At 64.7% G+C, this 115343-nt stretch carries 95 protein-coding genes (2 of these 95 cut by a window edge); 40 read left to right on the forward strand and 55 right to left on the reverse strand.

Annotated features, from left to right (window positions below; genetic code table 11):
- Positions 1-11, forward strand: partial view of an ABC transporter permease gene (locus tag NLM15_RS42625; RefSeq protein WP_254123964.1) — the final stretch only. It extends 2452 nt beyond the left edge of the window; 11 of the gene's 2463 nt are visible here — the last part of the coding sequence; the start codon falls outside the window, past its left edge; its stop codon occupies positions 9-11.
- Positions 1-1083 (forward strand): lipocalin-like domain-containing protein, encoded by a 1083-nt coding sequence (locus NLM15_RS42630; protein ID WP_254123965.1) that lies wholly within the window; start codon positions 1-3, stop codon positions 1081-1083. Before NLM15_RS42625 ends, NLM15_RS42630 begins: the two co-directional genes overlap by 11 nt.
- Positions 1084-1173: 90 nt before the next feature.
- Positions 1174-1560 carry an MAPEG family protein gene (locus NLM15_RS42635; protein ID WP_254123966.1) on the forward strand — a complete coding sequence of 129 codons (387 nt, stop codon included), beginning with the start codon at positions 1174-1176 and terminating at the stop codon, positions 1558-1560.
- Between the two features lie 128 nt (positions 1561-1688).
- Here NLM15_RS42635 and NLM15_RS42640 read toward each other — a convergent pair whose 3' ends face one another.
- From NLM15_RS42640 to NLM15_RS42650, 3 genes are all read right to left on the reverse strand, one after another.
- Positions 1689-2882 (reverse strand): ABC transporter substrate-binding protein, encoded by a 1194-nt coding sequence (locus NLM15_RS42640; protein WP_254123967.1) that lies wholly within the window; start codon positions 2880-2882, stop codon positions 1689-1691.
- A 311-nt stretch (positions 2883-3193) separates the two neighbouring features.
- A complete protein-coding gene (locus NLM15_RS42645; protein ID WP_254123968.1) occupies positions 3194-6358 on the reverse strand; it encodes an efflux RND transporter permease subunit in 3165 nt (1054 codons plus the stop codon).
- Positions 6355-7572: an efflux RND transporter periplasmic adaptor subunit gene (locus tag NLM15_RS42650; RefSeq protein ID WP_254123969.1), complete on the reverse strand. Its 1218-nt coding sequence runs from the start codon at positions 7570-7572 to the stop codon at positions 6355-6357. Before NLM15_RS42650 ends, NLM15_RS42645 begins: the two co-directional genes overlap by 4 nt.
- A gap of 476 nt (positions 7573-8048) precedes the next feature.
- Here NLM15_RS42650 and NLM15_RS42655 point away from each other — a divergent pair, with 476 nt between their 5' ends.
- From NLM15_RS42655 to NLM15_RS42685, 7 genes are all read left to right on the forward strand, one after another.
- Positions 8049-9203, forward strand: a complete 1155-nt coding sequence (locus tag NLM15_RS42655) for an iron-containing alcohol dehydrogenase (RefSeq protein WP_254123970.1) — start codon at positions 8049-8051, stop codon at positions 9201-9203.
- Positions 9204-9221: 18 nt separating this feature from the next.
- A complete protein-coding gene (locus tag NLM15_RS42660; RefSeq protein WP_254123971.1) occupies positions 9222-10772 on the forward strand; it encodes an AMP-binding protein in 1551 nt (516 codons plus the stop codon).
- A gap of 180 nt (positions 10773-10952) precedes the next feature.
- Complete coding sequence (locus NLM15_RS42665) at positions 10953-12551, forward strand: ABC transporter substrate-binding protein (protein WP_254123972.1); 1599 nt, start codon at positions 10953-10955, stop codon at positions 12549-12551.
- A 35-nt stretch (positions 12552-12586) separates the two neighbouring features.
- Positions 12587-13534: an ABC transporter permease gene (locus NLM15_RS42670; protein ID WP_254123973.1), complete on the forward strand. Its 948-nt coding sequence runs from the start codon at positions 12587-12589 to the stop codon at positions 13532-13534.
- Between the two features lie 9 nt (positions 13535-13543).
- Complete coding sequence (locus NLM15_RS42675; protein WP_254123974.1) at positions 13544-14437, forward strand: ABC transporter permease; 894 nt, start codon at positions 13544-13546, stop codon at positions 14435-14437.
- A complete protein-coding gene (locus tag NLM15_RS42680) occupies positions 14437-15444 on the forward strand; it encodes an ABC transporter ATP-binding protein (protein ID WP_254123975.1) in 1008 nt (335 codons plus the stop codon). The genes NLM15_RS42675 and NLM15_RS42680 overlap by 1 nt, the downstream gene beginning before the upstream one ends.
- A complete protein-coding gene (locus NLM15_RS42685; protein WP_254123976.1) occupies positions 15441-16436 on the forward strand; it encodes an ABC transporter ATP-binding protein in 996 nt (331 codons plus the stop codon). The genes NLM15_RS42680 and NLM15_RS42685 overlap by 4 nt, the downstream gene beginning before the upstream one ends.
- Positions 16437-16488: 52 nt before the next feature.
- On the opposite strand, the gene NLM15_RS42690 is transcribed toward NLM15_RS42685, so the two are convergent.
- The 8 genes from NLM15_RS42690 to NLM15_RS42725 form a co-directional block, all read right to left on the reverse strand.
- Complete coding sequence (locus tag NLM15_RS42690) at positions 16489-17280, reverse strand: hypothetical protein (RefSeq protein ID WP_254123977.1); 792 nt, start codon at positions 17278-17280, stop codon at positions 16489-16491.
- Between the two features lie 256 nt (positions 17281-17536).
- Entirely contained in the window at positions 17537-19510 is a 1974-nt protein-coding gene (locus NLM15_RS42695; protein ID WP_254123978.1) for an acetyl-CoA carboxylase biotin carboxylase subunit, read from the reverse strand.
- Positions 19507-21123 carry an acyl-CoA carboxylase subunit beta gene (locus NLM15_RS42700; RefSeq protein WP_254123979.1) on the reverse strand — a complete coding sequence of 539 codons (1617 nt, stop codon included), beginning with the start codon at positions 21121-21123 and terminating at the stop codon, positions 19507-19509. The genes NLM15_RS42695 and NLM15_RS42700 overlap by 4 nt, the downstream gene beginning before the upstream one ends.
- A 111-nt stretch (positions 21124-21234) precedes the next feature.
- The gene (locus NLM15_RS42705; RefSeq protein WP_254123980.1) at positions 21235-22101 is read right to left on the reverse strand and encodes a 3-keto-5-aminohexanoate cleavage protein; all 867 of its coding nucleotides are present in this window, start codon (positions 22099-22101) and stop codon (positions 21235-21237) included.
- Positions 22102-22298: 197 nt separating this feature from the next.
- A complete protein-coding gene (locus NLM15_RS42710; RefSeq protein WP_254123981.1) occupies positions 22299-23099 on the reverse strand; it encodes a helix-turn-helix domain-containing protein in 801 nt (266 codons plus the stop codon).
- A gap of 174 nt (positions 23100-23273) precedes the next feature.
- Positions 23274-23930: a glutathione S-transferase family protein gene (locus tag NLM15_RS42715; RefSeq protein WP_254123982.1), complete on the reverse strand. Its 657-nt coding sequence runs from the start codon at positions 23928-23930 to the stop codon at positions 23274-23276.
- Positions 23930-25093 carry an acyl-CoA dehydrogenase family protein gene (locus tag NLM15_RS42720; protein WP_254123983.1) on the reverse strand — a complete coding sequence of 388 codons (1164 nt, stop codon included), beginning with the start codon at positions 25091-25093 and terminating at the stop codon, positions 23930-23932. Before NLM15_RS42720 ends, NLM15_RS42715 begins: the two co-directional genes overlap by 1 nt.
- A 118-nt stretch (positions 25094-25211) precedes the next feature.
- Positions 25212-26348, reverse strand: a complete 1137-nt coding sequence (locus tag NLM15_RS42725) for an acyl-CoA dehydrogenase family protein (RefSeq protein WP_254123984.1) — start codon at positions 26346-26348, stop codon at positions 25212-25214.
- Positions 26349-26614: 266 nt separating this feature from the next.
- Between NLM15_RS42725 and NLM15_RS42730 the strand changes: the two genes are divergently transcribed.
- The gene (locus tag NLM15_RS42730; protein ID WP_254123985.1) at positions 26615-28165 is read left to right on the forward strand and encodes a long-chain fatty acid--CoA ligase; all 1551 of its coding nucleotides are present in this window, start codon (positions 26615-26617) and stop codon (positions 28163-28165) included.
- 76 nt (positions 28166-28241) lie between these two features.
- Positions 28242-29462, forward strand: a complete 1221-nt coding sequence (locus NLM15_RS42735; protein WP_254123986.1) for an ABC transporter substrate-binding protein — start codon at positions 28242-28244, stop codon at positions 29460-29462.
- Here NLM15_RS42735 and NLM15_RS42740 read toward each other — a convergent pair.
- Entirely contained in the window at positions 29459-30949 is a 1491-nt protein-coding gene (locus NLM15_RS42740) for a glycosyltransferase family 2 protein (RefSeq protein WP_254123987.1), read from the reverse strand. The genes NLM15_RS42735 and NLM15_RS42740 overlap by 4 nt on opposite strands.
- Positions 30950-30997: 48 nt before the next feature.
- Positions 30998-31768 (reverse strand): helix-turn-helix transcriptional regulator, encoded by a 771-nt coding sequence (locus NLM15_RS42745; protein ID WP_254123988.1) that lies wholly within the window; start codon positions 31766-31768, stop codon positions 30998-31000.
- Between the two features lie 185 nt (positions 31769-31953).
- On the opposite strand from NLM15_RS42745, the gene NLM15_RS42750 reads away from it, so the two are divergent.
- The 5 genes from NLM15_RS42750 (at position 31954) to NLM15_RS42770 (ending at position 39528) form a co-directional block, all read left to right on the forward strand.
- A complete protein-coding gene (locus NLM15_RS42750) occupies positions 31954-34215 on the forward strand; it encodes a marine proteobacterial sortase target protein (RefSeq protein ID WP_254123989.1) in 2262 nt (753 codons plus the stop codon).
- Between the two features lie 175 nt (positions 34216-34390).
- Positions 34391-34960, forward strand: a complete 570-nt coding sequence (locus NLM15_RS42755; RefSeq protein ID WP_254123990.1) for a class GN sortase — start codon at positions 34391-34393, stop codon at positions 34958-34960.
- A 161-nt stretch (positions 34961-35121) separates the two neighbouring features.
- On the forward strand, positions 35122-36102 hold the full coding sequence (locus NLM15_RS42760; protein ID WP_254123991.1) for a glycosyltransferase family 2 protein: 981 nt from the start codon (positions 35122-35124) through the stop codon (positions 36100-36102).
- Between the two features lie 235 nt (positions 36103-36337).
- On the forward strand, positions 36338-38557 hold the full coding sequence (locus tag NLM15_RS42765; RefSeq protein WP_254123992.1) for an acetate--CoA ligase family protein: 2220 nt from the start codon (positions 36338-36340) through the stop codon (positions 38555-38557).
- A 140-nt stretch (positions 38558-38697) separates the two neighbouring features.
- Complete coding sequence (locus tag NLM15_RS42770; protein ID WP_254123993.1) at positions 38698-39528, forward strand: MlaD family protein; 831 nt, start codon at positions 38698-38700, stop codon at positions 39526-39528.
- Between the two features lie 193 nt (positions 39529-39721).
- On the opposite strand, the gene NLM15_RS42775 is transcribed toward NLM15_RS42770, so the two are convergent.
- The 9 genes from NLM15_RS42775 to urtA form a co-directional block, all read right to left on the reverse strand.
- Entirely contained in the window at positions 39722-42856 is a 3135-nt protein-coding gene (locus tag NLM15_RS42775) for an autotransporter domain-containing protein (protein WP_256565988.1), read from the reverse strand.
- Between the two features lie 201 nt (positions 42857-43057).
- The gene (locus tag NLM15_RS42780) at positions 43058-44098 is read right to left on the reverse strand and encodes an aliphatic amidase (RefSeq protein WP_254123995.1); all 1041 of its coding nucleotides are present in this window, start codon (positions 44096-44098) and stop codon (positions 43058-43060) included.
- A gap of 98 nt (positions 44099-44196) precedes the next feature.
- Positions 44197-44574, reverse strand: a complete 378-nt coding sequence (locus tag NLM15_RS42785) for a zinc ribbon domain-containing protein (protein WP_254123996.1) — start codon at positions 44572-44574, stop codon at positions 44197-44199.
- Positions 44575-44746: 172 nt separating this feature from the next.
- Complete coding sequence (gene fmdA / locus NLM15_RS42790) at positions 44747-45976, reverse strand: formamidase (RefSeq protein ID WP_254123997.1); 1230 nt, start codon at positions 45974-45976, stop codon at positions 44747-44749.
- A gap of 27 nt (positions 45977-46003) precedes the next feature.
- Positions 46004-46693, reverse strand: coding sequence for an urea ABC transporter ATP-binding subunit UrtE (gene urtE, locus NLM15_RS42795; RefSeq protein WP_254123998.1), 690 nt, complete (start codon positions 46691-46693; stop codon positions 46004-46006).
- 11 nt (positions 46694-46704) lie between these two features.
- A complete protein-coding gene (gene urtD / locus NLM15_RS42800; protein ID WP_007615920.1) occupies positions 46705-47460 on the reverse strand; it encodes an urea ABC transporter ATP-binding protein UrtD in 756 nt (251 codons plus the stop codon).
- 64 nt (positions 47461-47524) lie between these two features.
- A complete protein-coding gene (gene urtC / locus NLM15_RS42805) occupies positions 47525-48667 on the reverse strand; it encodes an urea ABC transporter permease subunit UrtC (RefSeq protein WP_254123999.1) in 1143 nt (380 codons plus the stop codon).
- A gap of 18 nt (positions 48668-48685) precedes the next feature.
- On the reverse strand, positions 48686-49612 hold the full coding sequence (gene urtB, locus NLM15_RS42810; RefSeq protein ID WP_254124000.1) for an urea ABC transporter permease subunit UrtB: 927 nt from the start codon (positions 49610-49612) through the stop codon (positions 48686-48688).
- Between the two features lie 133 nt (positions 49613-49745).
- Positions 49746-51005, reverse strand: coding sequence for an urea ABC transporter substrate-binding protein (gene urtA / locus NLM15_RS42815; protein ID WP_212487786.1), 1260 nt, complete (start codon positions 51003-51005; stop codon positions 49746-49748).
- A 169-nt stretch (positions 51006-51174) separates the two neighbouring features.
- Here urtA and NLM15_RS42820 point away from each other — a divergent pair, with 169 nt between their 5' ends.
- Positions 51175-54546, forward strand: a complete 3372-nt coding sequence (locus tag NLM15_RS42820; RefSeq protein WP_254124001.1) for an ATP-binding protein — start codon at positions 51175-51177, stop codon at positions 54544-54546.
- Complete coding sequence (locus NLM15_RS42825; RefSeq protein WP_254124002.1) at positions 54530-55456, forward strand: response regulator; 927 nt, start codon at positions 54530-54532, stop codon at positions 55454-55456. Before NLM15_RS42820 ends, NLM15_RS42825 begins: the two co-directional genes overlap by 17 nt.
- A 229-nt stretch (positions 55457-55685) precedes the next feature.
- Here NLM15_RS42825 and NLM15_RS42830 read toward each other — a convergent pair whose 3' ends face one another.
- Together NLM15_RS42830 and NLM15_RS42835 are read right to left on the reverse strand one after the other, a co-directional pair.
- Positions 55686-57188, reverse strand: a complete 1503-nt coding sequence (locus NLM15_RS42830) for an NAD(P)/FAD-dependent oxidoreductase (protein ID WP_254124003.1) — start codon at positions 57186-57188, stop codon at positions 55686-55688.
- Positions 57189-57307: 119 nt separating this feature from the next.
- Positions 57308-58066 carry a trypsin-like serine protease gene (locus tag NLM15_RS42835; protein WP_254124004.1) on the reverse strand — a complete coding sequence of 253 codons (759 nt, stop codon included), beginning with the start codon at positions 58064-58066 and terminating at the stop codon, positions 57308-57310.
- Positions 58067-58175: 109 nt separating this feature from the next.
- On the opposite strand from NLM15_RS42835, the gene NLM15_RS42840 reads away from it, so the two are divergent.
- Positions 58176-58811 (forward strand): HAD-IA family hydrolase, encoded by a 636-nt coding sequence (locus tag NLM15_RS42840; protein ID WP_254124005.1) that lies wholly within the window; start codon positions 58176-58178, stop codon positions 58809-58811.
- Between the two features lie 95 nt (positions 58812-58906).
- On the opposite strand, the gene mtnA is transcribed toward NLM15_RS42840, so the two are convergent.
- The 3 genes from mtnA to NLM15_RS42855 form a co-directional block, all read right to left on the reverse strand.
- Positions 58907-60013, reverse strand: a complete 1107-nt coding sequence (mtnA, locus tag NLM15_RS42845) for an S-methyl-5-thioribose-1-phosphate isomerase (protein WP_254124006.1) — start codon at positions 60011-60013, stop codon at positions 58907-58909.
- A 33-nt stretch (positions 60014-60046) separates the two neighbouring features.
- Positions 60047-60922, reverse strand: coding sequence for an S-methyl-5'-thioadenosine phosphorylase (locus tag NLM15_RS42850; RefSeq protein WP_254124007.1), 876 nt, complete (start codon positions 60920-60922; stop codon positions 60047-60049).
- 278 nt (positions 60923-61200) lie between these two features.
- Positions 61201-61473, reverse strand: coding sequence for a phosphopantetheine-binding protein (locus tag NLM15_RS42855; RefSeq protein WP_254124008.1), 273 nt, complete (start codon positions 61471-61473; stop codon positions 61201-61203).
- Between the two features lie 358 nt (positions 61474-61831).
- Between NLM15_RS42855 and NLM15_RS42860 the strand changes: the two genes are divergently transcribed.
- The 8 genes from NLM15_RS42860 to NLM15_RS42895 all read left to right on the forward strand — a co-directional run bounded on the left by NLM15_RS42860 (position 61832) and on the right by NLM15_RS42895 (position 71745).
- Positions 61832-63049 (forward strand): acyl-CoA dehydrogenase family protein, encoded by a 1218-nt coding sequence (locus tag NLM15_RS42860; RefSeq protein ID WP_254124009.1) that lies wholly within the window; start codon positions 61832-61834, stop codon positions 63047-63049.
- A 73-nt stretch (positions 63050-63122) separates the two neighbouring features.
- A complete protein-coding gene (locus NLM15_RS42865; RefSeq protein ID WP_254124010.1) occupies positions 63123-64103 on the forward strand; it encodes an amino acid--[acyl-carrier-protein] ligase in 981 nt (326 codons plus the stop codon).
- A 37-nt stretch (positions 64104-64140) separates the two neighbouring features.
- The gene (locus NLM15_RS42870; protein WP_254124011.1) at positions 64141-65016 is read left to right on the forward strand and encodes an acyl-CoA acyltransferase; all 876 of its coding nucleotides are present in this window, start codon (positions 64141-64143) and stop codon (positions 65014-65016) included.
- Between the two features lie 353 nt (positions 65017-65369).
- On the forward strand, positions 65370-68237 hold the full coding sequence (locus tag NLM15_RS42875; RefSeq protein ID WP_254124012.1) for a PAS-domain containing protein: 2868 nt from the start codon (positions 65370-65372) through the stop codon (positions 68235-68237).
- Positions 68238-68441: 204 nt separating this feature from the next.
- The gene (locus tag NLM15_RS42880) at positions 68442-69419 is read left to right on the forward strand and encodes a tripartite tricarboxylate transporter substrate binding protein (protein ID WP_254124013.1); all 978 of its coding nucleotides are present in this window, start codon (positions 68442-68444) and stop codon (positions 69417-69419) included.
- Positions 69420-69482: 63 nt separating this feature from the next.
- On the forward strand, positions 69483-69968 hold the full coding sequence (locus NLM15_RS42885) for a tripartite tricarboxylate transporter TctB family protein (protein ID WP_254124014.1): 486 nt from the start codon (positions 69483-69485) through the stop codon (positions 69966-69968).
- Between the two features lie 4 nt (positions 69969-69972).
- Positions 69973-71481: a tripartite tricarboxylate transporter permease gene (locus tag NLM15_RS42890; RefSeq protein WP_254124015.1), complete on the forward strand. Its 1509-nt coding sequence runs from the start codon at positions 69973-69975 to the stop codon at positions 71479-71481.
- A gap of 12 nt (positions 71482-71493) precedes the next feature.
- Complete coding sequence (locus NLM15_RS42895; RefSeq protein WP_309144960.1) at positions 71494-71745, forward strand: EAL domain-containing protein; 252 nt, start codon at positions 71494-71496, stop codon at positions 71743-71745.
- Between the two features lie 32 nt (positions 71746-71777).
- Here NLM15_RS42895 and NLM15_RS42900 read toward each other — a convergent pair whose 3' ends face one another.
- Positions 71778-72077, reverse strand: a complete 300-nt coding sequence (locus tag NLM15_RS42900; protein WP_254124016.1) for a hypothetical protein — start codon at positions 72075-72077, stop codon at positions 71778-71780.
- Between the two features lie 126 nt (positions 72078-72203).
- Entirely contained in the window at positions 72204-72674 is a 471-nt protein-coding gene (locus tag NLM15_RS42905; protein WP_254124017.1) for a MarR family winged helix-turn-helix transcriptional regulator, read from the reverse strand.
- Between the two features lie 97 nt (positions 72675-72771).
- On the opposite strand from NLM15_RS42905, the gene NLM15_RS42910 reads away from it, so the two are divergent.
- On the forward strand, positions 72772-73140 hold the full coding sequence (locus tag NLM15_RS42910) for an antibiotic biosynthesis monooxygenase (RefSeq protein WP_254124018.1): 369 nt from the start codon (positions 72772-72774) through the stop codon (positions 73138-73140).
- Between the two features lie 268 nt (positions 73141-73408).
- Here NLM15_RS42910 and NLM15_RS42915 read toward each other — a convergent pair whose 3' ends face one another.
- Positions 73409-75103: a bifunctional diguanylate cyclase/phosphodiesterase gene (locus NLM15_RS42915; protein WP_254124019.1), complete on the reverse strand. Its 1695-nt coding sequence runs from the start codon at positions 75101-75103 to the stop codon at positions 73409-73411.
- A gap of 220 nt (positions 75104-75323) precedes the next feature.
- On the opposite strand from NLM15_RS42915, the gene NLM15_RS42920 reads away from it, so the two are divergent.
- Positions 75324-75581, forward strand: a complete 258-nt coding sequence (locus tag NLM15_RS42920) for a hypothetical protein (RefSeq protein WP_254124730.1) — start codon at positions 75324-75326, stop codon at positions 75579-75581.
- Between the two features lie 6 nt (positions 75582-75587).
- On the opposite strand, the gene NLM15_RS42925 is transcribed toward NLM15_RS42920, so the two are convergent.
- The 3 genes from NLM15_RS42925 to mtgA form a co-directional block, all read right to left on the reverse strand.
- Entirely contained in the window at positions 75588-76238 is a 651-nt protein-coding gene (locus NLM15_RS42925; RefSeq protein WP_254124731.1) for a hypothetical protein, read from the reverse strand.
- Positions 76239-76384: 146 nt separating this feature from the next.
- Positions 76385-76567, reverse strand: a complete 183-nt coding sequence (gene rpmF, locus NLM15_RS42930; protein ID WP_007598106.1) for a 50S ribosomal protein L32 — start codon at positions 76565-76567, stop codon at positions 76385-76387.
- Between the two features lie 169 nt (positions 76568-76736).
- The gene (mtgA, locus tag NLM15_RS42935; protein ID WP_254124020.1) at positions 76737-77411 is read right to left on the reverse strand and encodes a monofunctional biosynthetic peptidoglycan transglycosylase; all 675 of its coding nucleotides are present in this window, start codon (positions 77409-77411) and stop codon (positions 76737-76739) included.
- A 161-nt stretch (positions 77412-77572) separates the two neighbouring features.
- Here mtgA and NLM15_RS42940 point away from each other — a divergent pair, with 161 nt between their 5' ends.
- Both NLM15_RS42940 and NLM15_RS42945 read left to right on the forward strand, forming a co-directional pair.
- The gene (locus NLM15_RS42940) at positions 77573-78496 is read left to right on the forward strand and encodes a polyprenyl synthetase family protein (RefSeq protein ID WP_254124021.1); all 924 of its coding nucleotides are present in this window, start codon (positions 77573-77575) and stop codon (positions 78494-78496) included.
- Between the two features lie 9 nt (positions 78497-78505).
- Positions 78506-79195, forward strand: coding sequence for a DUF1345 domain-containing protein (locus NLM15_RS42945; protein ID WP_254124022.1), 690 nt, complete (start codon positions 78506-78508; stop codon positions 79193-79195).
- Positions 79196-79207: 12 nt separating this feature from the next.
- On the opposite strand, the gene NLM15_RS42950 is transcribed toward NLM15_RS42945, so the two are convergent.
- Positions 79208-81019, reverse strand: coding sequence for a caspase family protein (locus NLM15_RS42950; RefSeq protein ID WP_254124023.1), 1812 nt, complete (start codon positions 81017-81019; stop codon positions 79208-79210).
- Positions 81020-81206: 187 nt separating this feature from the next.
- Complete coding sequence (locus NLM15_RS42955) at positions 81207-81635, reverse strand: GFA family protein (RefSeq protein WP_254124024.1); 429 nt, start codon at positions 81633-81635, stop codon at positions 81207-81209.
- A 95-nt stretch (positions 81636-81730) separates the two neighbouring features.
- Here NLM15_RS42955 and NLM15_RS42960 point away from each other — a divergent pair, with 95 nt between their 5' ends.
- From NLM15_RS42960 to NLM15_RS42970, 3 genes are all read left to right on the forward strand, one after another.
- On the forward strand, positions 81731-82105 hold the full coding sequence (locus NLM15_RS42960) for a nuclear transport factor 2 family protein (protein WP_007598116.1): 375 nt from the start codon (positions 81731-81733) through the stop codon (positions 82103-82105).
- 216 nt (positions 82106-82321) lie between these two features.
- Positions 82322-83179: a class A beta-lactamase gene (gene bla / locus NLM15_RS42965; protein WP_254124025.1), complete on the forward strand. Its 858-nt coding sequence runs from the start codon at positions 82322-82324 to the stop codon at positions 83177-83179.
- Positions 83180-83225: 46 nt separating this feature from the next.
- Positions 83226-84836: a Na+/H+ antiporter gene (locus NLM15_RS42970; protein ID WP_254124026.1), complete on the forward strand. Its 1611-nt coding sequence runs from the start codon at positions 83226-83228 to the stop codon at positions 84834-84836.
- A 219-nt stretch (positions 84837-85055) separates the two neighbouring features.
- Here NLM15_RS42970 and NLM15_RS42975 read toward each other — a convergent pair whose 3' ends face one another.
- The 8 genes from NLM15_RS42975 to NLM15_RS43015 form a co-directional block, all read right to left on the reverse strand.
- A complete protein-coding gene (locus NLM15_RS42975) occupies positions 85056-85829 on the reverse strand; it encodes an N-acetylmuramoyl-L-alanine amidase (RefSeq protein WP_375166958.1) in 774 nt (257 codons plus the stop codon).
- A gap of 45 nt (positions 85830-85874) precedes the next feature.
- A complete protein-coding gene (locus NLM15_RS42980; protein WP_254124028.1) occupies positions 85875-87212 on the reverse strand; it encodes a Rieske 2Fe-2S domain-containing protein in 1338 nt (445 codons plus the stop codon).
- Positions 87213-87375: 163 nt separating this feature from the next.
- Positions 87376-87807 carry a hypothetical protein gene (locus NLM15_RS42985; protein WP_254124029.1) on the reverse strand — a complete coding sequence of 144 codons (432 nt, stop codon included), beginning with the start codon at positions 87805-87807 and terminating at the stop codon, positions 87376-87378.
- Positions 87808-87888: 81 nt separating this feature from the next.
- On the reverse strand, positions 87889-90603 hold the full coding sequence (locus NLM15_RS43860; protein WP_375166922.1) for an SUMF1/EgtB/PvdO family nonheme iron enzyme: 2715 nt from the start codon (positions 90601-90603) through the stop codon (positions 87889-87891).
- Positions 90604-90659: 56 nt separating this feature from the next.
- The gene (locus NLM15_RS43000; protein ID WP_254124030.1) at positions 90660-91556 is read right to left on the reverse strand and encodes a TauD/TfdA family dioxygenase; all 897 of its coding nucleotides are present in this window, start codon (positions 91554-91556) and stop codon (positions 90660-90662) included.
- Between the two features lie 151 nt (positions 91557-91707).
- A complete protein-coding gene (gene ispG / locus NLM15_RS43005) occupies positions 91708-92991 on the reverse strand; it encodes a flavodoxin-dependent (E)-4-hydroxy-3-methylbut-2-enyl-diphosphate synthase (protein ID WP_254124031.1) in 1284 nt (427 codons plus the stop codon).
- A 12-nt stretch (positions 92992-93003) separates the two neighbouring features.
- Positions 93004-93957, reverse strand: coding sequence for a DMT family transporter (locus tag NLM15_RS43010; RefSeq protein ID WP_254124032.1), 954 nt, complete (start codon positions 93955-93957; stop codon positions 93004-93006).
- Positions 93958-93992: 35 nt separating this feature from the next.
- A complete protein-coding gene (locus NLM15_RS43015) occupies positions 93993-94487 on the reverse strand; it encodes a Fur family transcriptional regulator (RefSeq protein ID WP_254124033.1) in 495 nt (164 codons plus the stop codon).
- A 157-nt stretch (positions 94488-94644) separates the two neighbouring features.
- On the opposite strand from NLM15_RS43015, the gene NLM15_RS43020 reads away from it, so the two are divergent.
- The 3 genes from NLM15_RS43020 to NLM15_RS43030 are packed head-to-tail and all read left to right on the forward strand — an operon-like array spanning position 94645 to position 97850.
- On the forward strand, positions 94645-95127 hold the full coding sequence (locus tag NLM15_RS43020; RefSeq protein ID WP_254124034.1) for a MarR family winged helix-turn-helix transcriptional regulator: 483 nt from the start codon (positions 94645-94647) through the stop codon (positions 95125-95127).
- Complete coding sequence (locus NLM15_RS43025; protein ID WP_254124035.1) at positions 95120-96289, forward strand: HlyD family secretion protein; 1170 nt, start codon at positions 95120-95122, stop codon at positions 96287-96289. The genes NLM15_RS43020 and NLM15_RS43025 overlap by 8 nt, the downstream gene beginning before the upstream one ends.
- Before the next feature lie 4 nt (positions 96290-96293).
- Positions 96294-97850 carry an MDR family MFS transporter gene (locus NLM15_RS43030; protein WP_254124036.1) on the forward strand — a complete coding sequence of 519 codons (1557 nt, stop codon included), beginning with the start codon at positions 96294-96296 and terminating at the stop codon, positions 97848-97850.
- 129 nt (positions 97851-97979) lie between these two features.
- On the opposite strand, the gene NLM15_RS43035 is transcribed toward NLM15_RS43030, so the two are convergent.
- From NLM15_RS43035 to pcaF, 6 genes are all read right to left on the reverse strand, one after another.
- The gene (locus tag NLM15_RS43035) at positions 97980-99041 is read right to left on the reverse strand and encodes an ecdysteroid 22-kinase family protein (RefSeq protein WP_254124037.1); all 1062 of its coding nucleotides are present in this window, start codon (positions 99039-99041) and stop codon (positions 97980-97982) included.
- Positions 99042-99116: 75 nt separating this feature from the next.
- On the reverse strand, positions 99117-100808 hold the full coding sequence (locus tag NLM15_RS43040) for a methyl-accepting chemotaxis protein (RefSeq protein WP_254124038.1): 1692 nt from the start codon (positions 100806-100808) through the stop codon (positions 99117-99119).
- Positions 100809-101060: 252 nt separating this feature from the next.
- Entirely contained in the window at positions 101061-101648 is a 588-nt protein-coding gene (gene pcaG, locus NLM15_RS43045) for a protocatechuate 3,4-dioxygenase subunit alpha (protein ID WP_254124039.1), read from the reverse strand.
- A 15-nt stretch (positions 101649-101663) separates the two neighbouring features.
- Positions 101664-102365: a protocatechuate 3,4-dioxygenase subunit beta gene (gene pcaH / locus NLM15_RS43050; protein ID WP_254124040.1), complete on the reverse strand. Its 702-nt coding sequence runs from the start codon at positions 102363-102365 to the stop codon at positions 101664-101666.
- Positions 102366-102486: 121 nt separating this feature from the next.
- Positions 102487-103380, reverse strand: coding sequence for a dioxygenase (locus tag NLM15_RS43055; protein ID WP_254124041.1), 894 nt, complete (start codon positions 103378-103380; stop codon positions 102487-102489).
- 137 nt (positions 103381-103517) lie between these two features.
- Complete coding sequence (pcaF, locus tag NLM15_RS43060) at positions 103518-104726, reverse strand: 3-oxoadipyl-CoA thiolase (protein ID WP_254124042.1); 1209 nt, start codon at positions 104724-104726, stop codon at positions 103518-103520.
- 306 nt (positions 104727-105032) lie between these two features.
- On the opposite strand from pcaF, the gene mutS reads away from it, so the two are divergent.
- Positions 105033-107771 carry a DNA mismatch repair protein MutS gene (gene mutS, locus NLM15_RS43065; RefSeq protein ID WP_254124043.1) on the forward strand — a complete coding sequence of 913 codons (2739 nt, stop codon included), beginning with the start codon at positions 105033-105035 and terminating at the stop codon, positions 107769-107771.
- A gap of 101 nt (positions 107772-107872) precedes the next feature.
- Here the strand turns inward: mutS and NLM15_RS43070 are convergent, their stop codons facing one another.
- The 5 genes from NLM15_RS43070 to NLM15_RS43090 form a co-directional block, all read right to left on the reverse strand.
- Entirely contained in the window at positions 107873-108673 is an 801-nt protein-coding gene (locus tag NLM15_RS43070) for a hypothetical protein (protein ID WP_254124044.1), read from the reverse strand.
- A gap of 171 nt (positions 108674-108844) precedes the next feature.
- Positions 108845-109354, reverse strand: a complete 510-nt coding sequence (locus tag NLM15_RS43075; RefSeq protein WP_027514578.1) for an OsmC family protein — start codon at positions 109352-109354, stop codon at positions 108845-108847.
- Positions 109355-109408: 54 nt separating this feature from the next.
- The gene (locus NLM15_RS43080) at positions 109409-110194 is read right to left on the reverse strand and encodes an ABC transporter ATP-binding protein (protein WP_254124045.1); all 786 of its coding nucleotides are present in this window, start codon (positions 110192-110194) and stop codon (positions 109409-109411) included.
- Between the two features lie 4 nt (positions 110195-110198).
- A complete protein-coding gene (locus NLM15_RS43085; protein WP_254124046.1) occupies positions 110199-111044 on the reverse strand; it encodes an ABC transporter permease in 846 nt (281 codons plus the stop codon).
- 209 nt (positions 111045-111253) lie between these two features.
- Positions 111254-112225 (reverse strand): aliphatic sulfonate ABC transporter substrate-binding protein, encoded by a 972-nt coding sequence (locus tag NLM15_RS43090; RefSeq protein ID WP_254124047.1) that lies wholly within the window; start codon positions 112223-112225, stop codon positions 111254-111256.
- 188 nt (positions 112226-112413) lie between these two features.
- Between NLM15_RS43090 and NLM15_RS43095 the strand changes: the two genes are divergently transcribed.
- Positions 112414-115203: a [protein-PII] uridylyltransferase gene (locus tag NLM15_RS43095; protein ID WP_254124048.1), complete on the forward strand. Its 2790-nt coding sequence runs from the start codon at positions 112414-112416 to the stop codon at positions 115201-115203.
- 87 nt (positions 115204-115290) lie between these two features.
- Here NLM15_RS43095 and NLM15_RS43100 read toward each other — a convergent pair whose 3' ends face one another.
- Positions 115291-115343: the end of a LysR family transcriptional regulator gene (locus NLM15_RS43100; protein ID WP_254124049.1), read on the reverse strand. Its footprint extends 847 nt past the window's final position; the window shows 53 of its 900 coding nt (coding positions 848-900); the start codon falls outside the window, past its right edge — the gene reads right to left on this strand; the stop codon is at positions 115291-115293.

Consider the following 115343-nt stretch of genomic DNA (forward strand, 5'->3'; position numbering starts at 1 on the left):
ATGAGCGCTGAGACGATATCGCGGCGCGTGTTCGCCGGCGGCATCGCCGCACTAGCGCTTGCACGCCGCGCCGGCGCACAAGGCTATGCCGGGCTCGGCGAGACCGCCGACGGTTTTGCGAAGGTCACACCGGGGAAGACGTTCAGCTTCCCCGCCGATCACGGGCAGCATCCGGAGTTTCGCATCGAATGGTGGTATCTCACGGCGAATCTCACCGACAGCAGCGGCGCGGCTTGCGGGCTGCAATGGACACTGTTCCGCCAGGCGGCGCGGCCGGGCCCGCAAGGCGAAGGCTGGGCCAATCAGCAGATCTGGATGGCGCATGCGGCGGTGACGCGCACCGATACACACCGCTTCAACGAGGTGTTTTCGCGCGGCGGGATCGGGCAGGCCGGCGTCACGGCAAAGCCGTTCGCGGCCTGGATCGACGATTGGGAGATGAAGGGTTTTGAACACACCGACGATCGCTCCCTGGCGCCACTGACGCTGAAGGCCTCCGGGACAGACTTCAGCTACGCGCTGACGCTGGAGGCCGACCGTCCGGTGGTGTTACAGGGCGATGGCGGCTACAGCCGCAAGTCCGAGCGCGGACAAGCGTCCTACTATTACAGCCAGCCATTCTATCGCGCGCGCGGCAACCTCACGATCGACGGCAAATCCGTCGATGTCTCCGGCCAGGCCTGGATGGACCGCGAGTGGAGCAGCCAGCCGCTCGATGCCGACCAGACCGGCTGGGATTGGCTGTCGCTGCATCTTTCATCCGGCGACAAGCTGATGCTGTACCGGCTGCGGCAGAAGGACGGCAAGGAGTATCCGTTCGGCAACTGGATCAGCGCCGCGGGCGACACGCAGATGATCGCGGGTGGCGATATCCAGATGGTTCCGAAGGCGACCGCCGAGATCGCGGGACGCAAGCTGCCGTTGGAATGGCAGATCGCGATCCCCTCACGATCGTTCTCGATTGCCTGCAAGCCGCTCAATCCAAAGGCCTGGATGGGGACCGGCTTCTCCTATTGGGAAGGGCCGATCAGCTTTGCCGGCACGCATGACGGCGTTGGCTATCTCGAGCTGACCGGCTATTGAAGCCCGACCTGCGTAGATTCTGGTTTTGACGCGTTTTGCTTGCGCGAACCGGCGTCCACTTCGCTCGAAAACGCTTGAGGGAAATCAGCAATGTATCATCTCACCGCCCTCGTCACGCTGCTGGCGATCGCATTTTATTTCTTCACCAGCATCAACGTCTCGCGGGCGCGGACGAGCACCGGCATCAAGGTTCCGGCAACGTCGGGCCATCCGGATTTCGAGCGTGCCTTTCGCATCCAGATGAACACGCTGGAATGGATGCCGATCTTCCTGCCGTCGCTCTGGCTGTTCGCAGTCTATATCGGCGACGCCATCGCGGCCGGGATCGGCGCGGTCTGGATCATCGGCCGCATCGTCTATTTCATCGGCTATTCGAAAGCGGCGGCCAAGCGCGGCCCCGGCTTCGCGATCCAGGTCCTCGCCGCGTTCGCGCTGTGGGTCGGCGCGCTGGGGGCTGTGGTGCTGCGGATGGTGTAAAGGGAAGAATTGTAAGCCGTCATTCCGGGGCGGCGCGCCAGCGCCGAACCCGGAATCTCGAGATTCTCAGGTGCGCAATTGCGCACCATAGTTCGATGCTTCGCATCGCCCCGGAATGACGCTACGCGTCACTTCGTCAGCGGGCAGCCGCTGTCCTTGGCGGCGAAGAACGCCTTCTCGCCGGGGACGGTGGCGAGCAGCTTGTAATAGTCCCACGGCTTCTTCGATTCCGACGGCTTCTTGACCTCGAACAGATACATGTCGTGGACCATGCGGCCGTTCTCCAGCACCTTGCCGCCCTGCGCAAAATCGTCGTCGACCGGAAGCTCCTTCAGCTTCTTGGCGACTGCGTCCGGATCCTTGGTGCCGGCGGCCTTGACCGCCTTGAGATAGCTGATCGTCGCCGAATAGGTGCCGGCCTGGATCATGTTCGGCATCCGGTTGGTGCGCTTGAAGAAGCGTTCGCCGAAATGGCGGGTGCGGTCGTTGAGATCCCAGTAATAGCCCTCGGTCAGCACCAGGCCTTGCGCGGCCTGAAGGCCGAGGCCGTTCACCTCCGCGAGCGTCATCAGGAGGCCGGCGAGCTTCTGGCCGCCCGAGACGATGCCGAACTCGGCCGCCTGCTTGATCGAATTGGTGGTGTCGAGGCCGGCATTGGCGAGGCCGACGATCTTCGCCTTCGAGCTCTGCGCCTGGAGCAGGAAGGAGGAGAAGTCAGAGGAGTTGAGCGGCACGCGCACCGAGCCGACCACCTTGCCGCCATTGGCGGTGACGATCTCGCTGGTGTCCTTTTCCAGCGCGTAGCCGAAGGCGTAATCGGCAGTGAGGAAGAACCAGGTATCGCCGCCGGCCTTGGTCAACGCACCGCCGGTGCCGACGCCGAGCGCGCGGGTGTCGTAAGCCCAGTGGAAGCCGTAGGGCTGGCAGGCATCGCCGGTGAGGCGCGAGGTCGCGGCGCCGACGACGATGTCGATCTTCTTCTTTTCCTTGGAGAGCTCGTGGATCGCGAGCGCGACCGAGGAGGTCGTCAGCTCGGTGATCATGTCGACATTCTCGACGTCGTACCAGCGCCGCGCGATCGAGGCGGCGAGATCCGGCTTGTTCTGGTGATCGGCCGTGACCATCTCGATCTTCTGGCCCAGCACTTCGCCGCCGAAATCCTCGATCGCCATCTTGGCGGCTTCGACCGAGTATTTTCCGCCGTAATCGGCATAGACGCCGGACTGGTCGTTGAGGATGCCGATCTTGACGCCCTGCGCGAAGGCCGGCGCAGCCAGCAACAGGGCAGACGTTGCGACAGCGGCCAAAAGTGCTGATTTCATGTGTTAGCTCCCAGCAGTATTCTGTTTTGAAATCGCGCGGATACTAGTGAAGAACACCGGCGATGCCCATCCATTTCGGCGTAGGCCGTTAGTATGGGCGGGAGGCATGGGAAGCTTTGCACCCAACAACCGGTGTCGTCCCGGACAAACGAAGCGAAGCGGAGTGCAGATCCGGGACCCATAACCACAGGGAGAGGTTTGGCGAAGACTCGTGGTTGCCCCTTTGCCCCACACACCCCCCTGGGGTTATGGGTCCCCGCTTTCGCGGGGACAACACTGTGATTGAGGACGCACCGGTGGCCGCCTGACCGTCAGGCCACCGCCTCCGGCTTCTTGTCGCGCCGCCCTTCCGCCAGGTTCCGCACCACCACATAGAAGATCGGGGTGAACAGCAGCCCGAACAGGGTGACGCCGATCATGCCGAAGAACACGGCAACACCGACCGCCTGCCGCATCTCCGAGCCGGAGCCGCTCGAGATCACCAGCGGCAGCACGCCGAGGATGAAGGCGAAGGAGGTCATCAGGATCGGCCGCAGTCGCAGGCGGCAGGCGTCGATCACCGCCTCCAGCCGCGGCTTGCCCTCGTTCTCGATGTCGCGCGCGAATTCGACGATCAGGATCGCGTTCTTTGCCGCCAGCCCCACCAGCACGACGAAGCCGATTTGGGTGAGGATGTTGACGTCCTGGCCCATGATGCGCACGCCGATGGTGGCAGCGAGCAGGCACATCGGCACGATCAGGATCACCGCGAACGGCAGGGTCCAGCTGCCATACTGCGCAGCGAGCACGAGATAGACGAACAGCACGCAGATCGGGAACACGTAGAGACCGGCATTGCCGCCGGTGACCTGCTGATAGGACAGGTCGGTCCATTCGAAGGTGAAGCCGCTCGGCAGAGTGTCGTCCGCGAGCTTCTTGATCGTGTTGAGCGCGGTGGTCGAGCTGGTGCCCGGCGCCGGCTCGCCCTGCAATTCGGACGCCGCATAGAGATTGTAGCGCGCGACGCGGTCGGGGCCAGAGACATCCTTGAACTCGACCACGCTGCCCAGCATCACCATGTCGCCGGAGGCGTTGCGCGTGCGCAGGCGTGAGAGGTCGCTTGGCTCCTTGCGGAACGGGAAGTCCGCTTGCGCGGTGACGTGATAGGTGCGGCCGAACAGGTTGAAGTCGTTGACATAGGTCGATCCGAAATAGGTCTGGATCGTGTCGTTGATGCTGGCGATGGGTACGCCGAGTTTTTGCGCCTTGGTGCGATCGATGTCGACGAAGAGCTGCGGCGTGTTGGCCGAGAACGGCGAGAACACCGTGGGACCGAGCAGCGAAGGCGATTTGCGCGCCGCTGCGACAAGCTCGTCGGTGGCTGCGGCGAGCAGCTCCGGCCCGCGGCCCTGGCGGTCCTGGATGCGGATGGTGAAGCCGCCGCCGGTGCCGATGCCGGGCACGGCTGGCGGCGGAATGACGATGATGAACGCGCCCTGGAGCACGGAGAGCCGCTTGCGCAGCTCGGCCGTGATGGCGTTCGCCGTCAGCCCCTTCTTCAGGCGCACCTCGGGTTCATCGAACACCGGAAACAGTGCGGCCGCGTTGCCGGCCTGCGTCCGCGTCGCGCCGGAGAAGCCCGCGAAAGCGGCAACACGGACGATGCCCGGCGTATCCAGCGAGATCCGCTCGATCTCGCGGACGATCTCCGTGGTCCGCGCCAGCGACGCCGCGCCCGGCAATTGCACGGAGATGATGACGTAGCCGCGGTCCTGCGCCGGAATAAAGCCTTGCGACGTGGTCCCGATCAGCCAGCCGGCACTGCCGATCAGCACAATATAGATCAGGATCATCACCACCGAATGCCGGATCACGAAATTGGCGAGGCCGGCATAGCCATGCGCGAGCCGGTCGAACACGCGATTGAACACGCCAGTGAAAGCGTTCCAACCGCGCGCAATGACGTTCCAGGCAGCCGGCGGTCGTTTCTCCTCGTGCGGTGTGAGGATCAGCGAGGCCAGCGCCGGCGACAGCGTCAGCGAGCAGAAGCAGGAGATCGCGGTCGCCACCGCAATGGTGACGGCAAATTGCTGGAAGAACTGCCCGGAGATGCCGCCGAGGAATGCGGTGGGGACGAACACCGCGCACAGCACCAGCGCGATCGAGACCAGGGCGCCGCCGACCTCCTCCATGGTTTTCAGCGCCGCGTCGCGCCGACTCATGCCGTGCTCGAGATGCCGCTCGACATTCTCGACCACCACGATGGCGTCGTCGACCACGATGCCGACCGCGAGCACGAGGCCGAACAGCGTGAGATTGTTGATGGAGAAGCCGAGCGCCGCCATCACCGCGAAGGTGCCGACCAGCGAAACCGGGATCGCGATGATCGGAATGATCGCGGGTCGCCAGCCCTGGAGGAACACCAACACCACGATGACCACGAGCAGCATGGCCTCATAGATGGTCTTGATCAGCTCGTGGACGGACTGCGCGATGAACTCGGTCGGGTTGTAGCCGATGTTGTAGTCGAGGCCCTTGGGAAAGACCTCCTTGAGCTTCACCATCGTGTCGGAGATGTTCTTTGCCGTCGCGAGCGCGTTCGATCCCGGCCGCTGGGTCACCAGCATGGCCACCGCCGATTTGCGCAACAGGAAGCTGTTGGTGCTGTAGGCGAGCGCCCCGAGCTCGATGCGGGCGACGTCGCGCAGGCGCACGGTGCGGCCGTCGGAGCCGGCCTTGATCAGGATGTCCTCGAACTGCTTCTGGTCCTTCAACCGGCCGGTAAAGGTGAGGTTCGGCTGGAAGGCGCGGTCGGCGATCGGCGGTTCGGCGATCTGGCCGCCCGCGATCTGCACGTTCTGCGCACGGATCGCGGCCAGGACTTCGGTCGAGGTCAGGCCGAGATTGGCGATTCGATCCGGGTCGAGCCAGAGCCGCATCGAATAGTCGCGCGCGCCGAAGATCTGGATGTCGCCGACGCCGTCGATCCGGAGCAGCTGGTCGCGGACCTGGAGCAACGCGTAGTTGGAGATGTAGAGCTGGTCGAAGGTGTCGTCGGGCGACAGCATGAACACGACCATCAGGATGTCGGGCGAGTTCTTGCGTGTGGTGACGCCGTTGCGCTGAACCTCTTCAGGCAGACGCGGCTGCGCGATCGCGACGCGGTTCTGCACCAGCACCTGGGCCTTGTCGAGATCGGTGCCGAGCTTGAAGGTGACGGTGATGGTGAGCTGGCCGTTCGAGGTCGCCTGGCTGTAGAGATACAGCATGTCCTCGACGCCGTTGATCTCCTGCTCGATGGGAGCTGCGACCGTGTCGGACACGGTTTGCGCGGAGGCGCCGGGATATTGCGTGGTGACCACGACGGTCGGCGGCACCACTTGCGGATATTCGGAGACGGGCAGCGTCGTATAGGCGAGCGCGCCGACGATCAGCAGCACGATCGACAGCACCATCGCCAGGATGGGCTGGTTGATGGAGAGACGGCCAAGGTTCATGACTTGTCACCGGGCTTGCCACCGGCCGGCGCGGGTGCGGGAGACGGGGCGACCTTGGCGCCGACGCGGGCGCGCTGGATGCCGTTGACGATGACGCGGTCCTCCGCCTTCAGCCCCTCGCGAATCACGCGCAGGCCGTCGTCGAGCGGACCCAGCACCACGGGGCGCGCCTCGACGGTGTCGTCCGGCTTCACGACGAACACGATCTTACGGGACTGGTCGGTCGCGACCGCGACGTCGGGAATCAGCAGCGCCTCGTAGGGCGCGCTGCCGATCAGGCGGACGCGGCCGAACTGGCCCGGCAGGATCGAGAGATCGGTGTTCTTGATCACGGCGCGGCTGCGCAGCGTGCCGGTGGAGACATCGAGGCGGTTGTCGAGGAAGTTGATGGTGCCCTCATGCGACGGCTTGGTCTCGCCGGCGAGCGTCACCTGCACCGGATTCGCGGTGTCGCGCGAGCTCGGGCGGCGGCCTTCGAACCACAGCTTGCTGTATTTGATGAAGGTCGCCTCATCCATGTCGAAATAGACGTAGATCGGGTCGAGCGTCACGATCGAGGTCAGTAGCGTCGAAGCGCCGTTGTCGCTGCCCTGCACGAGATTGCCGGGGCTGACGAGATGGCGGCTGACCCGGCCGGTGATCGGTGCGGTCACATGCGTGAACTCGATGTTGAGCCGGGCGGCCTTCAGCGCACCTGAGGCCTGCGTCTCCGCGGCGTGCGCAGCCTGCAAGGCCTGGCGGCGCTGGTCGACGGCCTGCTCGGAGACCGCGCTGGTCTGGACCAGGTTCAGGCCACGGTCGAGCTCGCGCTTGGCAAGCTCCACCTTGGCACGCGCGTCGGACAACTGGCCGTCGGCCTGCTCGGCGACTGCCTCGAACGGGCGCGGGTCGATGACGTAGAGCAGGTCGCCCTGACGCACGATCGCGCCGTCCTGGAATTCGACGGAGTTGACGAAGCCGCCGACACGGGGGCGCACCTGCACCTCCTCGACCGCCTCGAAGCGGCCGGTGAACTCGTCCCAATCGGTGACGGTGCGCTTGACCGGCTGGGCGACGGTAACCGGCGCAGGCGGCGGAGCGCCCGCCTGCGAGGCGGGCCTGTCGCAACCGGTAAGAGCTATTGCCGCGGCGAGGAGACCGGCAATTGCGAAAGGTCGCGATCGAACGAAATCGTGCTTTTTGACAAGTGGCTCGCTTCCGTCCAGTCCAGTCATCCCAGGTCCTCGCATCAAAGCCGCGGAAAAAGCAGGGTACGCGTCGCCCCGCGGGCGCCACAGGATGGGCGGCGATAATGAAATCTTCAAGACCAATACACGCGCATTGCCCGAACGGATGCCCTGGCCGGATGGCGGGTTGACAACGGAGAGAGATAGGCACGCACGCGGCGGTTGGTGCGCGGGACGCGAATAGACTTATTCGCCGTGCTCATGAATGGAGGGGGCTGCCTTCTTCGCCTCTCCCCGCCTGCGGGGAGAGGCCGGAGCGCATCGCAAGATGCGATCCGGGTGAGGGGGAGTCTCCGCGAGTCCCACTCTCACCTTCCTCGCAGAAAGCCCCCTCACCCCAACCCTCTCCCCGCAAGCGGGGAGAGGGAGAAGAAACGGCCAGCGTCTTCGCACATGACGGGCACGGCGGGCTCGGCTAGATTGGCGCCACAAGAACAAAGACGGATTGTCCGGGGAGGACAGGCGTGCACCAGGGACGTGTCGTTTACGGCGCGACCGAGGAGGTCGTGTTCGGCCATCCCGCGGCCGAGGCCGTCGTTGCGCAGATGGACCGGCTGGGGACGCGCCGTGCCTTCCTGATGGTCTCCGGCACGCTCAACCGGCAGACCGACGAAATCACCAAGATCAAGGAAGCACTCGGCGCCCGCTGCGCCGGCCTGTTCGATGCCATGCCGGCGCATACGCCGCGCGAGGCGGTGATCGCAGCGACTAACGCGGCGCGCGAGGCCGGCGCGGACCTGATCGTCACCGTGGGCGGCGGCTCGATCACCGACGGCGCCAAGGCGGTGCAGCTCTGCCTCGCCAACGGCATCGACGATATCGACGGCATCGAGCGCATCCGCGTCCACAAGGGCGTCGCACCCGAGATGACCGCGCCAAGCGTGCGACAGGTCAGCGTTCCGACCACGATCGCCGGCGGCGAGTTCAGCGCGATCGCGGGCGTCACCGACCGCGGCACGCATGTGAAGCAGATGCTGCGACATCCGCTCACGGTGCCGCGCGCGACCATCCTCGATCCCGCCATCACCGTGCACACGCCGGAATGGTTGTTCCTCTCCACCGGCATCCGCGCCGTCGACCATTGCGTCGAGGCGATCTGCTCGCGCGAGACGCATCCTTATGCCGACGCGCAATCGGTCAAGGGCCTCGCCATGCTCGCCGACGCGCTGCCGCGGGTGAAGGCCGACCCTGCCGACCTCGACGCCCGCATGGATGCGCAGATCGGCACCTGGCTGTCGATGGGCGCGCTCGCCGCCGGCGTGCCGATGGGTGCAAGCCACGGCATTGGCTATGTGCTGGGCGCGGCCTTCGACGTGCCGCACGGCCACACCTCCTGCATCATGCTGCCGGCGGTGATGCGCTGGAATGCGAGCGCCAATGCCGAGCGCCAGATGATCGTCGCCGCCGCGATGGGCTTTCCCGGGCACAACGCCGCCGACGTGCTCGATGCCTTCATCCGCTCGCTCGGCATGCCGCGCAGCCTCGCTGAGGTGGGCGTCTCGCCGGATAGTTTCGACGCCATCGCGGATGCTGCGATGCGCACGAACTGGATCCCACGCAATCCGCGCAAGATCGACGGCCCCGCGCAGTTGCGCGAAATCCTGTTTCTTGCCGCATAGTTCAAAGCCGGAGGACTGATGTATCCAGGTCAGCATGCCCGTCTACGCCCGCTCCAGCCGGCCTTCATCATGGCTGCGACCGGCGAGGCCGTCACCTATCGCGAGCTCGATGCGCGCAGCAACCGCCTCGCGCATCTGTTCCGCAAGCACGGCTTGAAGCGGCTCGACCACTACTCGATCTTCATGGAGAACAATTCGCACTATCTCGAAGCCTGCGGTGCGGGCGAGCGCTCGGGGATGTACTACACCTGCATCAACTCGTTCCTGACGCCGGGCGAGCTCGCCTATCTCCTGGTCAACAGCCAGTCGAAAATCCTGATCACGTCCGTTGCAAAGCTCGATATCGCGCGCGAGGCGATCAAGGCCTGTCCTGATATCAAGCTCTGCATCGTCGCCGACGGCCCTGGAGAGAGCGACCGCATCGTCGGCCTTGCCGAGGTGACCGCGGACCTGCCGACAACACCGATCGCGGATGAGTGGCTGGGCACCGCCATGCTCTACTCATCCGGCACGACCGGACGGCCGAAAGGCATCCTGCGGCCGCTGCCGGAGGAACCGCCAAAGCATAATCTGCCGCTGTTCGATTTCCTGACAAAGCTTTGGCACTACCGCGAGGGCATGGTCTATCTGTCGCCGGCGCCGCTCTATCACTCCGCGCCGCAGGCGGCCGTGAACCTCACGATCCGCATGGGCGGCACCGTGATCATCATGGAGACTTTCGATCCCGAGCGCTATCTCCAGCTCGTCGAGCAATGGGGTATCACCCACACCCAGCTGGTGCCGACGATGTTCTCGCGCCTGCTCAAGTTGCCGGAGGAGGTGCGCAGCCGCTACGACCTGTCGTCGCTCGAGATCGCGATCCACGCCGCCGCGCCCTGCCCGGCGCTGGTCAAGGACGACATGATCAAATGGTGGGGGCCGATCATCCACGAATATTACGGCGCGACCGAGGGGCTCGGCTTCACGGCGTGCAACAGCGCGGAATGGCTCGCCCATCGCGGCACCGTCGGCAAGGTGCTGCTTGGCGACCTCCACATTCTCGACGAGAACATGAAGGCGTGCCCGACCGGCACGCCGGGCCAGGTGTGGTTCAAGACGGGATCGCCGTTCGAATATTTCAACGACCCCGAGAAAACCAAAGAGGCGCGCTCGGCCGACGGCAGCATGAGCACGGTGGGCGACGTCGGCTATGTCGACGAGGATCGCTTCCTCTATCTCACCGACCGCGCCACCTTCATGATCATCTCCGGCGGGGTGAACATCTACCCGCAGGAATGCGAAAACCTGCTGATCACCCATCCGAAGGTCGCCGATGCCGCCGTGTTCGGCGTGCCCAATCCCGATCTCGGCGAAGAGGTGAAGGCGGTGGTGCAGCCGATGCCCGGCGTGGTGCCGGGGCCTGCGCTGGCCGACGAACTGATCACCTTCTGCGGCCAGTCGCTGTCGCGGCAGAAGGTGCCGCGCTCGGTCGATTTCGAGAAGGAGCTGCCGCGGCTGCCGACGGGCAAGCTGTACAAGCGGCTGCTGCGGGATCGGTATTGGGGGAACAAGTCGTCGCGGATCGTGTGAGGGGGCGCCGCTCAGCACGTTCGCACCTGCACTCTCACATGATGAGAATGTGAAACCCCTGCGGCTTTCCGTCATCCGAATTGTCGAGACGGCTATTGGCCTTGCGGGTTGCCTCGCTGCACGCGCGTCGCTATCGTCTGACAAACAGGCCGAAAAGGCCGTTGTCCAGGGAGGATGAGCATGCGGAGCGTGTGGGCGCTTGCCGTGATGGCGGCGCTATCTGTGCTGACGGCCTCAACCACCACGCTCGCCGGCGAGCCCAAGCAGGGGGGGATCCTGCGGATGTACCACCGCGACAGCCCCGGCAATGCCTCGATCCATGAAGGCGCGACCTACTCGCTCAATGTTCCCTTCATGCCTGTTTTCAACAACCTCGTCATCTACAAGCAGGACGAAGCCCAGAACAGGATGGACAACATCGTGCCCGAGCTCGCCGAGAGCTGGGCCTGGGTGAACGACAACAAGACGCTGACCTTCAAGCTGCGCCAGGGCGTGAAATGGCATGACGGCAAGCCGTTTACCTCGGCGGACGTCAAATGCACCTTCGACATGCTGATGGGCAAGTCGCAGCAGAAGTTCCGTCAGAACCCGCGCAAGACCTGGTACGAACAGGTCAACGACGTCTCCACCAACGGCGACCTCGAGGTTTCCTTCAACCTGAAGCGGCCGCAGCCGTCGCTGCTGGCGCTGCTCGCCTCCGGCTACACGCCGGTCTATCCCTGCCACGTCTCGCCCGGCGACATGCGCACGCATCCGATCGGCACCGGTCCGTTCAAGTTCGTCGAATTCAAGGCCAATGAATCGATCAAGCTGACCCGCAATCCCGACTATTGGCGCAAGGGCCGGCCCTATCTCGACGGCATCGAGTTCACCATCATTCCGAACCGCTCGACAGCGATCCTCGCCTTCGTCGCCGGCAAGTTCGACATGGCCTTCCCGACCGAAGTGAGCATTCCGCTGCTCAAAGACGTCAAATCGCAGGCGCCGAATGCGGTCTGCGTGGTCGAGCCCAACAACGTCGCGACCAACATCATCGTCAATTCGTCGGCACCGCCGTTCGACAATATCGACATCCGCCGCGCCATGGCGCTGTCGCTGGACCGCAAGGCGTTCATCTCGATCATGTTCGAGGGCCAGGGCGACATCGGCGGCACCTTGCTGCCGCAGCCGAACGGGTTGTGGGGCATGCCGAAGGAGATGCTCGAGACCATTCCGGGCTATGGCCCCGATGTGAACGCCAACCGCGAGGCAGCCAAAAAACTGATGCAAAAGGCCGGTTACGGGCCGGACAAGCACCTCGCCGTCAAGGTCTCGACCCGCAACATCCCTGTCTACCGCGATCCCGCGGTGATCCTGATCGACCAGCTCAAGAGCATCTATATCGACGGCGAGCTCGATGTCGTCGAAACCGCGAACTGGTTCCCGAAGGTCGCACGCAAGGACTACATGCTCGGGCTCAATCTGACCGGCAATGCGGTCGACGACCCCGACCAGTCGTTCTACGAGAACTATTCCTGCGGTTCCGAGCGCAATTACACCAATTACTGCAACAAGGAGATCGAGAAGCTGTTCGACGTGCAGTCGCAGGAAACCGACGTCAACAAGCGCAAGAAGCTGGTGTGGGACATCGACAAGAAGTTGCAGGAGGACGTCGCCCGCCCGATCATCTTCCACGCGCGCACCGGCTCCTGCTGGCAGCCTTACGTCAAGGGCGTGACCGTGATGTCGAACAGCTCCTATAATGGGTACCGGTACGAGGACGTCTGGATGGACAAGTAGCGCTAGCGGCTGACAGTTTCGACAGGAGGCGATGCATGTTTGCCTATCTGGTGCGGCGCCTGTTCCTGATGCTCGTGACCCTGTTCGGGATCTCGGTCGTCATCTTCTTCCTGCTGCGCATCGTGCCCGGCAACATCGTCGATATCCTGTTCGCCGCTGCCGGCTATGTCGATCCTGCCGACAAGGCCAATCTGGAGAAGGAGCTCGGCATCGACCAGCCGCTGATCGTGCAATATTGGCACTGGATCAGCGGCTTCCTGCGCGGCGATTTCGGCTACTCCTACGTCTCCGAGAAGCCCGCGCTTCAAGAGATCCTGCCGCGGATTCCGATCACCGCGCGGCTCGCCGGCCTGGCGCTGTTGTTCTCGGCCTCGATCGGCATTCCCTTGGGCGTCATCAGTGCGGTGAAGCAGGGCACGCGGCTCGACTACGCGCTCCGTGTCGTCAGCCTGAGCGGCCTGTCGCTGCCCTCGTTCTGGCTCGGCCTGCTGATCCTCACCGCCTCGGTGGCGATGTTCGGCCAGATGCCGATCTTCAATCCCAATCCACAGACCTGGCTGGAGGCGTTCGCGACCTACGCCGTTCCCGCCGCCGCGGTCGGCTTCCGCAGCGCGGCGCTGACCATGCGCATCACCCGCTCTTCGATGCTGGAGGTGCTCCGGCAGGACTATATCCGCACCGCCCGCGCCAAGGGCGCATCGGATGCGGCGGTGAACTATCATCACGCGCTGAAGAACGCGATCCTGCCCGTCATCACCGTGATCGGCATCGAGGCGGCGTTCCTGATCGGCGGCCTGATCGTCACCGAGACCGTGTTCAACATCCCCGGCGTCGCCCGCTTCCTGGTCGAGGCGATCCGCTGGCGCGACTATCCGATCGTGCAGAACCTCGTGATGCTGATTGCGGTCGTGGTGGTGAGCGCGAATTTCATCGTCGACATGCTCTACGCCGTGTTCGATCCACGTATCAGGTACACGGATTAGGAGATCAGCTTGGCTGCGATCGACTTCGACGTTGAACTGAGGCGCGCCGGGGCCCATGCGACCGGCGGCTGGCGGCGCGTGCTGTTCCTGGCGCAACGGCACGTGCTGGGTGCGGCCGGGCTCGTCATCATGACGGTGTTCGTGCTCACGGCCATCTTCGCCGACTTCATCGCGCGCTATGATCCCCTCACGGTCGATGCCGCACGTGCCCTGGCCCGCCCGAGCTGGGCGCACTGGATGGGCACCGATTCCTTCGGTCGCGACGTGTTCAGCCGGATCATCCACGGCGCGCGGATCTCGCTCGCGGTCGGCATCGGCTCGACCGCGCTCGGCGGCGCGATCGGCGTGATCGTCGGCCTGACCTCCGGCTATCTCTCCGGCTGGGTCGACCTCGTGTTCCAGCGCGTCTCCGACGTTCTCCAGGCCTTGCCGCTGCTGGTTCTGGCCCTGATCATGACGGCCGCGCTCGGCCCGTCGCTGCCGAACGTCATCATCGCCATCGCGATCCCGCTGATCCCGACCGTGTCGCGCGTCATCCGCGCCAACACGCTGGCGCTGCGCGAGCAACCCTTCGTCGAGGCCGCCAAGTCGATCGGCATGAGCGAGGTGCGCATCGCGCTCCGCCACGTGCTGCCGAACACGCTGGCGCCGCTGATCGTGCTCGCGACAGCCCAGCTCGGCTCGACCATCCTCACCGAGGCCTCGCTCTCCTTCCTCGGCCTCGGCATTCCCGAGCCTTATCCGTCCTGGGGTCGCATGCTGTCGGAGTCCGCCGCCGAATATGTCCGCACGGCGCCGTGGCTGGTGATCTTTCCGGGCATCGCCATCAGTCTCGCCGTGTTCGGCGCCAATCTGTTCGGCGACGCCCTGCGCGACATCCTCGATCCCCGGCAGCGCGGCTGATGGCAAAACAATCCGATCTCGTGCTCGATGTGAAGAACCTGAAGACGGTGTTCTTCACGAACTCCGGCCTGTTCAAGGCCGTCGACGATATCTCCTTCACCGTAAAGCGCGGCGAGACGCTGGCGATCGTCGGCGAATCCGGCTGCGGCAAGAGCGTCACCGCCCTGTCGCTGATGCGGCTGGTGCCCGATCCGCCCGGCCGCATCGTCGGCGGCTCGGTCTCGCTTGAAGGCACCGATTTGCTGGCGCTGAATGAAGCGCAGATGCGCGCAGTCAGGGGCAACCGCATCTCGATGATCTTCCAGGAGCCGATGACCTCGCTCAATCCGGTGATGCGGATCGGCGACCAGATCGTCGAAGCCGTCCGGCTGCACCGGCACATCTCGGCCAGGGAGGCACATGACATCGCGGTCGAGATGCTGCGGCTGGTGCGCATCCCCGAGCCGGCCCGGCGTGCAAGGGAATATCCGCATCAGCTCTCCGGCGGCATGCGCCAGCGCGCGATGATCGCGATGGCGCTGGCGTGCCGGCCGGCGCTCTTGATCGCTGACGAGCCGACCACCGCGCTCGACGTCACCATCCAGGCGCAGATCCTGGCGCTGATCCTCGACCTCCAGAAGGAGCTCGGCACCGGCCTCGTGCTGATCACGCATGATCTCGGCGTCGTGGCGCAGACCGCGCAGCGCGTGATCGTGATGTACGCGGGACGGAAGGTCGAGGAGGCCAGCGTCGAGGCGCTGTTCGCTTCGCCAAAGCATCCCTATACGCGCGGGCTGATGGCCTCGATCCCGGCCGTGCCGGCGTCCGGCGTCGCCGCGCAGGAGCGGCTGAACGAGATCCCCGGCACCGTGCCCTCGCTGGTGCGGCTACCGAAAGGCTGCGCCTTCGCGCCGCGCTGCAAGCTCGCGATCAAGCGCTGCGAAGCCGAATATCCGCCGCTCACGGATTGGGGCGGCGGCCATCTCGCCGCATGCTGGCGCGCGGCCGAAGTGGCGGAGGTGGCATGACCGAAGCCCTGCTCGAAGTCACCGACCTCAAGAAGCATTATCCGGTGCGCGCTGGCGTGTTGCGGCGGCAAGTCGGCACCGTGCACGCGGTCGACGGCGTCTCGTTTGCGCTCGGCATCGGCGAGACGCTCGGCCTCGTCGGCGAGTCCGGCTGCGGCAAGTCGACGGTGGCGCGCAGCGTGCTGCGGCTGGTCGAACCCACCTCGGGCCAGATCCGCCTCGAGGGCGAGGATATCACCCATCTCTCCAAGACGGCGCTGCGCCCGCACCGCCGTTCGATGCAGATCGTGTTCCAGGACCCGTTTGCTTCGCTCAATCCGCGCATGACCGCAGGCGACATCGTCGGCGAGCCGCTGGCCGTGCATGGCCTCGCGACCGGCAAGGCGCTGGAGACGCGCGTCGCAAAACTGTTCGAACAGGTAGGCTTGCGGCCCGACCAGATGCGCAATTTCCCGCATCAATTTTCGGGCGGCCAGCGCCAGCGCATCTGCATCGCAAGGGCGCTGGCGCTGGAGCCCCGCCTGATCGTCTGCGACGAGCCGGTGTCGGCGCTCGACGTCTCGATCCAGGCGCAGGTGATCAACCTGCTGATCGACCTGCAACGCCAGCACGGCTTCTCCTATCTCTTCATCGCGCATGACCTCGCCGTGGTCGCCCATATCAGCCACCGCGTCGCCGTGATGTATCTCGGCCGGATCGTCGAGATCGCCGACAAGGACGATCTGTTCCGAAACCCCAGGCATCCCTACACGCAGGCCCTGCTCGCTTCAGTGCCGGTTGCGAACCCGTTTGCAAAGAAGCTCGCGCCGCTGGTCGACGGCGACGTGCCGAGCCCGGTCAATCCGCCCCCGGGCTGCGCGTTTCACACCCGCTGCCGGTTCGCGATGGAGCGGTGCAAGACGGAGCGGCCGGCGCTGGTGGATGCCGGTGACGGGCATCAGGTGGCGTGCCTGCTCAATGACGGCACGGGACGGAGCAACGCGATCCCGTAGGTTGGGTTACGCCAGCGAACTGCGCTTCGTGCAGTCGCAGGGCTAACCCACCCTACGATTTGCGTAACGTCCGGATCACCGGCCAAGCCGCCAGCGCGGCGGCCAGATGCTTGAGCGTATGTCCCGAGACGATGTGCCCTGTCGCCTCAAAGATGGTCTCGTCGCCGAGCTCGAAAAGCTTGGCCAGCACGTAAAAGAACATCACGCCGCCGAGCGGCACGCCGAGTGCACCGGGCCGGGGCCGTGTCAGCGCCAGTCCGACAGCGAGCGCCATGCCGCCGAACTGCACGACCACCCATGGCGTGAGGTTCTCGTACGCCACCCAGGCCGCAAGCAGGCCGGCCACCGTGACCAGCACCACCACCGCCCGACCGGCGCGGGCGCTGATGCGCTCGTCGGCCGCGATGCCCAAAAAGCCCGCGAACGCGACCGCCATGCCGAGACGATCGGCCACGAGCCGCTGCGGCGCGTCGGGGGCGAGATGATAGAAGCACGATCCGATGCAAGTGAGGATCAGGCCCACGAAGAGGCAACCTGCACCCGCGGGCGCATCACGGCTGGCGCGCAGCTTCACCAAGCCCCAGATGCCCATCGCGAGGAAGGCGAGATTGCTCAGCACGTCACCGGCGTTGGGCACGCCCAGCCAAGTGCGAGTGTCGACAAATTGCGGGATATGCCAGGCGGAGGCGGGCATCGCGGGCGCGAACAGCGCGACCAGCATCAGGACGAAGAGCGCGGCGAGCAGGTAGCTTTCGCGGGCTTGCAGGCCGGAGAACGAAAGCCGGCGAGAAACTGAGGGGAGTGTAGCACCGGTCTCCCGGGCAGGATTATTTGCGCGCAACATACAAGCCTCCGCATGTATCGAGCGACGTTTAAGATTAGTAGCATAAAAATGAACAATGTTCAATGGATTCTACGCGCAAGCACGATCAGACCAGTATCCCTTTGAAATTATTTTTGAATTCCGTACGCGACGCGCGCAGTGCCGTAGGGTGGGCAAAGCGAAGCGTGCCCACCAAACCAAACGCAATCGCCGCACGATGGTGGGCACGGCGCTTCGCGCCTTTGCCGACCCTACGATACCACGTTCGCGGCGCCGACTAGGCCCCGATCTCGGCCACGATCCGGCCCGTCGTGACCTGCTCGCCCTCGGCGACGTCGATCGCGGCGACCACGCCATCGATGCCGGCCTTGTGGATGTGCTCCATCTTCATCGCTTCCAGCGTCATCACCGGCTGACCGGCGGTGACGCGATCGCCCGGCTTGACGAGAACAGCAACAACGCGGCCGTTCATCGCGGCGCGGACTTTTCCGTCGCCGCCATTGGCCGCGGCAGCCTTCGGCGCGGCGAGGGTGAGATCGATGACTGCGAGCGGGATGCCGCGATGCTGGAGGTAGAGCCGGTCGCCGTCGCGCAGGAATTTTGCGCTGTCCATCACGCCGTCGTGGTGGAACCGGATGGCGCCGGGATCGAGCTGATCGATCTCGAACTTGTCCTGACGGCCGTCGGAGGCCACGGTGTAGCTGCCATCGCGCTCGCGCGTGACTTCGAGCTCGTGCGCGTGGCCGGCGATATCAATTTTCGCAGGCAGGGGAAACGTGGCCGACAGGCTACGGCCACGCTGCCATGACGGCGCGCTGGGATTTGTGACGTAGAGCAGCACACCCGCCAGCGCTGTGTCGAATGCGGCGTCCGCCCGGGGCGCCAGCAGCGCGTCGCGATGCGCTCCGATGAACGCCGTCGTCGCCTCGCCTCCGGCAAATCCGGGGTGACGCAGGCAGGACATCAGGAACGCCTGGTTGGTCGTCACGCCAAACGCCGTGAGCTGCTCCAGGCCGACGATCAGGCGTCCCCTCGCCTCCTCGCGACTCGCGCCATGGCTGATGACCTTGGCGATCATGGAATCGTAGTAGGGCGGGATCTCCGAGCCCGATTGCAGCGCGTGCTCGACGCGGATGCCATCCGGCACCTGCCAGCGCGCCATGCGGCCCGACTGCGGCATGAAGTCTTGCGCGGCATCTTCCGAGCAGAGCCGCACCTCGATGGCATGACCGGAGAATTTGATGTCCTGCTGCTTCACCGGCAATGGCTCGCCGCGCGCGACGCGTAGCTGCAGCTCGACGAGATCGAGCCCGGTGATCGCCTCGGTCACGGGATGCTCGACCTGGAGGCGGGTGTTCATCTCCATGAAGTAGAACTCGCCGCTCGCATCGAGCAGGAATTCCAGCGTGCCGGCGCCCTCGTAGCGCAGCGCCTTCACTGCAGCGACGGCGACCTCGCCCATTCTTGCACGCAGCTCCGGCGTCACGGCCGGCGACGGCGCCTCCTCGATCAGCTTCTGGTGCCGTCGCTGCACCGAGCAATCGCGCTCGCCGAGATGGATGGCGTTGCCGTGGCTGTCGCCGAACACCTGGATCTCGATATGCCGGGGATTCTGGATGGCGCGTTCGAGGATGACCGTGGGATCGCCGAACGCGGCCTTTGCTTCCGACCGCGCGCTACGCAGCGCATCGCCGAAGGACGCTACATCGGTGACGAGCCGCATGCCGCGCCCGCCGCCGCCGGCAACCGCCTTGATCATCACGGGGAAGCCGATCTTTTTGGCTTCCGCGAGCATGACTTCGTCACCCTGGTCCGCACCCTGATAGCCGGGCACGCAGGGAACGCCGGCCTTCTTCATGATCTCTTTGGCGCCGGCCTTGTTGCCCATCGCCTCGATCGCCTGCGGGGACGGGCCGATGAAGACGAGCCCGGCATCCTTGCAGGCCTGGGCGAAGTCCTCGTTCTCGGCGAGGAAGCCATAGCCGGGGTGCACGGCATCCGCGCCACTCGTCCTGGCGGCTGCGATGATCGCTGGGATGTTGAGATAGGACTGCGCCGGCAAGGCTTCGCCGATGCGCACGGCCTGGTCGGCCTGCTTGACGTGGAGCGCATCGCGATCCGCATCCGAATAGACCGCGACGACGCCGAGGCCAAGCTGCCGCGCGCTACGCATCACGCGCAGAGCGATCTCGCCGCGATTGGCAACCAGAATCTTGAAGAACGGCCGGTGCTGCACTGATCCGTTCCTCATGGGCGGGCCACCGAAAACTGCATGCGCTGCGGCGTGCGCGTATCGCCCTCGCGGCAGATCGCGAGCACCTCCGACAGCACCGCGCGGGTGTCGCGCGGATCGATCACGCCGTCGTCGAGCACGCGCGCGCTGGTCGAGAACACGTCCATCTGGCCGTCGAACACGCCGATGATCTGCGCCTTCATCGCATCGAGCTTCTCTTTCTCGACCGGCTTGCCGCGGCGCGCGGCGGCTGCCTCGGTCACGATCGCCATGGTCTCGGCGGCCTGCTCGCCGCCCATCACCGCGGTCTTGGCGTTGGGCCAGGAGAAGCAGAAGCGCGGATGGAAGCCACGGCCGCACATGCCGTAATTGCCGGCGCCGAACGAGGCGCCGCAATAGATGGTGATCTGCGGCACCGTCGCCGAGGTCACAGCCTGGATCATCTTCGAGCCGTGCTTGATCATGCCGGCTTCTTCATAGGCCTTGCCGACCATGTAGCCGGTGGTGTTGTTGAGATAGAGGATCGGCGTGCGGGTCTGGCAGCAGGCCTGGATGAAATGCGTCGCCTTGTTGGCGCCGGCGGGATCGAGCGGGCCGTTGTTGGTGATGATGCCGATCGCCTGGCCCTCGATGCGGGCATGGCCGCAGACGGTGGCCGGGCCGTAATTCGGCGCCATCTCGGTGAAGTCGGAGTCGTCGACGATGCGCGCGATCACCTGCTTCATGTCCACCGGGCGCTTGTGGTCCATCGGCATGATGCCGAGCAGCTCGTCCTGGGCGTAGCGCGGCGGCTTGAACTCCGGAGCCGCCCGGCCCGGCCGCTCCCATTCCAGCGCCGCCATGATCTCGCGCGCAATGCGCAGGGCGTCGCGATCGTCCTCGGCGAGATAGTCGCCGAGACCGGAGACCTGTGTGTGCATCTCGGCGCCCCCGAGCTCCTCCTCGGTCGCAACCTCGCCGGTCGCGGCCTTCAGCAGCGGCGGTCCCGCGAGGAAGGCGCGAGTGCGGCCGCGCACCATGACGATGTAGTCGGAGAGACCGGTCTGGTAGGCGCCGCCCGCGGTGGACGAGCCGTGCGTCACCGTGACGACGGGCAGCCCCGCCGCCGAAAGCCGCGCGAGATTGCGGAAGATGTTGCCGCCGCGGACAAAGTCCTCGACGCGGTAGCGCAGCAGATTGGCGCCGGCGCTTTCGACCAGCTGCACGTAAGGCAGCTTGTTCTCCAGCGCGAGCTCCTGCACCCGCAGCGTCTTGTCGAGGCCGTAGGGCTGCAGCGCACCGGCATCGATGCCGGCGTCGTTGGCGCTGACCATGCAGCGGATGCCGGAGACAAAGCCAATGCCGGCGATGACGCCGCCGCCGGGCACGCTCTTGCCCGCATCCGGCACGTCGAACATGTAGCCGGCGAGCGTCGACAGCTCGATGAAGGGCGCTCCGGGATCGAGCACCAGCGCGACGCGCTCGCGCGGCAGCAGCTGACCTCGCTTGTGGAAGCGATCCTTTGCCGCGGCCGATGCGGCCCGCGTGCGCTCTTCCAACGCGCGCATGCGGTCGATCAGACCGAGCATGCCGTCGCGGTTGGCGTGGTAGGCAGCGCTGCCGGGGGAAATGGTGTTTTCGAGAATGGACACAGTTTACTCCGTCATTCCGGGGCGATGCGCAGCATCGAACCCGGAATCTCGAGGTTCCCAGGTGCGCAATTGCGCACCATAGTTCGCGCTTCGCGCGCCCCGGAACGACGTTCAGCGATTCGTCCCAAAGATCTTCCGCGCCTCGGCCGGGCTTGCGATCTCGCGGCCGGCGCGGCGGGCGCAGGCGGCGATGGCCTCGATCAGCTGGCCGTTCGACGTCACCTTCTTGCCGTCGGCGAGATAGAAGGCGTCCTCGAGACCGGTGCGGAGATGACCGCCGAGCTCGGCGCAACGCTGATGCAGCGGCCAGATTTCCTCGCGGCCGATCGCCGTGACCTGAAACTGCGCCTCGGGGCGTTTCAGCTTGATCAGGATCGGCAGCAGCTCGGGATCGGACGGCATGCCGGAGGCCACGCCCATCACGAAGTTATATTCGAGCGGGCCCTTGTACATGCCCACCTGATGATACATGCCGACGCAGCGGACGATGCCGACGTCGAAACATTCGAACTCGGGGATGGTGCCGACCGCGTTCATGACGTCGAGATAGTCCTTCACCTTCTCGACCGCGTTGTCGAACATCATCGGCGGCCAGGCCCAGGTATTGTCGGCCTTCACTTTCAGGTAATTCAGCGAGCCGGCATTGCAGGCGGCGATCTCGGGCCTGGTCTCGCGGATGCAGTCGAGCGCACCGCTGTAGTTCGGCCCTGACACGCCCGACGTGTGATTGATGATGACGCCGGGGCAGGCTTCGCGAATCGCCTGCTGGATTTCCTTGCTGACGCTGACGTCCCAGGACGGCAGGTGCCCCTTGTCCGGCGCCTGCTGGCGCAGATGGATGTGCATGATGGACGCGCCGGCATCGAACGCAGCCTTGGCCTCGCGCGCCATCTGCTCGGGCGTGACGGGCACGTTGTGCTGCTTCGGGTCGGTGAGCACGCCGTTCAGCGCGCAGGTGATGACGGCCTTGTCGCTCATGCCACTCATGTCTCGCAGGTTGATCATTCAACGTTTGCGATCATGTGACGCGCGACATGCGGCTTCTTGCGCGGAGAAGCTGGGAAAAACGAGGAATCGTAGGGTGGGCAAAGGCGCCTTGCGCCGTGCCCACCACGTCTCGCCGCTTAAGGAAGATGGTGGGCACGCTTCGCTTTGCCCACCCTACGAGAGCGACGCTAGCTCGCCTCCGCGAGCCGCACAGTCTCGCTACTGCGATAGATCGCAAGGTCGCGCGAGCCGACGAAGATCGCCCGCGGCTTCAATCCGTAGAAGCGGCGGATCGAGTGGCTGAAATGCGTGGAGTCGGGATAGCCGATGTCCTGCGCGAGATGGGCGAGGTTGAGGTCCTGGTTGGCGAAGTGCAGCAAATGCCGCGCACGCTTCCAGGCGCGGAAGGAGCGGAAGGAAATGCCGGTCTCTTCCTTGAACAGATGCAGGAAGCGCGAGGCCGAGAGACCCGCCTCCGCCGCGCATGTATCCGCCGTCACCGGCTCGCCGGAGAAGCGCTCGATGCGGGCGACCGCGCGCGTCACGCGCGGGTCGAGGACGCGGCGCGGCAGCGCCTCGCCAAAACACATCTCGTCGAATTCGGCGGTGGTGATGTCGCCATAGCGGCGCTGGCGCAGCAGAGCGTAGGCAGCGAGGATTTTGCGGGCATAGACTGCGCGGTCCGGTCCCATCAGCCGCTCGGCCAACGCCTCGATCACGCCGTCCGACATGCTCTCAGGTTCAAGCGTGACGCTGATTGCAGTGCGGTAGTCGCTGGCGATGGAATGCCGCTGGTTCGGCAGTGTCACGAACAGCTCGCCGGTGGCGAATACGTCGTCGATCGTCAGATGCAGGCTGCCCTTCACCGCCACATAGACGTGGCAGCAGCCCGGGGTTCGCTTGCGGGGCCGTCCGAGCAAACCGGCATAGAATACCCGTTCCGGCGTGATCAGCATCAGATGGTCGGATTCGCGACCCTTATCTTCCATTGGCGGTCCTCCTCGCGCGGCTCTTTGGCCGCTGCGGACGGAGGTCACCTTAGCGGAAATTTGGGCGCTGTCACGGCGCGATAGCGCTGTCACGAGGCGCAAAACGTTGGCATCCCAGGACGAAGGTGGCTCGCCCGGAACCGTCGTGAGACTGTAGTCCCAATCAGTGAAAGCTTACGCCCTCACACGCGGTGCAACATTCTGCTCGACGCCAGCCTTCTGCTCCGCAGCGACCGCGCGCCTGAAACCGTCGCGCTGCTGCAAGCGCGCCCAATAGGCTGCGACATTTGGCCCAAAGTCCTTCGCGAGCCCGATGCTGTCGGCAAGGCGGAGCGCGTAACCAATGACAATGTCAGCGGCGGTGAAGCGGCCCGCGCACAATGTTTCGGCATTGGCCGTCGCTGCCTCGACGGCGCGCAGTCGCCCCAAGAACCATTTTGCATAATCGGTGGCGACCTGCGGATTGCGGCGCTCCTCCGGCTCGAGCTGGGTGTAGCGGAGCACCAGCGTTTGCGGAAAGGTTAACGTGGCGTCGCTGAAATACATCCAGTTCAGGAACGCGCCATAGGCGGGATCTTCCGGCCCGACCATCAGCGGCGTCGGCCCGTGCTTGATGCCGAGATAGTGGCAGATGCCCGAGGACTCGGTCATCTTCGTCTCGCCGTCGACCATGAAGGGAATCGTGCCCAGCGGATTGATGCCGAGATAGTCCTTGGCGAAGACCCGCGGCGGGAACGGCAGCATCTTCAACTCGTAGGGGAGCCCCATCTCCTCCAGCATCCAGAGCGGTCGAAACGAACGTGCGCCGTCGCAGTGATAAAGCGTAATCATCAGGCATTTCCCTTGCTGCCGGGCAGCGTGCCCATCATCTTGCACAGGACCGTCAGCATGACCTCGTCGGCGCCGCCACCGATCGAGGTCAGGCGGCTGTCGCGATAGGCACGGCTGACCGGCGTCTCGTTGGTAAAGCCCATTCCGCCCCAATATTGCAAGCAGGCGTCGGTCAGCTCACGACCGAGCCGGCCGGCCTTCAGCTTGGCCATGGTTGCAAGCCGCGTCACGTCCTCGCCGGCGACCAGCTGCTCGGCGGCGCGATAGATCAGCGCGCGCAACAGCTCGACCTCGGTCTGCATCTCCGCAAGCTTGAAGTGCACCACCTGATTGTCGAGGATCGACTTTCCGAAGGCCTTACGGTTGCGGGTGTATTCGATGGTTTGATCGATGATGTATTCGTGCGCCTTGAGGCAGGCGGCCGCACCCCAGAGCCGCTCCTCCTGGAACTGGATCATCTGGTAGGTAAAGCCCTTGCCCTCCTCGCCGATCCGGTTGCGCTTGGGCACGCGGACATTGTCGAAGAATATCTGTGCGGTGTCCGACGAGCGCATCCCCATCTTGTCGAGTTTTCGCGCCACCGTGACGCCGTTGCTCTTCATGGGCACGCAGATCAGCGACTTGTTGCGGTGAACCGGCCCATCGCCGGTGTTGGCGAGCAGGCAGATCCAGTCGGCCTGGGTGCCGTTGGTGATCCACATCTTGCCGCCATTGATGACGTAGTCGTCGCCGTCCGAGCGCGCGTTGGTCTTGATCGAGGCGACATCGGAGCCCGCACCGGGCTCGGAGACGCCGATGCAGGCGACGTAATCGCCCGAAATCGAGGGCGCCAGAAACTCACGCCGCACCTCGTCAGAGCCGAACCGGGCCAGCGCCGGCGTCGCCATGTCGGTCTGGACCCCGATCGCCATCGGCACGCCGCCGCAGGTGATCGCGCCCAGCTCCTCCGCCATCATCAGCGCGTAGGAGTAGTCGAGGCCCGAGCCGCCGAACTCGACCGGCTTGTTGAGCCCGAGAAAGCCGAGGCTGCCCATCTTCTTGAACAGCTCATGCGCCGGGAAGATGTCGGCCTTTTCCCATTCGTCGACATGGGGATTGATCTCGCCCGCGATGAATTTTTGCAGGGATCGGCGGATGTCGTCGTGGTCGGCGGTGAAGAGCATTATTTCCCCTTCGTCATTCCGGGGCGCGCAAAGCGCGAACCCGGAATCCAGAGATGAGTCCTACAAGATCGAGATTCCGGGTTCGACGCTTCGCGTCGCCCCGGAATGACGGTGAAAGTCACAATCCCATCTGCCGGCTGGCCAGATCCTTCATGATCTCCTCGGTGCCGCCGCCGATGGCGTTGACCTTGACCTCGCGATAAATGCGCTCGGCCTTGATGCCGCGCATGAAGCCGGCGCCGCCGAAGATCTGCACGGCCTCCGAGGCGCAGAAGGCCATAGTCTGCGTCGCCTGGTTCTTCATCATGCAGATTTCGGCGACCGGGCTCTCACCCTGCTCCAGCCGCCAGGCCAGCATCTCCAGCATCGCCTGCGAGGCCGCGACCTTCTGGGCCATGTCGACGATCTTGTGGCGGATCACCTGGTGCTGGGCGAGCGGCTTGCCGAAGGTCTTGCGCTCCCTGGCGTAGGCGATCGCCTCGTCGAGGCAGACCCGCGCGAACGCGGTGCAGCCCGCCGCCATGCCCATGCGCTCGCTGTTGAAGTTCCGCATGATGATCTTGAAGCCCTGGCCTTCCTCGCCGATCAGGTTTTCGGCCGGCACCCGACACTCGTCGAAATGCAGCGTCGCGGTGTCGGACGCCCACCAACCCATCTTCTTCAGCTTCGTCCGCGACAGGCCGGGCGTATCGCCCTCGATCAGGAGCAGGCTGACGCCGCCAGCGCCCTCGCCGCCCGTGCGCACCGCAACGGTCAGATAATCGGCGCGCACGCCGGAGGTGATGAAGGTCTTCTCGCCGCTCACGACGTAGTGATCGCCATCGCGCCGCGCCTTGGTGCGGAGGTTCGCGACATCCGAGCCGCCACCCGGCTCGGTGATCGCCAGCGCGGAGATCTTCTCGCCCGCCAGCACCTGCGGCAGCACCCGCGCCCTGACCTCCGGGCGCGCCGCCCGCGCGATCGGCGGCGAGCCGATGGTGTGGCTCATCAGGCTGGCGCTGACACCGCCGGCGCCGGCCCGCGCCAACTCCTGGCTCGCGACGATCTTCATGAACTGGTCGGCGGCGATCCCGCCATATTCCTCGGGGAAACCGAGCCCCAACAAGCCAATCTCGGCCGCCTTGCGATAGAGCAGACGGGGAAATTCGCCAGCCTCGTCCCATTCATGGGCAAAAGGCGCGATCTCCTTGTCGACGAAGCGGCGCATCACCTCGCGGAAGGCGTCATGCTCGGCGGTATAGAATGGGCTCTTCATCGCACTCTCGCCTTGTTGGCGGATTCGTCCTCTCCACCATGGCCGGAACATCTGCGGTTCACTTGCGCAGAGTGGCTGACGGGGGATCCGGTCCACGGCAGGCCATGACCTAGCAACTCAACGCAAGACGATTTTCACCCCTCGCAGGCCAACTCCGGAGCAAAAAAAGACGTGGCGCACAAACTCCGGCTGGCCCCAGGGCCACGCCGGGCATGGTGCACCCGATAGGGACGAGAGGCGACACAAGACCGCCGAGGGAGGAATTTTTGGCCGTTCGTTATTACGACTGGATCGTCCATCACGGCCGCCGCACGCCTGATAAGGTCGCGGTGATCGACCTCGCGAGCGAGCGCCGCTTCACCTATGGGCACCTCGATGCCCGCGTCGCGCGCCTCGCCGGATTCCTCCGCGACACGCTGAAAGTCTCGCGCGGCGACCGCGTCGCGGTGCTGGCGCTGAACACCACCGATACGCTGGAGGTGCAATTCGCTTGCGGGCGGCTGGGCGCCATCTTCGTGCCGCTGAACACCCGCCTCACCGTTCCCGAGCTCCAGTTCATCACCAGCGACTGCGCGCCGAAGGTGATGATCCACGACACCGATCTCGCCGAGACCGCGCTGAGCGTCGCAAAGCTCTGCAACATCGCGACCAGCCTGCTGCTCGGGCCCGGCGGCGCCTATGAGGCCGGCATTGCGGCAGCCAAGCCGCTCGACCGCGCCGAAGAGGTCACGCTCGATGACGTCTCGACCATCATGTACACGTCGGGCACCACGGGTCATCCGAAGGGCGCCACCATCACCCATGGCATGACCTTCTGGAATTGCGTCAATCTCGGCGGCCCCGCCTGCATCGGACCGTCCTCGGTGCTGCTCACCGTGCTGCCGCTGTTCCACACCGGCGGTCTCAATTGCTACACCAATCCGGTGCTGCATGCCGGCGGCACCGTGATGATCATGCGCGCCTTCGATCCCGGCACGGCGCTCGGCCTGATCAACGATCCCGCGCAGGGCATCAACGTGTTCTTCGGCGTGCCCGCGATCTACCAGTTCATGGCCCAGCACCCGGCCTTCGCGACGACCGATCTCGGGCGGCTGATCGTCGGCGGTGTCGGCGGCGCACCGATGCCGGTGCCGCTGCTGAAAGTGTGGGAGGCGCGCGGCGTCGCGCTGCAGCAGGGCTACGGCATGACCGAGACCTCGCCGGCCGTGCTGGTGCTCGACCGCGAGGATGCGGCGCGCAAGGCGGGCTCGGCCGGCAAGCCGGTGCTGCACACGGAAGTCCGCATCGTGCGCCCCGATGGCAGCGACGCCGATATCGGCGAACTCGGCGAGCTCTGGGTCAAGGGGCCGAACATCACGCCGGGCTACTGGAACAGGCCGGAGGCAAACAAGAATTCCTTCACCGACGGCTGGCTACACACCGGCGATGCGACCCGCGTCGACGAGGAGGGCTTCTACTACATCGTCGACCGCTGGAAGGACATGTACATCTCGGGCGGCGAGAACGTCTATCCGGCCGAGGTCGAGAACGTCCTGCACCAGCTCAACGCCATCGCGGAAGCCGCCGTGATCGGCATTCCCGATCCGCAATGGGGCGAAGTGGGGCTCGCCATCGTCGCGGCCAAGCCCGGACAGCGACTGACCGAGGCGGATGTCTTTGCGCACTGCGCGGCGAACCTGGCGCGCTTCAAATGCCCTCGCCAGATCCGCTTTGTCGATGCCTTGCCGCGCAACGCCACCGGCAAGATCCACAAGCCGACCTTGCGCAAGGAATTCTCGGTGGCCTCTGAAGTCGACAAGAAAGTCGCCAACGCCTGATCAAAGCGCCCCTCTCGCGGGCGCTTTTGTTTTTCGACGTGCCTGCCCAAAACCAAGAGAACCCCAAGGAATTTTCATGAACAAGAAGCTCTCCCTGCTTGCCGCAGCAACGGCGCTGACACTGCTTGCGACCCCATCCGCGTATGCGCAGAAGGCGTACGACACCGGCGTCACCGACACCGAGATCAAGATCGGCAATGTCGAGGCCTATTCGGGTCCCGCTTCCGCCTACGGCATCATCGGCAAGACCGAGGAAGCCTATTTCAAGATGATCAACGACCAGGGCGGCATCAACGGCCGCAAGATCAACTGGATTTCGTATGACGACGGCTACTCGCCGCCGAAGACGGTGGAGCAGGTCCGCAAGCTGATCGAGAGCGACGAGGTCTTCCTGGTGTTCAACGCGCTGGGCACACCGACCCAGACCGCCGTGCAGAAATATCACAACGCCAAGAAGGTGCCGCAGCTCTTCCTCGCCACCGGCGCCAGCAAGTGGAACGACCCGAAGAACTTTCCCTGGACCATGGGCTTCCAGCCCAGCTACCGGGTCGAGGCACAGATCTTCGCGAAGTATATTCTGAAGGAGAAGCCGGACGCGAAGGTTGCGATCTTCTATGCCAACGACGACTTCGGCAAGGACTACCTCGCCGGCATCAAGGACGTGTTCGGTGACAAGGCAGCGAAGCTGATCGTGGCCGAAGAGAGCTACGAGACGTCGGAGCCGTCGATCGATGCCCATATCGTCAAGCTCAAGGGCACCGGCGCCGATGTCTTCGTGAACATCGCGACCCCGAAGTTCGCCGCGCAGGCCATCAAGAAGATCGCGGAGCTGGAGTGGAAGCCGATGCACCTGATGACCGACGTGTCGGTGTCCATCGGCGCGGTGATGAAGCCGGCCGGCCTCGAGGCCTCCGAAGGCGTGCTGTCGGCGGGCTATCTGAAGGATGCGTCGGACCCGCAGTGGAAGGACGACGAAGGCATGAAGAAGTTCATGACCTTCATCGACAAATACATGCCCGGCGCCAACATTTCGGACGCCAATCTGGTGTACGCCTATGCCGCGGCGCAGACGATGGTGCAGGTGCTGAAGCAGTCGGGTGACAACCTGACCCGCGAGAACGTGATGAAGCAGGCCGCCAGCCTGAAGGACTTCGTCCCCGACACGCTGATCCCGGGGATCAAGATCAACACCTCTTCCACCGACTTCGCACCGATCGAGCAGCTCAAGATGTGGCGGTTCAAGAAGGGCCAGTGGGAGCTGTTCGGCGACATCATCAGCGCCGAAACGGGCGGCTAGCCCTGCATCATGGCGGCGGGCGATGGCGCGTCGTTCGCGCCCTCGTCCGCCCCGATGCTGATCCCTGCCACCGGCAGACCAAGCCGACGCTCGTCACCTTGCGCCGCAAAGCGCGAGCATGTCCATGCCAGTATCGCCGTGCCGGATGACGGCTGATCGAATTGCAGGACGAAGGCGTCGGCGTCGATGGCGATCGCTGCATCGGAGAGGCGTACGCCGTCGAGATAGAACCGCACCCCGATTCGATCCAGGGGCCCGCGAATCTCCGGCGATGCAATGCGGATCACGTTGCGCCCGTTCGGCACCCTGATCCGCAACGCGGCTTCCGGCTCACTCCAGCGAAAGCTGCGGTGCTGCCAGACTTCGGGCGCGTGGAAGCCCGCCTGCGCCACCACCCGATCTCCGAGGCGCGGCAGTTTCGCGCCGGCGGCCTCGCCGCTGCCGTGAATGCAATCGAGGCGCTGAAAGCGGATCAGCGAGGCGATGTAGCGCTTCAGCCAACGCGCAATGCCGTCGCGGGAGCCGACCATCGTGAGCATGGTCAACACACAACGCGCATAGGCTCCAGAGATGCGAGCTGAAGTGCATGCAGAGCGGCCGCCCGTCAGCGCGATCGGCCCCCAGCGCCAGAGACCCTCCAGGCTCTCGCGATTCACGTGCGCGGATCGCATCCGTGCGACCAGGGCGCTGCGCGCGAGCGCCACGTTGAAATCGCCGCGGCTGCTCCATTCGATCGGAATGTCGAGCAGCTCGCTGCCGGGATCGTCGCGCGCTTCGCGGAGATAGCGGATCTCACCTTGCACGAAATCGAGCGTGAATTTCTTCAGCTCGCCGATTTCGCCGATATAGTAGTGATGGAAGCGCGCCTCCTCGAGATAGCCGATCGTATGGCCCCTCGCGTGATACGCGGCGGCGAGCACCCATTCGGCGAAATGACCGAACTCCTCGCGCAGGCCGCCGCATTCCCGATAGACGTCGCGCCGCGTCACGAAGCACTGGTCCAGCACCTTGCGCCAGGGATGCTGCTTCATGCCGAACTCGATATCGGCCTGGTACATTGCGGCCTCCGCCACCGACAGCCGGTTATGGCAGATCGGCACCGACCGGCAGGAGAACCCAGCCCAGTCGGGATGAGCGTCGATCGCGCGGATGCAGGCATCGATCACGTCGGGCTCGGGCCAGCAATGCGACTCCGTGAAGAAGAGGTATTTGCCGCGGGCCTTGGCCGCGCCGAAGGCGCAGAGCCCGATGTCGTGATCCGAGTTAGTGAATTCGAGACGCGCACTGTCGCCGGCGAGGGCGCTCAGCTTGTCGTGCGCCGTGAAGTCGGGCGGCACAACCAGGATGAGTTCGTAAAGAGATGCGTCCGCTGTCTGCGATGTCCAGCCGAGCCACGACAGCTCCCACTGCCCGCGATGAAACTCGAGCGGGATGATGACGGAGAAAAGCGGGGATTCACCACCGTATGACGCGGGCACGTCCTGCATGCCTCCTTATAGACGCATGCGACGCCATTTTCGGACTTTTCTCACAGACTATACCGACAGAAACAATGCGAACGATTCTTCCACCGTGCGGCGCAGATGCTTTGCATACAACGCGTGGTTGGGATCGTCGGGACCGACCCGTCCCAGCGACGGCTTCGGGACATTGCGGAGCGGCACATAGGCGATCGGCGCCGCGATCGGCGTCAGTTGCGAGCCGGGGCCGGCGCGGAGCGTCGAGATGATGCCGTACATCTCGCCGGCAACCGTCGGCCGCGACACCGTGATCACGCGATGCTGGCCGTGCTTGATGATGACGAGGTAGATGAAGCCGGACTGATGCGGCACCGCCACCTCGCCGGTGTGCTCATAGGCGGCATCGGTCCGCTCGCCTTCACGGAACACCAGTGAAGACACCTTCGGCTCCCAGACGATCTCGGTGCGATAGGCGAAGATCGCATCCTTGTCGCCGAAGGATGGCCGCAGCGTGATGTAGACGTCCTCGAGCCAGGTCACCGCGCGATGCGCATAGGAGCCGAGGCTGTCGGGCGCGACATCGTTTGCGGCCGGGGGCGCCACCACGATGGCGCTTTTGCGCAAGGATACGCCGAGGGCCTGCTCCAGCCGCACGGTCGTTGCCAGCGTGAACGGCCGCCGGCCGCCGAGCACCTTCTCCAGCGTGGACAGGCTGAGCTTGGCCTGCTCGGCCAGCGCCTGCCGGGAAATCCGTCGCCTGGCGAGCTCCTCGCGGATGGTCTCCGCGATCTCGCGGCTCTGCTCGTCCGAAAGCTGTCTATCGGTGATTTTATCCTGCATCTGCATCTCAACCCTGCCTTGCGAGGGCCAGTCTAGCAGGGCGGACAAACCAGCACAAAACCGCACTTGGCCGTTCCGGCCGCGGCTGCCGGGGCCGGCTGCGGCGGAACATTGCCGATCATTCTGCTCGCGAATTCAGGCCCTCCCGACGGATGCTCCGAGCCAGCAACCATCCTTCGGGAGCAGGCGAAATGGATACCTACGACACGGCCGACAGTGACGAACACCCCATGCTGGGGCGGCTGATCACGATCGGATTGTTTCTTCTGGTGCAGGGCATCGCGGTGATGCTGGTCGCCTTCGTGGCCCTGCTGGTGAGTTTTGAGCCGGGATGGTCGGCGACGGCGGAGCAGGCCAGCCTGCTCCAGCCCGGCGATGCCAGATCCGGCACCCTTCTGCTGAAGGAGGACGGCGCTTATGCCGAAGCGATCCGCCTCGGCATCGATGTCGACATCACGGTATCCGGCCCGACGCTGCGCGCCCGCGTCACCCAGATCTTCCGCAACCCGACCAAGGACTGGGTCGAGGCGACCTACGTCTATCCGCTTCCCACCGGCGGCGCCGTCGATACGCTGAAGATGGTGGTCGGCGACCGCGTCATCGTCGGCGACATCAAGGAGCGGCAGCAAGCCCGCGTGATCTACGAGCAGGCGCGCCGTGCCGGACAGAAGGCCGCGCTCACCGAACAGGAGCGGCCGAACATCTTCACCAACTCGGTCGCCAATATCGGCCCAGGCGAAACCGTGCTGGTGCAGATCGAATACCAGGAGCCGGTGCATCAATCCGGCAATGAATATTCGCTGCGCCTGCCGCTCGTGGTCGGACCGCGCTACAATCCGGCGCCGATCGTGCAGAGCGTCGACTTCCGCAACGACGGCTCGGGCTGGGGCGCGACGAATTCGGAGCCGGTGCCTGACCGGGACCGCATCTCGCCACCGGTGCTGGACCCCGCGAAGAACGCGCCGGTCAATCCGACCAGCATCACGGTACGTTTGAAAGCCGGCTTCGCGCTCGGCGAGGTCAAGAGCCATCACCACAACGTCAAGGTCGAGAGCCCTGACAATGCGACGCGGATCGTCACGCTCGCTGAAGGCACTGTACCTGCCGACCGCGATTTTGAACTGACCTGGAAGCCCGCCGCGGAGAAGGCGCCGTCGGTCGGCCTGTTCCGTGAGCGTGTCGGCGATGCCGATTATCTGCTTGCCTTCGTCACCCCGCCCAGCGCCGAGCAGGCGACGCAAAAGCCGCTGCCGCGCGAGGTCGTGTTCGTGATCGACAATTCCGGCTCGATGGGCGGCACGTCGATCGTGCAGGCCAAAGCCAGCCTGCTTTACGCCCTCGGCCGCCTTCAGCCGAACGACCGCTTCAACGTGATCCGGTTCGACGACACCATGGATGTGTTGTTCCCGACCGCCGTACAGGCTGATGCAGCGCATGTCAGGGACGCAACCTCGTTCGTCGACGCGTTGCAGGCGCGCGGTGGCACCGAGATGGTGCCGGCGATGCGGGCGGCGCTGACCGACAAGCTCGGCGACACCGGCATGGTCCGCCAGGTGGTATTCCTGACCGACGGTGCGATCGGCAACGAGCAGCAATTGTTCGAAACGATCACGGCGATGCGGGGGCGCTCGCGCATCTTCATGGTCGGCATCGGATCCGCGCCCAACACCTATCTGATGACACGCGCCGCCGAGCTTGGCCGCGGTGCCTTCACCCATATCGGCTCCGTCGAGCAGGTCGAGGAGCGCATGCGCGGCCTGTTCGCCAAGCTGGAGAACCCGGCAGTGACGGGTCTCAGTGCGAAATTCTCTGACGCGAAGGCCGACGTCACGCCCGCGGTCATTCCCGACGTCTATCGCGACGAGCCGCTGGTACTGGCGGCAAAGCTCTACAAGCCCGCGGGTTCGCTCGAGATCAAGGGACGCGTCGGCGACCGCCCGTGGTCGGTGACGCTGCCGCTGCAAAACGCCGCCGAAGGCAAGGGCCTGTCAAAACTCTGGGCCCAGCGCAAGATCGGCGATGCCGAAGTCGCCCGCACCCTGCGCGAGATGACGCCCGAGGCATCCGACAAAGCGATCCTGGCACTGGCGCTCGACCATCAGATCGTCACGCGGCTGACCAGCCTCGTCGCGGTCGACAAGACGCCGAGCCGCCCCGAGGGCGAGCCGCTCAAGCTCAGCGAGCTGCCGCTCAACCTGCCGGCCGGCTGGGATTTCGCGAAAGTCTTTGGCGAACGGCCGCAGGTGCCGGCGCAACTCCGCGAACGTCATGCCGACGCGCGCAACCAGCCGGCAGTGCGACGGCCGACACCTGCCGCCCCCGATGCCGTTCGCCTGCCCAAGACTGCAACCTCGGCCGAGCTGAAGATGATCGCTGGCTTCGTCCTGATCGTGCTCGCCCTGATCCTGTTCGTGTTCAACCGGCGTCAGCCCTTGCTCACTGACGCTGCTTGAGAGAGGAGCCCCCCGAACTCCTCTGTTAGCGCGCGCGGTCGCCCGTCCCACACCAACGGCCGCGCGCGCCTTTTTCTTCTTCCGTCATTGCGAGCGCAGCGAAGCAATCCAGACTGCCTCCGGGGAAAGACTCTGGATTGCCTCGCTTCGCTCGCCAATGACGATTGTGGATACAATGCCCCGCTTCATCTCTCCCCTGGCGCTCGCGCTGATCGGCACCATCCTGTTCGGCGACGGCGCGTACATCCACGCCAAGGCATGGCTCGCACAGGTGCTGCTGGAGCGCGCGTTCGACAGGAGCGTTGCGACCGGCGCGGTCATCAAGCCATGGTCATGGGCGGACACCTGGCCGGTCGCACGAATCGAGGTGAAGCGGATCGGCGCCAGCGCCATCGTGCTGGAAGGCACCAGCGGTCAGGCACTTGCCTTCGGACCCGGCCATATCCACCAAACGGTTGATGCCGGCGAGCGCGGCATTGCGGTATATGCTGCACATCGCGACACACATTTCCGCTTCTTGCGGAATGTTGCCATTGGTGACGTAATCGATGTCACACGCAGTGACGGCAAACACTTCCGCTATCGCGCGGATTCTTCCGCGGTCGTTCGGTTCGATGCATCGGGCATCGATCCCGCAACGCAGGACTTCGAGCTCGTGCTCGCGACCTGCTGGCCGTTCGACGCCGTTACCTCGGGCCCCGAACGCTACACCCTGCATGCCACCTTGATCAAAACCGATGAATAGCGGTTCGCAATCGGCCCGTTCGGGACCGGTTGAAGCCTCGCAGATGGCACCTGCCACGCCCGGCAATCGCGTTTGATGGGGCCACTGAACTGGCGTCCTCGCCCGTCGCCCTGTAAGAAAGGCCGATTGATTTGACGCTGCAATTTTCAGGACAAACGGTAATGGCCGACGAGTTCAGGCAGCGTCTCGAACAGCTCGAGAACCGCATCGCACTCCTGGAAAGGAACCAGGATCTCATTGCCGCCGGGCAAAGACGGTCCTCGCTTCGGAGCCTCTGGCGACGCCCGCCGATGTGGACCTTCGAGCAATATCCGCCGCGCCTGCTCAACCTGACCGCTTTCCCGCCTGCGCCTGCGATCCCGGCGCGTGCGCCGCGGATCGCGATGGTCACGCCAAGCTACAACCATGCGCAATATCTCGGCGCCGCGATCGAGAGCATCGTGAGCCAGAACTATCCGAGCCTGTATTATCATGTGCAGGACGGCGCCTCGATCGACGGCACGATCGATCTCCTGAAGACCCTTGGCGACGGCATCAGCTGGAAGAGCGAGCCGGACAAGGGGCAGTCGAACGCGATCAATCTCGGCTTCGCCGGTGCCGATTGCGAGATCATGGCTTATCTCAACAGCGATGACATGCTGCTGCCCGGAACGCTCGCCTATGTCGCCAACTACTTCATGTCGCACCCCGATGTCGACGTCGTTTACGGCCATCGCGTCTTTGTCGATCGCGAGGGGCTCGAGGTCGGCCGCGCCGTGCTGCCACCCCATGACGGCAAGGCGCTGCAATATGCCGATTACATTCCGCAGGAGACGATGTTCTGGCGCAAGCGCGTGTGGGACCGGATCGGGCCGATCGACGAGAACTTCCACTACGCGATGGACTGGGACTTCATCCTGCGGGCGCAGGCTGCGGAATTCAAGCTCGTGCGGCTGCCGCGATTTCTCGCCTGCTTCCGAATCCACGATGCACAGAAGACGGCTTCGACCTACGCAGTCGGCGTCAGGGAGATGGGCATCCTGCGGCGCCGCTGTCTCGGCTTCGACCCGACGCAGATGCAGATCAGGCGCGCCATCGCTCCCTATCTCGCAAAGCAATTGGCCTATCACTACGCCTACAAGCTGAGCCTGCTGCGCTACTGAACAAGCGGAGATCAGCGAAGTACTTAGAGCGCGCGTCGTCCATTGCGAGAATGAACGTCACGACGTCGTAGCACTTCACATCGCCGTTCGCACTTTCGCCAAAAGTCTGGTGATGCTAGCCTTGTCGCAAGGCCACTTCATTCCGCCACGCGGCATGGAGCCAGTCACGATCAGTCCCGCCAGAAGCCGGCGCATGACAGCGCGCTGCAACAAAAACAATAAGTGAGGAAGCGCCATGGAAGCCCAGGTGTCTGCTGCGTCCGTTTCTCCGCGCCCATGGTCTCCAGCCCCCGACGCCAGCGACATCGTCAAAGGCATTCACGCCATGCTGCACCCGCACAACATCGTGCTGGTGGGCGCGACTGACAAGCCCGGCAACTATGCCGAACGCATCTGGAACAATCTGGTCAAGTACGGCTACGAGGGCGGGCTCTATCCGGTCAACGCCAAGCGCGAGACCATCTGGGGCGTCCCCTGCTTCAAGGATTTTGCCAGCCTTCCGGAAAAGCCTGATCATGTGCTGGTGCTGGTGCCCGCGCGCTTCGCCGTCCAGGTGATCCGCGACGCCGCTGCCGCCGGCGCGCGCTCGGCCACCATCGTCACCTCCGGCTTCAGCGAGTTGCAGGATGATGAGAGCCAGAAGCTCGCCGCCGAATTACAAGCCGCGATACGCGAGACGGGCCTTGCCGTCACCGGCCCCAACTGCCTCGGCAACTTAAGCGCCGGCGAAAAGCTCTTCACCAATATCGACGACCGCATCGTCACCATGGAACAGGGTGCGGTGGCGATCGCCGGGCAATCCGGCGCCATCGTCATGGCGATCCGCCAGGCGCTGGAGGATCGCGGTGTCGGGGTCGGTTACATGGTGACGACCGGCAACGAAGCCGGGCTCGAGACGCCGGACCTGATGCGCTATTTCGCCGAGGATCCGAGCATCAAAGTGATCGTGGTCTATCTCGAAGGCGTGCGCAACACCAAGGCCTTTCGCGATGCGTGCAAGGCGGCACGCGCCGCGAGCAAGCCGGTGATCGCACTCAAGCTCGGCGCATCCGAAGGCGGCCGCGCGGCGGCGATGGCGCATACCGGTGCACTCGCAGGCTCGATCGAGACGTTCGACGCCATTGCGACGCGCGAAGGCGTGATCCGGGTCGGCGGGCTCGACGAGCTGATCGAGACCACCGAATGCTTCGTTCACTCTGCCGTGCCCAAGGGCGACCGGCTCGCCGCGGTCACGCTGTCCGGCGGCAAGCGCGGCATGCTGCTCGATGCTCTCTATGCCGAAGGCCTGAACTTTGCACCGCTGAGCCCGCATGTCGGCTCGGAGCTCGCAAAGATGCTCGGGCCGGGCTCGATCGTCGGCAATCCGCTCGACGCCGGCTTTGCCGCCGTGGTCGACCCCTCCGTCTACATGAAGTCGATCAAGCTGATGATCGACGACCCCGATATCGACATCGTCATCGTCGATGCCGAGCTGCCCAAGACACCGCACGAATTGCGCGAGCGCAATCTGCGCATCGTCAACGAGATGGCGAGCCAGGCCTCGAAGCCCGTGATCTACATCAGCGCAATGTCGATCGGCTTCACCGAATTCACCAAGGGCTTGCGCAAATCGCTGCCGCATCTCGCGGTCATGCAGGGCATGGACCGCGCGGTGACCGCGATCAAGTCGCTGCTCGACTATGCGAAGCTGCGCAAGGAAGTGCCCGACATCGTCTCGAGCTCAAAGCCTGCCGCGCGCGCGGTGCTGGAGAAGGCGCTGAAATCGGCAAGCGGCGCCGCGCTCGACGAGGTCGCCTCGAAGAAGCTGCTGAAGGCCTACGGCATCCCGATCTCCAAGGAGGCAATCGCGCAGACGGCCGCCGAGGCCGTGAAGATCGCCAAGCAGATCGGCTTTCCGGTCGTGGCCAAGGTCGTCAGCGCCGAGATCCTGCACAAATCCGACATCGGCGGCGTGGTGCTGAACCTCGCCAGCGCGGCGGAGGTGAAGAAGGCATTCACCGACATCACCGCGCGGGTGAGCAAGCTGAAGGGGAAGCCGAAGCTCGACGGCATCCTGATCGCGCAGCAGGTCAAGGCCGATCTCGAGCTCGTGGTCGGCGCCTCGCTCGATGCCGAGATGGGACCGGTCGTGCTGTTCGGCACCGGCGGCATCGACATCGAGCTGATGAAGGACGTCGCGCTCGCCGGCGCGCCGCTGGACGAGGCCGAGGCGCGGCTCCTGATCGGCCGCACCAAGGCCGGCATCAAGATGCGCGGCTATCGCGGCAAACCGTCCCTGCACGAGGCCTCCGCGGTGAAAGCGCTGGTCGGCCTGTCCAATTTGATCGCGGATGCCGGCGACCGGATCGCCTCGATCGACGTCAACCCGTTCCTGATCAACACCAGAACAGGCGTCGCCGTCGACGCCCTGATCGTGCTGAACAATGCCGCGGCAAAACGCGCGGCCGGACATTGATGTCGCGTAGGGCGGATTAGCGCAGCGTAATCCGCCCTCTTGCATCCAGAAAGCAGTGGCGGGTTACGCTTCGCTAACCCGCCCTACTTAACACTGCGGCCTGCTTCCAACTTTTCCGCTTTGGCCGTAGACTCAGCCACATGGCACGCGCGAGCAACCTTGTCATCGGAACGGCGACGCTGGCGGTCATCGCCGTGGCGTTCGGCGGCGTGCTCGGCGTGCAGAAATGGCGCACCGCCCAGAGCCGGAGCCAGTTGCGCGTGGTGTTCGAGGGCGGCTCCGCCAGCGGACTGCGCCGCGGCGGGCCGGTCAATTTCGACGGTGTTCCCGCCGGCCAGATCCTGTCGATCAAGCTGGACAATCCGCGCAAGATCGTCGCGCTGGTGATGCTCGACAACAGCGCGCCGATCCGCAAGGACACGGTCGCGGGCATCGAGTTCCAGGGCCTCACCGGCGTCGCCGCGATCTCGCTGATCGGCGGCGCGCCCTCCGCGCCGCCGGTGCCGCTGGACACGGACGGCGTCCCCGTGCTGACCGCCGATCTCAGCGACGCCGAGTCCATCGTCGACACCCTGCACAGTGTCGACCGCACGATCGTGAGCAACGCCCCCGCGATCAAGGACGGCCTGCGCACGTTCGAGAACTACACCGCCGATCTCAGAAGCAAGGGCGGCGAAATCGACTCCGTCATGGCCAAGGTCGACACCGCCTTCGCAGGCTTCGACAAGGCGGTCACGAAGATCGAAGGCGTGGTGCCCGGCTTCGCCGACGGCAAAGCTGACGAGCTGTTCGAGAAGATCAAGGGACTGCACGAGCTCGCCGATACCATGAAGAAGAAATCGGCTGCTTACGTCGAGGACATCCGCCGCTCGCTGCTCGACGTCAGCGAGGCCGCCAACAAGATGAGCGGAACGCCCTCGCCCGCCGCCGCCCCGCGCCCGCCGCGCAAACCGCCGCAGAAGAAGCAGTAACTGTTTTTTCTTATCCTCCCCTGGAGGGGGAGGATCGGATCGCATGAAGCAAAGCGAAATGCGATCCGAGGTGGGGTGAAGGCGCTTCGCAGCATACAGTGCCCGAGTGGAGAGATCACCCCACCCCGCTCGCGCTACGCGCGATCGACCCTCCCCCTCCAGGGGAGGGTGACAGTTCCGTCTGATCTGGCGCCTACCACGCGTAGCGCACGACGCCCTTGCCAGCGTAGGAGCGGGTGACGTTCGAGAACTCGCCCTCGAAGGTCGCCGACGCGGACCAGCCGTTCATCCAGTTCATCTGCACCGACGCCGTGGTCAATGCGGAATCGCGCGCCAGCGCCGCACCGTTCACGACGAAGGCCGATCCCGGCAGCGTCTGGAACACCGCACCGACAGTGCGGTCCGGATTGTAATCATGCGCCCAGGCGACGCGGCCACGCAGGGTCATCAGGCCGCCGGCCGCGGCGAATGACTTGTCCGCGCGCAGGCCGAGCTCGGTCCGGGTGCTGGTCACGTCCTTGGCGGCGTAGTTGAGTGCAAAGGTGTTGTTGCCGACCACCGCGAACTCCGAATAATTCGGCAGGCTGAACATGGTGGCCTGGGCCGCAGCATACGGTGTCAGGCCAATCCACTGCGTGGCGTAACGATAACCGCCCTCGATGCGGCCCGAGAACGCGTTGGCGTTGAACTGCGCACGCAGCTGATCGACGCCGGCGGCCGTGACGATGCGGTTGGTCGTGACGTCCTGCCAGCCATAGGCCAGCGCCGCCGTGATATAGGCCGGGCCCATCGTGTGACGCACGAAGGCGCCGGCCTGGAACAGGTCGGAGCGGCCCCAGCCGAGCCCGTTGACATTGAAGCCCGTGCCGCCGCCGGCCAGCGCAAAGCCCGCGATCGTCGACGGCGAGAAGCGATAGTCGAGACCGACGGCCGTGCCATAGACGCTGCTGCTGGTGTTGTTCGAACCAAGGGCGGCATTGCCGTCAGTGGTCTGCGAGCCGCCATAGCCAGCCGCCCAGACGTTCCAGCGCTGCTCGAACGACGCAGCCGGCGCCTTGCGGTAGATCGAAGCGAAGGCATCGCGCGTGGTCTTGTCACGCGCGCCTTTACCGGTCGCGGCATAGGCATTCGCGCTCGCCTCATCCGCATAGGGCGTCGCACCGGGCGCACCGCTGCGCCCAGAGCCAAACACGTCGGTCAACAGGCCAAGGAACAGGTTCATCGCGTCGAACGTCGTCTGCTGCGATCCCGTTGCCGATTCGCCCGAGGCCTGCGTCAGGCCGGCCGGCGAGAGATTGGCGAGCGCCACGGGAAGGCTGCCGGTGCTGTTGAACACGTTCGTCAGCACGTTGGCGACGTTCTGCTGATTGACGTTGAGGCCGCCGCCATAGCCCAGCGCAAGGTCGAGGTAAACGTCATTGAGACCGTAGCTCAGCGTCGCCTTCAGATTGGACGACAGGCCTGCGACGACGGGATTGAACGTATCGGGCAACGTCCCCGCATTCAAGATCGTGTAGTGCTTCGCGATGGAGCCGGTCGGAACGACGACGACGGTCGCGCCGCCGAGCGTCGCCGTGCCTGTCACCACCGTGAGGCCGTTGCTGGCGCCCGAGATCTGCACCATGTAGCTCGACGCGCTGGTGAACGAGAGGTCGCCGGACACGGTGAGCGTCCCGGTCGGATTTCCCGGCGCCAGCGTGCCGCCATTGACGGTGGTCGTGCCGACCGTGCCGACGCCGCCAAAGGTGCCGCCCGTGGCAACGGTCACGGTGCCGTTGATGGTGCCGGCGAGCATGAGCGTGCCGCCGAGCACGTTCCAATCCTGATTGCCGTTGCCGGTCACGGTCCAGGTCGAGCTGTCGACCTTGTTGAAGGTCGAGAAGCCGTCGTACTGAAGGCCGGTCCCGATCTGGTCGAGATTGAACGTATCCTTGCCGGTGCCGCCAAGCTGGAACGTGTCGGTTCCCGATGCAAACACCTGGCCCTTGATGACGCTGCCGGGGCCAAGCGTGAGCGTGTTGGAGCCGCAGCCGCAGAGGTCGATCGCAATGGCACCGGACGCACTGGCGTCGATGGTGCCCGAGTTGAAGACGCTGCCTCCACTCACCAGGATGCCTGTGCCGCCTGCGCCGACGGTGATGGTGCCGGTATTGACGATCTGGTTCGTTGTCGAGAACGCGCTTACGTCCATACCGACGCCTGATGCGCCGACGGTGATCGTGCCGCTGTTGGTGACAATGTTGGAATCACCGAACACGATGATGCCTTCGACAGCATCCGCGCCCGTGATCCGTCCGCTATTGGTGATCGTGGAGGACGAGCCGTTATAGGCAACGCCCGCACCGGCCAAGCCGACATTAATCGTGCCACTTTGGCTGAGCGTGGCCCTGTCGCCCTGCATCGAAATGCCGGCCGATCCACTACCGCCCACGTTGATCGTGCCGGCGTTGGTGACTTTCGAATCATCGCCCTGCACGGCAATGCCGACGGCAAGATCGCCAGCCGTGATCGTGCCAAAATTGCTGGCGGTCTGGAAGTCGCCCTGCATGAAGATGCCGGCGGCGTTCTGCCCGACCGTGATCGTGCCGGTGGCGGTGTTGGCGACCGTGTTGTTGGCGGTGATCGCCATAATGCCGCCGGAGAAGCCGGTGGAATCGCCAACCGTGATCGCGCCGGCATTGGTGACGGTCGCGCCGCCGAACACGAAGATCCCGGACGAATTGTCGACCCCGGTGATCGTACCCGTCGCGGCGTTGGTGATCGTGTTGTTCTGGGCTGCGAAGATGCCTACGCCCGACGCGCCGATCGACAATGCGCCGCTGTTGGTGACGGTGTTGCTGTTGCCGACCGAGATCGCGGCACCGCTGTCGCCCGTCGTGATGGTTCCGGCATTGGTGATGACGTTGTGGTCGATCGCCTGGATGCCGAGGCCGTTGTCGAGCACCGTGATGGTGCTGTTGTTGGTCACGGAGTTGGAATTTCCAACGGCAATGCCGGTGAGGCCCGAGCCCGCCGACACGGTCCCGTTGTTGGTAACGGTATTGGAATCGTTGACGCCGATCGCGACCGCGCCGTTGTCGTTCACGGTCGCGCCGGACAGCACGTTGACATTGAGGCTGTCCACGCCAACCCCGGCCTGAAAACCGTCGGCGTCGGTGCCGCTACAGGTGACAGTCTGGCCGCTCGTGGCCGGATCTGGCGCGCAGGCCGCGCTGGCCGGCGTCGCGCTGAGGCTCAATCCCAGACAGAGCGCAGATGCGCCGACGAGCAACGCGACAGCGCACCGGCGCAGTCGACCCTGCCGCCTCGATGGCCCCTCGCCCCTCAACGTCACGCTCCCCGTTCCCGCCAGTTCCGCGGGGAACTTAGGCCATGAGGGGGCTCCGTAGAACTACGACGGCACCGGAATGCGTCCGTTTGCCCCACAACCGGGGCAGAATCCGGCCGTGATGTTGCAACCGCGCCACGGTTTAAGGGGCCGAATTCCCATTTCGCGCATGAAGCGGCTCGCTCCGGCGACCGCAATTGCTCAGTAATTGCTGGGCGCCGCCTCGTTCGGGATGCCGTCGATCGGACATTCCGCGGTTCCCGGCGTCGAGCGGGTCATCGCCTCGACCATGTCGCGCGTCCCTTCCGGATCGGCGATCCAGTTCTTGTAGAAGTCATAGGGGCACGCCGCGACGCCGCGCGGGCTCTCGCCGGAATTGATCATGCCGGTGTAGCCGCGGTGGACCAGCTTGTAGAGATGGTTCTGCGACTGGCCGTTGCGGCGCGCATCGCGGATCAGATTCTTCGACAGCTGCGCATATTGGATGCCGTACTCCTCCTCGCCGCACTCGCCGAGCGTACGGCCATCGAAGCCGATGATCGCGGAGTGACCGAAATAGGAATAGACGCCGTCGAAGCCGGCGGCGTTGGCAACCGCGACATAGACGTTGTTGGCCCATGCCATCGCCTTGGAGATCATGACCTGCTGCTCCTTGGCCGGATACATGTAGCCCTGGCAGCGTACGATCAGCTCGGCCCCCTTCATGGCGCAGTCGCGCCAGATCTCCGGAAAGTTGCCGTCGTCGCAGATGATCAGGCTGACCTTCATCCCCTTCGGGCCGTCGGAGACATAGGTGCAATTGCCGGGATACCAGCCCTCGATCGGCACCCATGGCATGATCTTGCGGTACTTCTGCACGATCTCGCCCTTGTCGTTCATCAGGATCAGGGTGTTGTAGGGCGCCTTGTGCGGATGCTCCTCGTGGCGCTCGCCGGTCAGCGAGAACACGCCCCACACTTTGGCCTTGCGGCAGGCCTCGGCGAAGATCGCGGTCTCCTCACCGGGCACCGCCGAGGCGGTCTCGTACATCTCCTTGGAGTCGTACATGATGCCTTGCGTGGAGTATTCCGGGAAGATCACGAGGTCCATGCCGGGCAGGCCGGCCTTCATGCCCACCAGCATGTCGGCGATCTTGCGGGCGTTATCGAGCACCTCGGCCTTGGTGTGCAGGCGGGGCATCTTGTAATTGACCACTGCGACGCCGACGGTGTCGTTGCTGCTGGAAATGTCACCGTGAAGCATGTTGAGCGCTCCTGTCTTTTATTCGTTTGAGGTCATCGCGTGCGTTATTCGCGCATGATCTTGCCGGAAAACCGCTGCACACTTTTCCGGATCATGCGTTAGTGGCTGATCATCCAGGGGCGTGCGGTCGGAAAGCCCTTGGCGCCGCTCCTGGTCTTGGTCACCAGCCGCGCCGGCTTCTTGCGGTCTGACGTGCTCTTGTCCTTCACGGTCTTGCCCGACGAGCAGCAGCCGCAGCCGGGGCCGTGCGAGGCCTTGTATTGCGCGAGTGTCTGCGGCGCGTGCGTGCTGCGCTCGTTGACGGCATGGGCCTTGCGTTTTTCGGCCGGCATGCAGAAGAAGTTCGGCGCGGTCAGGATGACGCGCGGCGCCATCGTCTCGCAATGCGGGCAGCTTTGCGGATCGTCGCATTCGGCCATCGGCCTGAGGTCCTTGAACGGACCGCAATCGTCACAGAGATATTCATAGACCGGCATCTTGTATCCCTTCGCGCTGATGTCCGCTTCACCTCTCCCCGCTTGCGGGGAGAGGTCGGATCGCTCTTGCGATCCGGGTGAGGGGGTACAGGAGCCGCGACCACCTCGCGTGTGGAGAGAGGCCCCTCACCCCGACCCTCTCCCCGTAAGAACGGGGAGAGGGAGAGCAGCGTCATTTGTCCGGCGAGATCGGCATCTGGATATCGCCGGTGATGTGCTTGATCGGCCCCGCCGCCGACGGCATCACGTCGAAGTCGAAGATCTCCGTCGGCAGCCACAGCGTGGCGCAGGCATTGGGCACGTCGACCACGCCGGAGATGTGGCCCTGGCACGGCGCGGTGCCGAGGATCGAATAGGCCTGGGCACCGGAGTAGCCGAACTTCTTCAGATACTCGATCGCGTTGAGGCAGGCCTGACGATAGGCGATGTGGACGTCGAGATAGTGCTGTTTGCCGGCCTCGTCGACCGAGATGCCTTCGAAGATCAGATAGTCCTTGTAGTTCGGCGTGATCGGCGACGGCTTGAAGATCGGGTTCTTGATGCCGTACTTCGCCATGCCGTCCTTGATCACCTCGACCTTCAGATGCAGCCAGCCGGCCATCTCGATGGCGCCGCAGAAGGTGATCTCACCGTCGCCCTGACTGAAGTGCAGGTCGCCCATCGACAGACCCGCGCCCGGCACATAGACCGGGAAGTAGATCTTCGAGCCGCGCGACAGGTCCTTGATGTCGCAATTGCCACCATGTTCGCGCGGCGGCACCGTGCGCGCACCTTCCGCGCCGATCTTGGCCTTGACGTCGCCCTTGGCGCGGCCGCCATGAGCGGTCGGCGCGAACGGCGGGTTGGCCAAACCAGGCACGCGGGTCGGGTTGGTCGAGATCAGCTCGGCCTCGCGCTTGTTCCAGGTCTCCAGCATCTTCGGATCGGGCAGACAGCCGATCAGGCCGGGATGGATCAGGCCGGCAAAATTCACGCCGGGGACGTGACGCGACGAGGTGTAGAGACCCTTGATGTCCCAGATCGACTTCTGCGCCAGCGGGAAATGGTCGGTGAGAAAGCCGCCGCCGTTCTGCTTGGAGAAGAAGCCGTTGAAGCCCCACAGGCTTTCCTTGAGCGGGCCGACGTCGAGCAGGTCGACGACCAGCAGATCGCCCGGCTCGGCGCCCTTGACGCCGATCGGACCGGACAAGAAGTGCACGATCGACAGGTCGATGTCGCGCACGTCGTCGGCGGAGTCGTTGTTCTTGATGAAGCCGCCGGTCCAGTCATAGGTCTCGATGATGAAGTCGTCGCCGGGATTGACCCAGGCAACGATCGGGATGTCGGGGTGCCAGCGGTTGTGCACCATGTCATTTTCGTAAGCCGACTTGGTGAGATCGACCTTGATCAGTGTCTCTGGCATCGAGATGCTCCCCTTTTACACGGTTGGTTAGACGGACAGATATTTCGAGACCTGCGCGGCATCGACGGCATCGCGCGGATCGTCGCGGACGATCTCGCCGTTCTCGATCACCAGCACGCGGTCGGCGATATCGAGTGCGAAACTGAGAACCTGTTCGGACACGACGATTGACAGCCCCTTTTCGTCGCGGATGCGCTTCAGGGTGCGCGCCATGTCCTTGATGATCGACGGCTGGATGCCTTCGGTCGGCTCGTCCAGCAGCAGAACCTTCGGCTTGGTCGCGAGCGCGCGAGCGATCGCGAGCTGCTGCTGCTGGCCGCCGGAGAGATTGCCGCCGCGGCGGCCCTTCATCTCCAGCAGCACCGGAAAGAGCTCATAGATATCGCCGGGCACCTCGGAGCCGCCGGAGACGACGAGCCCCGTTTCGATGTTCTCCTTCACCGTCATGGTGGAGAAGATCATGCGGCCCTGCGGCACATAGGCGAGGCCCTTGGCGACGCGCTCATAACTTGGCAGCCCGCCGAGTTCGGCTCCGTCCATCGTCACCGAGCCGCTTTTTGCCGGCAGGATGCCCATCAGCGACTTCATCAGCGTGGTCTTGCCCATGCCGTTGCGGCCCATGATCGCCACGATCTCGTTGGGCGCGACCTTGACGTTGAGCCCGTGCAGCACCTCGCTCTGGCCGTAGGCGACGTGAAGATCTGAGATTGCGAGCATCGAGAATCTCCTCAGTGGCCCAAATAAACTTCGACGACCTTGGGGTCGTTCTTCACCTTCTCCATGGTGCCCTCCGAGAGGATCTGGCCCTGGTGAAGCACGGTGACCTTGTGCGCGATATCCTCGACGAACTTCATGTCGTGCTCGATCACCAGCACCGAACGATTCTTGATGATCCGGTTGAGGAGCTCGGCGGTCTTGGCGCGCTCCGACACGCTCATGCCGGCGACGGGCTCGTCCAGCATCAGCAAATCGGGATCCTGGATCAGCAGCATGCCGATCTCGAGCCACTGCTTCTGGCCGTGACTGAGCAGGTCGGCGTTCACGTTGAGCCGGTCTTTCAGGAAGATCATCTCGGCGACTTCGTGCACCCGGTCGCGCACGGCGGCGTCGCGGGTGAAGGTCAGCGCACCGAACACCGAGCGTCCGCGCGGATAGGAGATCTCCAGATTCTCGAACACCGTGAGATCGTCGTAGATCGACGGGTTTTGGAACTTGCGGCCGACCCCGGTCTTGACGATCTCGTTCTCCCGCATCCGCGTCAGCTCCTTGCCGCGGAACTGGATCGAGCCCGACGTCGCTTTGGTCTTGCCGCAGATCAGGTCGAGAACGGTGGTCTTGCCGGCGCCGTTGGGGCCGATGATGACGCGGATCTCGTTCTCGTCGACATAGAAGGAGAGATCGTTGACCGCCTTGAACCCGTCGAACGACACGGTCAGCGCCTCGACGGCGAGCAGAAATTCCTTGGGCTGATGACCGACGAGCATGATCTATCTCCTCACTGCCAGCGTGGCATCGGCATCGTGGTGACCTACGAGCATGATGATCTCCTCACTCCGCCGGGGCGCCGTCGGCGACCGAGCTGTCGGTCCAGCCGTCAGGTTTCGATTTGCGCGATGAGATCAGGCGATCGATGCGCGGCTGCACGTAATCGCCCCAGATCCCGGCAAGACCGTTCGGGAAGGCAAGGACCACGGCGATGAACAAGCCGCCGAGGCCAAATAGCCACAATTCTGGGAAGGTTTCCGACAGGCTGGTCTTGGCGAAATTGACCAGCAGCGTGCCGTAGACTGCGCCGAGGATCGACAACCGGCCGCCGACCGCGGTGTAGATCACCATTTCGATCGACGGCACGATGCCGACGAAGGACGGTGACATGAAGCCGACGTTGAGCGCGAACATGGCGCCGCCGATCGCAGCGAACACGGCGGCGATGCAGAAGGCGAAGATCTTGAAATTCGCAACGCTGTAGCCGGAGAAGCGAACGCGGTCCTCCTTCTCCCGCATCGCGACCAGGATGCGCCCGAGCTTGGAGTGCCGGACGAACTGCGCGATCATGATGCAGGCGAACAGGCATCCGACCTCGAAGAAGTACAGCACGATCTTGGCGTGGTCGGGCCGGATGTCCCAGCCCTTCAACGTCCGCAGGTCGGTCATGCCGTTGATACCGCCGGTGTAGCCCTGCTGTCCCACGATCAGGATGGTCAGGATGGCTGCGACCGCCTGGGTGATGATGGCGAAGTAGGTGCCGCCGACCCGGCGCTTGAACATCGCGGTGCCGATGATGAGAGCGAAGATGCCGGGCACGAGGATGATGGCGGCGATCGTGAAGGTGAGGCTGCTGAACGGCTTCCAGAACAGCGGCAGCGCGGTGATCTGATTCCAGTCCATGAAATCGGGAATGCCGGGTGTCGACTGGATCTTGGTATTCTCCACGCTCGAGGCCTCGAGCTTGAGGAACATCGCCATGCAGTAGCCGCCGAGCCCGAAGAACACGCCTTGGCCGAGACTGAGAATGCCGCCGTAGCCCCAGCAGATCACCAGGCCGAGTGCGACGAAGGCATAGGTCAGATACTTGGCGACCAGATTGAGCCTGAAGACATCCAGCGTGAGTGGAAGGATCACCACCAGGAAGACCGCGAGCAGCAGAATTCCGATGAGCTCCGATCGATTGAAGAACCGATTGTCGGTCATTGCATCAGCCCCAGTTTCTCACTTGCGGACCTTGAGGGCGAACAGCCCTTGCGGCCGCAGCATCAGGATTCCGACAACGGCGAGCAGCGTCAGCACTTTCGCCATCGAGCCCGACATGAAGAACTCGAGGGTGGATTGCGTCTGCGAAATCGAGAAGGCCGAGGCGATGGTGCCGATCAGGCTCGCGGCGCCGCCGAACACGACCACCAGGAACGTATCGACGATGTAGAGCTGTCCGGAGGTTGGCCCGGTGGAGCCGATCATCGTGAACGCGCTGCCGGCGACGCCGGCGATGCCGCAACCGAGACCGAAGGTGTAGCGATCGACCTTTTCGGTGTTGATGCCGACCGCGCCGGCCATGATGCGGTTCTGCACGACGGCGCGAACCTGGCGGCCCCAGCGAGACTTGTACATGACATAGGCGACGCCGATGGTGATCAGCACGGTGAGGCACATCACGAAGACGCCGTTGATCGGCACCTCGATGCTGTCGGTGACGTGCAGCGAGCCGAGCATCCATTGCGGCAGCTCGACGCCGACCTCGCGCGCGCCGAACACGGAACGATAGGCCTGCTGCAGCATCAGGCTGAGGCCCCAGGTCGCCAGCAGCGTGTCGAGCGGGCGTTTGTAGAGATGCCGTATCAGCACCCACTCCACCAGCATTCCCAGCGCGCCGGATGCGACGAAGGCCAGGATCATCGCGAGGAAGAAGTAGCCGCTGAACAAGCTCGGCAAATAGGACTGGAAGAAGTTCGAGGTCATCGAGGTGACGTAAGCCCCGAGGATCATGAACTCGCCATGGGCCATGTTGATGACGCCCATCTGGCCGAAGATGATCGCAAGCCCGAGCGCCATCAGGACGTAGACCGAGAACAGGATCAGTCCCGCAAAACCCTGCATGACGAAGATGGAGCCAAGATCACCAAGCGAGTAGTCGCCGAACATCGATGTCCTCCGTCGGGGAAAGGGTCCCCGCGTCGCGAGCAGGTTCGCGACGCGGGGGTCTTGGGCGTGGATTTGCGGTCCACGCCAGGGAGCGGTTTTGCCTTTTGGGAAACGGCGCCGAACGCCGCGTCTCTTACTGGTAACCCTTCGGGAACGGATCCGGCTCGACGAGATCGGCGGTCTCGTAGATCAGCTCGAACTGACCATCGAGCTTGGCGCGTCCCACCCGGGTCTTGGACCAGAGATGATGGTTCTCGTGGATGCGGACGTAGCCTTCCGGCGCGCCCTTGAACTCGACGCCCGGCGAAGCCGCCGCGATCTTGTCGATGTCGAAGGAACCGGCCTTCTCGACCGTCAACTTCCACAGCCACGGGCCGAGATAGGCAGCCTGGGTGACGTCTCCGATCACGGTCTTTTCGCCCCACATCTTCTTGAACGCGGGCACGAACGCCTTGTTGTTCGGATTGTCGAGCGACTGGAAGTACTTCATGCAGGCATAGGCGCCCGCGATGTTCTCGCCGCCGATGCCGTCGATCTCGTCTTCGGTCACCGAGATCGTCAGCAGCGCCTGCTTGGAGAGATCGATGCCGGCGGCCTTGAGCTGCTTGTAGAACGCGACGTTCGAGCCGCCGACGACGTCGGTGAAGATCACGTCGGGTTTGGTCAGCTTGATCTTGTTGATGACCGAGTTGAACTGGGTGTTGCCGAGCGGATAATACTCCTCGCCGACGACCTTGCCTTTCAGCACGTTCTCGACGTGCTTGCGCGCGATCTTGTTCGAGGTGCGGGGCCAGATGTAGTCGGAGCCGATGAAGAAGAAGGATTTTGCACCCTTCTCCTTCGCGATCCAGTTCAGGCCGGCGAGGATCTGCTGGGTCGCTTCCTGGCCGGTGTAGATCACGTTCTTGGACTGCTCGAGGCCCTCATAGAAGGTCGGGTAATAGAGCATGCCGTTGTACTGCTCCATGACCGGCAGCACCGCCTTGCGCGATGCCGAGGTCCAGCAGCCCATGATCGCCGCGACCTTGTCGTTGACGAGCAGCTTCTTGGCTTTTTCGGCGAAGGTCGGCCAGTCGCTGGCGCCGTCTTCCTGGATGAACTTGATCTTGCGCCCGAGCACGCCGCCCATGGCGTTGATCTGCTCGATGGCGAGCTTTTCGGCTTCGATCGAGCCGGTTTCGGAGATCGCCATGGTGCCGGTCGCCGAGTGCAGGATGCCGACCGTCACCTCGGTGTCGGTGACCGCCAGACCCGTGGTGTTGACCGCCGAGGTTGCCGGGGCCTGCGCAAAAGACGCCCGCGGCAGCATCGTGATAGCGGGCACGGCGGCCATTCCCATCAATAGTTTGCGCCGGAGCGGCGACAACAGGCCTTTGTTGGCTTCGTCTGACATGAGCACCCCACTTCTTGTTCGAGGACACGCGATTGGTGCCGTGAGGATGGCTCGAATTTGTGCAGCGCAAGCATACGCAAGATTGCGTATACTGCACCGCAAAATACCGACGTAGGCTTTTGGTACGGGATTTGCGAGGAGCGCCGGGTCTGTATCGGGAGTGGGGTTAGTGGCAGGGCGGCAGCGAATAGACCGCGTCAGGCGCCAGTACAATCAATGGGTCGCCAACCAGACGCTGGAAGACTACGCGCTGCGCTTCACCGCCAAGAGCGCGCGCCGCTGGTCTGCCGCCCGCGTCGCCAACACCGCCCTCGGCGCCATCTCCTTTCTGGCACTGGAAGCGATCGGCGGCACCATCACGCTGAACTACGGCGTCACCAACGCCAGCGCCGCGATCCTGGTCGTCTCCGCCATCATCTTCTTCTGCGGCGTGCCGATTGCCTATTACGCAGCCAAATGCGGCATCGATATTGATCTGCTCACCCGCGGCGCCGGCTTCGGCTATATCGGCTCGACCGTCACGTCACTGATCTATGCCTCCTTCACCTTCATCTTCTTCGCCATCGAGGCGGTGATCCTGGCCACCGCGCTGGAGATGTGCTTCGGCATCCCACGCCCGATCGGCTACCTCATCAGCGCGGTGGCGATCATCCCGCTCGTCACCTATGGCATCACGCTGATCAGCCGCTTCCAGCTCTGGACGCAGCCGATCTGGATCATCCTGCACATCCTGCCCTTTGCCGCGATCGCCTGGGCCAACCCCTACTCGTTCACGGAGTGGCGCAAGTTCGCCGGCGAGCATGGCGACGCGAGCGGCCAGTTCGACCTGCTGTTGTTCGGCGTCGCATCATCCGTGGTGTTCTCGCTGGTGGCGCAGATCGGCGAGCAGGTCGACTTCCTCAGGTTTCTGCCGCGCGACCGCCGCACGTCGCGGACGTCGTGGTGGATCGCCCTGCTGATCGCGGGCCCCGGCTGGATCATCTTCGGCGCGCTGAAATTGTTGCTGGGCTCCTTTCTCGCCTTCTTTGCGCTGAGCCACGGCCTCTCGGGCGAACTGGCAGCCGAGCCCGCGCACATGTATCTCGAGGCGTTTCGCTACGTGCTGTCGCAGCCGGACCTGGCGCTGGCGCTCACCGGCATGTTCGTCATCCTGTCGCAGCTCAAGATCAACGTCACCAACGCCTATGCCGGCTCGATCGCCTGGTCGAACTTCTTCTCGCGCCTGACGCATAGCCATCCCGGCCGGGTCGTCTGGCTGGTGTTCAACGTGATGGTGGCTCTGCTCTTGATGGAGATTGGCGTCTACAAGGCGCTGGAGCAGACGCTGGCGCTCTACTCCAATGTCGCGATCGCCTGGGTCGGGGCACTCGTGTCCGATCTCGTCGTCAACAAGCCGCTTGGGCTACGTCCACCGCAGATGGAGTTCAAGCGCGCGCATCTCTACGACATCAACCCGGTCGGCGTCGGCGCCATGACGATCGCGACCATCGTCTCGATCGCGGCGTTCTACGGCCTGTTCGGCCCAACCATGAAAGCGCTCGCGGCCTTCGTCGCGCTGACGGTCGCCTTCGTCACCGCGCCAGTCATCGCCTGGCTGACCGACGGAAAATACTACATTGCGCGCAAGCCGAAGAGGAGCTGGGCCAATATCGAGGCGATCCAGTGCTGTATCTGCGAGCACAGCTTCGAGCCGGAGGACACCACCTCCTGCCCCGCCTATGCCGGCCCGATCTGCTCGCTGTGCTGCTCGCTCGATGCACGCTGCCACGACCTCTGCAAGCCGCATGCGCGGGCGCAGGTGCAGTTCGCCGAAGCGCTCGGCAGAATCTTGCCGCAGCCGATCTATCAGCGGATCAACTCGCAGTTCGGCCACTATATCGGCGTGTTCGTGGTCTCCGCCGGCCTCGTCGCGCTGGTGCTGGGACTGATTTATCTGCAGACCTCGGCGAGCGTGCCCGGCGAGAATTCGCTCGTCTCGAACGTGCTCTGGAAGGTGTTCTTCTCGCTCAGCATCATCATCGGCGTGGTGGCCTGGCTGTTCGTGCTGGCGCAGCAGAGCCGCCGCGCCGCCGAGGCCGAGACGCGGCGGCAGACCGCGCTTCTGATCCAGGAGATCGACGCGCACAAGCGCACCGACGCCGAGCTCCAGCGCGCCAAGGAAGTCGCCGAATCCGCCAACCTCGCCAAGAGCCGCTACGTGGTGGGCCTGAGCCACGAGCTGCGCTCGCCGCTGAACGCCATCAGCGGCTATGCGCAGCTGCTGGAGCAGGACGCGACGCTCAGCACCAAGCCGCGCGACCAGGTCCGCGTGGTTCGCCGCAGCGCCGATCACCTCTCCGGCCTGATCGACGGCATCCTGGATATCTCCAAGATCGAGGCGGGGCGGCTGTATCTCTCGCGCGACGAGGTGCGCTTGAGCGAATTCCTCGACCAGCTCGTCGGCATGTTCCGTCTCCAGGCCGCAGCCAAAGGCATCGACTTCGTGTTCAGGCGGCCGGCGCATTTGCCGGTCGTGGTCTTTGCCGACGAGAAGCGGCTGCGGCAGGTGCTGATCAATTTGCTCTCCAACGCGATCAAGTTCACCCAGACCGGCAGCGTGCAGTTCGTCGTGCACTATCGCAGCCCCGTCGCCGAGTTCGAAGTGATCGACACCGGCCCCGGCATCCAGGGCGACGACCTCGAACGCATCTTTGCGCCCTTCGAGCGCGGCGCGCTCGGCGTCTCGCAGCCGCAGACCGGCACCGGGCTGGGCCTGACCATCAGCCGGCTGCTCGCCGGCGTCATGGGCGGCGACATCAAGGTCTTGAGCACGGTCGGCGCCGGGAGCACCTTCAAGGTCAAGATCCTGCTGTCGGAAGTCACCAATCCGCAGCGCATCGCGCCGGTGGAGGCGCCGATCTCCGGCTATCACGGCGCACGCAAGACCATCCTCATCACCGACGACGACCCCGTCCATCGCGACCTCCTGCGCGAGGTGCTGACCCCGCTCGGCTTCATCCTGCTCAGCGCCACCGACGGCCCGGGATGCCTGGCGCTGGCGCAGCATTGCCGGCCCGATCTATTCCTGCTCGACATCTCCATGCCGGGCATGGCCGGCTGGGCGGTGGCGGAGGCCTTGCGCACGAGCGGCCATCACCAGGCGCGGATCCTGATGGTGTCGGCGAGCGCGCTGGAGGCCCACGGCACGCCGCTGGCACAGCCCTTCCACGACGGCTATCTGATGAAGCCGATCGACATCCCACGGCTGCTGGAGACGATACGCCAGCTCCTCAGGATCGAATGGCAATACGGCTCGGACGAGATCGCGGTGCCGTTCTGGCGGCCGGAGAGCGGATCAAGGCCACCGGTGCGACACATCGAGGCGCTGATCGGGCTCGGCCAGATCGGCTACGTTAAGGGCATCCAGTTGAAGCTGGACGAGATCGGCAGCGAGCACCCCGAGCATGCCGATTTCGTCGCGGAAATGCGGTCGCTGGTCGACCGCTTCGATCTCGACCGGTACATGGCCACATTGAAGACGTTGCATGCGCATGAGCATTGAATCGAGGAAGCGCGATGTCGCGCTCGTTGTCGATGACTCCCCGGAGACGCTACGGCTGCTCACCGATGCGCTCGACGGCGCCGGGATGACGGTGATGGTGGCCCTCGACGGCGCGGCCGCGATGCGCATCGTCGACCAGATCACGCCCGACATTGTGCTGCTTGACGCTGTGATGCCCGGCATGGACGGATTCGAGACCTGCCGCCGGCTCAAGCGCGATGCGGGCGTTGCCAACGTGCCCGTGATCTTCATGACGGGCCTTGCCGAAACCGAGCACATCGTGCGCGGACTGGAGGCCGGCGGCGTCGACTACGTGACAAAACCGATCGTGATCGAGGAGATGCTGGCGCGCATCCGTGTCCATCTCGGCAATGCCCGCCTGACCCAGAGCGCGCGCGCCGCGCTCGACGTCTCCGGCCGCTTCCTGTTCGCGGTCAACCGCCAGGGCAACATTCTTTGGGCGACCCCGCAGGCGCAGAAGCTGCTGTCCGATCATTACGGCGCGCAGACCGAAGACTTCGTCCTGCCGCCATCACTCCTGCAATGGCTGGAGCAGGCGAAGGGCAAGGGCAGCGCGAAGTCGCAAGCGGCTTCCCTGCCCGACAATCCGCAACTGCGGCTCTATTACATGGGCGAAACCGCGCCGAACGAGTTTCTGCTGCGGCTGTCCAGGGAATCCGGCACATCGCTGCCGGCCGAATTCACCAGCGAGCTCGGCCTCACCACCCGCGAAGGCGAGGTACTGGCCTGGCTCAGCAAGGGCAAGACAAACCGCGACATCGCGCAGATTCTGGGCTTGAGCCCGCGCACGGTCGACAAGCATCTGGAGCAGATCTACGCCAAGCTCGGCGTTGAGAACCGGACCGCGGCGGCAGCGATCGCGACGAATGCGACGAGAAGGAATTCGTAGTCGTTACGTTAGTGAGTTGGGACGCCGTACGCCCCACAAGCGGTGTCGTCCCGGACAAGCGAAGCGCAGATCCGGGACCCATAACCACAGGGAGACGTTTGGCGAAGACTAGTCGTGGTGGGATGTCCACCGCACGCAATCGATAGATCACGCGGTATGAGTCCCTGCGTTCGCAGGGACGACAGCGGAGTTTGGGGCAACCACTGCCGCCCCTCACTCCGGCAACCCATTACCCGTAAACAAACGCCCCGTCATCCAGATCCGTCTTCGGGATCTCGTCCTTCTCGGTCCAGTAGTCCTGGCTGTGCTGCCATTCCGGCTTGTCGCCGCGCTTGGGGAGCAGGTCCATGTTGCGCATCATGTAACCGGGGTTGAAGTTTTCCGGATCGATCCAGGGCAGGATCGGCATGTTGTGGTCTTCGGCGCGCAGCTTGACCTCGACCTTCCTTGTGCCCTTGGCCTTCATGTGTCCGAGCAGCCGGCAGACGAAGTCGGCGACAAGATCGACGCGCAGCGTCCAGCTGGCGCGGAAATAGCCGAACACCCACACCATGTTCGGCACGCCCGTGAACATCATGCCGCGATAGGTCACGGTGTCGCCGAAGGCGAGCGGCTTGCCATCGATCTCGAAGGCGATGTCGCCGAGCGCCGCGAGATTGAAGCCGGTCGCGGTGACGATGATATCAGCTTCAAGCAGCTTGCCGGATTTGAGCTGGATGCCGTTCTCGACGAAACACTCGATCTCGTCGGTGACGACGGAGGCCTTGCCGCTGGCGATGCCTTTGAACAGATCGGCATCCGGCACGAAGGCGATGCGCTGCCGCCATGGCCGGTATGTCGGCGTGAAATGCGTCTCGACGTCGTAGTCCGGGCCGAGCACCGCGCTGATCTGGCCGATCAGCTCCTTCTTCACCTGCTCCGGCTTGGATAGGCAGAGCTTGGTGAACGCGTCCTGCTCGAACAGAATCTTGCGGCGGACGATCTCGTGGATCCATTGCTCGTCGACCTGGAGCCGGCGCAGTTCCTCCGCGATCTCGATAGCGTTGCGGCCGAGGCGGAAATAGGTCGGCGAGCGCTGCAGCATGGTGACATGCGCGCATTCGTCGGCGATGTTCGGCACCAGCGTCGCCGCCGTCGCACCGGAGCCGATCACGACGACCTTCTTGTTCGCAAGGTCGATATCGTCAGGCCAAGTCTGCGGGTGGACGATGCGGCCCTTGAAGCGGTCCGTGCCCTTCCATTCCGGCGTGTAGCCTTCCGAATGACGGTAATAGCCCTGGCACATCCAGAGGAAGTTTGCAGTGAAGGTCTTGGGCTCTCCGGTGTCCGTCGTCATCGCTTCGATGGTCCAGAGATTCTGCTCGCTCGACCAGCTCGCCGAATTGATCTTGTGCTTGTAGCGAATGTGCTTCGCGAGATCGTTGTCGTCGATCACCTCGTTCATGTAGGTGAGGATTTCTTCGGCGGTCGCGATCGGCGGTCCGACCCAGGGCTTGAAGCTATAGCCGAAAGTGTGGAGGTCGCTGTCCGAACGAATTCCGGGATAGCGATGCGTGGTCCAGGTTCCGCCGAACGTCGCCTGCGTTTCGAGAATGACAAAGCTCGCGCCCGGAAGCTGCTTTGTCATGTGGTAGGCACTGCCTATGCCGGAGATGCCGGCACCGACGATCAGCACGTCGAAATGTTCAGAGGCCTGCTTGGCCGTGGCGTGACTGCGAACAGCGACATTCATTGTTGCTTCTTGCCTTGCTTGCTTTTGTGGCCGCCCTTGATTGGGCGACGCGTTTCCTCCGCGACGGGCATGGTCGCCCATCGCGCTTCCCTGTTAAAATGACATAGATCAATTCGCGATCAAAGCGCCGCGCCCCAGCTTCGCGCAGTCTGCAAGATCCAGTCGCGATAGAGCGTGAGTGGCGTGACGCCGGTCAATCCGCCACAGCCGGCGGCGTTGTTCGGCCCGGTCGACCAGCTGATGAGGCCGACGAGTACGGCACCGTTCGGCTTGTCCTCGAACACGGGGCCGCCAGAATCACCCGTGCAGGCGCCGATTCCATCGCGAACACCGTTAGTTACGGGATCCACCAAGCGGATCTGGAGCGTGCCGGGCTGGCCCGTGGCGATGAGGCCGGCAACGCGCGTCGCGCCGCCGCTCTTGCCGTCGCCGCGCACGGTGACGCCGATACCGGCAATGACGAAGCGGCTGCCGACCTGGATCGGAATATTCGGCGCGCCGACCGACACCGTCGATTTTCCCTTGAGTGGAATTTCCAGTTGCAGCAATGCCACGTCCGCGGTGGCGCGGTGCGCTTGCATTGCCTGCATGTTGAAGTTGGGATGGATCGCGACGGTGCGGACATTCAGCAATTGCGGCTGACCGTCGGCGCCGCGATCGACGATCTTGTAGTCGGCCCCTGATGGCACGCAGTGGGCAACGGTGAGCACGAGTTTCGGCGCGATCAGGGTGCCGGTGCAGAAATTGCCGCGCGATCCCACGATGGTGACGACGGCGCGCGCGACACCATCCGCCTGCGGCGTGCCGCCGCCGACGATGGCGTGCGCGGGCGTGGCGAGCAGCAGCGCAGTTGTGACGAAGGTTGCAAGCTTTTTCATGGGAACACGCTTTGGCGGCAGCATCGGTGACGGCGGGGATTGCTTCGGACTGGCCCTTGCCGATAGCGCATGCTAGCGCTCTTGGAAAGGAATTGACGAGGGCAGGATAGTGGCGATCGAGGCTGTGATCTTTGATTTTGGCGGCGTGCTGACGAGTTCGCCGTTCGAGGCGTTCGCGCGGTTCGAGACCGAGCGCGGCCTGCCGATCGACATCATCCGGCGCACCAACGCCGCCAATCACCTCGAAAACGCCTGGGCCAAGTTCGAGCGCGCCGAGGTCGATATCGAAACCTTCGACAAGCTGTTCGCGGAGGAATCGCGCGCGCTCGGCGCCGAGGTGCGCGGCCGCGAGGTGCTGCCGCTGCTTCAGGGCGATTTGCGCCCCGAGATGGTCGAGGCCCTGAAGCGCATCAAGGCGCAATTCAAGACCGGCTGCATCACCAACAATCTGCCGGCCAATGCGATCGGCAGCATGACCGGGCGCTCGCTCTACATCGCCGAGGTCATGGTGCTGTTCGACCACGTCATCGAGTCCGCCAAGATCGGCCTGCGCAAGCCCGACCCGCGCATCTACAAGATGATGGTGGAGACGCTGAAGGTCGATCCCAGGAACTGCGTTTACCTCGACGATCTCGGCGTCAATCTAAAACCCGCGCGCGAGATGGGCATGACGACGATCAAGGTCGCCAGCGGCGCCCAGGCGATCAGGGAGCTCGAGGCGGCGACGGGGTTGAAGCTGACATAGTTCACCAGTGCTGTAGGGTGGGCAAAGCGAAGCGTGCCCACCACAAGCATATGGTGGGCACAGCGCTTCTGCGCCTTTGCCCACCCTACGAGAGCCTACTTCGCGGCGGCAGCGATCCGCTCCGGAAATGCCGCTGCCAGCGAAGCACGGTCCGGCTTCAGCACGCCGCGCTCGGTGATGAGGCCGGTGACGAGACGCGCCGGCGTCACATCGAACGCGTAATTCGCAACCGGCGAGCCCTCCGGCACGATCCGTACCGTCTCCAGTCGTCCATCCGCGGTGCGGCCGGTCATGTCGGTCACTTCCGTGCCGCTGCGCTGCTCGATCGGAATGTCGCAGATGCCGTCATTGACGGCGAAATCGATCGTCGGCGACGGCAGCGCGACGTAGAACGGCACGCCGTTGTCATGCGCGGCAAGCGCCTTCAGATAGGTGCCGATCTTGTTGCAGACGTCGCCATTGGCCGCGACGCGGTCGGTGCCGACGATGGCGAGATCGACCATGCCGTGCTGCATCAAATGCCCGCCAGTGTTGTCGGGAATCACGGTGTGCGGCACCCCGTGATGGCCGAGCTCCCAGGCGGTCAGCGAGGCGCCCTGGTTGCGCGGACGGGTCTCGTCGACCCAGACATGGATCTTGATCCCGCGCTCATGCGCGAGATAGATCGGCGCCGTCGCCGTGCCCCAGTCGACGGTGGCAAGCCAGCCGGCATTGCAATGGGTCAGCACGTTGACCGTCTCGCCCGGCTTCTTCGCCGCAATCGCCTCGATCAGCCTCAAACCGTTGCCGGCAATGCCGCGGTTGATCTCGACGTCCTGCTCGACAATCTCGTCGGCGCGCGCATAGGCCGCTTCAGCTCGTTCGAGCGGATCGACCGGTGTGAGCGCCGTGCGCATCTCGTCCAGGGCCCATTTCAGATTGATCGCCGTCGGCCGCGCCACGATCAGCGTCTCATAGGCACGCTTCAGGCCGGTATCCGAGGAATCCTCGCGCATGGCGAGCGCCATGCCATAGGCCGCGGTTGCACCGATCAGCGGGGCGCCGCGCACCAGCATGTCGCGGATCGCGACCGCCGCGTCTTCGCATGACGTCAGACGCGCGACGACGAACTCATGCGGCAGCCTGCGCTGGTCGATCGCTCCGACCGACCAGCCATCACGCTCACGCCAGATGCTGCGGAAATGCTTGCCGTCGACCTTCATGGCATTCTGCCTTCTCGTCCTTCGCCTTGCGTCTCAACCGCGCAGGATGCGCCCGGCCACCGCATCGAGCTTCTTCAGAAGCTCGGGATCGCGCGCCTCGGGCGCCGTGATCAGCGCGGTGTCGAGCGCGCGGTCCGAACCGATCGGGCACGGCTCGTGCTCGCGCGGAAAGTCCTTCGCCAGCCGTGCCACCAGCGCCTTCGCCTTGTCGGCGTTCGAGGTCAGCACGCGGATGATGTCCTGCACGGTGACGGCGTCGTGATCGGGATGCCAGCAGTCGAAATCGGTCACCATCGCGACGGTGGCGTAGCAGATCTCGGCTTCACGTGCGAGCTTCGCCTCGGGCATGTTGGTCATGCCGATCACGGAATAGCCCAGCGTCTTGTAGGTCATGCTCTCCGCATAGGTGGAGAATTGCGGTCCCTCCATGCAGACATAGGTGCCGCCGCGCGCAAACGCGATGCCCTCGGCTTCAGCTGCAGCCGCAAGATGGATGCGCAGCCGCGGCGAGACCGGGTGCGCCATCGACACATGCGCGACGCAGCCCCGGCCGAAGAACGAGCTCTCGCGCTTGTGGGTGCGATCGACGAACTGGTCGACGAGAACGAAGGTGCCGGGCGGCAGTTCCTCCTTGAAGGAGCCGCAGGCCGACAGCGAGATCAGGTCGGTGACCCCGGCCCGCTTCAAGACGTCGATATTGGCGCGATAATTGATGTCGGAGGGCGACAGCCGGTGGCCCTTGTCGTGCCGCGGCAGGAACACGATCGGCAGGCCGGCGATGGAGCCGCGCCGCAGAGGGGCCGACGGCTCGCCCCAGGGGCTCTTGATCACCTCTTCGCGCGCGCCTTCGAGGCCCGGCAGGTCGTAGATGCCGGAGCCGCCGATGATGCCCAATACCGCCTGCGTCATGCCCGCTCCACCCTGTCAGCTACCCGCGACATGGTTAAGCTATGCCAGTTTTGCGGCGGTTTTGGAACGGGGGTGGTGGGGTGATGCCGGTGGTGTGAGGGGCGCGAGACTGCGCCTCATACTCGGTGTCGTCCCCGCGAACGCGGGGACCCATAGCCACAGGCGGCGGTTTGGCAAAGACTCGAAGTTCGGTACTGCGACCTTCAACGATCGATGGATTCCGCGGTATTGGTCCCTGCGTTCGCAGGGACGACACCGGGAAGGTAGTGGCGCGTGACTTAAGCTGCGGTCGCCAGCTGCAGTTGGGTCGCGACCATGCGCTCCAGCGTCGCGACCGACTGGAAATTCTCCGGCGTGATCTCGGACTGCGGGATGGTGAAATCGAATTCGGCTTCGACGCCGAGCATCAGGTTGACCATGTCCATCGAGGTCAGGCCGGCGTCGACGAGCTTCGTCGAAGGCGTAATCTCGGCGGTGAGCGAATTCTGCTCAAGGATGCCCTTCACCAGCTTGATGATGCGATTACGCAATTCGGTATCGAAGGCCTGCATCGGAAAATTCCCATCTGTCCATGAAAGGTCGGAGCTGTCGCGGGTTACGATGGGCGCGACGGGCCGATCCCACAATGGGCGCCACCATTACTTCGCCTTTCTTAGTAAACGATGACTCAGATTGTCTGGAATTCCAGCTTCTTCCGGATTCCTAACGCCATCGCGGAAATTCGGGTGATGCAAACAACCGGACCTTAACTGTTCGTTCGGAATTGGGCTTTGTTTACCCTCTATTTCATCGACGAATTTGAATTAAATCCGTAGCCTCGTCTCACAAGCAAAGATGGTCGGAGGATCGCTTATGCGGCATCGCGAATGATGCCGGCGATCCTGAACGACAAACCGGAGGCGGACGAGTATGAACGTGCGTGAAGCAGTCCTCACTGTCGACGAAACGCAAACGAGCTATCTCGAACAGGGCCCCTCCCTCGTCGAGCGCGCCGCCCGGACCGCCGCGGCAGCTGCGGCCGACGCAGACGGCGTCGATCGCGACGCCCGCTTCCCCCACAAGGCTTTCGATACCGCACGCGAGCAAAAGCTGCTCGGCGCCATGATCCCCGTCGAGTTCGGCGGCTTCGGCGCCTCGATCTACGACGTCACCGACATCTGCTATACGCTCGGGCGCGCCTGCGCCTCGACCGCGATGATCTATGCGATGCACACGACGAAGGTCGCCTGCGTCGTCAGGCACGGCCACGGCATTCCCTGGATGGAAACCATGATGCGCCGGGTCGCCCGCGACCAATGGCTGCTCGCCTCCTCCACCACCGAAGGCCAGAACGGCGGCAACATCCGCGCCAGCGCCGCGGCGGTCGACCACGCCGGCGACACAGTCTCGCTGGTGCGCGACGCCACCGTGATCTCCTACGGCGCGGAGGCCGACGGTCTCGTCACCATCGCCCGCCGCGCCACCGAGGCCGCCGCCTCCGACCAGGTGCTGCTGGCGCTCGCCAAGGACGATTACTCGCTGAAGCAGACGCAGGGCTGGGAAACGCTCGGCATGCGCGGCACCTGCTCGACCGGTTTCGAGCTGAAGGTCGACTGCCCCGCCGACCGCGTCTTCCCGGAAGCCTATGACAAGATCCATGCCCAGACCATGACGCCGTTCGCGCATCTGTGCTGGTCGTCGGCCTGGGCCGGCATCGCCGCGGCGTCTGTCACGCGTGCGCAGGCCTTCGTCCGCAAGGCTGCGCGCGCCTCCGGCGGCCAGATGCCGCCGGCCGCGGCGCATTTCACCGCCGCGAAGATGTCGCTCGCAAAACTGCGCGCGCTGATCGCAGCGAATATCGACGCCTTTGCTCGCGCCGAGCATGACGAGCGCGCACTGAGCTCGCTCGACTTCCAGTCCTCGATCACGCTGTTGAAGGTGCAGGCCTCCGAGCTTGCGGTCGAGACCGTGATGCATGCGATGCGCACCGCCGGCCTTTCCGGCTACCGCAACGACGGCGAATTCACCATGGGCCGTCACCTGCGCGACGTGCTGTCGTCGCCGATCATGATCAACAACGACCGCATCCTGGCCAATGCCGCGACATCGACCTTGATGAGCGGCGTCCCGACCAGCCTTCGTGACTGACGTGCCTTTGTGACTGACGTGCCTTGGCGACCAGACCAACAAGAACAATTTTGAAATAGCAGGACACCGGACCATGAACATTGCCGTCCTCCCCGAATCGCCCGAGACCGCCCCGCAAATCATCGATCCGCTCGATCATCTCGCCGACAAGCTGTTCCACCCCATGGGCTCGGACGGCGTCTACGCCCGCACCGCCCTCTATGAGGGCGTCGTCGAGAAGCTCGCCGCACTGATCACCGGGCATCGCGAAGCCGGCACGGAGGTGATGCGCTTCCCGCCGGTGATGAGCCGGGCCCAGCTGGAAAAATCCGGCTATCTCAAGAGCTTTCCGAACCTGCTCGGCTGCGTCTGCGGCCTGCACGGCACCGAACGCGAGATCAACGCCGCGGTAAGCCGCTTCGATGCCGGTGGCGACTGGACCACCTCGCTCTCCCCGGCCGACCTCGTGCTGTCGCCGGCCGCCTGCTATCCGGTCTACCCGATCGCGGCGAGCCGCGGACCTTTGCCGAAGGGCGGCCTGCGCTTCGACGTCGCCGCCGACTGCTTCCGCCGTGAGCCGTCAAAACATCTCGACCGGCTGCAATCGTTCCGGATGCGCGAATATGTCTGCATCGGCACGCCCGACGACGTCGCCGATTTCCGCGAGCGCTGGATGGTGCGCGCGCAGGCGATCGCTCGCGACCTCGGCCTCACCTTCCGCGTCGACTATGCCAGCGACCCCTTCTTCGGCCGCGTCGGCCAGATGAAGGCGGTGAGCCAGAAGCAGCAGCAGCTCAAGTTCGAGCTCCTGATCCCGCTCCGCTCGGAAGAGCAGCCGACGGCCTGCATGAGCTTCAACTATCACCGCGAGCATTTCGGCACGACCTGGGGCATCCAGGACGCTAATGGCGAACCGGCCCACACCGGCTGCGTCGCCTTCGGCATGGACCGCCTGGCCGTCGCCATGTTCCACACCCACGGCACGGATCTTTCCGCCTGGCCCGCCAAGGTGAGGGAGCTCATGGGCATGCAGCCGCAAGTCGCGGCCGATGCCCATGGCGAAGGCTGGCGCTAAGCGAACGAGGCCTCCCATTTCCACGGGCAAGACGAGCGTGATCCACACCAAGGTCCGATGCCGCGAGATCACCGAAGCCGACGTCGAGAAGGTCGCTGACCTCCTGACGCGCGGCTTCGTCGGCCGCTCACGCGACTACTGGATGCAGGGTCTGCGCCGGCAGGCCTTCCGGCCCGTGCCGGAGGGCTATCCGCGCTTCGGCTACATGCTGGACAATGACGGCGAGCCCGTCGGCGTGCTGCTGCTGATCTACACGGCGCGGAAGCACGGCGAGGAGACCGCGATCCAGTGCAATCTGTCGAGTTGGTATGTCGATCCGGCGTACCGCAACTACGCCCCGCTGCTGACCAAGATCGCGCAGCGGCACAAGGACGTCACCTATCTCAACATCAGCCCGGCGCCGTGGACCTGGCCCATCATCGAGACGCAGGGCTTTCGCGCTTACTGTCACGGCATCTTCTTCTCCGTGCCTGCACTCGCGCGCACCCCGCGCTGGAGCAAGATCGAGGTCATCTCGCAGCACGCCAAGTCGATCGATGGGCTCTCCGACGACGAGACCGCGCTACTGACCCGGCATGCGCGCTACAATTGCCTCAGCCTGGTCTGCCGCACGCCGAAGGGAACGTTCCCCTTCATCCTGCAACCGGTGCGCATCCGCCGCGGCTTCATCGCGCCGCCCGCGATGAAGCTGATCTATTGCCGTAGCGCCGCCGAATACGCCGCCTGCGCTGGCCGCATCGGCCGGCTGCTGCTGCGGCTCGGCAAGATCTCGGTGGCGATCGATTCCAATGGCCCGATTCCCGGCCTCGCCGGCATCTACACCGAGCGGCGCGGCCGTAAATATTTCAAGGGCCCGCACCGGCCGCAGCTCGGCGACCTTACCGACACGGAGCTCGTGCTGTACGGGCCGTAGGGTCCGCTCGGCTGTCGTCCCTGCGAACGCAGGGACCCATACCGCGAGATCTGTCGGTAAGCACGGGTGTTAATACCGCGGGAAGCCCCACTCACTTTCAGTCCTCGCCAAACTTCTCCCTGTGGTTATGGGTCCCTGTGTTCGCAGGGACGACAGCGGAATTTTTTGGCGGCTCCTGACCAACTCTGGCTTGCAGGCGGTTCCGCGCTGACGCGCGAGCACAGGCTTCTCTGCATCGCCAGTCACCCTCCGTAAACTACTGCGCTTAAGGGAATTTTCCCGCCTCTTCGCTACCCTCGGCACACGGATTACGTTGCGTTAAGTCTATCGCCCGCCGAGACCCTGTCGATCCCATGACGTCGACCTGCGACAACGAATTTGGTGCACGCCGCGAACAGGGCCCACAGGCCCTGGTCTCGCTGAGCCAGCTCGCGCTCGACCACATGGAGCAGGGTGTCTGCGTCTACGATGCCCACAACAGGATCGTGCTGGTCAACCAGCGCTATTTGTCGCTGTTCGACATGTCGGCCGACATCGTGCGGGTCGGCACGAGCTATCGCGACGTGCTCGCTCACAGCGCAGCGCGCGGCAACTTCCCGGTGAGCGAGCTCGACGCGCTCTATGCAAGGCGCATGAAGCAGATCGCGGACGGCCAGCCGTTCCGGACCGAGCAGCATCTGGCGAGCGGCCTCGTCATGGCGCTCGAGCTGAAGCCGCTCCCCGGCGGCGGCTGGATGACGATCTGCGACGACGTCAGCCGCCTCGCCCGGCTCGAGGCGGAATTGCGTGTGCAGACGGAGCGCAGCCAGCACGCGCTCGCGAACATGTCGCACGGCCTCATCATGTACGATGCCGACAGCCGTGTCGTCCTCTGCAACGAGCGATTCCTGAACCTCTACAACCTCGATTCCGACATCGTGAGGCCGGGGGTCGCGCATTGCGCGGTGATCGAGCACTGGATGTCGCGCGGCAACCTGCCGGGCATGTCGGCCGACGAATTCCATGACACCAGGCTGAAGGACGTGCGCAGCAAGAAGGCGAAGACCCTGCTGGTGATGCGCTATGACGGACGGATGGTACAGGCGGTCTCCCGCTTCCTGCCCGTCGGCGGCTGGGTGACGGTGCATGAAGACGTCACCGAGCGCCTGCAATACGAGGAGACGCTGCGGCAGCAGAACTTCATCCTCGATGCGGCGCTGGAGAACATGGCGCACGGGCTCGCCTTCTACGACAGCGACATGCGTCTGCGGGTCTGCAACACCACCTATCGCAAGATCTATCAACTGTCGCCGGAGGAGACCAGGCCGGGTACGCATCTCTCCGAATTGATCGAGCGCTCGATCGAAAATGGCGCGTTCGCTTCGGAATACAGCCCGCAGCAAATCCTCGAAGCCGCCCGCGCGCGGATCGCGAGCCGCGATTGCTCGCCGATGCGGCGGAGCATGTCCAACGACACCGTGATCTCGGTGCGCTACTGCGCACTGCCCGAAGGCGGCTTCGTCGCCACCTATGAGGACATCACCGAGCGCGAGCGTGCGGTCGAGGAGCTGAGCGAGCAGTATCGTCGCTTCGACGCCGCGTTGAACAACATGAGCCAGGGCCTGTGCATGCTCGATTCGAGCCTGCGCGTGATCGTCTGCAACCGCCGCTACATCGAGATGTACGGGCTGTCGCCCGATGTCGTGAAGCCCGGCGCCTCGATGCGCGAGATCATGGAGCACAGCTGCGAGCTCGGCATCCATCCGAACACGACCGCCGCGAGCCTCTATGCCGACTACGTCGAGCGGCTGCGTGAAGGCGAGCACACGCTGCACCGCCACCTGAACGACGGCCGCATCATCAAGCTCAATCATAAGCGGATGGAGCATGGCGGCTGGGTCGTCACCTATGAAGACGTCACCGAGCGCCACAAGGCCCAGGCTCGCGTGGCGCATATGGCCCAGCACGATTCGCTCACCGACCTGCCCAACCGCACGCTGTTCCGCGAGAAGATGGGCGAGGGACTGAACCAGGTCGCGATCGCCGGCGGTGCGATGGCCGTGCTGTGCTTCGACCTCGATAATTTCAAGACCGTCAACGACCGCCTCGGCCACGCCGCCGGCGACCGGCTGCTGCGCTGGGTCGCGGCGCGCCTGAAGGAAAATGTCGGCGAGCATGACACCGTCGCGCGCCTCGGCGGCGACGAGTTCGCCGTTCTCCAGCGCGGGCCGCAGCCGCAATCGGCGGAACGGCTCGCCCGCCGCCTGGTCGAGATCATCGGCCATCCGCCGCCGCTGGAAAGCCAGTCAATCCATGTCGGAGTTTCCGTCGGCATCGCGATCGCACCCGATCACGGGCTCGATGCCGACGAGCTGATGAAATGCGCCGACCTCGCGCTGTACCAGGCCAAGGCCAAGGGACGCGGCGCCTATCAGCTGTTCGAGCCCGAGATGGAGGAAGAGGCCCGGAGCCGGCACGCGCTGGAGCACGATCTGCGCAGCGCGCTGGAAGCACGCGAATTCCACCTGGTGTTTCAGCCGCAGGTGCGGCTCGATTCGTCCGAGCTCACCGGCTTCGAGGCGCTGCTGCGCTGGAAACATCCCTCGCGCGGCCTGGTCTCGCCGGCCGAATTCATTCCAATCGCGGAGGAGAACGGGCTGATCGTTCCGATCGGCGAATGGGTGCTGCGCACGGCCTGTGCGACCGCTGCGTCCTGGCCCGATGTCACCGTCGCGGTCAATTTGTCGCCGGTGCAGTTCCGCTCGCGCGGACTGGTGGCGATGGTCACCAGCGCGCTTGCGGAAGCCGGCCTGCCGCCGCAGCGGCTCGAGCTGGAGGTCACCGAGACGGCGCTGCTCGACGACAGCGAGGCGACGATCGAGATCCTGCACCAGCTGCGCGCGCTTGGCGTGCGCGTCAGTCTCGACGATTTCGGCGTCGGCTATTCCTCGCTGAGCTATTTGCGCAAGTTTCCGTTCGACCGCATCAAGATCGACCGCTCCTTCGTCGGCACGCTCGGCGAAAGCCCGGAGAGCGTCGCCATCGTCCGCACCATCGCCAGCCTCGGCTCGGTGCTCGGCGTCGAGACCACGGCGGAGGGCGTCGAGACCATCGAGCAGCTCGACTTCGTCCGCGAATGCGGCTGCACCGCCGTGCAGGGCTATTATTTCGGCAAGCCGTGCCCAGCGTCTGAGATCCACCGCATCATCGAGACGCTGAACGCAGTCCGCCGCGTGGCGTAGAGACGCCGGCCGCGCCAAATTCCGTGTCTCGGCACGCTTCCAAACGACGAATTGTCGCACGTACCGTTTCCGGCCGAATTGACGTCGCGCCGCTGCGTACGGCTCGCGCAATGCGCTTTTCTTCTCTCGTGATTTCGGGGACAATCCCGTCATAACAACGAGAAACGGCAGCCCAACGAGGCCGCTGCGAGGGAGGAATTATCGATGCCGCGATGCGGGCTGAAGACGATCGCATTTGTCGCCATGCATGCAGTCGTGGGCGCGTTGCTCTCGACCGCCGCCCATGCGCAGGATTATCCCACCAAGCCAATCACACTGATCGTGCCATGGCCGGCTGGCGGTTCGACCGACATCTCGATGCGCGCGATAGCCGACAGTGCCTCGAAGGTGCTGGGGCAGCCGATCGTGATCGACAACAAGGCCGGCGGCGGCGGCACGGTCGGGCCTGCGACCATGGCGGCGGCCGCGAAGCCGGACGGCTACACCATCTCACAGCTCCCCATTACGGTCTTCCGGCTGCCCCTGATGCAGGAAGTGTCGTGGGATCCGGCGAAGGATTTTTCCTACATCATCCACCTCACCGGCTACACGTTCGGCGTGACCACGAACGCGGAGTCGCAATTCAAGTCCTGGAAGGACGTGGTCGACTTTGCCAAGGCCAATCCGGGCAAGATCACCTACGCCACGCCGGGCACCGGCACCTCGCTGCATATCGGCATGGAGCAGATCGCGGCGATGTCCGGCATCAAGCTCACGCAGGTGCCGTTCAAGGGCGGCGCCGAGACCAATGCCGCGGTGCTCGGCCAGCATACCATGTTGCAGGCTGATTCCACGGGATGGCGACCGCTGGTCGATGCCGGCAAGCTGCGGCTCTTGATGGTGTGGACCGGCGCGCGGTCGCCGAACTATCCTGATGTGCCGACCTTGAAGGAGCTCGGCTATCCCATGGTCTACGATTCCCCGTTCGGCATCGCCGGCCCGAAGGGGATGGATCCAAAGATCGTCGCCAAGCTGCACGACGCCTTCAAGAAAGCGGTCGAGGATCCCGCGGTGATCGCGACGCTCGCCAAATACGACATGGTGCCGAACTACAAGAACACCGAAGACTACAAGAAGTTCGTCGTCGAGGTCACGGAGTCCGAGCGCAAGGTGATCGACACGCTTGGGCTTGCGAAGAAGTAGTGCCGAGCCACTTCCGTGTCGCGGACGCTTCGCGGCGTCCGGGAAACGGCTGAGAGGACGTCGATGAACGACCAAACCAACGTCAAACTCCGCCTCAGCAACTCCGAACTCTGGGGCGGGCTGATCGGGCTCGCGCTCGGCGGCTTCGTGATCTGGCAGGGACTGAAGCTCAAGCTCGGCACCATCAACGATCCCGGCTCGGGCTACGTGCTTTTCTACACGGGCATCCTGATGTGCGTGTTTGCAGGCTCCATCATCATCTCGGCGATCACCGAGGGCGGCCCGACGCTGGCCTCGCGCTGGGAGAATGTGCGCTGGAGCAAGCCGCTTCTCGTCATCGTCTGCCTCACCGCGTTCTCGTTCGCGCTGGAGCCGCTGGGATTCCTGCTGTCGTCGATCCCGTTGATGCTGCTGCTGTTGCGTTTGATCGATCCCGTGCGCTGGACGCTGGCGATCCCGGTCGCCGTGCTGGTACCGACCGGCATGTGGTGGGTGCTCAAGCGGCTGCTCTTGATTCAACTGCCCTCAGGCCTGCTCGGAATCGGCTGACCCCATGGATACGCTTGCCAATGTCGCGCACGGGTTCGGCGTCGCGCTGACCGGGATCAACCTGCTCTATTGTTTCATCGGCGTCTTCATCGGCACGCTGGTCGGCGTGCTGCCGGGTATCGGGCCGATCTCGGCGATGTCGCTGCTGCTGCCTGTGACGCTGTCGGGCACGCCGGAATCCGGCATCATCATGATGGCCGGCATCTATTACGGCTCGATGTATGGCGGCTCGACCACCTCGATCCTGGTCAACATCCCCGGCGAGGCGGCGTCCGTGGTCACCTGCATCGACGGCCACCAGATGGCCAAGCAGGGCCGCGCGGGCCCCGCGCTCGGCATCTCCGCCTTCGGCTCCTTCATCGCCGGCACGTTTGCGCTGGTCGCCTTGATGCTGGTGGCGCCGAGACTTGCCAGCATCGCCATCGCGTTCGGCCCGGCCGAGTATTTCAGCCTGATGGTGCTCGGTCTCGTGGTGCTCACCTTCCTCACCCAGGGCTCGATGCCGAAGGCGCTTTTGATGGCGTGCATCGGCGTCGTGCTCGGACTGATCGGGCTCGACAGCATCACGGCGCAGCCGCGCCTCACCTTCGGTCGCATGGAATTGATCGACGGCATCGGCCTCGTGCCCGTCGTGATGGGCCTGTTCGGTGTCGCCGAGGTGCTGCTCAACACCGAGCAGGCGATCAAGCGCGACATCATCAACGCGAAGATCACGCAGCTCCTGCCCAACAAGGCCGATTGGCAGGCGAGCGCGGGCCCGGTGGCGCGCGGCACGCTGCTCGGATTCCTGCTCGGCATCCTGCCGGGCGGCGGCGCGGTGGTGGCCTCGTTCGCCTCCTATGCGCTGGAGAAGCGGCTGTCGAAGACGCCGGAGCGATTCGGCCATGGCGCGATCGAGGGCGTCGCGGGCCCCGAGTCCGCCAACAATGCGGCGGCCGGCGGCGCGTTCATTCCGCTGATGACGCTGGGCATCCCGCCGAACGTGGTGATGGCGCTGCTGCTGGGCGCATTCGTCATCCACGGCCTGCAGCCGGGTCCGCTGATGATCACGCAAAATCCCGGCCTGTTCTGGGGCATCGTCGCCAGCATGTATATCGGCAACGTCATGCTGCTGATCCTCAATCTGCCGATGATCGGCATGTGGGTGCAGCTCTTGAAGCTGCCCTACAACATCCTGTTTCCCCTGATCATCCTGTTCACGATCCTGGGCGTCTACTGTTCGAGCAACAACGTGTTCGACGTCTATGTGATGATCGCGTTCGGCATCATCGGCTATTTCATGCGCAAGCTCGGCTACGAGCCGGCGCCGCTGGTGCTGGCGTTCGTGCTGGGACCGATGCTGGAAAACAATCTGCGCAAATCGCTGATCCTGTCGCAGGGCGATCTCTGGACCTTTGTGCAGCGGCCGATCTCGGCGGCGTGCCTTCTTCTCGCACTCGCGCTGCTGATCGCGCCGCTATTGCCCGCGCTGCGCAAGAAGCGCGAGCTGGTGGCACTGGATGAGGGGGCGTGAGAGGTTTCGTAGGTGGGCAAAGGCGCGCTTTTGCCGTGCCCACCATCTCTCCAACCGCGTGACGCGAACGGCGGGCACGCTTCGCCCACCCTCGGACTCGGCGTCGAGACCACCGCGGAGGGCGTGGAGACGATCGAGCAGCTCGACCTCGTGCGCGAATGCGGCGGCACCGCGGTACAGGGCTATTATTTCGGCAGGCCGTGCCCGGCGGCAGATGTCGGCCACGCGATCGAGCGACTGAACGCGGTCAGGCGCGTGGCGTGACGCTCCGCTTCACCTCGCCGCTCTCTCTATCGTCACGCCCGACACGACCTCAAGCGATTGAGCGTGGCACGATCTGCCGATGCGAGCGCGTTGCCCCACTCCTGTTCGGAGAGGTCTCCGACCAGGCTGGAAAGACTGATGGCAAGCGCACGAAGCCGCGCATTCTCCTCAAGAAGCAAAAAAACGTCGTTCGACGGGGATTCATCGTCCGAAAAGCTAGCGCCTTCGCGGAACTGCCGCGACAAGAGTTCGAAAGACTCATCACGCACGATATCTTCGGCAGTGGAAATCAGCTTCTGTCTCTTATGACGAGCTAAATCTTCATCACGCATGGCAAATTCCCCAACTCAGGACATGCCTCCAGCCGCATTTGGATACATCGATTGAGTCGGCGGCGGATTTGAGTCCGAAATGGGCTCGCACGATGTACGCCTCGTGTCCCCCGGTGCCTCACTTGCTCATTCGTTCGCTTCACCGGCGTCTTTCAGACCGGCTCGCAGTGCGGTCACGACGCGACGGGCCACGTCGATATCCCTGACCGACAATCCATCCGCAAGCCCGTTGACCCAGGGGATCTGCAACCGTCCGGCGGCGTCGTAGGCCTGCCTGCCCTTGTCGGTGAGAACCACGAGCTGCGCCCGACGGTGATGCGGATTGGTCTCGAACACGACGAGGCCATCCCGCTCGAGGTCGTTGACGATCCGCTGCACGTTCTGGCGATTGGCGCCGAGATTGCGCGCCAGCCAGGCAACCGGCTCCGGGCGCTCCGCATCGACGATCGCCCCCAGGATCTGCCAGCGCGCGCTGGTGAGGCCGAGCGAGGCGACCAGCCGGTCACCGGCGGTCAGGAGCAGGCCGTTGGCCCGGAACAGGTCGAGGATAAAGCCGGTCAACGCCTCGCCGGCCGGGGTTCGTCTGGTCTTGGTCATTTGTAATGATTGCCCTATATTGACATCATCATGTCAAATATCTATGTCACATCTTGTCGAATTGACATGATGATACCAAGCGAGATGGAGTGATGCCATGCCCCAGATGCGTCCGCTCGACCCAACCTTCCTGATTGACCGCCAGATCGCGCTCGACGCCGGCCCCGTGGTGCTGGTCAACCTGTTCACGCTCGATGCCGCGGATGAACAGAGCTTCCTGAACGGCTGGCAGAACGACGCCGCCTTCATGAAACGGCAACCGGGGTTCATCTCGACCCAGCTCCACCGCGCCCTCGGCGACAATCCGACCTATCTCAACTACGCGGTCTGGGAATCCAATGCCCATTTCCGCGCGGCGTTCACTCACCCGGACTTCCGCGCGAAGATCGCAGCCTACCCCGCCTCCGCCGTCGCAAGCCCGCATCTGTTCCAGAAGGTCGCGGTCGCAGGTATTTGCGTGGCGTAGCTGCAAACGTAATGACGGAGGAGAGAGCCGAGCCCACGAACACTCTCGTAGGGTGGGCAAAGGCGCACTTGCGCCGTGCCCACCGAGCTAGCGCGGGTTGTTGGCTCGCACTAAACGGCGCGCCGTCCGAAAGGCTTCGATCACTCCATCGCTGTCGCGATCCACGAAACTGATCGGAGGAATGGTCACTCGACGCGCTCGCCTAATTCGTGCGGCGTCTCTTGAAACGTGGTGGACACGCTCCGCTTTGCCCACCCTACGAGTTGCCTCAGCTTGCCGCAGGCAGTGCGCTGTCCGGCGGCGCGCCCCACGGGCGGTCGGCCGAGGCGAGCCCGATCAAACGGCCCTGGATGTAGTCGCAGCCCCAGTCGCGCAGCATGTTTGCGGCCTCTTCGTCCTGCACCCATTCGGCCACCGTCTTGATGTCGAGGCGGCGGGCGAGGTCGATCAGGGTCTGCACGAAGGCGCGGTCATCCGCGGAATGGGTGATGTTCTGCACGAAGGCGCCGTCGATCTTGACGATGTCGACGCCGAGCTTGCGCAGATTGCGGAACGAGGTGTAGCCGGCGCCGAAATCGTCGATGGCGATGCGGCTGCCCAAATGCTTGAGGCGGCCGACGAAGGCACGGACGTCGTCGAGGTCCTGGATCGCGACCGTCTCGGTGATCTCGACGATCAGCCGCCCGGCGACGCCCGGATGCGCCTGCATCAGCGATTCGATGCCGGCCCACCAGTCCGGATCCATCGTCGTATCCGGCGAGATGTTGAGGCTGAGGCAGATGTCGGGCGCGGCCGCGAGCTCGGCGACCACGAGCTCGAGCACGCGGTGATCGACGAGGCGGATCAGGCCGAGTCGTTCGGCGACCGGCACGATGTCGGGTGCCAGCAGCACCTGGCCGTCGCCCTGGTCCATCCGCACCAGGCATTCGTGGAACGCGCGCTCGCGCGAGACCGCCGAGACCACGGGCTCATAGGCGAGCTTGATGCGGCGTTCGTTCAGCGCGGTGACGATCTCGTCGGTGACGCGGATGTTGACGCGGCGCTGCGCGTCGCGCGCGGCATCCGGACGCCACGCCGCGAACGAGCCGACGCGACGTTGTTTTGCGGCGTCCAGCGTCTCATGGGCGCGGTTGACGGCCTCATCGGTGTTGCGGGCATAGCGCGGCAGGCTGACCGCGCCGATCGAAGCCGTGACCGAGACCGGGCCGGATTTGGTCGGCACCACGTCGTCGCGGATGCCGGCGAGGAAACGCTCGGCGGCGACGTTCATGTCATCGACGGTACAGTTCTTCAGGATCAGGCCGAATTTGTTGCCCGAGAAACGGCCGAGCACGTCGCCACCGCGCAGCCGCGCGCGGATGCGCTTGGCGACGTCGAGGATCACGGCGTCGGCGACATCGAAGCCGAAGGCGTCGTTGACGCGCGCGAGATGATCAATGCCGACCAGCATGAACGCCGCGGTCGAACGGAAGCGGGTCGTCTCCTCGATCGCCTCGGCCAGCGCCGCGATCAGGTGCGAGCGGTTGAGCTCGCCGGTCAGCGGATCGAGCCGGGCGAGCTTCGCCAGCTCCTCATCGCGGGCGTGGCGTTCGTTGTTGATGCGGACCGAGCCGATCGCGCGCGTCGGGCGGCCATCGGGGCCGGCGAACCAGCGGCCGGTCTCCTCGATCCAGACCACGGGATCGGCGGCGCTCATGCGCACGCCGTATTCGACCCGGTAGGGCGTGCCGTCGGCGCCGTGCACCGGGAAGGTCTGCGCCAGCGCGGCGGTCCGCAGCGTCTGCGCGGGCTCGATCAGCTTGGCGAATTCGGCGCCGGTCGCGAGCCGCTCGGCCGGGATGCCGGGGAAGACGGCACTGAGCTGCTCCCCCCAGACGATGGCGTCGCTGGCGATGTCCCAGGCGAAAACGGCCTGGCCGAGCGCGGCCAGGATGTCGGAGGCTTGCGGCAATGCAGGGGTCAAAATCGCCTCGTTTCGGGACAGCGGGGAGTCCTGGGCCGGCACAGAATACGGCCAGATTCGCCCCCAACCCTAGGCAAAGTTCATAAACAATTTGGAAACCACGTTTCGCACGCCCACGGAACCAAACCGGCCCGGCCGGCATAGGCCTTGCGAGTACATGACACGCACCGGCGCCAGCGTCCCGAAACGCGACAGGCCCGCCGGATCAACGGTGATAGCGATGTTGAGTACTGATCAATCGGACCGGACAAACGGCACGGGCACGGCCCTGGTGCCGGAGCTGCCGATTCTGCAATGGGTCCACAAGGCGCCGCTGCCCCGCCCCGATCCGAGCTTCGTCACCCAGCTCATCGCCAATGCCGAGCACCTGCCCCAGGCCAGCCGGCTCCGCCGCGCCTCATCCGAAGACGCGCAGATTGCCTATGGCAGCAAGCAACCGCTTCCGAGCGTCACCGCGCGCACGCGACAAGTGGCTTGAAGTAGATCAGCGCGGCGGCGTGTCGGGCGAGGACGGCGTGCCGTTGCCCGGCTGCAGATCCGGCGAGGGAATTTCCGGCGAGGGCGGGGTCACCGGCTTCGGCGCGGGGTGATCCTTCAGCACGGATTCTGCGACCGACTGCGCGGAGGGCGCGGGCGGCACCACCGGCGCGGCTTGCGGCGCGGTCACCGGCTCGAACCTGGGCTCGGCCACGGCTTCATCGACCGGCGCTTCGGCCTGACGCTTGGCCTTGCGCGGCGCCGGCACTGTGGTCTCGGCAACATAAGTGACGCGGCGGCGCGTGCGCTGGGCGATACCGCCGAAGAAATCGGCCATCGCGAGCAGCACCAGCAGGAAATAGGTGGAGTTGCCGAATTTGGGCCACATCACGAATTCGGCCGCGGCTGCGCCGAACACGATCAGCGACAGCAGGTGATCCATCAGGAATTTCGAGCCGGGCCGCGCGCCTTTGACCACCTCGAGCAGCAGCAGCACGATCCCGAGCGCGACCATCACGTCGGCGAGCGTGACCGGCCAGGTCTCGCCCGTGATCATCGGCACCTTGAACAGCACGTCCGTAAAGGACACGCTCGGCATCAGGAAGGCGATGATGTTGTAGACCGCGAGCGGAATCAGGAGCAGCGGGAAACCGACCATCGGCGAAATGCCTTCTCGATCAAGATATCCGGACAGGACAATGCGGCGGCGAAGCATTGGCTCCGCCGCCGTCACTGTCATTATCTCATGGGTTGGCCGAAATCAGGCAGGCGAAATCATCCTGCCCGAAGAAAGGTCCTAAAAACTCAGGACTCTTTCTTCTTCAGGACCTGACGGCCCTTGTACATGCCGGTCTTGAGGTCGAGATGGTGCGGACGACGGAGCTCGCCGGAGTCCTTGTCTTCCACATAGGTCGGCTTCTTGATGGCGTCTGCCGAGCGGCGCATGCCACGGCGCGACGGCGAGGTTTTTCTTCTCGGAACGGCCATTTCAATATCCTCTAGGGATTGGTGTCATCAGGGCATCGTCCACGAGGGGACGGCTCAGCACCCGCAAACCGAGGCGAGCTGAATGCCGATCAAGGCCGGGCTTATAGAGGAAGGCTGGCCGTAAATCTAGGCTCTTGGACCGGAAAATACGCCCGGAATGGGCCCGAAATCAGCGATTTTCCCGCCAACAAGGGGAAAGTGAGCTGGCTTGCGCCCTCGCCACATAAGTCCCGGCCAGCCGCCGGACGCCCGGCCCGGGGGTCCTGGCGCTGCGTTTGACCGGATTCGGCAGGATGGAGGCCAGAAGGGCGGCCTCCCGGGGGGAGAGGTTGGCCGCCGATTTACCGAAGGCATAGGCGCTGGCCGCCTCGACCCCGAACTGGCCCTGCGGGCCGAGCTCGGCGATGTTGAGGTAGATTTCGAGGATCCGGGCCTTGGGCAGGACAAAGTCGATCCAGAGCGCCAGCGGGAATTCCAGCGCCTTGCGGATGAAATCCCGCCCCTGCCAGAGGAACAGGTTTTTTGCCACCTGCTGGGTGATGGTGGAGGCGCCCCGGAAGGGCGTCCCGTCCTCCTTCGCGTCGTCGATCGCCTCGCGCAGCGCGCCCCAGTCGATGCCGTGATGCTTGCAGAAATGGGCATCCTCGGCCGCCACCACCGATCGCGGCAGTGCGGGCGACATCGCCGCCAGATCGATCCACTCCCGATGCATCGGCGCACCCCGCAAGCTACGCCAGGCCATCAGCGTCGAAACCGGATGGCCGGTGCGGTAGAACGGCGCGATCACGTAGGGCGCGAGAGCTACGACCGCGAGCAGCACCAGCAGGATCTTAACGATGCGCAAATCGACCTTTCCGGCGCAAAATGAAACGCGACCACCGATCCCGCCATTAAGTCTGTGATAATTCGGGCCTTTTCCAGCACTTTTTAGACCTTCCAAACGATTGACTGGGGCGGGCGCATAAAGGATTGTCCGGCCGAATTTTAGTTCTGGAGCCCTTCTTGATGACCGGCACGTCCCCGTCCGATTTCGCCAAACGTCTGGACAAGACCGCTGATGATACCGAGGCCCTGCTCGGGCGACTGTTGTCGGACGACATCCTGCACGATGAGATCGCCCGGCCCAAGCGACTGATGGACGCAATGCGCTATTCGAGCCTCAACGGCGGCAAGCGTCTGCGGCCGTTCCTGGTGGTCGAGAGTGCGGCGGTGTTCGGTGTTCCGCGCGAGGCCGCGCTGCTCGTCGGCGCCGCGCTCGAATGCATCCACTGCTATTCGCTGATCCATGACGACCTGCCGGCGATGGACAATTCGGACCTGCGCCGCGGCCGCCCCACCCTGCACAAGAAGACCGATGACGCGACCGCGATCCTCGCCGGCGACGGCCTGTTGACGCTCGCCTTCGACATCGTCACCCGCGACGAGATCCACCGCGACGCCCAAGTGCGCCTCCTGCTGACGCGCGCGCTGGCGCGCTGCGCCGGCATCGGCGGCATGGTCGGCGGCCAGATCCTCGACCTCGCCGGCGAAGGCCGCTTTGGCGGCAACGAACCGATCGATGTCGCCCGTATTCAGCAGATGAAGACCGGCGCGCTGCTGCGCTACGGCTGCATCGCCGGCGCGATCCTCGGCCAAGCTTCGCAGAAGGAATATCAGGCGCTCGACGATTACGGCCGTGCGCTCGGCGAAGCCTTCCAGATTGCCGATGACCTGCTCGACGTCGAAGGCGATGCGGCCGCGCTCGGCAAGCCGGCCGGCGCTGATGCCGCGCTGGGCAAGACCACCTTCGTCACCCAGCTCGGCATCGACGGCGCCAAGCAGCGCGTGCGCGACCTGCTCGCGCGCGCCGACAGCGCCGTGTCGATCTTCGGCGACCGCGCCGCCGTGCTGCAGGCCGCCGCGCGGTTCGTGGCCGAGCGCAAGAGCTGACGCACTCCGATGGCGGCCGAGGGCAAGGAAGATCCCGTCCTCGTCCGCTTCCGCAAGATGTCGCGGCCGGTGCGGCTGATCTACGCGCGGCCGCGCACCTTCATCGCGCTTGCTGCCGGCATCCTGGTCTGCCTGCTGCTGCCGGGCTCGCACCGGCTGGTGACGCGGCTCTTGTTCGGCTGGGATGCGCTGATCGCAGTCTATCTCGTGCTGGTCTACGCGATGATGCTGTGCAACGACCACCAGCATATCCGTCGCGCTGCGGCGATGCAGGATGACGGTCGCTTCGTGATCCTGCTGGTGACGGCGATCGGCGCCTTTGCCAGCATCGCCGCGATCGTCTCGGAGCTCGGCACGCCGCACCGCGGGGCGTGGGAGCTGACCATCGCGATCACCACCATCGCGCTGTCATGGGCCGCCGTGCACACGACCTTCGCGCTGCATTACGCCCATGAATATTACCGGCATCCACCGGGTGGATTGCAGTTCCCGAGCGGCGACAAGGAAGATCACGCCGACTATTGGGATTTTGTCTATTTCTCGTTCGTGATCGGGATGACCGCGCAGGTCTCCGACGTCGGCATCTCCGACAAGATCATCCGCCGCACGGCGACGGCGCACGGCATCGTCTCGTTCATCTACAACACGGCGTTGCTCGCCCTGACGGTCAACATCGCGGCGAGCGCGATCTCGAACTGACGTCGACCCGCCCTAATTGCACACCTCGGCATTGGCTTCGTTGCCGGGGCCGCCGCCGCCGCGATATTCGAGATGGCAGCCGCGGCTGACTGGACGGCAGCCGGTGTTGTTAGTGCAGATAACCTGCCCGCCACCCGAGGGCCGACCGACGCCGGCAGCAGCAATGCCGGCGGCACCATAGCCGCCCGCCGCACCGCCGGCCTGACGACGCTGCCGCGCGGGACGTTCATCGCCGTCGTCGCGCCTGGCGGTCGCGGGCTTGGTCGGCCTGGCGGCACGCTGCTTCACGCACTCATTGTCGTCGTTGATCGCATAACCGTCACGGCAGACGATCTTCGTGCACTTGTCGCCGTCGACCTTGAAGCCGTGCTCGCAAACTAGCGGGCAAACGCGCGACTGCCTGGCCTTGACCGTATCGAGCGCATCGGTGCTCGCCACCTTCACGTCGAGCTTGGTGCCGGCATAGCGGTTGAACTGCGACAGCGACCGTTGCGAGGACGTGTTCCAGTTGCCGTCGGCCTGCCCGGAATAGCAGCCGACGCGGCCGAGCTCGGTCTGCACCGAGCGGCTGAGATCGGCCGGCGCCGTCGCCGGCGTCAGCGACGCGACGTTGGTGCCGGACGGGCTCGCCGTGCTGGCGGGCGCAGCGCTCGGCGCCGCGGCGGCGAGGTTGACGCGCTGCTGCTCGGCAGCGGCCGCCTGCTGCTGCGCCTGCTCTTTGGCCTTCTGCGCGGCGAGCTGCACCTGCTCGGCGGCTTTCGCATCGGCCGCAGCCCTGGCCTGCGCATCCTTCTGCGCGCCGAGGGCGGCGAGACGATCGCGCTCGGCCTCGGCCTGCTTCGCCTTCTCGGTCGCCGCGGCATGGGCCTGCTCGGCGCCAATTTTCTCGACCTGCAGCTTGGCGAGGCTGGCATAGAAACCGTCGGGATGCTGGGCGAGGAAGGCATCCCAAGCCGCCCTGTTGCCGACCTGGAGCGCGAGCTCATAGTCGCGGCGGATATCGGCCTGCGGGTTCGCCACCGGCGCGACGGGTGCTGCAGCCACCACCTTGACCGGCACCAGCGGCACGTCTTCGCCGCCGAGCGAGCCGTACACGAACGGCTCCTGCTTGTTGCCGGTCGATTTGAGCACGTCGTCGCGCACGAAGCCAAAGGCGCGGCGGACGTCGAGGCCCGGCGTCGTCAGATGCTTCGACAGCGCCACCGTGAACGGGCTGTTGGCGCCGTCGCCGTCCTGCGCCGTGAAACCGGCCTTGGCCGAATAGGCGATCAGCGTGTTGGGGCTGGTCGGCTCGACCTGGGCGAGGCCGCGGCCGATCCCGCGCGCAGCGATCGTGCGCTTCATGGTCTTGCCGAACGGATTGTCGCGGCAGGCATCCAGGATCACCAGGCGAAGCTGCTTGGCGGGCTCGACCGCGACCAGGATGCGGTCGAGCGACAGCGCCTCGTCGTAGACGTCGGTGTCGCGCTCCAGCCTGGCATCGACGGGGATCAGATAGTTCGAGCCTTCGACCTCGATGCCGTGGCCGGCATAGTAGACCACGGCGATGTCGGCGTTGCGCGTCGCATCGGCGAATTCGCGCAGCACGCGCCGCGTGTCCAGCGCCGACAGATCGTGCCGGGACTCGACGACGTCGAAGCCGGCCTCCTTCAGCGTCTTCGCCATCACCGAACCGTCATTGACGGGATTGGCGAGCAGTGGTGCGTGCTGATAGGCCGAATTGGCGATCACCAGCGCGACGCGCTTTCCGGCGAAAGCGGGATCAGCGCCGAACAGCAGCGCGAGGGCGAGGAGAAGCGGGCAAAGTCTGAGCAGATTGCGCATGACACGACTTCCGAAAATTTCGGGGCATCTCGAGCCCCTTTGGGACCGCTTTAGCAAAATCCGCCGCCGACACTTGTGATGGAGGTCACGAAGGTGGCGCCGGCGACCAGCCGGAAGGCCCCTTTTGTTTGTCGCACCAGTCCGGCCCCGGTTCGCCGGCCAACGCGTGTGCGGGCCTTGTTCCCCCCTAGGCCTCCCCGATGTGCCCCCGATATTGCGGCAGATTGTCCGCGATCTCATGCCAGGGCGCCTTCGAGCCCACGAAAATGTGGGCACTCGGCCGGATCGAGGGGGCATCGGTCAGGGTTCCCATGGCGACATGAACCCATTTTCCCTCGCGCACCCGGGAATAAAGCAGCGAGCCGCAGCGGGCACAGTGGGCGTCATGGGTGGTGTCGTCGCCGTAGATGATGCGCTGGTCTTCACCGTGGACGATGCGCAGCCTGTCCTGCGCAATCCCGGCGAACGGCTTGAAGGCGGAGCCGGTGGTGCGGCGGCAGTTCGAACAATGGCAGTTCATCGCGTAAGAGAACGCGTCCGCAACCTCGTAGCGCACGGCACGGCAGTAGCATTCGCCGGTGAGGATACGAGCGTTCGAATTTTCTGATCCAGTCATTCCAGCGTCCTCGCGCAATTGGCGATAGACACCCATAGCGCATTTTGACGTGTACGACTAAGTTCGCTCCAAGCCATCATTCAAAGGGATGACCCATGAGCCAGAACCGTTCGAGCGTCGAAGCTGTCGTGCAATCCTATTTCGACGGCCTCTACGAGGGCGACGCCGAAAAACTCGGCGCCATCTTCCATCCCTCCGCCGATTTGCGCTGGGTCGAGAAGGGCGAGCTTCAGGTGCTGACCGTGCCCGACTGGCTCGACCGCGTGCGCAAGCGCCCCTCCGGCAAGGCCGAAGGCAAGCCGCGCGAGGATTTCATCGTCACCATCGACCGCTCCGACGACAAGACCGCCTTCATCAAGGTCAGATGCCAGCTGCCGCCGCGGTTTTTCACCGACTATCTGGTGGCGATGAAGCTGGCCGACGGCTGGCAGATCGTGTCGAAATCGTATCGGTATGACCTGAGGGAGTGAGGGGCTCTAACCTTCCGCTGCCCGAAATCGGGCACACTCACCTCTCATTCTCCGTCATTGCGAGCGCAACTCTCGCCACGCGTCATTGCGAGGAGCCCTTGCGACGAAGCAATCCAAAATCCCTCCGCGGAGAAACTCTGGATTGCTTCGCTGCGCTCGCAATGACGGCGCGGATAACGCGTCCATTGCATCCCTCCGTCTTGCCCAAGGTCCCCCATGCTGCTCGATCGCCGTTCTCTGCTCGCCTCGCTCTGCTGGATGGCTGCCTCCCCCGCGTTCGCCGCAGAGGCGCCGCCTGAACTCGAAACCTACGAGCGCGAGAGCGGCGGGCGGATCGGGGTCTATGCCGAAAACCTCGCGACCGGCGCCAAGCTCGCATGGCGCGCCGACGAGCGGTTCGTCATGTGCTCGACCTTCAAGGCCTCGCTCGCCGCTTGCGTGCTGGCGCGGGTCGATCGTGGCGAGGAACAGCTTGCCGCCATGATCCCCTACGGCCAAGCCGACCTGCTGGACTACGCCCCGGTCGCCAAGCAAAACCTCGCCGCCGGCAAGATGTCGGTCAGCGAGATGTGCAAGGCGATCGTCGAGCTCAGCGACAACACCTGCGCCAATTTGCTGTTGGCGCGGATCGGCGGCCCCGCCGCGCTCACCGCGTTCTGGCGGTCGCTCGGCGACACCACCTCGCGGCTCGACCACAACGAGCCCGAGCTCAACCGCTCACCGCCCGGCGATCCCCGGGACACCACGACGCCGGCCGCGATGGCAGGCAATCTGCGCCGGCTGGTCACCGGCGAAGCACTGTCGGCGGCCTCGCGTGCCCAGCTCACCGAATGGATGCTGGGTTGCAAGACCGGGGCGAACAGGCTGCGCGGCGGACTGCCGGCAAGCTGGAGGATCGGCGACAAGACCGGCAACAACGGCAAGGATGCCTCGGGCGATATCGCAGTCGTTTGGCCGAAGCCGGACACGCCGATCCTGATCGCGGCCTATACCCAGGGTGGCACGCCGACCGCTCCGCAGATCGAGGCCGCGTTCGCGCGCATCGGGCGCATGGTGACCGAACGGCTGGCGTGAGCCGCGCCGCATTGACCTCATGGCGGCTTCCGGGCCAAGACAGGCCATGATCGCCGCCAAATTTCAGACCTTTCTCATCCTGCTCGCCGTGCTGGCGGGCGTGGCGCTGGCCGCACGCCGCTTCAACGTCGCCCCGGCCATTCTGCTGATGCTAGCCGGCGTCGGCCTCGCCTTCGTACCGGGCATGCCGCCGGTGGAACTGCCGCCGGAACTCGTGCTGCTGATGGTGCTGCCGCCGCTGATCTACTCGGCGAGCGTCGCGATGAGCTGGCGCGAGTTCAGGAACAACCTGCGCCCGATCGTGCTGCTCGCGGTCGGTGCGGTGATCTTCACTGCAGCGCTGGTGGCGGCAGCCACGCATTATCTGATCGGCCTGCCCTGGACCATCGGCTTCCTGCTCGGCGCCATCGTCGCGCCGCCCGACGTGGTGGCGCCGCTCGCGATCGCGCGCCGACTGAACCTGCCGCGCCGGCTCGTGGTGATCCTCGAAGGCGAAGGGCTCGCCAACGACGCCACCGCGCTGATCCTCTACCGCTTCGCGCTCGCCGCCATCACGGTCGGCCATTTCTCACTGCCATTGGCGGCCGGCGAGTTCTCCCTGATCGTCGCCGGCGAAATCGCCTTCGGCATCGGCGTCGGCTGGCTCTCACTTCGCGCCCGCAAATGGTCCAGGGATCCGCAGGTCGAGCTGACACTGTCGCTGATCACGCCCTACGTCTCCTACTGGCTGCCCGAGCATGTCGGCGGCTCCGGCGTGATCGCCACCGTCGCATGCGGCCTTTATGTCAGCTGGAACGGCCCGCTGCTGATCTCGGCGTCGACGCGCCTGCAAGGAATCTTCTTCTGGGACCTAGTGATCTATCTGATCGAGGGCCTGCTGTTCCTGCTCACCGGCTTCCAGATGCGCGCGCTCTACGAGAAATCGAAGACGTTCCCGCTCGACGACATCCTGATCGCGACCGCGGTGGTCCTGCTGATCATCGTGATCGCACGCTTCGTCTGGCTCTATCCCGCGACCTATCTGCCGCGAATTCTTTCGAAGTCGCTGCGCGAGCGCGATCCGTCGCCGCCCTGGCAATGGCCGTTCGTGCTCGCCTTCACCGGCGTGCGCGGCGCGGTGTCGCTCGCAGCGGCGCTGGCGCTTCCGTTCACGCTGCCGGGCGGAGAAGCCTTCCCGTATCGCGACCTGATCCTGTTCGTGGCCTTCGGCGTCATCTTCGTCACGCTGATCGGCGTCGGCCTGACGCTGCCGCCGGTGGTGCGCTGGCTCGGCGTCGCCGAAGCCGGCCGCAACGAGCATGTCGCCGAGCACGAGGCCGAGATCGCCGCACGCCGTCAGGCTCTCGATGCCGCGCTGAAATCGCTGGACGCGCTGACAGCCGAAAAGGAGGTCTCCGACGAGGTCATGCGGCTCCTGCGCGCGCGTCACGAGATCCGCGTCAACCAGCTGCCGGAGTCACTCGATCCCGCCCACCATGACGTCTCCGCCGCCGGCACCACACTGACCCGCAACCTGATCGACGCCGAGCGCAAGTTCATCCACGACCTCCTGCGCGACGGTCAGATCACCGACGAGACGAGACGCCGGATCGAGCGGGATCTGGATCTGGAAGAGGCGAGTTTGGCGAACCGGGAATATCGGGGGGCGCCGCTGTGAGGCGCCGTCGTCCCGGACAAGCGCAGCGAAGCGGAGCGCAGATCCCGGACCCCCGCGCGAGCGCTTGCGCTCGTCGCGATAACCACAGGGAGTTGTTTGGCGAAGACTCGGAGTTATCGTCTCGCGCCGCAACAGCTCCCTGTGGTTATGGGTCCCCGCGTTCGCGGGGACGGCAGTGATGAGGTTGGCTGACGCTGTCGCCTCGTCATTGCGAGCGCACTACCGCCTCTCGCAAAACTCCTCGACCCCCGCCGCAACAGCCTGCGCAATCATCTCCTGCCGCTCCACCGAATTCATCGTCATCTCCTCGTCGCGGTTGATGATCGAGCCGGCCTCGAGCAGCACTGCGGCACTCCTCGTCCGCGAGAGCACGATGAGCCCATCATAGCGGTAGACGCCGACCTCCTTGTCGAGCAGCTGGCGCCGGTAGCGGCCCATCACCGGCAGCGTGTATTGGCTGGCATAATGCAGGCCCTGCTGCTTCAACTGCCGGCCGATCATCCGGGCCAGCATCAGGCTGGTGGCGAAGTGCGGATTCTGCTGCGACACGAACAGCGAGTGGCCGGAAAAGCGGTCGCTGAAATAGCTCTTGGCGCCGTCGAATTCCCAGGTCTCGAGCAGCTTGTCCGGCACCGAATCGTGATGGATCGAAAGGAAGAGATCGGCCCGGCCGTCATTCGCGGCACCGACCCGCTTGAACAGGCTCGGCCGCGCCTTGCCGTCCGTGATGAGCAGGCGGGTTGCGGCAAAGCCTTCGGACTTGAGTTTCGCCGTGACCAGCCTTGCGAGCCGGACGTTGAAGCCGAACTCCGGATCATTGCGCGCACTCAGGGCGCCATAGGAGTCCGGGGTGTGCCCGACATCAACGACGATCCGGAATTTCGGCTTCTCGCATTTGACCGGTACAGGCGAAGGCCTTGGCTTTGCTTTCGCAATCTTCCGGGCCGGGGCGGCACGGCCCGCGTCGATCGACGGAAGCAACAGCGCAACCATCGACACGAGGAGAATTGCAACGATGCCCCGCCCTGGCGACAAGTCCTACTCCGCTGCCGCGATCTGGGGACGGCCGACGAAGCCGGCGACATCGCCGAAGCGCTCCAGCATCACGGCCGGCAAATCCTTGGTCTTGCTGGTGACGCAGGCGCCGGAGCGCACGGCATAGCGATCCTGATGCGCCGCTTGCGGCGGCGGTTCACCCTGCTGAAGCGCACGCGCCAGCTCCATCACGACTTTCCGGAAATGCATGATGCCGAGATCAGTCGGGCCGAGATGCTCGCGAGTGCGGTCGGCGATCGGGCCCTGGCTATCCTGCACGGCGGCATCCTGCTCGGAGACGCCCTTGATACCGGTGTAGCTCCGGGTCTTCTGGAGTTTTCGGTCGATCCGATAATCGTTGCCCTTGTGACGCAGCGGCACGTAATTGTCGTCGACCTCCGCGATCACGCCGTTGCCGCGATCATAAGCATCACGCTCTCCTTGCGTCAGCGGCCGCTCCGGATTCCAGACATAGGTATAGATCCAGCAATTGGTGTCGGTCACCGGCACAAAAGTCTGGCCAAAGATGTTCTCGCCCGGCATCGCGCTCGGCGCGTAGGCGTGGAACGGCATCAGGAATTGCGCAATGCGCCAATAGATGTTGTCGCTGCCCGTGAGACGGCCGCCGGCAATCGTGAGGCCAGCCTCGTGCGGGGCGACCTTGATCACGGGACGCGGATCCTCCGCGATCCAGCGCATATGGTCGCTCGACATCCGCACCAGCGGATTCACAAAATGCTTCTTGATGTCCAGGATTTCGTTCTCCTCCTTGTCGAAGGAAAGATGCGCGAAGGTGAAATGCGCGGTGTCGATTGAGCCTTCCAGCGCCTGCACCCAGTTGCAGTCCTGCCATTTCTTGCTGACGTAGCGGTGCGAGGCCGGCAGCAGCGCCATTTCCAGGTCGGGCAGCTCGGGCATCACCTCCGCGGGACCCATATAGGCCCAGATCATCTCGCCCCATTCGCGCACCGGGTAGGATTTGATGCGGATGAGATCCTTGGCGTTGAGATCGGGATAGGAGGTCGGCATGTCGACGCAACGACCGTCGGTGTCGAACTTCCAGCCGTGATAGACGCATCGGATGCCGCATTCCTCAACGCGCCCGAGCCAGAGATTGGCGCCGCGATGCGGACAGTACTGATCGATGATTCCGACGACGCCGCGCGTGTCGCGGAAGGCGAGCAGCTCCTCGCCGAGCACGACGATCTTCTTCGGCTCGCCGTCGGGCTCGGGGAGTTCTTCTGAGAGCAGGACGGGGATCCAGAATCGTCGCAGCAGCTCGCCCATGCCCGTTCCGGGGCCGGACTCGGTCAGAAACTTGTTGTCCTCGGCGCGGAGCATGCCTGATCCTCCCGATGTTGTTTTCGGGAAGATTGGCGCGTGCGGGGGAAGACGTCAACGCAAGAACAGCTTTGTCGGGCGGATTGGCGAAGCGAAACCTCCACCGCTCTCGCAGACCGAATGGCGGACGATGCACCGCCATTCGGCCCCGCACTCGTTGGAATTACCTGACGGTGACAGCGACCGTGTATACCTTGCCATTATCCGGGTCGGTGGGGTCTGCCGTCACGCGCCGATACGTGAAGGAGTCTTCGCCGACGAACCCCTTCTTGGATTGGTACACCACGCTGGTCAGCCGCACGGTCTTGGCTTCTCCGTTTCTCAACTTGCGTTGCCCGGAGCTCGCTCTCGTCGTCACGGCGCCGTTTTTCGGCGGAGACACGACCTCAATGCTGACGGGCCATACCTTGCCACTGGCATCGACGCGCCAGTGTCCTCCGCATTTGCAGATTTCCTTTGCCTCGCCCGATTTCACGACGAGCGACGTGTTCCCCCCGCCCGCATGGGCGCCACAGAGGATACCGAAGAACAGGACGAGCGCCGCACTGATTTTGATCAAAAGGGCCGTCGGTAGGCGTACCGGGTAGATTGTCATCTCATATCTCTCCAATGAAAAAATCGTAGAATTATCGTATGTGGTCGTTCCGGCTGGCGAGGCCGATGAATTCGTGCCCGGCTATCTCAACATCCTCGCGACCCGAAATCCAACGTTGCTCACGCGTCCTTCGGACTGCACGCCATAGCGGCTCCCCGCTTCGACGGCATCCGCCTTGCTCACCCAAGAGCCTCCCCTGAGGACGCGCTGCTCGCATCGGCCTTTCAGCCAAGGACTACCGTCCGTAGGCGCGCCCTCATAAGTGTCGTTGACACAATCCTCGACCCATTCCCAGATATTGCCGTGCACCTGATAGAGCCCCCACGGATTTGGCTGGAAGGAATCGACAGGAGCCGTCTTTTGTCCGGAGCCACCCTTTGCATTCTTGTCCTGGCTGGCCCTGTCATCGTAGTTGGCCTGTCCCCGAGAAACCGAGGCTCCCCACCAGAACGACGACGTCGTTCCCGCTCGTGTCACATATTCCCGCTCGGCTTCGCTCAGGAGGCGGTACGTTCTGCCGGTGCGGCCCGACAACCAGGCCGCATAGCTCTTCGCGTCCGACCAGGAAATGTTGATTGCCGGCCGCCTTCCGCGGCCCCAACCATTGTCCCAGGGCTTGTATCCGTTGCATCCCCCATCGGCGACGCAGGCGTCCCATTCCGCAAACGTGACGGCGTAACGGCCAACGGCGAATGAATGGGCGAACGTCACCTTGTGACGAGACGATTCCGTGGCGCGCTTCGATGCGCTCTCCGACGCTCCCATCATGAAGGCGCCGGGCGGCACCACGACCATCTCCGGACACTTTTCACATTCCTTGAAACTGGCTTTTTGCTTCAGGGCCGTCTCTTCCGACTCGGACAACACCTTGAGACCAAGCGCAGTCGATCCCTCGCGCTGCTGGGTCGCCTCCATTGCCGGGAGCGTGGCGTTGGTGGAAGCCAATTGCGTGGCTTGCATCGCCTTGAGCCGTTCGCGCACCTCTGCCGACCGCGAGCTCTCGGGGAATTTGCTGAGGAATTCTTCGAACATTGCCGGCGCGTGCCCGTCCTTGATCGCATTCCAGACGATCTCATCGGTTGCGGGAGGCGCCGGAGGCGGCGCCGCTGCCGCGGCCAGCTCCTTCTTCAGATCGTCACGACGCGATAGCGCGGCGGAAACGTGCGAACTGCTCGAATATTTCGCGGAGTACTCCTCGAAGATCGCAGGGTCGCGCGACTCCTTGATCGCGTTCCAGACGATCTCCTCCGCCGGAGGCGGTGGCGGCGCTCGAGCGGCGGCAATCTCTTTCCTCAAATCATCCCTGCGCTGCCGCGCGTCCGCGACGTGCGAGCTCGCCGCATATTTACTCACGAACTCATCGAAAATCGCGGGATCACGCGATCCCTTGATCGCGGCCCAAACGATGTCCTCGGCGGCGGGAGGCGGCGGAGCTTGTGTGGCGGCAATCTGCTTTTTCAACTCGTCCCTGCGCACCTGCGCGTCCGCCAGATGCGGGCTTGCTGGAAACTTGCTGGCGAAATCCTCGAAGATTGCCGGATGAGTCGAGCCCTTGATGGCATCCCAGACGACTTCATCGGCCGTCGGAGGCGGTGGAATGCGGGCGGCTGCGGCGGCAATCTGCTTTTGCAATTCGTCGCGGCGCGATTGTGCCTCGGCTCGATGCTTGCTGGCCGGAAACTTGCTCACGAAATCATCGAAAATGGCGGGATAGTTCGAATCCCTGATCGCCATCCAGACGATTTCGTCGGCCGTAGGTGGCGGCGGCACCCGCGCGGCAGCCGCGGCCTGCGCCTGAATCAGCTCGCCGCGCCGTGATTCCGCCGCCTTCAGATGCGGGCTCGTCGGAAACTTCGCGATGAACTCCTCGAACACCGCCGGATACGTCGAATCCTTCACGGCGCTCCACACGATGTCATCCGTCGTTGGCGGCGGCGGAAGCTTCGGTGCATCGACGATCGAGACGACGGAGCCGCCCAGCGATCCGTAGACGAACGGCTCCTGGTGACGATTGGTGACCTTCAGCACCTCGTCGCGAACCCGGCCGAACGCGATCCGCAGGTCCAAGCCGGGAGCAGCAATGTTGTGCAGCAGCGCAGCCGTGAAGGGACTGTTCTTCGCATCGCCATCCAGCGCGACCGACCCGGCCTTGGCCGCGAAGGCGATCAGCGTATCGGTGACCGCGGGCTCGACCTTCGCCAATCCGCGACCGATTGAACGAGAAGCCACGGTTCTCTTCATGGTCTTGAGGAACGGATTGTCCCGGCAGGCATCCAGGATGACGAGGCGAAGCCGCCTGGTGGCCTCGATCGACTTCAGAATGCGATCGAGGGAAATGGCCTCATCCTCGATATCGAAGTCGCGCGCCAGCTTCGCGTCGACGGGGATGACGTAGTTTGCGCCATCCACCTCGATGCCATGTCCGGCAAAATAGACGACGGCCACGTCGGCATCGCTCGCCATCTCCGCGAAATCGCTGATCGCGCGGCGCATGTCCGAGATTCCAAGATCGCGGCGAGCGTCGATCGCGGAAAAGCCTGCGGATCTGAACAAGGCCGCAATCTCTGCAGCGTCATTCCGGGGATTGGGGAGGCTCGGAACGTTCCGGTACGACGAATTGCCGATCACCAGAGCGACGCGTTTCTCGGCCGCCGCCTGACCTGCAAACCCGCAAAAAAAGAGCGCAAGAATGGTAGCCGCCACCAAGCGCATAAGATCCCCCCAAATCGCCCCTTGCGAGTATATCGCTGGTTGAAGCGCCCGCAAGCAGCACCCTACGCCCACATCATTTGACATGGGCAGCGCCAAATCCGTGATTCAGATCACGCAGGGCGTCCGGCAGCGACAGCCGTTCACACCGGCCTTTCCCCCTTCACCGTCACCCGCGTCCCCGAGCGCGTGTGCGGCCAGTAATCCCACATCGCGCGGTGCTGGGTGCAGCGGTTGTCCCAGAACGCGATGGCGTTCTCGGTCCAGCGGAAGCGGCACTGGAATAGCGGGTTCTCGGCGTGCTGGTAGAGATAGGCCAGCATCGCATCGCTCTCGTCGCGCGGGATGCCGTTGATGTGGCGGGTGAAGCCGCGGTTGACGTAAAGCGCCTTCCTGCCCGTGACGGGATGGGTGCGGACAACGGGGTGCTCGGCGTTCGGATAGGAGGGGCGATCGGCGACGCCGTAATTGGCATAGAGGCCGCGATAGATCGGCTCGCCGTCATGCAGCGCGGTCAGCCCGTCGAGATAGGCCTTCATCCGATCCGACAGCGCCTCATAGGCGGCGTACATGTTGGCGAACAGCGTGTCGCCGCCGCGCGGCGGGCACTGCTTGATGTAGAGGATCGAGCCCATTGGCGGCTCGAGATCGCAGGACACGTCCGAATGCCAGCCCTCGCCGTTGGCGCGCGGCGAGTTCTTGTCGGCATAGATCTTCATCAGCGCCGGGTCCTCATCCTCGTGCGGCGCGGCAGGATGGAAATGCAGCTCGCCGAACTTGCGGCCGAAGGCGAGATGCTGCTTTGGCGTGATCTCCTGATCGCGGAAGAAGATGACGAGGTTTTCGGCGAGCGCGCGATGGATCTCGTCCATCTGCCGGTTGGAGCGGGCATCGTCCGAGACCAGCTTGCCGATATCGACGCCGGATATTTCCGCACCGATGATGGGGGTGAGCTTCTCGACCGCGATGGTCTCGTAAGGTGCGCCGTCCTCGGCCGTGTGGCGATAGCGCGGACCCTGCTTGCCGGCGAGTGAGCTCATGGGTGTCGTCTCCCGATCATTCTTGATTGGGAGACATCGTAGCAATGTAGGGCGGGTTAGCGAAGCGTAACCCGCCACTTCGCGCCGCAAAAAGAAATAGGGCGGGTTACGCTGCGCTAACCCGCCCTACGATTCCGATGTTTGGAAACGCTTACTCCGCCGCCGTTACCGGCACCTTGGCGCCCTGGCCGTAGCGCTGGTCGATGTAGTCGATCACCAGCGCCTTGAAGTCGGCCGAGATGGTGGGGCCACGCAGCGTGCGGAACTTCTTGCCGTCGACGAACACGGGCGCGGCCGGTGCTTCGCCGGTGCCGGGCAGCGAGATGCCGACATTGGCGTGCTTGGATTCGCCGGGGCCGTTGACGATGCAGCCCATCACCGCGACGTTGAGCTCTTCGACGCCGGGATATTTCGTCTTCCAGGCCGGCATCTCGTCGCGGATGAAGTCCTGGATCGAGCGCGCCAGCTCCTGGAACGTGGTCGAGGTGGTGCGGCCGCAGCCGGGGCACGCGGCAACCAAGGGCACGAAGGTGCGGAAGCCCATGGTCTGCAAGAGCTCCTGGCCGACCTGCACCTCGCGGGTACGGTCGCCGCCGGGCTCGGGCGTCAGCGAGATGCGGATGGTGTCGCCGATGCCCTGCTGCAAGAGAATGCCGAGCGCGGCCGAGGACGCCACGATGCCTTTCGAGCCCATGCCGGCTTCGGTGAGGCCGAGATGGATCGCGTAGTCGGAACGGCTGGCGAGATCCTGATAGACCGCAATCAGATCCTGGACCGCCGAGACTTTTGCAGACAGGATGATGCGATCCTTGGGCATGCCGAGCTCTTCGGCGCGGGCGGCCGAGAGCAGCGCCGACTGCACCATGGCCTCGCGCGTCACCGCGCGCACGTCGCGCGGATTGGCGGACGCGGCGTTCTCGTCCATCAGCTTGGTCAGAAGCTCCTGGTCGAGCGAGCCCCAATTGGCGCCGATGCGCACCGGCTTGCTGTTCTTGTTCGCGATCTCGATGATGTCGGCGAACTGGGTGTCGCGCTTGTCCTTGAAGCCGACATTGCCGGGATTGATGCGGTACTTGGCGAGCGCCTCGGCGCAGGCCGGATAGGCCGCGAGCAGCTTGTGGCCGATATAGTGGAAGTCGCCGATCAAGGGCGTGGTGATGCCGCGCTTGGCGAGGCCGTCGCGAATGTGCGGAACGGCGGCAGCGGCTTCCTCGCGGTCCACGGTGATCCGGACCATTTCGGAGCCGGCGCGCGCGAGCGCTGCGACCTGGGCGATGGTGCCGTCGATATCGGCAGTGTCGGTGTTGGTCATCGACTGCACGACGATCGGCGCACCGCCGCCGACGGCGACGTCGCCGACCTTCACCTGGGTGGTCTGGTGCCGGGGCGCGGGGCCCGCGATATCGGAATCGATGGGGTTTTCGAGCTTGTTCATGGGGTCCAAATATCAGGTTTTGGTGACGTTCAGCAATGCATCAGGCGGCGCCGCAGCCAATCGGCCCGGACGGTTAACCAGAAAAAGCCCAGCAATTACAAGGATCGCAGCGGCCCCGAATGTCAGGCTCAAGGTGTCGTGCATGATGAAATAGCTACCCGCCACGCCAAACAAAGGGGTGATGAAGGTAAAAGCCGACAATTTGCTGGCCGAATAGGCCTTCACCAGCGCGAACCAAAGCGTGAACGTGGTTCCCACCACCCAGATTGCCTGGAAGGCCATCAGGCTGAGCGACAGCGGCGACGGGGTGTGGGTGATGGTCTCCCCGGATAGCCAGGCTGCCAGCCCCAGGATCGGGATCGAGGTCGCGACCTGGTAGCCGAGCGCCTTTTCCGGCGCAGCGAAGCGCAACCTTGTGCCCTTGGCGACCAGCGTGGTCGCCGCCCACAGCGCCGCGCCGCCGACGATCATGAGGTCGCCGAGCAGGACATGCGAATCGACGTTGGGCTGCGGCACGCCGATCGCGAGTGCGACCCCGGCAAAGCTGATGGCCAACCCCAGCCATTGCGTGCCGCCAAGCCGCTCGCCGAGCACCTGGTAGGAGCCGAGCGCCACGAAGAACGGCGCGGTGTAGAGGAAGACGACCGCCCGCGATGCCGGGGTGAAGCGCAGGCCTTGGAAGATCAGGATGAACTCGACGCCGAACATCAGTCCGGCGACGACGCCGGGCTTCCACGTGCCGTCACGTTCGAAGAATTTGACGCCCCTCAAGGTGCCGATGATGAACAAGACCGGCAGTGCGCCCATCGAGCGGATCGTCGCCTGAAGCATCGGCGGGATGTCCGGCAGCACCAGCTTCACCGCGATCTGGTTGAACCCCCAGGTCAGGCACAGCATGAGCATCAGGGCGATGGCGCCGGCACTGAGGGGGCGCCCGGCTGAGGGTATTTCTTGAGGTGCGGACATGTCTTCCCGAAAACCGGCTTTGCGCCGTTGTTACTTCAAGTCTTCTTCTGGCAATGGGTGCAGACGCCTGTGATCTCCACCACGGACAGTTTTGGCGCGAAGCCCGAGCTGCGCGCGGCGGCGTTGAGATCCCCGGCGAAAGACGCCGACGAAATCTCGCCGACCAGGCCGCAGCGCTCGCAGATCAGGAACGCCACCGCCGAGGTCGAATCGTGGTCGTGCGCGGCGCAGGCGAGATAGGCGTTGCGGCTTTCGATGCGGTGCACGAGGCCGTTGGCCATCAGGAAATCGAGCGCACGATAGACCGTGATCGGCGCCGGCCGCGGCATCGACTTGGCCAGTTCGTCGATCACCTCATAGGCGCCGAGCGGCCTGTGGCTGGAGAGCAGCGCCCCCAGCACCTGGCGGCGTATCGGCGTGAATTTCTGCGCGCGCTGCTCGCAAACCTCCTCGGCATGCGCCAACGCGTCCGCGGTGCAGCGGCCGTGATCGTGGTCGGGCGCGGGAAAGGCCGGCTTTGCGAGGGTCATGGGATCGGCGTTCTAGCATTTCGGCGGTGGAACCCAAAGCACGACCGGGGTCGCGGCGATCAGCCATGCTCATCCTGCGGGACAGCGTCCCGCAAACCCGCCATGAAATAATCATAAGCTTGCTTATTATATTCGAAGCTTATTGGAGACCAAGCTCATGAGTCCCGGGCCCGTGGACCAGAACTTCCTGTTTACGCTCGCCGAGCTCTACCGCCTGTTGCGCGTCTATGCCGACAAGGAGGCCTCGCGCTTCGGCATCACCCGTGCGCAATGGGCGGTGCTGGCCAAGGTAGAGCGCAGCGAGGGTATGAAGCAGTCGGAACTCGCGGAGCTCCTCGAGGTGCAGCCGATCACGCTGACGCGCCTGATCGACAAGCTCTGCGACAGTGACTGGATCGAGCGCCGCAGCGATGCTTCGGATCGCCGGGTCAAGCGCCTGTATCTCAAGAAGGCGGGCCGGCAGCTGCTCGGCCGGATGAGCGGGCTCAGGTCCGAGATCACCGCCAATGCGCTCGAGGGCATCACCCCGGCGGAGGCCCACCGTCTCCTCACTCAACTCGAAACAATCAAGGAAAACGTGCGTACCGCGATCCAGACCAGCGGAGCGGAGCAAGCGCGTAAGGAGCAGCGCTATGGCTGATCAGGTTCTCAAGTTCCAGCCCGAGCAGAAGGGCGACAGCGGCAAGCCCACCAAGAAAGCCGGTACCGACCCGCGCCGCCGCCTGGTGGCGGGCCTGCGCCGCTATCGCCGCTTCCTGCTCCTGGTCGTGCTGCCGCTCGTCGTCGCCGGCGCCGGCATCACCTTCTATCTGCACGGCGGCCGCTATGTCGGCACCGACGATGCCTATGTCGGCGCGCAGAAAGTCCTGGTCACACCCGACATCTCCGGCAAGATCCAGAAGGTCGTCGTAAAGGAAGGCCAGACCGTCAAGCAGGGCGACGAGCTGTTCGAGATCGATCCCGTGCCGTTCCGCCTCGCGGTGGACGAGGCCAGGGCGCAGCTGATGCAGGCGCAGACGACCTACGACAACCTTCGCGCCAACATCAAGATCTACGGCGACATGCTCAACCTCGCCCAGCAGGGCGTCGAACTGAAACAGCGCGATGTCGAACGCAAGCAGGCGCTGGTGAAGAACAACTACGGCTCGCAGCTCGACCTCGACAACGCATCGAACGCGCTGGTGACGTCAGGCTCCGTAGCACAATACGTCAAGCAGCAGATGTCGGCAGCGAAGACCCAGCTGCTCGGCGACACCGACCTGCCGCTGGAGAAATTCCCGCCTTACGCGCAGGCCAAGTCCAAGCTCGAGAACGCCGAGCGCAATCTCGACCACGCCGTGGTGCGGGCATCGATGGGCGGCGTTGCGACGCAGGTCGAGCAGATTCAACTCGGCCGCTACGTCACCGCCGGCACACCGGTGTTCTCCATCATCGACGTCGCCCACCCCTGGGTCGACGCCAATCCGAAGGAGAGCGACCTCACCTACGTCACCGAGGGACAGCCTGTTACGCTCGAGGTCGACGCGTTCCCGAACCACGTCTTCAAGGGCAAGATCGGTTCGCTCTCGCCCGGCACCGGCGCGCAGTTCGCGATCCTGCCGCCGCAGAACGCCACGGGCAATTTCGTCAAGGTGGTGCAGCGCGTGCCTGTCAGGATCTATTTCGACGAGACCGACAAATACGTGCGGAAACTCAAGGCCGGCATGAGCGTCTACGCCACCATCGACACCGGCCACAAGCGCTCGCTCGCCGGCCTGCTCGGCCTGTCGGCGACCGCGGGCCAAGATCAGGACAAGGACTGACCCGATGTCCGGCCCCAATGCCAGCCTGATGGTCCCCGGCCTGCGCCGTAACATGGTGACGATCTGCGCCATGACCGCGACCATCATGCAGGCGCTGGACACCACCATCGCCAACGTCGCCCTGCCCTACATGCAGGGTACGCTGTCGGCCTCGCAGGACCAGATCAACTGGGTCCTGACCTCCTACATCGTCGCCGCCGCGATCATGACGGCGCCGGTGGGCTGGATCGCCAACCGCTTCGGCCGCAAGCGCATCTTCATCATCTGCTCGGCCGGCTTCACCTTTGCCTCCGTGCTCTGCGGGCTTGCGCAGGACATCAACCAGATGGTGCTGTTCCGCCTGCTGCAGGGCGTGTTCGGTGCGGCCCTGGTGCCGCTGTCGCAATCGGTGATGCTCGACTATTACACGCTCCAGGAACGCGCCAAGGCGATGTCGATCTGGGGCATGGGCGTGATGATGGGCCCGATCATGGGGCCGTCCCTTGGTGCCTGGCTGACCGAGACCTATTCCTGGCACTGGGTGTTCTTCGTCAACCTGCCGTTCGGCGCCGTCACCGTGCTCGGCCTGATCGTCTTCATGGACGAAACCAGGAAGGATCTCAGCCGCAAATTCGACTGGTTCGGCTTCGCGGCACTGGCGGTCGCGATCGGCTCGCTTCAGCTCGCGCTCGACCGCGGCGAGCAATTGGGCTGGCTGGAGTCCAACGAAATCATCGCGGAATTCATCGTCTCGGCCGTGGCCTTCTACTTCTTCCTGGCGCACTCCTTCACGACCTCGACGCCGTTCATCCGCTTCGCGCTGTTCCGGGACCGCAACTTCGTCACCGGCTGCATGTTCATGATCGTGATGGGGCTCGTGCTGTTCTCGACCATGGCGCTGGCCTCGCCCTACATGCAGAACGTGATCGGCTATCCCATCATCACCGCCGGCCTGCTGCTGGCGAGCCGCGGCTTCGGCACCTTCTTCGCCATGATGCTGGTCGGCCGCATGATGCGTTATTTCGAGGCGCGCACGCTGATCATCACGGGCCTGACGCTGACCGCGGGCTCGCTGTTCCAGATGACCGGATGGACCGACCTGACCCAGGTGCCGGAGATCGTCACCGTCAGTGTCATCCAGGGCTTTGGCTTCGGCCTCGTCTTCGTGCCGCTCTCGACGGTGGCGTTCCTGACCTTGTCGAACGAATTGCGTACCGACGGCACCGCGATGCTGACCCTGATGCGCAACGTCGCGAGCTCGGTCGGCATCTCCGTCGTCATCGCCGAGCTGACGCAGGGCACGCGGCGGACCTACGCGGTCCTGTCCGAGTACATCAACCCGTTCAACCACGCGCTCCAGATGCCGAGCGTCAGCGGCATGATCGATCTCTCCACCGACGCCGGCCGCGCCATGGCGGACAGAATGGTCAGCATACAAGCGCAGATCATCGCCTTCGCACACGACTACCAGCTGGTGATGTTCTTCATTCTCTGCACCATCCCGCTGGCCCTCTTGATCGGCTCGACCAAGGCCACGCTACGCAAGCAGGCCGCAGGGCCGGAACATGCGGTGATGGAGTAGCCACAGGTGTCATGCCCCGGCCTGACCGGGGCATCCAATACGCCGCGGCGTCTCCGTATCCACGAACGTGTCTGGAATACTGGGTCGCCCGGTCAAGCCGGGCGACGACGGCGAACAGGTGGCGCGAGCTTACAACAGCTCCTCGCAGCCGAGATCCTCGACCGCCATCATCACCCGCTCCAGATTATTCCACCAGATCAACGGCGGGAGGTTGATGCTCCACTGCCAGACCGGCTTGGTGATGTGCCAGAGCACCGACAGACGATAATCCTGATCGAGCGCGCCGCGCGTGTAGCTGCTGACGCCGTTGGCTATCAGCGTCTCGTGGTAACGATTGAGCAGCGCCCGCTCGAGCACCTGCCTGCGATCTGGATACCATTGCATCGCCATCATGTAGGCGAGGTCGGTGGTAGGCACGTTGATGCCCCAGAGGTCGAAATCGAAGATGCGCACGCTATCCGCGACGCTGGCGCGCGGCAGCAGAAAATTCCAGGTATGCGCGTCGCCATGAGTGATCGTAGCATGGCGGCGAGAGTGGTAACGCTGGGATAGCCGGGCCGACTGATCGATGAGGCGGCGGTAGAGGGTGCGGCGCTCTTCGCTGAGGCGATCGCCGAGCAGGTCGGCGAAGCGATCGTAATGGCCGGCGAAGATCTCCATGTGGCTTGCGCTGTCCTCGGCGCTCGCCCAGGTGCCGGCAGTCTCGCCGAGACCGGGATGGTCCCACCACGCTGCATGCATGCGGGCCAGTGTGGTGACGATCGCCATCGCTTGATCGCGCGACGGCGGCAGCGGCCATTGCGTCGCGATCTCATGGCTGTCGGTGAGGTCTTCGAGCAGCAGATGCCAGGTCTGGCTCTCTTCGTCGAAATGACCGTCGAAACAGCGCGGCACGAGCCCCGGCGGCATCTGCGGCGCAAGCTTCGTGTAGAAGGTCACTTCGTGCCGGCCGCCATTTGCAAGCGTCTTCGCGAAGGCGGAATGCGCGGTCTTCAGGATCAGGGATTGCGGCGCACCAGCAGACTCCCCGACATAGCGCAAGCCGAGTCGCACGATGTGCGACAGGATCGTGTCACGCTCATGCAGCACCTTCACTTCGCGAACGGCGCCACGATCCAGCGCGCCAGCCTTACGTAGCGCGGCCGTCAGTCGGGCGGGCTCAACGACCGCCGGCAGTTGTGGAGTTGTCATGAACCACGATGCCCCCGTCCCGCGCCATACTGCACGATCACGACCGCGGGCACCAGCGCCAGACCCCGCGCCTGCTCAGGCCGCCGCAGTCGAGTCGCGAACGGTCCGAACCACGACCGACCGCAGCTGCTCAAGATTGGCCGCCATGCCCGCGATGGCCTGCCTCACCTCCGTGGCGCGCTCGTCCACCGAGGCGGCGTCGCGGCTGACATTGGCGATCTTGGCCGAGACCTCATTCGCGGCGGAGGCCGATTCGGAAATCGACCGGGCGATCTCCCGCGTTGCGGCGTCCTGCTCTGCCATCGCGGCGGCAACCGAGGTCGCCACGCCGTCGATCTCGACGATGTGGCCTCCCATGGTCTCGACGGCATCGACCGCCGCCTGCGTCGAGGCCTGAATTTCCGCGATCAGACGCCCGATCTCCTCGGTGGATTTGGCGGTCTGGTCGGACAGGGATTTCACTTCGGCCGCAACCACCGCAAAGCCACGACCGGCCTCGCCGGCCCGCGCGGCCTCGATCGTGGCATTGAGCGCCAGGAGGTTGGTCTGGCCGGCGATGCCGCCAATGAGGTCGGAGACCTCCGCAATCTTCTTCACCGCACCCGCCAGCGCCTGGATGGTCGAACGCGCCTGCTCGCGGCCGGCGACCGCCGATTTGGTCACCGTGCTGGTCCGCGCGACCTGCGTTGCGATATCCCGGATCGAGGCGCTCAGCTCTTCGGCCGCGGCCGAGACGGTTTGCGAGCTGCCCAGGGCCTGGGTGGACGCCGAAGCCACGGCCTGCGACTCCGCGGACAGCGACCGGGCGATCTCGGACAGGCTGGAGGCGGCCCGTTCGACGCCCTGGCTTGCCACACTCGCGGAATCGACCGAGCGGCCGGTCTCGCGCTCGACGGTCTCGGCCATCTGGTGCAGGGCACCACGCTTGGCAAGCGCCGCCTCCTGCTCCTTTTGCAGTTGCTCCTCGCGCAGGCGCGAATTCTCGATCGCCCCCTGCTTGAACACCTGGAGCGCACCCGCCATCGAGCCGACCTCGTCCTTGCGATGCGCGAAGGGGATGTCGGCGGCAAGATCGCCGGTCGCGAGCTGCTGCATCGTGTCCGTCATGCGCACGATCGGACGCACCACGCCGAGGGCGACGCCGAGCAGGCCCGCGGCAATGAAGGCGAGGACGGCGGCGGAAACGCCGAGGAGGATGAAAAGGATCGAGCTGTCGCGATCCGCGGCCAGCTTCTCCATGTCGGCGTTCTGCTTGTTGGCACTCTCGACGATGCTGTCGATGACGGCGCGATGCGCGGTGTAGGCATCCTTGAGCTGCGCGTAGGCGCGCTCGGAGGCGGCCGTGTCCTTGGCCTTGAGGGCCGGCAGCAATTGGTCGGACAGCAGTTTCCAGAACTTCTGCACCTCGGCGTCGGATTTCGACACCAGCGCCGTCTTCAGGTCGGCCGAGAGGCTGGAGGTGACCCAAAACGCCTTGCGCTCGTCGTAATCCTTGCGGAGCTGGACCAGACGCTCGCCATGGGCCGCCAGCTGGTCCGGCTCGCGCATGGCGAGGGTGGCTTCGAGATAGGCCTCGATGACATATTCCGGCGGCGGCAGGATGTCGGCGATGAGGTCGTTGCCGAGCTTGATGTCGGAATAGAGCGGGCCGCCGACCTTGAGCTCGCGCAGCGCGTAAAGGCTGGTGGAGACCACGGCCGTGAAACCGATGGCCAGAACGATCCCGAATGCAATGATCGCAGAAGAAAGGGAAAGACGAATTTTCATGAATCAATCCGGTGGCGCAGGTCGAAATCCAAACGGATCCTAAACGACTGCGGTAAACACAGGATTGCTTCGCGCGGAAATTGCATCCCGCGAACACCGGAAAACTACGGAAGTTGGATGTCAAACGGCCGGTCAGCGAGACTGACTCACAGCACGAAGAGAAACGTCTCGGGCCCGATGCCACGCAGCAACCTGCTCCGTTGCGCCGGATGAGAAGCGCGGGCCGGCGTCAACGTCGCCGCCCGCGTTGCCTCACATGTCGAAGAATACCGTCTCGTCGTCGCCCTGAAGCCGCAGGTCGAGCCGGTAGACCGCCTTGCCCGCCTCGCGCGTCGCGATCAGCGTCGCGCGGCGATCGGGCGGCACCAGTCCCAGCACCGGATCGGCCGCATTGCCTGCCTCGTCACTGAAATAGATGCGGGTGTAGAGATGCCGCAGCATGCCGCGGCCGAACACCGCAAGGACGATGTGCGGCGCCTGCGGCTTGCCGTCGGGATCGGGCACCGCGCCCGGCTTGATGGTGTCGAAGGAATAATTGCCGTCCTTGTCGGTGCCGCAGCGGGCGAAGCCGCGGAAGCTGGCATTCGGCAACGCGCGCTTGTCCTGCGGGTCGGCAAAGCGGCCCTGCGCGTCCGCCTGCCAGATTTCCAGCATGGCGTCGGGCACCACGACGCCGTCACCGTCGAACACACGGCCTTCGATGCGGACGCGATCGCCGGTGACGTCGGGCGTCAGCGTCGAGTTGGTGAACGCATCGTTCCAGGCGTACTCGCCGGTCGGCGTCAGGCCGTATTTGAAGAACGGTCCGACGGTCTGCGATGGGGTGATACCGTTGTCCATCTCGCTTCCCTGCACTTAATGGTTCTCCATAGGCGTGGCGTTCTTGCCGCGCAGCACGATGTCGAAGCGGTAGCACAGCGCCCATTCGGGCTGGGTGTTGTCGAGGTCGAACGAGGAGACCATGCGCGCCCGCGCCTTCTCGTCCGGCACCGAGTTGAAGATCGGATCGAACGGGAACAGCGGGTCGTTCGGGAAATACATCTGCGTCACGAGGCGCGTGACGAAGGAATGGCCGAACACCGACAGATGGATGTGCGCGGGACGCCAGGCGTTGTGGTGATTGCCCCAGGGATAGGCGCCCGGCTTGATGGTGACGAAGCGATAGTAGCCGGCGGCATCGCTCACGGTGCGGCCCGCGCCGGTGAAGTTGGGATCGAGCGGCGCCGGGTGCTGGTCGCGGACATGGACATAGCGGCCGCAGGAATTGGCCTGCCAGATCTCGACCAGCGAGTTCGGCACGCCGCGGCCGTCCTCGTCACGGACATGGCCGTGCACGATGATGCGCTCGCCGATCGGCTCACCGGTATGCTGGGTGGTGAGATCTGCATCGCCCTCGCGCACGGTCTCGTGGCCGTAGACCGGGCCGGTCAATTCCGACAACGTGTGGCGCATCGGGATCAAGGGCTTGTTCGGCGCGCGCTTGATCGAGCTCTTGTATTCGGGCGACAGCGGCAGCGGATGCGCCTTGTTGCTGTCGACGGGATAGATGAATGTCATTGGCGAACTCCTCCCCGGCCATTCTGGTCCAGCCGGTCAACGCTTCCCCCGATCATTATAGGATATAACTAATTGGGGGAAGCGGGTTTAGCGGGCCTCCTGCGCGCCCGGCACGAGCGTACTATTTGATCGGCGGGCGCGGTAGCACGGCCTCGCCGGCCTCGAGCCGGTAGGTGTGGTCGAGCGAATACCAGGGCGTCGCGACGCCGGGCGCAGCCGGATGCGGAGCGTCGTGGCGCAGGAACTTGCCGATCAGCGCCTGCGTCACGCCGAACTGCACGTCGCTGTCGATATGGGGATCGTTGGGGTCGTAGACCTGCGAGATCAGCACCTTGAATCCGGGTTTGAAGATCAGGGCGTGCAGATGCGCGGGACGATAGGGGTGCCGGCCCTGCGCCTTCAGCAGGCGGCCGACCACACCGTCGGTCGGAATGGGATAGCCGACCATCATCACCGAGCGGAAGGCAAAGCGCCCGTCGGAATCGGTCGTGAACTTGCCGCGCAGGTTCATGTCGGCCTGCTCGGGGTCCTGATTCTCATAGAGACCGACGGGCGAAGCGTGCCAGACGTCGACCTCTGCCCCCGCGACGGGACGACCGTTACTGTCGACGACGCAGCCATTGACGAACAGCGGTGCGCCCGGGGTCTCGGAACGGACGATCGATCCGCCATTCTCGACCCGCGGCGAGTTCAACCGCCAGAACGGTCCGAGCAGCGACTGATCGGTTTCCGTATTGCCCTGATCGCCATTGTTGAGCAGGCACACCAGCGGGGAGACCCCGAGCGAGCCCGCCATCAGCACGACTTCATTATGCGTGTCGGTGGTCAGCTTGCCGAGCTCGGCGATCACAGCGGTCGCGTCGCGGAATTCCTTCTCGGTCAGCCTGACATCGCGGACGAAGCCGTGCAGATGCTTGACCAGCGAGATCATGATCTGCCGCATCCGCGGATCGGAGGTCCGCTCCATCACCGCCAGAGCGGCGGCCGTGACGTCCTGCTCGCACGCGATGATCATGGCACGGTCCCTGAAGCGACCCGCTTAACTCCAACACCGTCATTCCGGGATGGTCCGAAGGACCAGACCCGGAATCTCGAGATCCCGGGTTCAACCCTATCGGGCTGCCCCGGGATGAAGGGACGCTACGCGTCCCGTCAGTTCAGCTTCTCGATTGCGACCGCAACGCCCTGGCCGACGCCGACGCACATGGTGGCGAGTGCGAGCTTGCCGCCGCGCTTCTCCATGCCGTGGACGGCGGTGAGCGCGAGACGCGCGCCGCTCATGCCGAGGGGATGGCCGAGCGCGATGGCGCCGCCATGCGGGTTGACGAAATCGGCATCGTCGGCGACGCCGAGCTGGCGCATGCAGGCGATGCCCTGCGAGGCGAAGGCTTCATTGAGCTCGATCAGGTCGAAATCGGTGATCTTCTTGCCGAGCCGCTCCATCAGCTTGCGGGTGGCCGGCACCGGGCCGATGCCCATGATGCGTGGCGGCACGCCAGCCGAGGCGAGGCCGAGGATGCGGGCGCGCGGCGTCAGCCCGTGCTTCTTCACCGCGGCTTCGGAGGCCAGGATCATCGCGGCGGCGCCGTCATTGACGCCGGAGGCGTTGCCGGCGGTCACGGTACCAGGGTTGCGCACGATCGGCTTCAGCTTGGCGAGGCCTTCCAGCGTGGTCTCGGGACGCGGATGCTCGTCCTTGTCGACCGTGATGGGGCCGGCCTTGCCGCCGGGAATGGTGATCGGCGTGATCTCTTCGGCGAAGTAACCAGCGGCAATCGCAGCACCCGCGCGCTGCTGCGAGCGGATCGCGAACGCGTCCTGGTCGGCGCGCGAGACCTGGAATTCCTCGGCGACGTTCTCGCCGGTCTCCGGCATGGCGTCGACGCCGTACTGCGCCTTCAGCAGCGGATTGATGAAGCGCCAGCCGATGGTGGTGTCGAAAATCTCGGCGGAGCGGGAGAAGGCCTCCTGCGCCTTGCCCATCACGAAGGGCGCGCGGGTCATGGATTCGACGCCGCCGGCGATCGCAAGCTCGATCTCGCCGGAACGGATGGCGCGCCCCGCAGCACCGACCGCGTCGAGGCCGGAGGCGCAGAGCCGGTTCAGGGTCTGGCCGGGAACCGAATCCGGCAGGCCCGCAAGCAGCAGCGCCATGCGCGCGACGTTGCGGTTGTCTTCGCCGGCCTGGTTGGCACAACCGAAGAACACTTCGTCCACCTGCGCCCAGTCGAGTTTCGGGTGCTTCGCCATCAGCGCCTTGATGGGCGCGGCGGCCAGATCGTCGGCACGCACCTTGGCGAGCGAGCCGCCGAAACGGCCGATCGGGGTCCGCACGGCATCGCAGATAAAGACGTCACGCATCGTTGTTCTCCCTGAATGCCGCGGTTCGGCCCAAATTCTTCAATGTCGGCGGAGTTTTAGGAGGGCGCCCGCGGCAGGTCAATTGACGGTTTCTTGTGTGTTCCGAAGGGCCCGCACGCCGCTGGCGCATGCCGCGGTGCGGACAACGTGGAAAACCTCCCCGCCCCGGCCAAACCGATAGGAGCAGGAGGCGAAATTTTGTAGGTTGCGCCGCCTTGGAGCGCGGTCAGGACCGCACTCCAAAATTCTTGTTTTGACGCGTTTTCTTCACGCGAACCGGTACCCACTTCACTCGAAAACGCTCTAATGACAATGCAACAACCGATCCCCGTACCGCCCCCCGAAGAAGCGCCCGCGCCGCCAGCGGAGGCCATCGCGCGCGTCACGCCGATGATGGAACAGTACCTTGAGATCAAGGCGGCGCATCAGGGCTTGCTGCTGTTCTACCGCATGGGCGATTTCTACGAGCTGTTCTTCGAGGATGCCGAGATCGCCTCCAGGACGCTCGGCATCGTGCTGACCAAGCGCGGCAAGCATCAGGGCGCCGATATCCCGATGTGCGGCGTGCCGGTCGAGCGCTCCGAGGATTATCTGCACCGCCTGATCACCGCCGGCCACCGGGTCGCCGTGTGCGAGCAGACCGAGGATCCCGCCGCCGCGAAAGCGCGCGGCAACAAGAGCGTGGTGCGCCGCGGCGTGGTGCGGCTGGTCACCCCGGGCACGCTGACCGAGGATACGCTGCTCGATGCGCGCGCCAACAATTATCTCCTGGCGATCGCGCGGGCCCGCTCCTCCGCCGGCGGCGACCGCTTTGGCCTTGCCTGGATCGACATCTCGACCGCCGAATTCACGGTGATGGAATGCTCCAGCGGCGAGCTGGCCGCGACGCTGGCGCGCATCAATCCGAACGAAGCCATCGTCACCGACGCGCTCTACAACGACAGCGAGTTCGGACAGACCTTGCGCGAGCTGCCGGCGGTGACGCCGCTGACCCGCGACGTCTTCGACGGCGCCACCGCCGAGAAGCGGCTGTGCGATTATTTCGCCGTCGCGACCATGGACGGGTTGGCGCAGCTGACGCGGCTGGAGGCCACGGCAGCCGCAGCCGCCGTCACCTATGTCGACCGCACCCAGGTCGGCAAGCATCCGCCGCTGTCGCCGCCCGCACGCGAGGCTTCGGGTGCGACCATGGCGATCGACCCGGCGACACGCGCCAATCTCGAATTGACGCGCACGCTCGCGGGCGAACGGCGCGGCTCGCTGCTCGACGCCATCGACTGCACGGCGACCTCGGCCGGCTCGCGCCTGCTGGCACAGCGCCTCGCAGCGCCGCTGACCGATGCACCGGCGATCGCGCGGCGGCTCGATGCCGTCAGCACGTTTGTTGCGGACTCGGCTATCCGAGAGGACATCCGCAGTATCCTGCGCGGCGCGCCCGACATGTCGCGGGCGCTGGCCCGCCTTTCGGTCGGCCGCGGCGGCCCGCGCGACCTCGCCGGACTGCGCGACGGCATCATCGCAGCCGACCAGGTGCTGGCGCGGCTCGGCGAGCTCGACCAGCCGCCGCAGGAGATCGCCGCGGTGATGGCGGCCTTGACGCGTCCGTCGCGCGAGCTCGCGTCCGAGTTCGCCAGCGCGCTCGACGAGCAACTGCCGCTGATCAAGCGGGATGGCGGCTTCGTGCGCCAGGGCTACGAGCCTGCGCTCGACGAAGCGCGAAACCTGCGCGATGCCTCGCGCCTGGTGGTCGCCTCGATGCAGGCCCGCTACGCCGACGTGACCTCCGTCAAGGGCCTCAAGATCCGGCACAACAACGTGCTCGGCTATTTCGTCGAGGTCACCGCGCAGCACGGCGACAAGCTGATGTCGGCGCCGCTGAACGCGACCTTCATCCATCGCCAGACGCTGGCCGGCCAGGTACGCTTCACCACCTCGGAGCTGGGCGAGATCGAGGCCAAGATCGCCAATGCCGGCGACCGCGCGCTCGGACTCGAGCTCGAAGTCTTCGAGCGGCTCTGCGCCAAGGCGCTCGATATCAGCGAGGATTTGCGGTCCGCCGCCCACGCCTTCGCGCTGCTCGACGTCGCGACGTCGCTGGCAAAGCTGGCGATCGACGAGAACTACGTGCGGCCCGAGGTCGATGGTTCCCTCGGCTTCGCCATCGAGGCCGGCCGCCATCCCGTGGTCGAGCAGGCCTTGAAGCGCAATGGCGAGCCGTTCATCGCCAACGCCTGCGACCTCTCGCCGAGCCCGGCGCAAAAATCCGGCCAGCTCTGGCTGCTGACCGGTCCCAACATGGCCGGTAAATCGACCTTCCTGCGCCAGAACGCATTGATTGCTCTTCTTGCTCAAATCGGAAGTTTCGTGCCGGCCACGCGCGCGCGGATCGGCATCATCGACCGCCTGTTCTCGCGCGTCGGCGCCGCCGACGATCTCGCGCGCGGCCGCTCGACCTTCATGGTGGAGATGGTCGAGACCGCGGCGATCCTGAACCAGGCCGGCGAGCGTGCGCTGGTGATCCTCGACGAGATCGGCCGCGGCACCGCGACCTTCGACGGCCTCTCCATCGCCTGGGCCGCGATCGAGCATCTGCATGAGAGCAACCGCTGCCGCACGCTGTTCGCCACGCATTATCACGAGCTGACCGCGCTCTCGGCAAAGCTGCCGCGGATGTTCAACGCGACGGTTCGGGTGAAGGAATGGCAGGGCAATGTCGTGTTCCTGCACGAGGTGCTGCCGGGCTCGGCGGACCGCTCCTACGGCATCCAGGTGGCGAAACTCGCGGGCCTGCCTCCGGCGGTGATCACGCGCGCGAAGTCCGTGCTGGCGAAATTGGAAGCCCAGGATCGCGGCCAGACCGCCCGTGCCCTCGCCGACGATCTGCCGCTGTTCGCCGTCCCCTCACGCGCCGCCGCGGAAGCCGCGCCGCCGACCGAGGCGGAGCTGCTGATGGATGCGGTGAAGGCGCTGCACCCCGACGAGATGTCCCCGCGCGAGGCGCTGGACGCGCTGTATGCGTTGAAGGCGAAGCTACCGAAGCAGTGACGGTGCCGTAGGGTGGGTTAGCCGTAGGCGCAACCCACCGCGGTCTATCCGCGTGGAAAGCAAAGCGGTGGATTACGCTTAGCTAATCCACCCTACGAGATTCACGCCGCCGCCAGCCGCTTCCTCCGCCCGTTCCACCACAGCGTCAGATTCCACACGATGCAGGTGGCGAGGCCCATGCTGAGGCCGATCGCGGAGCCGAAATTGGCGGCACCGAGATGCAGCACCGCGATTGCCATGCCGAAGCCAAGCAAACCCCAGGCGGAGTTGGCGAGCACGGCCGCGGTCGGCGGACCGCCGATGCGCGGATGCAGGATCACCATGATGCTGGTGAAGACGATCGGGTAAAGCGCGATGACGCCGCTGACCCTTGGACCGACCCAGCCCGACGTCGAGACCACGATCGCGACAAGGGTTGCGACCAGCGAGGCGCGGAATGGAATGTCGTACCAGCGGCGCGTCACCAGCGGCATCTTCACATGCCGGTACTTTGCGAGCAGCGGAATGCAGATGCCGAAGGCGACCAGGTTGACGGCAAGCCCGGCGGTCAGGGTCCAGTCGAACAGGCGGATGATGGAGGCCAGCACGATCCACACCGCAACCGCGCTGCCGGCACTCACCAGCAGATTGTTCCGCTGCGCCAGCACGACATAGGTGAGCCCAAGGACGATGGTCGCGGCGTTGACCGGCAGGCTCGACAACGCGCCTTGCGCGATGAAGGCGGCGTCATGGTCGAGCGCGAGAAAGACGTAGGAGGGACCGGCCGAGATCGGCAGGGTCGCGACCAGCGCGCCGATCACCGGACCCGAGCGCTCGGTGATGATCGAAGCCGTCACCACGAACGCCGCCGCGATCGCCATGCGCAGGAGAAGAAAAAGGATGAAGTGGAGGTCGAGAGGCATTTTTTTGTTTGTCGTCCCGGACAAGCGAAGCGCAGATCCGGGAGCCATGACCACAGGCTTCGCTGTGTTAGACGGTTGTAGTGATCAGTTCGGCGATACAATCGGCGTCCGGGATTATGGATCCCGGCGTCCGCCGGGACGACACCGGGTGCTGGGCTTGCGATCCTCGCCTCACATCCGCTGCATCGACACCGAAACCTTCGGGCCGTTCTTGATGGTCTGGTAGACCACGCAGTAACGCTCGGTGAGCTTCAGCAGCAGATCGAGCTTGTCCTGCGGCGCGTCGGTGTCGACCTCGAAGCGCAAGCGGATCTCGGCGAAGCCGACCGGGGTCTCCTTGTCGACGCCGAGCGTGCCGCGGAAATCGAGGTCGCCCTCGGCATAGACGTTGCCGGTCTTGAGCGGCACCTCGATCGCGGTCGCGACCGATTTCAGCGTGACGCCGGCACAGGCGACCAGTGCTTCCAGCAGCATGTCGCCGGAGCAGAGCTCGAGGCCGGAGCCGCCGGTGGCCGGATGCAGGCCAGCCATCGCGATGGCGCGGCCGGTCTCGACCTTGCAGGCGATGCCTTCGCTGTCGGTCGAGCCCTTGGCCTTCAGCGTGATCATCGCGGTCTTGGGATCGGTCTTGTAGCGTTCCTTGATCGGGGCCTGCATCTGGCGCAGTGCTGCGGCGTCCATCTTGTTCTCTCCCGGGAAAATTGCTCCCCGATGTACCGGCTCAGAGAGAAATTGTCACCACCACATGGCCTGACCGGGACCCTGGGTTGCGTCACGGTCGGGCACGCTGCGGTCCAGCGAACGGTCGAGTGACGTCAGCACACTTCGCTTGAAATTCTCGAACAGCGGCGAGCTGCGGTCGCGTGGGCGGCCCAGATTGATCTCGATCTGGTCGAACAGCCGGCCCGGCCGCGGCCGCATCACCAGCACGCGGTCGGCCAGCACCACAGCTTCGTCGACGTCATGTGTGACGAGGATCAATGTCGGGCGCGTGTCGGCCCAGAGGTCGAGCAGATGATCCTGGAGATCCCTGCGGGTGAAGGCGTCGAGCGCGGAAAACGGTTCGTCGAGCAGCAGCACTTCGGGCTGCGGCACCAGCGCGCGGGCGATCGCGACGCGCTGCGCCTGCCCGCCGGAGAGCTCGCGCGGCCAGGCCTGCGCCTTGTCGGCGAGCCCGACGCGTTCGAGCGCGCGAGCCACCTTCTCGCGGCGCTCAGTCGCCGGCAGGTCGGCGAGGCCGAAGCCGATATTGTCGGCGACGCTGAGCCAGGGCAGCAGCCGCGGCTCCTGGAAGATGATGCCGATCTTGGCGTGCGGCGAGCTGATCGCCTCGCGGTCGAGCGTCACCGCGCCGGAGCTGGCGCGGTCGAGGCCGGCAATGGCGCGGAGCAGCGTGGACTTGCCGCAGCCGGAGCCGCCGATGATGGCGAGGATCTCGCCCTGCCTGATCTCGGCGGAGAAGCGCGCCAGTGCCTGCACGCCGTTGGGATAGGTCTTGCTGACCCGGTCGAGCGCCAGCATCGCGTCACGCTCCCTTCGCGCGCCCGAAGGCGTCCTGCCAGCGCAGGAACGGCGCGGCCGCCACCTCGATCAGCCAGTCGGTGAGCTTGCCGAGGATGGCGAAGATCACGATGGCGGCGAGGATCTGCGCGGGCTTGCCGAGCTGCTGGCCGTCGAGCAGGAGATAACCGAGCCCTTCGGAAGCGCCGATCAGCTCGGCCGCCACCACGAACATCCAACCCAGACCAAGGCCGACGCGCAGGGACACCACATAAGCCGGCAGCACGGCGGGCAGCAGGATGCGGCGGATCATCGCGAAGCCGGAGAGGCGGAAGGTGCGGCCGACCTCGACGATCTTGCGATCGACCGAGAGGATCGCGCCCATCACGCCGAGATAGACCGGGAAGAACACGCCGACCGCGATCAGCGCGATCTTCGAGGTTTCAAAGATGCCGAGCCAGAGGATGAACAGCGGCACCCAGGCGAGCGAGGGAATCGCACGCAGCGCCTGCACGGTCGGATCGAGCAGCCGCCGCGCCAGCGACCAGTAGCCGGAGATGGCCCCCAGCAGCGTGCCCGCGATCACGCCGAACGCGAAGCCGAGGCCGACCCGCCACAGCGTCGCGGCGATGTGGCGAACCAGCTCGCCGGAGCGCGCCAGCTCGGTGATGGTGGCGAAGACGCGCGAGGGCGGCGGCACCAGCCGGCCATTGGACCAGCCCGACCAGACCACCAACTCCCAGCCGAGCGCGAGGATGAGCGGCAGCAACACGCCCAGCATCGGCCGCGCATAACGCGAGAGCCGCGAGGGCGCGGCGGCGCTCTCGGCCGGTTCCAAGGTCTGTTGCAGGGCTGGCGCGTCGGAGATCATGGCCGGTAGGAAGCGCGTCTGGCGAGGGAATGCAAGGGCGTGCGAGCGACGCGCGGCGCCCTCTTTCCTTCTCCCCTTGTGGGAGAAGGTGGCGCGAAGCGCCGGATGAGGGGTTCTTTCCGCTCACACGACCGTCAGAGAGGAGAGAACCCCTCACCCGCCTCGCTTCGCGAGGCACCCCCACAAGGGGGGAGGGAAAAAGCCAACTATCAATTCGTCGGTAGCGGGACCTGGTCGTCGATCAGGGCATCCAGTGTCGCCTTCACGTCGACCTTGGCATCGACGACGCCGGCCTGCTGCAGGGCGAGGCCCGCGGCGAGGATCGACTCGCGCTGGGGCGCGCCGATGCGGCTGTGGGTGAGCTCGGTGCGCTCCTTGAGCTGCTTGTCGACCACCGGCTCAGGCAGCTTCGTGACGGCAATGAAAGTCTTCTTCAGCTCGTCGTAATTCGCCAGCGAATATTTGCGCGCCTCTTCGTAAGTGGCGAGCACGCGGCGGGCGGCGTCCGGATAGTCCTTCAAGAACTGCTCGCGCACATTGAGGATGCCCCAGGTGTTGGCATCGGCCATGCGATAGAACAGCTTCGCGCCTTCCTCGACCTCGGCCTGCGCCATCATCGGATCGAGGCCGGCCCAGGCATCGACGTCACCGCGGATCAGCGCGGTCTTGCCGTCGGCATGCTGGAGCAGGACCGGCGTGATGTCCTTTTCGGTGAGGCCGGCACCTAACAGTGCCCGCACCAGGAAGATGTGCGGATCGGTGCCCCGCGTCACCGCGACGCGCTTGCCCTTGAGATCGGCAACGCTCGCGATTTTGGAATCCTTGCCCGTGACCAGCGCCGTCCATTCGGGGCGCGAATAGACGTAGATCGACTTGATGGGGTTGCCGTTGATCTTCGCCACCAGCGCCGCCGAACCCGCGGTCGAGCCGAAATCGATCGAGCCGGCGTTGAGGAATTCGAGCGCCTTGTTGGAGCCGGCCGACTGCACCCAGACGATGCTGATTCCGTCCTTGGCGAACTCCTTCTCCAGAAGGCCCTTCTGCTTCAGGACCATCGACACCGGGTTGTAGGTCGCCCAGTCGATGCGGATTTCCTTGAGCGGATCCGCCGCCCGTGCCGCAGGTATCATTGCAAGCGCCACTGCTCCCGCCAGCAGAATGCGTCGAGTAATCCCAGTCATGCCCAACCTCCTTGAAAACTTCATTGTTTTTCAATGAGTTATATCTAGAGGTCAACGAGAAAATCACTCTCCCGAAAGCGCGCCGCCCGAGAACAGATTTGTCCAAAGCCGCAGCTTTCCAGCATGGAACGACTATTGCCCGAGAATGGCGGGTGACAGCGCCTGTCACCTCTTATATCCGGTGAAGCATGGACAGCGTCACGACTGAGCACAAGGCCGAGGTGGACGATCGTTTCGACACCGCGCGGATCACCGTCGCGGTCGATGCGCTTGCCGAGAAGCATGAGGGCCGCGAGGACACGTTCCGGACGGCCATGGCGCAATTGCTCAAGGCCGAGCTGATCGCAGCCCGCGCCGCGGCACAGGCGATCCTGCTGAAGGACCGTCACGGCCGCCGCTGCGCCGAGCGACTCTGCCACGTGCAGGACGAGATCATCCGCATCCTGTACTCGGCGGCAACCCGGCATCTCTACCGCTCGCCGATCCCCAGCGGAGCCGAGCGCATGGCGGTGGTCGCGACCGGCGGCTATGGCCGCGGCCTGATGGCCCCGGAATCCGACATCGATCTCTTGTTCATCCTGCCCTACAAGCAGACCGCCTGGGGTGAGCAGGTCGCCGAAGCCATTCTCTATTGCCTCTGGGACATGGGGCTGAAGGTCGGTCACGCCACGCGCTCGGTCGATGAGTCGATCCGGCAGGCGCGCGGCGACATGACCATCCGCACCGCGATCCTGGAAACGCGCTTCCTGACCGGCGACCAGCCGCTCTATGACGAACTGGTCGCGCGCTTCGACAAGGACGTGGTGCAGGGCACGGCGTCCGAATTCGTCACTGCAAAGCTCGCCGAGCGCGAGGAGCGCCATCGCCGCGGCGGCCAGTCGCGCTATCTGGTCGAGCCCAACGTCAAGGACGGCAAGGGCGCGCTGCGCGACCTGCACACGCTGTTCTGGATCGCCAAATACGTCTACCGCGTCCGCGACACCGACGAGCTGGTCGAGCGCGGCGTGTTCGACGCGCAGGAATACCGCACCTTCCGCCGCTGCGCCGACTTCCTCTGGTCGGTGCGCTGCAACCTGCACTTCTACTCCGGCCGCGCGGAGGAGCGCCTCTCCTTCGATCTCCAGCGCGAGATCGCGGTCCGGCTCGGCTACACCTCGCATCCCGGCATGCAGGACGTCGAGCGCTTCATGAAGCACTACTTCCTGGTCGCCAAGGAAGTCGGCAACCTCACCGCCATCCTCTGCGCCAAGCTCGAGGACCAGCAGGCCAAGCCTGCGCCGGTGCTGAGCCGGATGATGGCACGGCTGCGCCCCACCCCCGTGAAGCGGCGCGTGCCTGAGAGCGACGATTTCATCGTCGACAACAACCGCATCAACGTCGCCGCGCCCGACGTGTTCAAGCACGACCCGGTCAATCTGATCCGGATCTTCCGCCTGGCGCAGAAGAACAACCTGGCCTTCCATCCGGACGCGATGCGCGACGTGACGCGCTCGCTCGGCCTGATCAACGCGCAGCTTCGCGAAAATCCGGAAGCCAACCGGCTGTTCATGGAGATCCTGACCTCCGACAACGCCGAGATCGTGCTGCGGCGGATGAACGAGACCGGCGTGCTCGGCCAGTTCATCCGCGCTTTCGGCAAGATCGTCTCGATGATGCAGTTCAACATGTATCATCACTACACCGTCGACGAGCACCTGATCCGCTGCGTCGGCTTCCTGCAGGACATCGAACGCGGCGGCATCGAGGAGTTCGCGCTGGCGAGCGATCTGATGCGCAAGATCCGGCCCGAGCATCGCGCCGTGATCTACATCACGACGCTGCTGCACGACATCGCCAAGGGCCGGCCCGAGGATCATTCGATCGCCGGCGCCAAGGTGGCGCGGCGGCTCTGCCCGCGGCTCGGCTTCAGCGCGGCCGACACCGAGCTCGTGGCCTGGCTGATCGAGGAGCATCTGACGATGTCCACGGTCGCGCAATCGCGCGATCTCTCCGACCGCAAGACGATCGAGAATTTCGCCGCCGTGGTGCAGTCGGTCGAGCAGATGAAGCTGCTGACGATCCTGACCACCGCCGACATCCGCGGCGTCGGTCCCGGCGTGTGGAACGGCTGGAAGGCGCAGCTATTGCGCTCTCTTTATTATGAAACCGAACCGGTGCTGACCGGCGGCTTCTCGGAAGTCGACCGCGGCAAGCGCCTGACGGCCGCCTACGCCGAATTCCGCATGGCCTTCGCCGAATGGCCGGCGGACGAGCTCGATGCCTATATCGGCCGGCACTATCCGGCCTATTGGCTCAAGGTCGAGCTGCCGCGAAAGATCCGCCACGCCCGCTTCGTCCGCTCCAGCGAACAGGCCGGCCACAAGCTCGCGATCAATGTCGGCTTCGACGAGGTGCGCGGCGTCACCGAGCTCACGATCTTCGCCGCCGACCATCCCTGGCTGCTCTCGATCATCGCGGGCGCCTGCGCCTCGGCCGGTGCCAACATCGTCGACGCGCAGATCTACACGACGACCGACGGCCGCGCGCTCGACACGATCTCGATCTCCAGGGAATACGACCGCGACGAGGACGAGGGCCGGCGCGCCACGCGCATCGGCGAGATGATCGAGGACGTGCTGGAAGGCAAGCTGCGCCTGCCCGAAGTGGTGGCGCGGCGCACCGTGCGCAGCAAGGCGCGGCCGTTCGTGATCGAGCCGGAAGTGACCATCAACAATCAATGGTCCGACCGCTACACGGTGATCGAGGTCTCCGGCCTCGACCGCCCCGGCCTGCTCTACGAGCTGACCACTGCGATCTCGAAGCTCAACCTCAACATCGCCTCGGCCCATGTCGCGACCTTCGGCGAGCGCGCCCGCGACGTGTTCTACGTCACCGACCTCCTCGGCGCACAGATCAACGCGCCGACCCGCCAGTCCGCGATCAAGAGCGCGCTGACCCATGTGATGGCCGGCGACAAGGCGGTTCAGCCGGCGGCGTGACTTTCTCTCGTCATTCCGGGCTCGCCGCTACGCGGCGCTCTGGAAATGATGAGAGGTCGGCACGCTATGCCTTCAACCCCTTGCTAATCATCGCGCCGGCTTTTGTTCAGAGAGCCGCAGCGCATTCACGAGGGCAGACA

Source organism: Bradyrhizobium sp. CCGB20 (genome assembly GCF_024199855.1).
Classification (GTDB): Bacteria; Pseudomonadota; Alphaproteobacteria; order Rhizobiales; family Xanthobacteraceae; genus Bradyrhizobium.

Bases quoted from the DNA above. Each gene is read 5' to 3' on its own strand.
- NLM15_RS42630 (WP_254123965.1), top strand. From the start codon at position 1: ATGAGCGCTGAGACGATATCGCGGCGCGTGTTCGCCGGCGGCATCGCC.
- NLM15_RS42635 (WP_254123966.1), top strand. From the start codon at position 1,174: ATGTATCATCTCACCGCCCTCGTCACGCTGCTGGCGATCGCATTTTAT.
- NLM15_RS42640 (WP_254123967.1), bottom strand. From the start codon at position 2,882: ATGAAATCAGCACTTTTGGCCGCTGTCGCAACGTCTGCCCTGTTGCTG.
- NLM15_RS42645 (WP_254123968.1), bottom strand. From the start codon at position 6,358: ATGAACCTTGGCCGTCTCTCCATCAACCAGCCCATCCTGGCGATGGTG.
- NLM15_RS42650 (WP_254123969.1), bottom strand. From the start codon at position 7,572: ATGACTGGACTGGACGGAAGCGAGCCACTTGTCAAAAAGCACGATTTC.
- NLM15_RS42660 (WP_254123971.1), top strand. From the start codon at position 9,222: ATGTATCCAGGTCAGCATGCCCGTCTACGCCCGCTCCAGCCGGCCTTC.
- NLM15_RS42665 (WP_254123972.1), top strand. From the start codon at position 10,953: ATGCGGAGCGTGTGGGCGCTTGCCGTGATGGCGGCGCTATCTGTGCTG.
- NLM15_RS42670 (WP_254123973.1), top strand. From the start codon at position 12,587: ATGTTTGCCTATCTGGTGCGGCGCCTGTTCCTGATGCTCGTGACCCTG.
- NLM15_RS42680 (WP_254123975.1), top strand. From the start codon at position 14,437: ATGGCAAAACAATCCGATCTCGTGCTCGATGTGAAGAACCTGAAGACG.
- NLM15_RS42685 (WP_254123976.1), top strand. From the start codon at position 15,441: ATGACCGAAGCCCTGCTCGAAGTCACCGACCTCAAGAAGCATTATCCG.
- NLM15_RS42690 (WP_254123977.1), bottom strand. From the start codon at position 17,280: ATGTTGCGCGCAAATAATCCTGCCCGGGAGACCGGTGCTACACTCCCC.
- NLM15_RS42695 (WP_254123978.1), bottom strand. From the start codon at position 19,510: ATGAGGAACGGATCAGTGCAGCACCGGCCGTTCTTCAAGATTCTGGTT.
- NLM15_RS42705 (WP_254123980.1), bottom strand. From the start codon at position 22,101: ATGAGCGACAAGGCCGTCATCACCTGCGCGCTGAACGGCGTGCTCACC.
- NLM15_RS42710 (WP_254123981.1), bottom strand. From the start codon at position 23,099: ATGGAAGATAAGGGTCGCGAATCCGACCATCTGATGCTGATCACGCCG.
- NLM15_RS42715 (WP_254123982.1), bottom strand. From the start codon at position 23,930: ATGATTACGCTTTATCACTGCGACGGCGCACGTTCGTTTCGACCGCTC.
- NLM15_RS42720 (WP_254123983.1), bottom strand. From the start codon at position 25,093: ATGCTCTTCACCGCCGACCACGACGACATCCGCCGATCCCTGCAAAAA.
- NLM15_RS42725 (WP_254123984.1), bottom strand. From the start codon at position 26,348: ATGAAGAGCCCATTCTATACCGCCGAGCATGACGCCTTCCGCGAGGTG.
- NLM15_RS42735 (WP_254123986.1), top strand. From the start codon at position 28,242: ATGAACAAGAAGCTCTCCCTGCTTGCCGCAGCAACGGCGCTGACACTG.
- NLM15_RS42740 (WP_254123987.1), bottom strand. From the start codon at position 30,949: ATGCAGGACGTGCCCGCGTCATACGGTGGTGAATCCCCGCTTTTCTCC.
- NLM15_RS42745 (WP_254123988.1), bottom strand. From the start codon at position 31,768: ATGCAGATGCAGGATAAAATCACCGATAGACAGCTTTCGGACGAGCAG.
- NLM15_RS42750 (WP_254123989.1), top strand. From the start codon at position 31,954: ATGGATACCTACGACACGGCCGACAGTGACGAACACCCCATGCTGGGG.
- NLM15_RS42755 (WP_254123990.1), top strand. From the start codon at position 34,391: ATGCCCCGCTTCATCTCTCCCCTGGCGCTCGCGCTGATCGGCACCATC.
- NLM15_RS42760 (WP_254123991.1), top strand. From the start codon at position 35,122: ATGGCCGACGAGTTCAGGCAGCGTCTCGAACAGCTCGAGAACCGCATC.
- NLM15_RS42765 (WP_254123992.1), top strand. From the start codon at position 36,338: ATGGAAGCCCAGGTGTCTGCTGCGTCCGTTTCTCCGCGCCCATGGTCT.
- NLM15_RS42770 (WP_254123993.1), top strand. From the start codon at position 38,698: ATGGCACGCGCGAGCAACCTTGTCATCGGAACGGCGACGCTGGCGGTC.
- NLM15_RS42780 (WP_254123995.1), bottom strand. From the start codon at position 44,098: ATGCTTCACGGTGACATTTCCAGCAGCAACGACACCGTCGGCGTCGCA.
- NLM15_RS42785 (WP_254123996.1), bottom strand. From the start codon at position 44,574: ATGCCGGTCTATGAATATCTCTGTGACGATTGCGGTCCGTTCAAGGAC.
- fmdA (WP_254123997.1), bottom strand. From the start codon at position 45,976: ATGCCAGAGACACTGATCAAGGTCGATCTCACCAAGTCGGCTTACGAA.
- urtE (WP_254123998.1), bottom strand. From the start codon at position 46,693: ATGCTCGCAATCTCAGATCTTCACGTCGCCTACGGCCAGAGCGAGGTG.
- urtD (WP_007615920.1), bottom strand. From the start codon at position 47,460: ATGCTCGTCGGTCATCAGCCCAAGGAATTTCTGCTCGCCGTCGAGGCG.
- urtC (WP_254123999.1), bottom strand. From the start codon at position 48,667: ATGACCGACAATCGGTTCTTCAATCGATCGGAGCTCATCGGAATTCTG.
- urtB (WP_254124000.1), bottom strand. From the start codon at position 49,612: ATGTTCGGCGACTACTCGCTTGGTGATCTTGGCTCCATCTTCGTCATG.
- urtA (WP_212487786.1), bottom strand. From the start codon at position 51,005: ATGTCAGACGAAGCCAACAAAGGCCTGTTGTCGCCGCTCCGGCGCAAA.
- NLM15_RS42825 (WP_254124002.1), top strand. From the start codon at position 54,530: ATGCGCATGAGCATTGAATCGAGGAAGCGCGATGTCGCGCTCGTTGTC.
- NLM15_RS42830 (WP_254124003.1), bottom strand. From the start codon at position 57,188: ATGAATGTCGCTGTTCGCAGTCACGCCACGGCCAAGCAGGCCTCTGAA.
- NLM15_RS42835 (WP_254124004.1), bottom strand. From the start codon at position 58,066: ATGAAAAAGCTTGCAACCTTCGTCACAACTGCGCTGCTGCTCGCCACG.
- mtnA (WP_254124006.1), bottom strand. From the start codon at position 60,013: ATGAAGGTCGACGGCAAGCATTTCCGCAGCATCTGGCGTGAGCGTGAT.
- NLM15_RS42850 (WP_254124007.1), bottom strand. From the start codon at position 60,922: ATGACGCAGGCGGTATTGGGCATCATCGGCGGCTCCGGCATCTACGAC.
- NLM15_RS42855 (WP_254124008.1), bottom strand. From the start codon at position 61,473: ATGCAGGCCTTCGATACCGAATTGCGTAATCGCATCATCAAGCTGGTG.
- NLM15_RS42860 (WP_254124009.1), top strand. From the start codon at position 61,832: ATGAACGTGCGTGAAGCAGTCCTCACTGTCGACGAAACGCAAACGAGC.
- NLM15_RS42865 (WP_254124010.1), top strand. From the start codon at position 63,123: ATGAACATTGCCGTCCTCCCCGAATCGCCCGAGACCGCCCCGCAAATC.
- NLM15_RS42875 (WP_254124012.1), top strand. From the start codon at position 65,370: ATGACGTCGACCTGCGACAACGAATTTGGTGCACGCCGCGAACAGGGC.
- NLM15_RS42880 (WP_254124013.1), top strand. From the start codon at position 68,442: ATGCCGCGATGCGGGCTGAAGACGATCGCATTTGTCGCCATGCATGCA.
- NLM15_RS42885 (WP_254124014.1), top strand. From the start codon at position 69,483: ATGAACGACCAAACCAACGTCAAACTCCGCCTCAGCAACTCCGAACTC.
- NLM15_RS42890 (WP_254124015.1), top strand. From the start codon at position 69,973: ATGGATACGCTTGCCAATGTCGCGCACGGGTTCGGCGTCGCGCTGACC.
- NLM15_RS42900 (WP_254124016.1), bottom strand. From the start codon at position 72,077: ATGCGTGATGAAGATTTAGCTCGTCATAAGAGACAGAAGCTGATTTCC.
- NLM15_RS42905 (WP_254124017.1), bottom strand. From the start codon at position 72,674: ATGACCAAGACCAGACGAACCCCGGCCGGCGAGGCGTTGACCGGCTTT.
- NLM15_RS42910 (WP_254124018.1), top strand. From the start codon at position 72,772: ATGCCCCAGATGCGTCCGCTCGACCCAACCTTCCTGATTGACCGCCAG.
- NLM15_RS42920 (WP_254124730.1), top strand. From the start codon at position 75,324: ATGTTGAGTACTGATCAATCGGACCGGACAAACGGCACGGGCACGGCC.
- NLM15_RS42925 (WP_254124731.1), bottom strand. From the start codon at position 76,238: ATGGTCGGTTTCCCGCTGCTCCTGATTCCGCTCGCGGTCTACAACATC.
- rpmF (WP_007598106.1), bottom strand. From the start codon at position 76,567: ATGGCCGTTCCGAGAAGAAAAACCTCGCCGTCGCGCCGTGGCATGCGC.
- NLM15_RS42940 (WP_254124021.1), top strand. From the start codon at position 77,573: ATGACCGGCACGTCCCCGTCCGATTTCGCCAAACGTCTGGACAAGACC.
- NLM15_RS42945 (WP_254124022.1), top strand. From the start codon at position 78,506: ATGGCGGCCGAGGGCAAGGAAGATCCCGTCCTCGTCCGCTTCCGCAAG.
- NLM15_RS42950 (WP_254124023.1), bottom strand. From the start codon at position 81,019: ATGCGCAATCTGCTCAGACTTTGCCCGCTTCTCCTCGCCCTCGCGCTG.
- NLM15_RS42955 (WP_254124024.1), bottom strand. From the start codon at position 81,635: ATGACTGGATCAGAAAATTCGAACGCTCGTATCCTCACCGGCGAATGC.
- NLM15_RS42960 (WP_007598116.1), top strand. From the start codon at position 81,731: ATGAGCCAGAACCGTTCGAGCGTCGAAGCTGTCGTGCAATCCTATTTC.
- bla (WP_254124025.1), top strand. From the start codon at position 82,322: ATGCTGCTCGATCGCCGTTCTCTGCTCGCCTCGCTCTGCTGGATGGCT.
- NLM15_RS42970 (WP_254124026.1), top strand. From the start codon at position 83,226: ATGATCGCCGCCAAATTTCAGACCTTTCTCATCCTGCTCGCCGTGCTG.
- NLM15_RS42975 (WP_375166958.1), bottom strand. From the start codon at position 85,829: ATGGTTGCGCTGTTGCTTCCGTCGATCGACGCGGGCCGTGCCGCCCCG.
- NLM15_RS42980 (WP_254124028.1), bottom strand. From the start codon at position 87,212: ATGCTCCGCGCCGAGGACAACAAGTTTCTGACCGAGTCCGGCCCCGGA.
- NLM15_RS42985 (WP_254124029.1), bottom strand. From the start codon at position 87,807: ATGACAATCTACCCGGTACGCCTACCGACGGCCCTTTTGATCAAAATC.
- NLM15_RS43860 (WP_375166922.1), bottom strand. From the start codon at position 90,603: ATGTCAAATGATGTGGGCGTAGGGTGCTGCTTGCGGGCGCTTCAACCA.
- NLM15_RS43000 (WP_254124030.1), bottom strand. From the start codon at position 91,556: ATGAGCTCACTCGCCGGCAAGCAGGGTCCGCGCTATCGCCACACGGCC.
- ispG (WP_254124031.1), bottom strand. From the start codon at position 92,991: ATGAACAAGCTCGAAAACCCCATCGATTCCGATATCGCGGGCCCCGCG.
- NLM15_RS43010 (WP_254124032.1), bottom strand. From the start codon at position 93,957: ATGTCCGCACCTCAAGAAATACCCTCAGCCGGGCGCCCCCTCAGTGCC.
- NLM15_RS43015 (WP_254124033.1), bottom strand. From the start codon at position 94,487: ATGACCCTCGCAAAGCCGGCCTTTCCCGCGCCCGACCACGATCACGGC.
- NLM15_RS43020 (WP_254124034.1), top strand. From the start codon at position 94,645: ATGAGTCCCGGGCCCGTGGACCAGAACTTCCTGTTTACGCTCGCCGAG.
- NLM15_RS43025 (WP_254124035.1), top strand. From the start codon at position 95,120: ATGGCTGATCAGGTTCTCAAGTTCCAGCCCGAGCAGAAGGGCGACAGC.
- NLM15_RS43030 (WP_254124036.1), top strand. From the start codon at position 96,294: ATGTCCGGCCCCAATGCCAGCCTGATGGTCCCCGGCCTGCGCCGTAAC.
- NLM15_RS43035 (WP_254124037.1), bottom strand. From the start codon at position 99,041: ATGACAACTCCACAACTGCCGGCGGTCGTTGAGCCCGCCCGACTGACG.
- NLM15_RS43040 (WP_254124038.1), bottom strand. From the start codon at position 100,808: ATGAAAATTCGTCTTTCCCTTTCTTCTGCGATCATTGCATTCGGGATC.
- pcaG (WP_254124039.1), bottom strand. From the start codon at position 101,648: ATGGACAACGGTATCACCCCATCGCAGACCGTCGGACCGTTCTTCAAA.
- pcaH (WP_254124040.1), bottom strand. From the start codon at position 102,365: ATGACATTCATCTATCCCGTCGACAGCAACAAGGCGCATCCGCTGCCG.
- NLM15_RS43055 (WP_254124041.1), bottom strand. From the start codon at position 103,380: ATGATCATCGCGTGCGAGCAGGACGTCACGGCCGCCGCTCTGGCGGTG.
- pcaF (WP_254124042.1), bottom strand. From the start codon at position 104,726: ATGCGTGACGTCTTTATCTGCGATGCCGTGCGGACCCCGATCGGCCGT.
- mutS (WP_254124043.1), top strand. From the start codon at position 105,033: ATGACAATGCAACAACCGATCCCCGTACCGCCCCCCGAAGAAGCGCCC.
- NLM15_RS43070 (WP_254124044.1), bottom strand. From the start codon at position 108,673: ATGCCTCTCGACCTCCACTTCATCCTTTTTCTTCTCCTGCGCATGGCG.
- NLM15_RS43075 (WP_027514578.1), bottom strand. From the start codon at position 109,354: ATGGACGCCGCAGCACTGCGCCAGATGCAGGCCCCGATCAAGGAACGC.
- NLM15_RS43080 (WP_254124045.1), bottom strand. From the start codon at position 110,194: ATGCTGGCGCTCGACCGGGTCAGCAAGACCTATCCCAACGGCGTGCAG.
- NLM15_RS43085 (WP_254124046.1), bottom strand. From the start codon at position 111,044: ATGATCTCCGACGCGCCAGCCCTGCAACAGACCTTGGAACCGGCCGAG.
- NLM15_RS43090 (WP_254124047.1), bottom strand. From the start codon at position 112,225: ATGACTGGGATTACTCGACGCATTCTGCTGGCGGGAGCAGTGGCGCTT.
- NLM15_RS43095 (WP_254124048.1), top strand. From the start codon at position 112,414: ATGGACAGCGTCACGACTGAGCACAAGGCCGAGGTGGACGATCGTTTC.